Source organism: Maribacter sp. 1_MG-2023 (assembly GCF_030547005.1).
Taxonomy (GTDB): Bacteria; Bacteroidota; Bacteroidia; order Flavobacteriales; family Flavobacteriaceae; genus Maribacter.
In genome coordinates this window covers 1-115,343 of the sequence record NZ_JAUOPN010000014.1, presented here as the reverse complement: position 1 = coordinate 115,343, position 115,343 = coordinate 1, and the positions used below count along the sequence as shown (strand labels likewise).

Here is a 115,343-nt window from a genome sequence, read left to right as displayed (position 1 = left end):
ACCGCTAAATCTACAGATGCGTCAAATTTTGTATTGGTTATCTCTTTAATTAAAGCTGAAGCTTCAGTAACAGAGTATAATTTATCTTTCTCTATTTTCGAATGCGCTTCTTTTTGCTTCTTAGTTAACTTTGCCATTTAATTACTTTTAAGATTTTAAAAAGGTTTCTTTCCTGCTACCTTCATACCCATAGAACGTGCAGTACCAGCTATCATACTCATAGCAGATTCTACTGTAAATGCGTTAAGGTCAACCATTTTATCTTCGGCAATTGCCTTGATTTGGTCCCAGGTAACACTACCTAATTTTACTCTGTTAGGTTCGCCAGATCCTTTTTTAATCTTAGCCGCTTCCAATAGCTGAATTGCCGCCGGTGGAGTTTTTACAACGAAGTCGAAAGACTTATCCTTGTAAACGGTGATAACAACTGGTAATATTTTACCTGGTTTATCCTGTGTACGAGCATTAAACTGCTTACAGAATTCCATAATGTTAACACCAGCAGCTCCTAAGGCAGGTCCAACCGGTGGCGATGGATTCGCTGCACCTCCCTTAACTTGTAGTTTAACTACTTTACCTATTTCTTTTGCCATTGTTTAAAATTAAATTGAAAGTGTGTTTACGGAAGCAACACTACTTTAATTATATGTATGTAACACTTAATCTAATACTTATACTTTCTCTACTTGCATGTAACTAAGCTCTAATGGTGTTTTTCTTCCGAAAATTTTCACCATAACTTCAAGCTTACGTTTTTCTTCATTTATCTTCTCAACAGTACCATTGAAGCCATTAAAAGGACCATCAATTACTTTTACCGTTTCACCAAAAACAAACGGGATAGCAACACTATCCGTATTAACAGCCAGCTCATCTACCTTACCAAGCATTCTATTTACTTCATTCTTTCTTAACGGAACAGGATCCCCCCCTTTGGTTTCACCTAAAAAACCTATAACATTAGTAATAGATCTAATAATATGCACCATCTCTCCACCTAAATTAGCTTTGATCATGATATAACCAGGAAAATAAACTCTTTCTTTATTTATCTTCTTGCCATTTCTAATCTGAATAACCTTTTCAGTAGGAACAAGAACATCTTCTAAATAGTCAGAGAAACCATGACGCTCCACTTCACTCTCAATGTATCCTTTGATCTTATTCTCTTGACCACTGACAGCTCTAACAACGTACCATTTTTTATCCAATACTTCTGACATAGTCCTATCTAGTTTAAAACGAAGTTGAAATAAGATTTAATCACTTTACTAAAGACCGTATCTACTCCCCAAGTTGCCAAAGCAAAAAGGATAGAAAACACAGCTACAATAACCATCAAGTTAGATGATTCTGCACGTGAAGGAAGAGTAACATTATTCCTTAACTCTTCAACGGATTCTTTTATATATGTGAACATTTAAATTCTTTTTACAATTTCAACAAATAGGATACCTATATTCCAAATTCTATTGTGGCACGGGAGGAGAGACTCGAACTCCCGACACCTGGTTTTGGAGACCAGTGCTCTACCAACTGAGCTACACCCGTATGAATAGTGATTATTAAATCACCTATTCTATTATTTGCATGTAAAGGTGTCCCGCTTGAGCAAGACACCCTTAAACACAATACTCTTTTAGATTAAAATTAATCTATAATCTTAGTTACCTGACCAGCACCTACTGTTCTACCACCTTCACGTATAGCGAAACGTAGACCGATACTCAAAGCAATAGGCTGAATAAGCTCTACTGTAATAGTAAGGTTATCACCTGGCATTACCATTTCAACTCCTGAAGGAAGTGCAATATTACCAGTTACATCTGTAGTTCTTACATAGAACTGTGGACGATAGTTATTATGAAATGGTGTATGACGACCACCTTCTTCTTTTTTCAATACATAAACCTCAGCTTCAAACTTAGCATGCGGCTTAACAGAACCTGGCTTACAGATTACCATACCTCTACTAATCTGAGATTTTTCAATACCTCTTAACAAGATACCTACGTTATCACCAGCTTCACCTCTATCCAAAATCTTACGGAACATTTCAACACCAGTAACAGTAGAAGTCAATTTCTCAGCTCCCATACCGATAATCTCAACTGGATCACCTGTATTTGCTACACCAGTTTCAATACGACCAGTTGCAACAGTACCACGACCAGTAATTGTAAACACATCTTCAACAGGCATTAAGAAATCTTTTTCAACATCTCTCTTAGGCAATTCGATCCAGCTATCAACAGCTTCCATCAATTCCATTACCGTATCAACCCATTTTTGCTCACCGTTCAATGCACCTAATGCAGAACCAGCGATTACAGGTCCATTATCACCATCATACTCATAGAAAGAAAGCAATTCTCTTACTTCCATCTCAACAAGCTCGATCAATTCCTCATCATCAACCATATCCACTTTATTCATGAATACAACCATTCTAGGAATACCTACCTGACGACCCAATAATATATGCTCACGAGTTTGTGGCATAGGACCATCTGTAGCAGCAACAACCAATATAGCACCATCCATTTGAGCAGCACCAGTAACCATGTTCTTCACATAATCCGCGTGACCAGGACAGTCAACGTGCGCATAGTGACGATTAGCTGTAGAATACTCTACGTGTGATGTATTAATTGTAATACCTCTTTCTTTTTCCTCAGGAGCGTTATCGATAGAATCGAAACTTCTCAATTCAGAAAGACCTGCATTTGCCAAAACAGTAGTAATAGCAGCAGTCAATGTAGTTTTACCGTGATCCACGTGTCCAATAGTACCTATATTTAAGTGCGGTTTGGAACGATCGAAAGTTTCCTTTGCCATGTTTAATGTATTTTATTCTTAGTTTATATTAGTGTACAAATTTATACCTTAATTGAGCCAATGACGAGAATTGAACTCGTGACCTCTTCCTTACCAAGGAAACGCTCTACCCCTGAGCTACACCGGCGTAAAGTGTTGAACCCACCCAAAAGATAGATTCCTGCCTTCGCAGGGATGACATTACTGTCAAATTTATAGAGCGGGAGACCGGGTTCGAACCGGCGACATTCAGCTTGGAAGGCTGACGCTCTACCAACTGAGCTACTCCCGCTTATAATATTTCAATATTTCAATAAAACTCTTTAGAAAATAGTTTAGTGGGGAGAGCAGGATTCGAACCTGCGAAGACGTAGTCAGCAGATTTACAGTCTGCCCTCGTTGGCCGCTTGAGTATCTCCCCTCAAACTAATATTTTAAAGAACTTAAGAGCCGATGGAGGGACTCGAACCCACGACCTGCTGATTACAAATCAGCTGCTCTAGCCAGCTGAGCTACATCGGCTTATTTCACAACTATTTCTGTCATAAAAAAGCCCGCTATTTCTAACGGACTGCAAATGTATAGTATTTTTTGTTTATTCAAAACAAATTTTGAAAAATTTTTATCAAGCTTGTAATCTTAATTTCTCTTTTTGTTTTATTAGCCTACGTTCCAGCGAACTACAAGCCGAGTCTACAGCCTCTTCAAATGATTTACATTGCTTTTTTACTACAAATTTATCTTTAGGAACCGTAATCTTAATCTCAACTATTTTATTCTCTTTAGCACTAGTATTCTCAACTTTCATGTAAACATCTGAGCTAATTACCTTAGAATAAAAGGTTTCCACCTTATCAAGTCTATTTTGAAGAAAATTAATCAACTTATCGTCTGCATTAAAATTTACCGATTGCGTATTTACTTTCATAGTCAGAAAATTTATGGCTTTAAGAATTTAGCCTGATTTTACAATAATTATTTGTTTCCCCTAGGATGAGCCTTTGCATGAACCTTTTTCAACTCTGCAATACTATTATGCGTATACACTTGTGTAGACGCCAAACTAGAATGCCCTAACAACTCTTTAACAGCATTTAAATCTGCTCCCTTATTCAAAAGATGCGTTGCAAAGGTGTGCCTAAGAATATGAGGACTCGTCTTTACCTTTGAGGACACCTCTCTAAAGTACTTTTTTATTAATCTATAAACAAGAGTTTCATACAATTTATTGCCTGATTTCGTTAAGAACATAAATTTATCGTCGACGACCTCGTTCAATCTTTTACGATCTAATAGATATTGTATAAATTTCTCTTTGGTCTCAGCTAGCATAGGTATAATTCTCTCTTTATTACGCTTACCTAAGACTTTTATAGTCATTGTTTCAAAATCTACATCTGACACTTTCAAAGCAATAACCTCTGCCCTACGCATTCCAGTAACATAAAGAACATGTATTAACAGCTCATCTCTTATACCCTCAAAATCTTCTTTATATTCTATTTGCGATAGCACATTTTCCATTTCTAATTCAGAAAAAGGAATCTCAACCTTCTTTGCTGTCTTCAACGCCCTATGCTTACTCAACGGATTAATTTCAGTTACCTCAATTTTTTGAAGAAACTTGAAATAAGCTTTTAATGATGATATTTTTCTATTAATAGATCTATTGTTGATTTTTCTTTCTGATAAATCAACAATCCAAAATCGAACAATGTTATATTCCACGATATCAATATCGCTTAAATCGTAATTAGACAAGCAGAAAGCACTAAATTCAAGAATATCATTCTCGTACGCCTTTGTAGTATGCGTAGAATAATTTTTCTCTAAGTCTAGATAAGAAATAAACTCTGTTAAAAACATAATCTAAAGGTATCAAAGTTTTAGGTCTGTTGAGATTTGAGCAAAAAAAATCCCGCAAATTGCGGGATTTTTATTTTATAAAACAAAATTTAGATTTCTTCTTGATCTCTAAGACCTTGAATGTACTCTGCTTTTTGTATCTGTGCTCTACGAACAACTGACGGCTTATTAAACTGTTGACGCTTACGTAACTGTCTCATTGTACCTGTCTTATCGAACTTACGTTTGAAACGCTTTAAAGCTCTATCGATGTTTTCTCCTTCTTTTACTGGTATTATTAACATGGGCTAAACCTCCTCTCTTTTGTGATTAAGGCTGCAAATATAACAACTATATTGAAACAGGCAACCTTTAAACTGATTTTTAAAATTTTAATTAAGCTAACTATACTGTAGCTGGCTTATATTCTTTCTTATCGATAATAATTTTAGAAATAATTTCTCTCAATATTTCTGATGTTCCACCACCAATAGGTCCTAATCTACTATCTCTAAAGTTACGTGCCATAGGGTAATCTTCAATATAACCGTAACCACCTAAAAACTGTAAACATTCGTAAGCAACCTCGTCTGCAACCTTTGTTGATTTTAATTTAGAGATTGTAGCTTCTTTAACTACATACTGCCCCTTATCTAAGCGATAAGCTACAGAGTAGTTATACTCTTTACACATATCTATATCTGCGTGAAGATCCACGACTCTATGTCTTAATGCCTGAAATTGATTGATAGACTTACCAAAAGCCTCTCTTTCTGACATATAATTTAAAGCATAGTCTAAAACATGCTCTGACCTTGCATGAGCATTAACACCCATTATCAATCGTTCTAATGAGAAATGCTCCATTATATATGAAAAACCCATGTTTTCATCACCCATAAGGTTCTCTGCAGGAATTTTTACATTATCAAATGCCAACTCGGCAGTATCTGATGCTCTCCAACCTAATTTATTCAATTTATTTGCAGTCACGCCTTCACTATTTCTATCTACTGCGAAAATACTGATACCCTTATTACCTAACTCTGGATTTGTTTTTGCCGCCACAATCATATAATCGGCATACACACCATTGGTAATAAATGTTTTTGAACCATTTAACACATAATGATCACCTTGCTTTACAGCAGTGGTTCTCATCGCAGCAACATCGCTACCGCCAAAAGGTTCAGATATACAAAGACAACCAATTTTATCGCCATCAACACTTGGTCGCAAGTACTTTTCCTTTAAAAATGAATCCGCTTCTTTATTTAAATGTGTCATTGCCAAGTATGCATGAGCCCACATTGCAGCTGCGAATCCGCCAGAATTTATCTTTTGTAATTCTTCTAAAAAAATAATAGTATAAAAAAGATCAAGACCAAGACCACCATCTTCTTCAGGAGTTAAAAGACCGAAATAGCCCATATCACCGAATTTCTTCCAAATGAACCTTTCTATTGTTCCTGTTTCTTCCCATTTATCTATATGGGGAACCACTTCTTTCTGTAAAAAATCTTTTAGGCTGTTCCTAAATAATTGATGTTCTTCTGTGAAGTACATACTCTGCATAGCGTTTTTTTTATAATGACAAATATAAAGCAATTCTATTAATACGCTCTGCCGGAAATTCTTCAACTTTTACTAAATCGTTCAAAGAATTGATACTTCCGTTGAGATTACGATAATTTACTATACTCTCAGCGACGTGTTTTTGCAGATATATCAATTTAGACAATTCTTCTGCCGTTGCGGTATTTACATTTATTTTTATAATATCCGGTTTCGTTATCACCTTAAACTGTTTTAAAGCTCTTTCAACAACATCTGCCTCAAGACCATAAACATCAAACAATTGGTCGTCGATTAAAAAGCCACCCAAACGGTCTCTAAATTTTATTATTCTAGCTGATAACTTCTCCCCTATTCCACTAATCTTTTTTAAATCTTCTGCCGTGGCTGTATTCAAATCTTTCCAAATAGCTTTCTTAGCCTTATAACTAGAGGTTGATGCGTTGGAAGTTTTACTCTTTCTGTTTTGAGTCCACTCTGGAAACTTAAAATATGGAGAGATTATATTAAGTAATGAATCGGAAACTTTTGTGATGTTTTGAAATTCTATTACAGAATTAACAAATTTATCTTTCCTTCTAAAATCATGTAATCTATCTATTTCCTCAACCGACATACCAAGCGTATAGCCCTTAAAATCGGTTATGAAATTTGGGTTAAATGGATACACATGAACTGTATCCTTTTTTAGAATTAAAGCTTTTAAGGTATCTATTTCAGCCTGCACAACCGTATCATGCTTCAATGTTGAAGATTGATTCTCTGTATTAGATTGAAACAGATAATAGCCCAACTGCACACTAATTATAAAAAATAATAAAAAGAAAATCCCACTTCGTTCTTGTTTATTGAACTTAAAGTGGGATTTAAATGAAGTCATATTAAAACTTAATTATCTATAGCATCATATTTTAGCTTGATAGCGTCTAAGTATCTAGTCAATTGCTTTTTCACCACTGGGAATAAAAAGAATAGACCTACCATATTAGGGAATACCATTGCAAATATCATAGCATCTGAGAAATCCCAAATAGATTTCATACTTGCTGCTGCTCCAATAACAATAAACGTTAAGAATAATAATTTATAAACCATATCAGCTGTTTTACCTCTACCAAATAAATATTTCCAAGATTGCAAGCCATAGTAAGACCAAGATATCATCGTAGATACTGCAAATAATACCACAGCAATTGTTAAAAATACATTTGAGTAAGGAATGTATTCAGCAAAAGCTACAGCAGTAATACCTGCACCTTCATAAGGAACACCATCAATTAAAACTGAACCACTACCATCACCACCATAAGTGAAAGCTCCTCCAAAATTAAATATAATAATTACTATTGCCGTCATTGAGCAAATAACAACCGTATCAATAAACGGCTCTAATAAAGCAACTAAACCTTCAGAAGCAGAATATTTTGTTCTAACAGCAGAATGCGCAATTGAAGCAGAACCTGCACCGGCTTCATTTGAGAAAGCAGCTCTTTTAAAACCTACCAACAATACACCTATAAGACTACCAACACCTATTGCAGTTGGCTTAAATGCTTCATCTACAATTAAAGCTATAGCGTCATCCACTAATGTATAGTTACTTAAAATAATATATAAACAAGCAACAACATACATTATAGCCATAAATGGAACTACTTTTTCAGTTACTTGAGCAATACGTTTTATACCTCCAATTATAATTACACCAACAAGAATAGCTAACACAAGACCTACTATTGCACCTGCTGCAGTACTTTGCCAGTTAAAAAGTTCTTTGATAACAATTGTCGCTTGATTAGATTGAGCTGCGTTACCACCTCCAAAAGATCCTCCAATACAAAAAATTGCAAAAATAACTGCCGCTACCTTACCCAAGTTTTTAAAACCTTTTTCTTTTAAACCTTTACTTATATAATACATAGGACCGCCATAAACAGTACCATCTTCACCTACATCTCTATACTGAACACCTAGCGTACATTCAACAAATTTTGTTGACATACCAAGAAGACCGCAAACTATCATCCAAAAAGTAGCTCCTGGACCACCAAGTGCAATTGCTAATGCAACACCTGCGATGTTACCATTACCTACAGTACCTGAAACTGCAGTTGCCAAGGCTTGAAAATGACTTACCTCACCATCAGTACTTTCATCTCTAATCGTATCAATGATATCACCGCTAACGGCAAGATCATTTTCCATACTTACAAGATGGTCTTCAATATCAACATTTGATAAATCTTGACCTTGAGCTATACCATCTTCCCCATAAAGATTCTGGGCTCCATGCTTTTCAATATCTTCATATTTACCACGAACAGTATTAATGGCCTTACCGAAAAATCTAATGTTAGGAAAACCAAAATATATAGTAAAAAACAAAGCACTACCTACCAATAATACTAATACAAATGGTATATCTGGATCGTGCCAAACATTGAAGAAAATAATTGCCGAGAAGAAATCTGAAATAGGCTTGAAGGCTTGATCTATTTGTTGATCTAATCCTACTTCTTGAGAAAAAATTAAAAAGGGAAATAAAAAGGTAAACAGGGTTAGAAGTTTATACTTCATAAGTTTAAAATTTATTTTGAATTAGTTAGTTAGTCTAGCAATATCCTAAAAATAATGGATGCAATCAAATATAAACGATAGAAAGATCATTATTCAATATTGAACATTTCGTTCAATTTCTTTATTTGCTCAGGTCTGCCCAATACTATAACCTTACTTTTTGGTTGTAATTTCATATCTGCTTCTGGGTTTATCGTATAGTCACCATCAGGGGAAATGTAACCTATAATAGTACACCCAGTTTTTCTTCGTAAATCTAGATCTCTCAACGAATTACAATCTATCTGATTTGCAAAATCTTCAATAGCCACTTCTTCTAAATTAGTCGTATGTTCGCCTTCCATAGAAAGCTTATCCATAAATGTGATAAGGTCTGGCATAACTACCAAAGATGCCATATGATCACCTCCAATTTTATCTGGCATAATAACTTTATTTGCACCTGCCAAAATTAATTTCTTTTGAGAATTGACTAATGATGCTCTACTAATGATAAAAAGATTTTTTTTCATTTGTCTGGCTGACAAAACAACAAATAAATTTGCAGCATCATCTGGCAAGGTGGCAATTAAATACTTAGACCTCTCAATACCGGCTTCCAATAACACATCATCATCATTTGCATCACCTTCGATAAATAAAACATCTTCTTCATATCGCTCTATTACCTCCTTATCTTTTTCTATAACTACAAATGGTCTTTTATATGCTTTTAGCCGCTCTGCTGCCTGCATACCATTTCGACCAAAGCCACAGACGATTACATGCTGATTTAAATTTGCGATGGCATTCTTCATTTTTTTCTTTTTTAGCAGTTCTACTGAATTTCTTGAGAGTAGGTATTCGGTAACGATTGATATAGCGAAACCAACTATAAATACACTTGTAACAATAAGAATTATTGTAAATATCTTACCTTCAGGTCCCATTGGCCTAACCTCTGAAAAACCTACGGTGGTTACTGTAATTATGGTCATATAAAAAGCATCGACCCAAGAATAGTCGGCAACAATTCTATACCCGAGCACACCAAAAGTCAAAACCATTAGCATTAACGCCAATGCCAAATAAATTTTAGATCGAAATAATTGCATCATATATTACAAATCAAAAACAGAATTTCGTTTCGTATAAATCAAATCTTTTATTCTAAGCCAGAAAGCCAAAAATAAATAAAGTGCAAACCCGAAGCCTACAGTTACAAAAGTGAGATAAATGAACGATGTTCTTACTACTCTTGCACGTATACCTAAACGTTCGGCTATTCTACCACAAACCTCATACCCTCGCTTTTGAAAATAGTGCAGTAATTTATAGAATATGTTCATGGGGTATAAAATTAGACTTTTATATTCATTAAAGAAGCTCCTACAGCACAATCTAAACATTTGTCTTTTGCGCAATAATTTGTATAAAGCTGTAGATATGTTTGAGAATCTTTTGCACTTTTAATAGATGTTCCCAATTTACCAAAGTTAGCTATAATACTGTTTTCTTCTTTTTTAATTTCTGACATCATCTTTAGAAACTTCTCGTTCTCTAAACCGCCTTTATACCGGCTGTAAGCAAACTTCAACGGAATTATAGTATTTATCATTAACAGATTTAAAAAGGAATTTGAAATTCCCTTTTTGCTCTTTTTTGAAATTTTAGCAAAATTAAAATGGGTTTCCCAATACTCACTTGTTCCCGATTTGAAGATATCAGAAAAACTGGGCTCATCATTTTCGATTAATGCATGAAATAAATTATTATTATTAGAGTAAATAGCACTTAATTGAGCTAATCTAATGGTAGGGAAATTTGGTGGTCTCAACCTAAAAAACTCTGGAGACTTGAATACGGGACTTAAATTAAACTTATGTTTTAAAAATTGATATTCCTTTATCAACTCATTATAATACGTATCGCCTTCAATAGTAGTACTAAGTAAATTTGCTTGCCCTAAAAACAAGCTTTCCATTTGAAGTGGTTTATCATTTAATTTTCTGATTATTGAAAAATCAATTGATTTACCTATTTCAATAAATACTTCTCTATTTATTTTGGACCCAAAAGTTTTTAAAAGCATTAAAAATAATACTTGCTCCCAGTCATTATTCGTAAAATCTAATAGCTCTTTAATAAAGATAGACTTCTGCTCTAACCGTTCTACAAACAAACGATCCAACCAATTGTTCTTTATAAATTCATCAACCTCTTTAAATTCATTTTCACAATTAATGAATTTATAATTCTTACTATCAAAAAGGTTTTGATAGTTATTTAGCATCACTAACGGTATATATTCTTTTAAAGATAAAGTAGGAATTTCACTTCCGTCTTTTCTGTACACTGCGATATCATCTTCCCAAACAACATGCAAAATTACATTGTCATAATTAGTATCATCTTGGTGATGATGCGCATACCAATCTGATGATTTTATATGAATCTCTACATTACCTGCCCACAATTGCCCATTTAACTCTATTTGAGCATTAAAAAAATCAGGTCCGCTTAAATGATTATGCATACCTGTTGAAACCACATGTACCTCCTCACCAGATGTAGATACGAGTTGGTTAATGGGATACTTTTTGTACTTCCATATAAAATGAAGTAAGTCTTCCTTCATTTTATAAAAATAAAAAACCCGCCGTTAAGCGGGTCATTTTTTTTGAAAGAAATAAAATTATGCGGTTTCTCCTTCCCAATTCATAAAACCTCCTCGAAGATTAAATGCCTTATCAAAACCTAAACTATTCATTATTGCACATGCTTGACCACTTCTGGCACCAGATCTACAATACACATAATAGTTTTTTGCTTTGTCTAATTTCTCTAGCTCTGCTACAAACTCTTGACCTTTGTAAATATCAATATTTATAGAATTTGGAATTATACCTTCTTCTATTTCTTCTTCTGTTCTTACATCGAGAATTACTGCATTAGAATCTTTCTCTAACTGCGCTTCCCAATCTTGTTGTGATAAATCTGCCATATTATAAATTATATACTGTAAAAATAATCGATTTTTATTTATTTGATTCTCTTATATGTTTTTAACAAATATTTAATCAACTCATAGGTTAAAATAACAAAAAATAGATATACATTTGTATATACAATTATTGTATCAACATGAATGTAGAAGAGATTATTAAAACAAATAAAAAAATGCCGTTGGCAAAACGGACATTAATACATGTAGCATTAGTTGCAAACAAGCTAGATGAGGAAGTATCTGCGGTTCTTAAACCTTTTGATATTTCTATACAACAGTTTAATGTTTTGAGAATTTTAAGGGGTCAAAATGGTAAACCTGCCAATCTTTCTACTATAAATGATAGAATGGTTACCAAAATGAGCAATACTACACGATTAGTCGATAAACTAATTTTAAAAAATTTCGTCAACAGAACAATCTGTTTAAAAAACAGAAGAAAGGTTGAAATTATCATCACTGAAGCTGGCTTAAATTTTCTAAATAAAATTGATGGAATACTTTTTGAAGCTGAGAAGAAAATACTTAAAAACTTTAGCGATACAGAATTACATGAACTAAATGAATTATTAAATAAATTTTAAGTTAAAAATAAATGAACCCAATAGTAGATAAATTGAATTGGCGTTATGCCACCAAAAAATTCGATAGCTCAAAAAAGATAAGCAAAGAGGATTTAGAAACTCTTTTAGAAGCTGCTAGATTAACTGCCTCTTCTTATGGTTTACAACCATATGAAATTTATGTTATTGAAGATACAGATGTACGAAAAAATTTAAGAAAAGCTTCTTATGACCAGCCTCAAATAACAGATGCATCTTATTTAATAGTCCTTGCCAATAAGCCAACATTTAACGAAACTATGATCGACGACTACATAGCTAATATTATGGCTATACGCGGAGTTTCAAAAGATGACCTTGAAGGTTTTTCTCAAACTATGAAATCTACATTATTAGATTTACCTGATGCTCACAAGAACACCTGGACATCTAACCAAGCCTATATCGTATTAGGTAATTTAATGACCATAGCCGCCGAAATGGAAATCGATACCTGCCCAATGGAAGGTTTTGACAAAGCGCAATACAATGAAATTTTAGGTCTTACCGACAAAGATTTAAATGCTGCCGTAGTTTTGGCAGTTGGCTATAGATCTGCTGACGACACAACACAGCACTACCCTAAGGTTAGATATTCTAAAGAACAAATTATTACCCATATATAAATTAAACACAATCATTTTAAAATTAAAGAACATGAAGAAGTCATTATTAAGTTTAGCATTCGTAGCCGTTTTTGGATTTAGCGCAACAGCATCTACCCCAATTGATGGAGAGAAAAAACAAATAAAAGTTAGCGAAAGCACTGTTACCTGGAAAGGTTACAAAGTTACTGGAGAACACAATGGTAGCATCAACCTAAAATCTGGTCATTTAGAAATGAACGGAAAAAAATTAACTGGCGGTGAATTTGTCGTTGATATGACTTCAATTAGCGTTAGTGACTTAGAAGCAGGACAAGGAAAAGAAAAATTAGAAGGTCATTTACAGTCTGCAGATTTTTTTGGTGTTGAAAGCAACCCAACCTCTAAATTGGTTTTTACATCAGTTAAAGCTATGAACGATAACTCATATACCGTAACAGGAGACTTAACTATTAAAGGTATTACAAAACCTATAACCCTAGTGGTTTCTATGTTTGAAAATAAAGCTACTGCAACACTTAAAGTAGACAGAACAAAATTTGATATTAAATATGGTTCTGGAAGCTTTTTTGATAATCTAGGAGATAAAGCAATCTACGATGATTTTGATTTAGTAGTAGACTTAGTACTATAATCGTTTTAATACAATCGAATTACAACAATTTAAAATCCCTTTGATAAATTTCAAAGGGATTTTTATTTTATCTATTCATTGGATATTCGTTAATCCAATGAAAACCTCTTTTTTCTAAAAAGAAATCGGCTCTCTCCTTCCTAATCATTTTTGTCAATACATTGGAATCACGAATCTTACCGTCAAGTATTAAATAGTTGCCTTCAATTTTAAATTTGAGCTCACTTATATCGTCTTTATCCATATAAGACTGAAAATGGACCGTTGAATTCACCGAATCTATTTCCATTTGAAGATGTATTTTTTCTCTATTCATTTTTTCAACTAAAGCAACATTTTTATCAATAATTAACCTATCCCACCTATCAAAATTCAGTCTTGATGGCGGAATAGTATCATTTTCAACTATAAAAAGATTTACATCATAAATACCGTAAAGTTCATTTGTAGCTGCTCTTTTACCGTACTTTTTTTGCCTTGAAAAATTTTCTGTAATAATTACTGATAGTACCATAAGTATCATAAAATATTTTATTCCATATCTTAATGACGTTTCATTAAATATTTTAAATGACTTATTGAAAATTAATGGATTTTTATCTTCATAATTATTAATCAAATTAAACAGCCTTTTATATTCCGGCAAAAAAATTAATAAAGAGATAATTATTAAATGAAACGAATAAATCTTCACTGGCACATCAAAGGAAATATTCATCATAAATACCTGAACCATTATTACAAAACAAATTAATGCACCAATTACTTTTGTTTTTCTAAATAAAAGAAGCAAACCTGCAAAAACTTCTGTTATTCCCGTCAAGATTGAGAATATTTCTGAATAACCCATAAACTTCCATAGCAAGCCCATAGGCGAAGAATCACCAAAACTTTGGGTTAATTGAAATAAGGTTAATTGATTAAATTGTAAATAAAAAACTTTCGAAAAGCCATATATAAACATTGTAAAAGCCATGTAGTATCGCAAATACACATTAAAGTGATTTTTAATGCTAGACTTCAACTCTAATCGTTTGTCTATTATACTAATCCAGATGATAGTTGTAGCCAATGCCACCAACATTATTGTGGGTATTAAAAAATAGAAAAACACTGAATCCCCACTGCCATTATCCCGATAAACAACAGACCCATCATATTTTAATAATTCCCTAGCAACAAATGGCACCAACTGTCCCCAGATACTCATTACAATTTCAGAAAAATAATCACCTATTTTAAAAGGTAAATAATTAAATGGAAACGGAATCGTGTACAAAACAAAATATACAATTGTTAACTTTTGTAGGAAAAATTTAATTTTCATTATTTAAAGATTTATTATAAAAATAGAACTAAACTTTTAGTTTTAAATAATTTTATAATTAATTTGATAGTTTAAATTTCCTCTTTATATTTGATGCTTAATGAAAAATTTAATCGCAAATACTTGGTGGTGGAACAACTTACGAAAAACATCGTGAGCAAAGCATCATTGTAGTAAAACTATATAAAGGCTTGTCATCACGACAAGCCTTCTTTATTTTATAAAAGTACCTATGACCTATCAATTTAAGACATATCACAAAAAAATTCTTGCCGACACCATGACGCCGGTAAGCGTTTATCTAAAAATAAGAGACCGTTTTCCTAATAGTATTTTATTAGAAAGTAGCGACTACCACGCTAACAACAACAGTTTCTCCTATATATGTTGTAACCCTATCGCTTCAATTAAAGTGGAGAATGAGGTTATTGTAAAACAATTTCCTGACGGGACTACAGAAGAAATACAAATTACTCCTGAAACCAACGTTGTTGAGATCATTGACACCTTTAGCAAAACCTTTAAAGCAGATAACAACGACTATAAATTCATTAATAACGGCTTGTTTGGTTATATGGCTTACGACGCCGTTCGGTATTTTGAAGATGTAGATATATCGGTTAAAGATGACTCTGTTCATATTCCAGATATTTACTATGCCGTGTATCAAAATATCATTGCTATAAACCATTATAAGAACGAAGCTTATCTTTTTGCGCATTGTTATAACACAGAGAATAACATTCCAGAATTGGAACAGCTTTTAAGTATTAGAAATTTTGCCACGTATAATTTTAAAATAGAAGGCAAAAGAGAATCCAATCTAGAAGATGCAGAATATAGAGAGCATGTAGATTTAGCAAAAAAGCATTGTCAACGTGGCGATGTATTTCAGCTAGTTTTAAGCCGTCGTTTTTCTCAAGGTTTTAAAGGTGATGAGTTTAATGTGTATAGAGCTTTACGTTCTGTAAATCCGTCGCCATATTTGTTCTATTTTGATTATGGTGATTTTAAAATATTTGGCAGTTCACCAGAAGCACAACTGATCGTTAGCGAGGGTAAAGCTGAAATTCACCCCATTGCAGGTACTTTTAAAAGAACCGGAAACGATGAACAAGATGCGCAACTTGCCAAAGAACTAAAGACCGACGATAAAGAAAACAGTGAGCATGTCATGTTAGTAGATCTTGCCCGTAACGACCTTAGTAGAAACGGTAGTGTTGTGAAGGTAGAAAACTATAGAGAAGTACAGTTTTTCTCTCATGTGATACACTTAGTTTCTAAGGTTACAGGAATGAAGAAAAGTGACATTCCTACCATGAAAGTGGTAGCTGACACGTTTCCTGCCGGCACATTAAGTGGCGCTCCAAAACACATGGCCATGCAACTTATAGAAAAATATGAAAAAACCAGTCGTGGGTATTATGGTGGCGCTATAGGTTTTATGGATTTTTATGGCAATTTCAACCATGCGATTATGATAAGAACTTTTTTAAGTAAAAATCATAAACTACATTATCAGGCTGGTGCCGGATTGGTCGCTGCATCAAACCCAGAAAGCGAACTACAAGAAACATATAACAAACTAGGCGCTTTGACCAAGGCATTAGAAATAGCTGAAGACATTTAAGATGAAGAAAATATTAGTTATAGATAATTACGATAGTTTCACTTATAACCTAGTGCATTATTTAGAAGAATTAGGTTGCGAGGTTATTGTAAAACGTAATGACCAACTTACCCTAGAAGAGGTTGATGCTTTTGATAAAATTGTACTTTCTCCAGGCCCAGGTATTCCTGATGAAGCAGGTTTACTAAAACAAATCATTAAGAAATACGCTCCTACTAAAAGCATTTTTGGAGTTTGTTTGGGGCAACAGGCAATCGCCGAAGTATTTGGAGGTTCCCTAATAAATTTGGATGAAGTGTATCACGGTATTGCAACTAAAATAAAAATCACAAAAGATGATATTATTTTTGAAGGACTTCCAAATGAAATTGAAGTTGGCAGATACCATTCTTGGGTGGTAAATCCTGATTTACCAGAAGTTTTAGAAACAACTTCGGTTGATGAAAACGGACAAATTATGTCGCTTCGTCATAAAACTTATGATGTACGTGCCGTACAATTTCATCCAGAATCCGTGCTTACTCCAGAAGGAAAAAAGATGTTAGAAAATTGGTTGAAGGCTTATGCTTAATTACCATATAATAAGCATTAGATTTTACTTAATACAACTAAGAGAATGAAAGAGACACTTAATAAACTTATAAATCACGAAATACTTTCTAAAGAAGATGCGAAACGCATTTTGGTAAATATTGCGAAAGGTGATTACAACACAAGTCAGATTGCTGCTTTTTTAACAGTATATATGATGCGTAGTATTACTATTGAAGAACTTGAAGGATTTAGAGATGCATTGTTAGATTTATGTTTGGCAGTAGATTTATCTGCCTATAACCCTATTGATCTTTGCGGTACTGGTGGTGATGGAAAAGATACTTTTAATATTTCTACTCTTGCCTCTTTTGTTACAGCAGGCGCAGGAGTAAAAGTTACTAAGCATGGTAATTACGGAGTATCTTCTAAATGTGGTAGTAGTAATGTGATGGAATTTCTAGGGATAAAATTCAGTAACGACGCTGGCTTCCTAGAAAAATGTATAGATGAAGCTGGTATTTGTGTTTTACACGCTCCCCTATTTCACCCTGCCATGAAAAATGTGGCTCCTATTCGTAAAGATTTAGGCGTAAAAACGTTCTTCAATATGCTCGGCCCAATGGTGAATCCTGCTTTTCCTAAAAATCAAATGGTAGGTGTTTTCAACCTAGAACTTGCCCGTATGTACGGATATTTATATCAGAAAACCGATAAGAATTTCACCGTTCTGCATGCTTTAGATGGGTATGATGAAATTTCTTTAACGGGAAGTACTAAAACCATTTCTAACCATACAGAAAGCATGCTAAAACCATCTGATTTCGGTGTAAAAAAAATTAAGCAAAGTGATATTGTAGGCGGAGATTCTATTGATACTTCTGCTCAGATTTTCTTGAATGTTTTACAAGGCAGAGGTACAGAGCCGCAAAATAATGTTGTGTGTGCTAATGCCGGTATTGCAATAGCTACAGTAAATAACCTAACACCTTTAGAAGGTTTTGAAAAAGCTAAAGAATCGCTTTTAGGTGGACACGGACTAGCAGCTTTGAAGAAAATACAAGAACTAAGCAGAAATTAAGCAGATTACTTCATACATTGAAATGACGAGGTAATAAAGAACATATATTGCATGAACATTCTAGATAAAATAGTAGCCGATAAACGCAAAGAGGTTGAATTGAAAAAATTGATCATTCCGGTGTCTCAACATGAAGCATCTGTACTTTTTAATCGAAAAACTAACTCTTTAGCTCAAGCACTTAAAAATAGTGATACAGGTATTATTGCTGAATTTAAACGTAGGTCTCCGTCCAAAGAAAGTATTAATCAAAATGCTAATGTTGGTCAAGTTGCCAAAAGTTATGAGAATGCCGGAGTTTGCGGAATGAGCGTACTTACAGATATTAAATATTTTGGTGGTGCTATCGAAGATTTAATTTTAGCACGCGCATCGGTTAATCTTCCATTACTACGTAAAGAATTTATCATTAGCGAATATCAAATAATCGAAGCCAAAGCATATGGTGCAGATGTTATTTTACTTATCGCAGCAATTCTAACAAAGCAAGAAATTAAGACCTATTCTGAACTGGCTAAAAGCTTAGGTTTAGATGTTTTATTAGAGGTACATAATGAAGAAGAACTTCATAAATCTATTATGCCCAGTCTAGATATGCTAGGTGTAAACAATAGAAATCTAAAGACTTTCGAGGTAAGTTTAGATACTAGTAAATCTTTATCAAAATTGATACCAGATGATTTTGTAAAAGTCTCTGAAAGCGGAATTAGTTCTATTGATGCCATCAAAGAATTAAAACCTTATGGTTATGAAGGTTTTTTAATTGGAGAAAATTTTATGAAGACAGATAACCCTGGTAAAAGTGCCATTCAATTCATCAAAAACTTGAAAAACTAATGAAACTGAAAATTTGTGGAATGAAACTGAATACGACTGAAGTTGCGCAATTGCGACCAGACTATTTGGGCTTTATTTTCTGGGAACCCTCTTCTAGATTTTTTGAAGGTGAGATCCCCGAACTTCCGCATACGATTAATAAAGTGGGCGTTTTTGTTGATGCAGAGATAGATTATATCATTAATACAGTTCAGAAATATCAATTACAAGGACTGCAATTGCACGGGCATGAAACTCCAGATTATTGTACTAAAATTGCAGCTGAATTAAAGAAATTGAATCATAAAGTCGACATTATAAAAGTATTCTCCATTAAAGAGGAATTCGACTTTGATGTTTTGACGCCGTATGAAAATGTGTGTGACTACTACCTTTTTGATACTAAAGGAAAATTACCTGGTGGTAATGGATATACCTTTAATTGGTCTGTTCTTAAAAATTACCCTTCTACCAAACCTTTCTTTTTAAGCGGAGGTATTGGTCTAAATAATCTGGATAAGATTAATGAATTTATGAAAACACCTGAATCTAAATATTGCTATGCCATTGATGTCAATAGCTCTTTCGAAATAGAACCAGGATTGAAAAATATTGAAGAATTACAAAAGTTTAAAGAAGCGCTATGAATTATAATGCTGACGAAAAAGGATACTACGGTGAATTTGGCGGTGCCTTTATACCTGAAATGCTGTACCCGAACGTTGAGGAACTACGACAAAATTATTTAAAATTGATGTATGAAGATTCTTTTCAGAAAGAATTTAATCAGCTTTTAAAAGACTATGTTGGTAGACCTTCTCCCCTATATTTTGCTAAACGTCTTTCTGAAAAGCACGGTTGTAAAATTTATTTAAAAAGAGAAGACTTAAACCATACTGGTGCCCACAAGATTAATAATACTATCGGTCAAATTCTTATGGCCCAAAAATTGGGTAAAACTAGAATTATCGCCGAAACTGGTGCTGGTCAACATGGTGTTGCTACCGCTACCGTTTGTGCTTTAATGGGTATGGAATGTATCGTTTACATGGGTGAAATTGATATTGCCCGTCAAGCTCCTAATGTTGCTCGTATGAAAATGCTTGGCGCAAAAGTAAGACCGGCAAAATCTGGCAGTAGAACATTAAAAGATGCCACAAACGAGGCTATTAGAGATTGGATTAACAACCCTGTAGACACCCATTACATTATTGGTTCTGCCATTGGTCCACATCCTTACCCAGATATGGTTACACGTTTTCAATCTATAATATCTGAAGAGATAAAATGGCAACTGAAAGAACATGAAGGGCGAGAAAATCCTGATTACGTAGTAGCATGTATTGGTGGTGGCAGTAATGCTGCTGGCACTTATTACCACTTCTTAGATCAACCTGAAGTTGGAATTATTGCCGTTGAAGCTGCTGGTAAAGGAGTAAATTCTGGCGAAAGTGCTGCAACATCTGCTCTTGGTAAAGTAGGTGTTATTCATGGTTGCAAAACCATGTTGATGCAAACAACAGATGGTCAAATTACAGAACCCTATTCTATTTCTGCGGGATTAGATTATCCTGGCGTAGGTCCTATGCATTCGCATTTGTTCAAATCTGGTCGTGCTGAATTTTACTCGGCAACAGATGACGAGGCTATGGCTGCAGGGTTAGAATTATCGCAATTAGAAGGTATTATTCCTGCTATTGAAACAGGACATGCGTTTGCTATTTTTGAACATAAAAAATTCAAGAAAGATGATGTTGTCGTCATCAGCCTTTCTGGTCGAGGCGATAAAGATTTGAATACATATATTGATTATTTTAAGCTAGCATAACCTATTATGAGCAATAGAATTACAACAAAATTACAAGAAGACAAAAAGCTTCTTTCTATATATTTTACGGCTGGCTATCCTGCATTGAATGATACCGTTCAAATCATTCAAGATTTGGAAAAGAACGGTGTAGATATGATCGAAATAGGATTACCATTTAGTGATCCTCTTGCAGACGGACCTACTATTCAAGAGAGCTCAACGGCCGCCTTGAAAAACGGAATGACTACCGAAATAATTTTCAACCAATTAAAAGATATTCGCAAAACGGTCTCTATCCCTTTAATTATAATGGGATACTTTAACCCAATGTTACAATACGGTGTTGAAGCATTCTGTAAAAAATGTCAAGAAATTGGTATTGACGGATTGATTATGCCAGATTTACCTTTAGATGTGTACAAAGAGGATTATGAGGCAACTTTTAAAAAATACGGACTTATAAATATTTTTCTAATTACGCCACAAACAAGTGATGTGCGTATACAACAAATTGACGATGCTTCTAACGGGTTTATCTATATGGTCAGCTCTGCTAGTGTTACAGGTTCAAAATCGGGCTTTGGTCAAGAGCAAGAAAGTTATTTTGAGCGTATAGCTTCCATGAATTTAAAGAATCCACAAATAGTTGGTTTTGGTATTAAGGACGAAGAAACTTTTAAGCAGGCAACTAAAACAGCCAAAGGTGCTATTATAGGTTCTGCTTTTATTAAACATTTGACTGCTAATGGAACTGATAAAACTGCTGAGTTCACCAAACTAATACGATAATTTGAAAGAGTTCATAAACAATTGGAAACTAATTATTCTAATATGCCTTACCTTAGGTTTAGCACCCTTTTTTCCTGAGCCACATATTGTAGGCAAATTAAAATGGATTTTTGGTGGCGCTAAAGGCATGGTTTTTATGGATTGGTTTGATGTTGTATTACATGGATTTCCGTTTATACTTTTAATCCGTGTTATTATTATAAAAACAATCAACTCACGAGCCCGTAAATAAATTACTTATTGCAATTCTATTGACTTCTAGCAACTTATAGAATTATGGGCTAATTCTCAGTATTTAAAATAATAAAAAGGTTGCCCAAAACGGGTAACCTTTTTATTTTCTACCCTACTATTAAAACAGATTTAAAAAGCTGGCTTTCCCGTGCTAACATAAATGACATGCAACTGCTAAGTGAAACTTTTAAGTTGATTCATTTTTTATATAGAAAACCTTAACAAATGCTACCATCTAATTAGAGTACAGTTCCCTCCATTTTGCTTACATTTAAAGAATATATCCACGAGAACGAACATGAAAAAATTACTTACCCTTCTATTAATTATATCTCTTTATTCTGGCTACTCACAAGACTCTATTCTAATAAAATCTAAAGTTGCCAATGCAATTGTAGAATTAAGAGAATTTGTTGCCATACCTAATGATGCCTTAAACGCAGATGATATAGATACTAACCTCTATTGGCTAAGAAAAAAATTTACCGAACGCGGCTTCAATAGTACCATTCTAGAAACAGAAGGATTACCACTTTTCTTTGCTGCCCTACCAATGGATGATACTAAACCTACCATCTTATTTTACATGCATTTAGATGGGCAATCTGTTGATGCTAAAAAATGGGATCAGCCTGATCCTTACGCAGTAGTGCTAAAATCTAAAACTGATGATGGCTGGAAAAAGGAATCATTTTCAGATTTAGAAGATGACATTAATTATGACTGGCGACTTTTTGGCAGATCTACTTCTGACGATAAAGGACCTATTGTTATGTTTTTAAACGCCATTGATGCACTAAAAAAAGACGGTATTGAAATACCTTATAACGTAAAGGTCATTTTAGATAGTGAAGAAGAGAAAAGTAGTGCACCATTACCGCAAGCTGTGCGCATATATAAAGATTTACTTAAAGCTGACTTCTTAGTCATTAATGATGGTCCCGTTCATGTTTCTGGTAAACCTACCGTTATTTATGGTTGCAGAGGTATCACTACATTATCTATCACCACTCACGGACCAATAAAACCTCAGCATAGCGGCCATTACGGAAATTACGCCCCTAACCCTGGTTTTCAATTAGCGCAACTTTTAGCTACCATGAAAGATGCTGATGGCAGAGTTTTAATAAAAGGATATTATGATGGAATAACTTTGGATGAAGCTACGTTAGAAATATTAAAAAGTGTCCCAGACAATATCGAAGAAATCAATAATAATTTAGCAATTTCTACTCCTGAAAAAGTAGGAAGCTTTTACCAAGAAGCATTGCAATACCCCTCTTTAAACATCAGAGGATTGGGTTCTGGATGGATTGGTGATCAGGCTAGAACAATTTTACCAGCTACAGCAACTGCAGAATTAGACTTAAGATTAGTTCCAGAATCTGATGGCAACAGACTTAAAAAATTAGTAAAGGAGCATATTAAAAACCAAGGCTTTCATGTTATGAGTACAGAACCAACTATGGAAGACCGTCTTAAATATGATAAAATTGTTGCCATTAAAGAAGGTACGGTTACAGATGCCTTTCGTACAGATTTGAATAATCCGTTTGGTAATAGCATCGTTAAAACCATAGAAACTAAATTCGGAGAAAAACCCGTTCAAATAAGAATAATGGGTGGTACTGTCCCTATTTCTCCTTTCATCAATGAATTAAAGATTCCGGCATTTATTGTACCAATGGTCAACGCAGATAACAATCAACACAGCCCGAACGAGAATTTAAAAATTGAGCAAATAGCATATGGTATCGAAACATTTTATGCGCTATTAAGTTCTAAAATGTAATATTCTGCCACATTAGAAATTATTTACAGTCTTTTATATAAATGCCGATTCTTCTGCCTTCAACCAGCAAAATTATCGGCATAATATTTGAATTAAGACTATTATGATATTTAAAAAGCACCTTTGGCTATTCCTATTTTCATATTAAACACAAGTTTTTCCAAAGAAGATTTTAAACGGACAGAAAATTATAAATACACAACAAAGCGATTGCTGAAATGTTACAACATGGCGAACACTATACTATTCAAATTACTTCTATTGGTTGTTTTCATGGCAAACGCCAAACCATTACTGTTTTAAACAATGAAGGTATTTTAACGGCTAGCTTAAATAATAAAAGAAAAATTCTATCTCAATCAGATATTAATGATCTTATTCATTTTGAACTTCAACTGAGAGAGATTCCATTAGGTGGTTGTACGACCATAGACACCTATAGTATCAGTAATGACTACGAAACTTTTACAACTAGAGATGGCACTTGCAGCTGGCAAGGGTATAAATCACTAGTTGCCATTTTTTAGATAGATAAAAAAGTGTAAGCAACCATCTTTCTAATAATCAACATATTACCGTGACGCTTGTCAAAATAGGTAATACTCCATAAATATCACGAAACTATCACAAGAGTTATCACAATAAGTTGATATTCTTGTGATTACATTGTTATATGATTTTTATTCATTTGTCTGTAACCAAAAAAAACAGAACATATGAAAAATTTCAACTTTTTATCAATTTTAATGCTCTTGCTAGTTATAGCAAGTTGCTCAGATGACGATAATGCCGTGTCTAATGTAATCATACCTGCATCGGGTGACATTGCCGGCGGACCCTTTACTTTTTGTGTAGACGGTGTACCTGATATGGTAAGTGGCATAACCCTTAACAGTGAAAGCGCTACAGGCACTAGCAGCACATGGGTAATTACTGATGACCAAAATAATATTCTTGGTATTCCTCCAACTTTAGAGGCAGTACAAGGTGTTGATTTTGATGCTGCGGGTGCAGGTACTTGCTTTATTTGGTACCTAAGATATGAAGAAGGACTAACCGGACTCGAAATGGGTTTGAATACCAATGGTTTTGAAGGCTCTTTTGATTTATCGAACTCCATCGAGGTGCAAAGAAACGAAACCATGGCAGGTGTTCTTTCAGGTGGACCTTATGAATTTACCGTTGATGGCAATGCCGATTTCGTTACGGATATTTCTTTAGATGGTGAAAATGCAATTGGTAGTAATAGTACTTTTGTCATTACCGATGATGAACTCAATATTCTTGGATTACCACCAACATTAGAAGCTGTAAAAGAAGTTGATTTTGACATGGCAGGTGCAGGTGTTTGTCTTATCTGGTATTTACGATATGAAGATGATTTGATCGGTGCCGAAGCAGGTATGAATGCGGGAGAACTTGAAGGCTGTTTTAGTTTGTCTAATTCTATTCAAGTTACTCGATTAGATGCTGCAAATGCTGGAATAATTTCAGGAGGTCCATTTAACTTTTGTGTTGATGGTGAAGTAGATAACGTTTATGGAATTACTTTAGACAGTTCAGAATCTACAGGTAGCAATAGCAGCTGGGTTATTACTGATGAACAAGGAAAAATTTTAGGTCTTCCACCTACATTAGAAGCAATAGAAGGGGTGAATTTTGATGGAGCAGGTGCTGGTACTTGCTTAATATGGTATTTACGCTATGAAGGTGAATTGAACGGACTAGCTGTTGATATGAATGCAAATGACCTACAGGGGAATTTTAATTTATCTAATTCAATTGAAGTGGTTAGAAGTAAAACCGAAGCCGGAGTTTTAACTGGTGGACCATATAAATTCTATGTAGATGGTGAAGCTGACCATGTAACCGATATTATGCTAGATGCCTCTGAAGCTTCAGGAACAAATAGCACATGGGTTATTACAGATGAAGAATTGAATATTCTTGGTCTTCCACCAACTATTGATGCTGTTAAAGGTGTAAACTTTGACGCCGCAGGTGTTGGTACTTGTTTAATTTGGTATTTAAGATATGAAGATGGTTTAGAAGGTGCCGCCATGGGCAATAACGCTGCAGACTTAAACGGATGCTTTGATCTATCTAACCCTATTGAAGTTCAAAGAGTACAAGGTGTAAATGCAGGTACTTTAGAAGGAGGTCCATTTAGCTTTTGTGTTGACGGTGAAGTTGATAATGTATATGGTATTACGCTAGATAATTCCAACGCAACGGGAACTCAAAACACTTGGGTTATTACTGATGATCAAGGAAAAATATTGGGTCTACCTCCAACACTTGAAGCTGTAGAAGGTGTCAATTTTGACAGTGCCGGTGCAGGAACTTGCCTAATATGGTACGCACGTTACGAAGGTGAAATTACAGGACTTGCGGTAGATATGAATGCAAATAACGTTACAGGAAATTTTGCACTATCGAACCCATTGACAGTGGTAAGAACAAAACCTGAAGCCGGTACAATTACGGGAGGTCCGTTTGAATTTATTGTCGATGAAACTGCTGATTTCGTTACTGGTATTACTTTAACCAACGAAAATGCGTCAGGAGCAAATAGCTCTTGGATAATTACAGATGAATCTGGTAGAATACTTGGATTGCCACCAACTTTAGCAGATGTACAAGCTGTAGATTTTAACGCTGCCGGTGAAGGAACATGCTTTATCTATTACATTAGATACGAAGATGGATTAACAGGTATGGAACCTGGCTGGACATTTGATGAGTTCAATGGCTGTTTTGATATTTCAAACAATATAAAAGTGGTTCGCAAGGTTCATTAATCCATAACGAATTCAATAAAAAAAGGCTCTGTAATTAAATTTACAGAGCCTTTTTTAATTTTACTAAAAAATATTATGCCGAATTTCTACTAGCATTAATATTACCATATAAAGATCGTGTTACAATTTTCTCATATAACTCTTTATACTCCGTTCCCTCACCTATTCTTTGAAGTGCATATTGTTGTATAACCAATAACGGTAAAACAATATTCTCTCTAATCTTAATAGACTCTCTAGAAATTGCTTCTTTTTGCATTAAAATTTCCATACCTGACAATTTCAATAGCATGGTTTTAGAAAGCTGGTATTCTGCCAATAAAATCTCCCAGAATGCCCCGTATTCCTCATTCTCTTTCATATAACTGGTCAATTCAAAATAACATTTAGAAAGACTCATCATACTATTCATCATTAAAGCTTGAAAGAATGGTACCTCTTGATAAAGTTTCTGAGCTTCAGCAAATCTTCCACTGTCTTCTAAGTTTTTTAAAGCTGTACCTATACCATAATAACCTGGTACATTTTGCTTTAATTGGCTCCAAGAACCTACAAAAGAAATTGCACGTAAATCTGATAACTCTAACTTAGCCTTATTCCCTCTTTTACCTGGTCTACTACCAATATTAGCTTTTGTATAATACTTAAGCGTACTCATATTTTCTAAATATGGCATAAACTTATCATGATGCTTTAAGTCGTCATATTTTTCAAAGCTCATTTCAGATAATTCTTCTATCAGCTCTCTATCTGAATCTGATATAACAATTTCCTTCTCTAAAATTGTATTAGACAAACCAGCGGTCAATAACTGTTCACTATTATAAATGAACTGTTCTTTTGTACCATATGTACTAGTAATGGTCTGCCCTTGAATGGTCAGTTGAATTTCGTTATTTGCAACTTTATTTGTCTGTGCTGCATAAAAACGATGTGTTTTACCACCACCTCTTGCTGGTGGTCCACCCCTACCATCGAAGAAAATAGCTGCTATACCATGTTCGTCGCAAACTTCTGAAAGTTCTTCTTTAGTTTTTAAAATAGACCAGTTCGCTTTTAGGTAACCACCATCTTTTGTACCATCAGAAAAACCAAGCATAATAGTCTGCTTATCATTTCTATTTTTAACGTGCGCTTTATACTCTGGTAAATTGAATAAAAACTGCATGGTAGCCTGCGCATTATCCATTCCGTTCATGGTTTCAAACAATGGTACGATATCAAAAGTAATATCTTTACCTGCCCAACCACACCATCTAAATAGTGCATAAACGAAAAGAATAGAGAATACATCTTCAGAATTACTAATGATGTATCTATTACAACCTTCTTCGCCATTCTTATCTTGAATGGTCTGTAGTTGAAGTATGTTCTTAACAGTATCTTTTACAATATCTTCTTCATAATCATCTGCTACCAAATTCAAATTCTCATGTAAAAGAATATCAATCAATTTTTCTTCAGATAATTCACTTAGGTCTTCTTTGATCAATCCGTTCTTTTTCAAGACCTCAACCATCACCTTAGTATGCATACTATGGTCTTGACGAATATCTATCGTTGCAAAGTGAACTTTAAAGATTTTCACCTTATCAATTAACAGCTCTAAATCTTTTAAATAAAGGCTCTGATATTTTTCAATAAGTATTAATCTGATTTCTTCTAACGGTATAATTAAATCTTCATAACCAATATCTTTAGAGCTATCGAACATAGCGGTATAAAGATTAGATCTTAGCTTTTGTAATGGTTCTTGTACATCTTTGAAGGTAAGTTTATGAACCAGCCCTTTTAAATCGTTGTAATAGCACTTCATTAAAGTTAAACGAAGCTCGTTCATTACATCTCTAGTAATATCTGCTGTTACGAACGGATTACCGTCACGGTCACCACCAGGCCAAAAACCTAATTTTACTATATCATGATTTTCAAAGGCTTTTGATCCTACACTACCTTTGATATATGCATACATTTCACCAATAGCATCATAGTATACATGTCTTAATGTATAAATAATATTTTTTGCTTCATCTAAAGGTGTAGGCTTCTTAGCGTTTATTAAAGATGTGAGTCCTAATTGTTGTAGACCTACATCGATCTCATCTATTTTATCTTCTAAGATTAATGTTCTAAGATTGGTGATTATATCTAAAACTGCTGGTGTATAGAACTGTGTTGGGTGTGCTGTAAGCACTATTCTTGCGCTGAAATTACTCAGTTTATCCCAAATAGTATCCCATGAATTATTTTTCTCAACTAACTGAAAATAATCTTTCAATGATAAAGAACTAGAATGTTTTTGCAACTTCGGGAACGCAGCATCTTCTACACTATCATAAAGAACCACTTGGCGCTCTACGTACTGGATAATACGGAACATAAAATCTATCTGCTCTTTTTCTGATTTTATTTCTACAAAGTTCTCAAAAAAGTTTTCTAGAATTTCTTTCGGATTAAGACCTTCGCTCAATCCCTTTTCAGATTGATTCAGCAATAACGGAATCAACATACCCACATTCTCAATATTCTTATAGGGTAGGTTTAAAAATAGACTGTTATAGACATTAAACTTATTTTGGACAGATTTCTTAAATTCTGCCAACCTTTCTTGTTGTTGCATATATTAAAAACTTTGGGCCATATCGTTATGGCAAACTTGCTAAAATTCGAACATAAATATCGCTATTCCAAGAGAATTTGGAGAATGATTTTTGTGAAATATCATTTTCATAGAAGTATACCACAAAATAGTGCGTATTGACAACAAATATTCCATAAAACAGCTAATGCTTTCTACCTTTACAAGGTAAATAAGTAATAAAATTTTTCATTTTCATATAGTGTTCTCGTAAAAGAGTCTTGTTTTAAAAGCAAGACTCTTTTTAGTTTCAAGAAGTTTTGAAAATATCTTTTCGGGTCAGAAATAATCTTTATACTGTAGCACTCTAAAATCTATCGTATTAAAAGTAGGATCTTGCAGCTTCATCTTCTTATAACCAACAAGACTACCCACTGCCCTATTTGCCGCCCCAGAAGGTGTAATTAAAGAAACTGTTTTAATGGTTTTACCAGTGATGGGATGTGTGAATTCATGAATTCTAGGTACTTCATCAGAAATTCTTACTAGCGACACCGAGTACTCTTTTAAATGCTTTCTAAAAAAGTATTCAGGGCCATTTTTGCTGTTCCCTCCTGTAAATAAAAGCGTATGTATTTTGGTATATTTTTCTAAATAACTCAACACATCTCTTAATTCAATATTTTGCATACCAATATCTGAGGCATCTATTTTTGTACGTTCTGCTGAAGCTACAATATCACATACTCCGATCTTTCTATCTCTCAGAAATGCTTTGCGTTGTTCTATTGCCTGATCAGTAGTTTCAAACGCTAGATTTAAATCGAAAATTTTATTTAGAATAGGCCATAACTGTCCGTCTCTACTACCATAACAAAAATCAACATCCCCATTATTCAATTGCCCCGTCGTAAAACGTGGTGGTGGTAAAGTACCAACTATTAGTTTTTCAGTAGTAGCGTCAATAAAAGGTTTGTAAGGGTGTGTATGCTTAAATACGTTTTGCATTATAGTTTTATTCTCTTGAGCATATAATATGCTCTAATGATTTCTAAATTACTAACTTTAAAAGAAACCTAATAAAACGAGTTATGGGAAAAGGAGATAAAAAGTCGAAAAAAGGAAAAATATCTAATAATTCTTACGGAGCAAGACGACCACGTAAAATTAAAAAAAGACCTACTATTGAAGAAAAGATAAAAATTAGTAAAAAGAAATAACCTTAATCATCTATTCTAAATGTTAGCCCTACTTGGTTTTCTTCATCTAAAGTAATCTCGTAGGTATAAAAACCTAATGGTAATGAGTCTGAAGATACTTCTGCAGGAATATAATTTAAGCTAGTTGAATCTGTAAGAATTGATATTGTAGTATTGGCATAGCCAGTTTCAAATTCCATATACTCAGAAAACTTACCAGCTTCTACATTCTCATAAACAGTATCTTTCTCTGCTACACGAACTTCTGTAAACAAAAGTTCTGTACTGTTTAGAATACGAATATTAACCAAGTTAACTTCGTCATCTCTATCTGTGCAAGAGAATAGTAATACAACACAAATTACAGAAAGCAATAGAACCCTTTTCATAGACGTATTTTATATAGCTAAGAACGAAAAAGAGCAGATTATATTTTATCTAATAAAGACTGGCTGGTTTTCTTTTAAGGTATGCTCTTGACTAAATTCATAATCGTCTAGATTAAAACCTTTTATATCAGTAAGCGTTTTTGCGTCTGAGTCTAAAATATACCTCACCATAGCGCCTCTAGCTTTCTTGGCAAAGAAGCTAATAATTTTCAATTTATCATTTTTCCAATCTTTAAAAATCGGAGTAATAATTTCTGCTTTAATATTCTTAGGTTGTAGCGCACTATAATATTCATTACTTGCCAAATTAACAAGCAATTCACCATCGGTCATTTCTTCATTTAAATGATCAGTAAGCCTACTACCCCAATATTCATATAAGTTCTTATTTCTGCCAATTTTTAATGAAGTACCCATTTCTAAACGGTAAGGCTGCATTAAATCTAGGGGTTTTAGCATACCATATTGTCCTGATAAAATTCTAAGGCTTTGTTGTAGCTTATCCATTTTTTCTTCAGATAAGGTATAAGCATCTAATCCTGTATATACATCACCACTAAAGGCATATATTGCCGGTCTAGAATTCTCTGGTGTAAACGGTGTTGTAAAATCTTGATTACGCTGCCAGTTCAGTTGCGTCAAATTATCTGAAATAGACATCAATTCTGAAAGTGCTGCCGGCTTCTTTTTCTTCAGAATTTTATTTAGCTTTTCAGCATCTTCTATAAATTCTGGAGAAGTAAATTTTGCCATTGGAAGCTCACTTACGTAATTCAATGACTTAGCCGGAGAAATAACAATTTTCATAGTGCAATTTTAGATGCCCAAAAATAAACAGGATAAGTAGGAAGACCTACAAAAGATACAAAAGAGTTTAAATAGCGGTATCGAAGAAACTTATTCTGTGCTGTTTTTAGTGTAACCACGCCATTTTTCAATAGCATTGGTCATATCTTCTGGCACTTCTGAATCGAAACTCATATGTTCACCGGTTACTGGGTGTACAAAACCCAATGTCTTCGCATGTAACGCCTGCCTAGGTAATAATTTAAAAGTATTCTCTACAAATTGTTTGTATTTTGTAAAGGTTGTTCCTTTTAAAATTTTCTCACCACCATAACGTTCATCATTAAATAACGTATGGCCTATGTACTTCATATGCACACGAATTTGGTGTGTTCTACCTGTCTCTAATTTACATGACACAAGTGTAACATAACCTAACCTTTCTAATACCTTAAAGTGGGTAACGGCTGCTTTACCTTCTTCCCCTTCAGGAAAAACATGCATCTGTAGACGGTTTTTAGGGTTTCTACCTACATGACCCACTACAGTACCTTCATCTTCTTCTACATTACCCCAAACTAAAGCTACATACTCTCGTTCAGAAGTTTTATCAAAAAATTGTTTTGCCAAATGGGTCATGGCAGCTTCGGTCTTTGCTACTACTAATAAACCAGAGGTATCTTTATCTATACGATGCACCAAACCTGGTCTCTCGTTACTATTTGCCGGTAAATTATCTGTATGAAAAATTAAGGCATTTATTAACGTGCCCGAATAATTACCATGACCTGGGTGAACCACCATACCTGCAGGTTTGTTAACTACCATTAGTACATCATCTTCATAGACGATATCTAATGGAATATCTTCTGGTACCAACAAAAACTCATGTGGCGGATGCTCAAATAATACCTTAACCTCATCGCCTGCCTTGACTTTATAATTAGATTTTACAATCTCATCATTAACCCAAACATGACCGCCTTTTGCCGATTGTTGTATTTTATTTCTTGTAGCATTTTCAATGAAATTCATTAAAAATTTATCTACACGTAAAGGCTCTTGCCCTTTTGACGCTACTACCCTATGGTGCTCAAAAAGCTCTCCATCTTCATTCTCTGGCTGCACAATATTCTCCTCCATCTAATCTTCAGATTCCGATTTAATTACCGCTCTTTCTGTAATACTACCATTACCACAAATCAACTCTATCTTAGAAGTTTTAGGTAGTTTATCGCCAGGCTTAATATACTTGCCCTTAAATTTTATTTGGTATACCATATCCTTACCCAACTCATCTACATAGGTTACCCTTTGAACATCTAAGCCCACTGCCTTCAACATAGAAGATGCGTTACGCTTGGTTACTTGAATAATTTTGGGGACGGTTACTTTTTTATATCCTGACGGATTAACGGTAAAATATATTTTTCTATTCTCTTTTACTTTTGAACCTGCCGTAGGATTTTGCTCAATGATAGAAAACCTTGGGTAATCTGGATTGTAATTTGCCGAGTCCAACACTTCATATCTTAAACCTGCTTCTTCAATAGATTTTCTCATGTCCATAACAGATTTTTTTGAAAAATCTGGCACTTTTACAAACTCACCATGATTGGTGGTACTGTTCAGGTATCTTAATGTGACAAAAATCACAATTACTAATACCAACAACGCAAGACCAAGCTGAATTAAAAAAGTCTTACTTTTTAAAAAATTGAAAAAATTCCTCATACATATTATTTGACCCGACAAATATAGTAAATGCCCACATACCTTTTAACAGCTTCGGTTTATAGTTACATCTTACTTAAAAAATTTAATTCATTTTTTATGAATGCTGTTCGTTTTCTTTTTTATTTTATTTCAATACTTCATCTTTGCTTTCACATTCTTAATAGACCATAAAATGAAAAAAAATATAGCAATTATAATGGGCGGGTATTCTAGTGAATATAAAATATCGCTTAAAAGTGGAAATGTGGTCTATGATTACCTGAACAAAGAAAAATTCAATCTTTACAGAATACATGTTTTCAAGAACAAATGGGTCTATGTAGATGATGCAGGTAACGAAACGCCAATTGATCGTAATGATTTCTCAATCCCTTTGAACGGCAATTCTATAACATTTGATTGTGTTTTTAACGCCATTCATGGTTCGCCAGGTGAAGACGGACTCATGCAGGCGTATTTTGAATTATTAGGAATAAAACACACTTCTTGCGATTTTTATCAAGCAGCTCTTACTTTCAATAAAAGAGATTTGCTAAGTGTATTGAAACCTTACGGAATTAAGGCTGCACCTTCTTATTACCTAAACTTAGGTGATGAAATAAATGAAACCTATATTATAGATAAGGTAAAGCTACCCTGTTTTGTAAAAGCTAATAAGTCTGGTAGTAGTTTTGGTATTACTAAAGTTTATAAAGCTGAAGAGTTAAAAGGTGCTATAGAAACCGCCTATAAAGAAGATGATGAAATTATTATTGAAGGTTTTCTTGACGGTACAGAAGTATCTGTGGGTGTTCTTAAATTAAATGGCAAAACAACAGTTTTCCCGATTACAGAAATTGTTTCTGAAAATGACTTCTTCGATTACCAAGCAAAATATGAAGGTAAATCGCAAGAAATTACTCCTGCAAGAATAAATCCTGAACAATTAGAAAAAGTAACTATCGCATCAAAAAGAATATATGATGTTCTTAAAATGACAGGCTTTTCTAGAAGTGAATTTATATTTATCGGCAACGAACCTTTCTTATTAGAGGTGAACACTACACCTGGTCTTACTACAGAAAGTATACTACCACAACAAGCTAAAGAAGCTGGCATTGAGCTAGGTATGTTATTTGAGTATGCAATTAACGAGGCATTGGCTTAATTTAACTATATTTAAAACGTAAAACCCACCTATGAGACGCGCAATTTTTCCTGGTTCTTTTGATCCCTTAACATTAGGGCATCATGATATTATTATGCGTGGCATAACACTGTTCGACGAAATAATAATCGCCATTGGAAAAAATGCAGATAAAAAATACATGTTCAGTTTAGAACAGCGTATTTCATTTATAGAAGAGGCATTTAAAGACGTGCCTTCTATTTCAGTAAAGTCATATACAGGTCTAACAGTTGATTTTTGTAAGAAAGTAGATGCAAATTTTATTTTAAGGGGATTACGTAATCCTGGTGATTTTGAATTTGAGAAGGCAATTGCACATACTAATCGTAAGTTATCTGAGATAGAAACCGTGTTTTTGTTGACCTCATCGGGGAAATCATATATAAGCTCATCTATTGTAAGAGACGTAATACGCAACGGTGGTGACTATACGGGCTTAGTACCAGATTCTGTAAGAAAATAGATGTAGTTCATCGGCCTCACAACATCGTAGACCACTTCAACAACACTTTTAAGCAAAAACACAACAAAAGCTAAACGTAAGTTAGAATATTCCTATAAATTAGTAGGAAAATTCAACCAAATAATGTTTAAATCACAAAATAGCTCCTCTTTTTCTTTAAATTGGATAAATCAGATTCCGTCATCTATAGTTATCATTGATACCGATTTTAAACTGATTAGTGCCTCTCCAAGATGGCAAGCAAATTTTGAATTGGATTTGAATGATATTGAAGGAAAATACTTTCTTGATCTTTTTTCTGAATTATCTCAAGATTTAAAGTCTAGACTAAAATATAGCCTAGAGGGATTAAGAGATATTAAGTTTAAATATAATTCTAAAGATTGCCAATACTCTTCTAAAGATTCTATTTGGCACTTAAATCCTTGGAAAGATGGTTATGGCAATATTATAGGTGTTATAATTAAAGTAGATCCCATTTCAAAAACTCAAGAACTTGAAATGGAACTTAGCAAGACTAAACTTATTCTAAACCAAAAGAGTTCTGTTGCGAAAATAGGTAGTTGGGATTATGATGTTCAAAAAGAAGAATTACATTGGACCCCAATAGTAAATAAAATCTACGGTTTACCTTCAGAGTATCAACCTACGCTAGAAAATTCTATCAATTTCTATGTCAAAGAATCTCAAGAAATAATTAAAAAATTAGTTTCTGAAGCAATTGATTCAGGTAAACCATGGAATGAAAAATTACAGTTAAAAAAGTCTGATGGAGAAGTTATATGGGTTAATACTATTGGCAGACCCAAATTCAAGGAAAGTAAATGCACCAGAATAATAGGTACAATTCAAAATATTGATGAAAGCACATTACAGAAAATAAATGTTTTAAATCAATCGCCTACCGAGTATCCATTATTTGAAAAAGTCCCATTCGGACTAGCAATTATAGATTTTACTACTGGTAAATTTTTAGATGTAAATGAACAATTTACAAAACTTACCTCTTTTGAAAAAGAGCATTTTTTAGGTCATAATTTTAAAAATTTTGTAAACTCATATATCAAAAGCAAAAGCGCTGAACTTAAAAACCAGCTAAAAGAACATGGTTCTTTTAAACCTGTTAAGTTCACCTATACCAACCAAAAGAATCATAATATCAATATTAAGATGACAGGTACTTTAGTAGAAGGTAACTCAGGCGTCACAAGTGTGCTATGCACCTTTGAAAACATTACTTCACAGACAAAACTAAAGAGAAACCTAAAAAACACCATTGCATCATCAAGAGAGAAAAATGAGCAACTACTTAATTTTGCGCACATGGTTTCTCATAACTTAAAAACTCATGCCACGAACTTCTCATTGTTACTTAATTTCTTAAATGATGAAACCGGAAAGATTCAGCGTAACAAATACATGAATATGTTGTTCAGCGCTTCAGATAACTTATCTGAAGCCATAAAAGGGCTTCGAGAGATTATTGCTGTAAAGTCTAGCATTAATGAAGAGAAAAAACTGCTTTCTTTAAATGAAAGCCTATTTGTTGTTGAACAGAACGTCGTTGGCTTATTAAAAGAAACACATGGTAAAATTATTAATGAAATACCAGAGACCACTCAAGTAAAGGCATTACCCGCATATCTTAATAGTATTTTAACCAATTGTATTACCAACTCTATTAAATATAGAAGTCATGAGAAAAAACCCATCATCATTTTAAGTATTGAAGATAACAAAAACTACATTATTCTAAGTATTGAAGATAATGGCTTGGGTATCGATTTAGAAAAATACGGTGATCAGTTATTCGGACTTTACAAAACCTTTCATAGAAATAAAGATTCTAGAGGTATTGGTCTATACATTACTAAAAACCAAATGAATGCGATGAATGGCAAAATAACTGTTGAGAGCAAGCCAAATGAAGGGACTACTTTTAGGTTTCATTTCAACAAAAAATAAAAACTAATTGAATAAATAGTTTATTGATTATTTTACAACGTAAATGACAACATTCACAACAATTATATACTAAGAAACTACAATCCTACTACATTCGTAAGAAATTACATCGACATGATAAAAGTTCCCCTAATATCAAATACATCGTACCTAATTAGACAATTGCCAACACCAACGGCTTTCGTAGATACTAATTATAACATTGTTCAGACATCTGACAAGTGGACGAGTATTTTTAATAAAAATGAGGAGTGTAATAACTCTAGAAGCTTATTTGCGGTTTTTCCGAATTTAAGCGAAAAATGGAAAATGGTATTAGAAAACTGCTTTAAAGGTAATCCTCAGCCTATGGGTATTCATAAAACCATGGACGCTAAAAACAATGAACTTTGGTTCGAATGGATCAATGCGCCTTGGTATGATACCAATGAGAATATTGTAGGAGCAATTATACAATTAAATAATATTACCGACGCCGTTAACAATGAACTAGAGCTCAACAAAAAAGATCTATTATTACAACAACAAGCAGAAATCACCAAAATTGGAAGGTGGGAATATAATATCGAAGACAACCAACTATTTTGGTGTTCTACCACAAAATCTATTCACGAGGTATCACTAGATTTTAATCCAAATATAGAAACTGCTCTTTTTTATTATAAAGAAGGACATAGCAGAAACGCTATATCTATGGCTCTTTTTGAAGCTCAGAATAAAGGAAAGCCATGGAGCAATCTAAAACTAAAAATTATCACGGCAACAGGTAAGGAAAAGTGGGTAATGGCCGGGGGAAAACCTATTTTTAACAAAGGTGAAATGGTCGGTTTAATTGGTACTTTTCAAGACATACATGAACAGGTAGAAGCTGACATAAAAATTATTAATAACGAAAAACTATTAAGAACATTAATAGACAATTTACCGGTCAATGTTTATATAAAAGATACTGAATCTAGAAAAATTTTAATAAATAAAGCAGAATGTGAGTATTTAGAGGTTAACGACCCAAAAGAAATTTTAGGTAAAAGTGATTTTGAACTCTACCCTTATGAAGCTGCAGAAAAGTCTAGAGAAGAAGATTTAGAGGTAATGAATACTCTTAAACCTGTAATTGGAAAGGAAACAGTTAAAACCACTATAAATGGTAAACAAACTTCTTTTTTGAGTTCTAAAATACCATTGTTAAATAATAAGGGTATTGCATATGGTCTTGTGGGTATTAGCCTAGATATTTCTAAGCTAAAAGAAAAAGAAAAAGAGCTTCGTAATATTATAAACATTGCATCGGTACAGAATAAAAAGCTTTTAAACTTTGCACATATTGTTTCGCATAACCTTCGTTCTCATTCAGCTAATTTTTCAATGCTTTTAAACTTTTTAGAAACCGAAAAAGATGAAGAAGAAAAGAAAAGTATTGTTTCTATGCTTACTAAAGCTTCGAACAATTTGTTAGAGACCTTAGATAATTTAAATGAAGTAGTTTCAATAAATACTAATACGAATATAGAAATCAAAGAAATAAATTTAAATAATAAGATAGTAAACGCATGTGATAATCTATCTCCTTTTATTTCAGTTAACAGTGGTAGAATTGAAAATAATATTCCGTCTAATTTCAACATAAAATCGGTGCCAGCATACTTAGATAGTATATTAACAAACTTTATCACTAACGCGATAAAATACAAACACCCGGATAGAGAAGCTCTTGTAATTTTAAGTGCAGAGAAAAAGGGAGACTATTCTATTTTAACCATTTCTGATAACGGTTTGGGCATTGATTTAGATAAATATGGAAAAAAACTATTTGGTATGTACAACACATTTCACGAACACAAAGATGCTAGAGGTATCGGTTTATACCTTACTAAAAATCAAATTGATGCCATGAACGGTAAAGTCGAAGTAACTAGCGAAACTGGAAAAGGAACAGAATTTAAAATTTTCTTCAATGACAAAAATTAGTGATATTACAATTATTGACGATGATACTATAACTGTTTTCGGTTTACGTAAATTAATAACTTCAAGTGTTGAATGCAACACGATTGAATCTTATTCCAATGGTAAAATTGCATTAGACGCAATGACAGCTTTTTTTAATAATAACCAGCAAATACCACAAATTATCTTTTTAGACATCAATATGCCTATTATGGATGGATGGGAATTTCTAAAAGCCTTTCTCGAGCTACCAATTACCGAAAAAATTAGAATTAACATTGTAACATCATCAATCGACCCACGCGATTATAAACAATGGGAGTTTTTTAAAAATAAAAGCCACCATTTAATAACTTTCAATCAAAAACCAATCAACAGAAATAAAATAACAGAAATTACTCAACTGGCTTAAGCAACAAAGTAATTGCTATTTTTACAATCAATTATTGGCACTAATCACCTCTTTAATTGTTTGTACATGAAAAATTTATCACTCTTCTTGTTGGCTCTTCTATTTTTCTCATGCGAAAGTAAAGTTGAAGACACCAAAACCGATTTCCCCACTCCTTTCGAAACTTCGAACAAGACTGAAACTGCGACTTATGACCAGGTAATAGATTTTTACCTGAAATTATCTCAAGAATTCTCTACAATAAACATACAGACCATTGGCACAACTGATAGCGGTAAACCATTACATGTGGTTACCTATAGTGCAAAAGGTGATTTTGATTTTAAAAAATTGGGCGAGAACAATACCATGATGTTGATTAACAACGGTATTCACCCAGGTGAAAGTGACGGTATTGATGCTACCATGTTACTTTTTCGCGATTTGGCAAGCAATGAAATCGAAACTCCGAAAGAGACGATTATAGCTACCATACCTGTTTACAACGTTGGTGGTGCATTAAACAGAAATAGTACTTCTAGAGCTAACCAAAACGGACCACTGGAATACGGATTTAGAGGTAATGCCAAAAATTATGATCTCAATAGAGATTTCATTAAGACCGACACCAAAAACGCTGCTACTTTTGCCGAAATATTTCATCTTATCAATCCTGATGTATTTATAGACAACCATGTTAGCAATGGTGCCGATTACCAATATACATTAACCCATCTATTTACCCAACATAATAAATTAGGTGGAAAATTAGATGAATACATTCATGATTCATTGATGCCTCAATTACAAGATTCTTTAGTGAAATCGAATTGGGATATTACTCCGTATGTCAATGTATTTAATACTCCCCCAGAAAAGGGATTTCAACAATTTATAGACCACCCGAGATATTCTACCGGGTATACCACACTATTCAATACTGTAGGCATGATGGTCGAGACACATATGTTAAAACCATACGACAAGCGTGTAGCAGGTACTTATGAATTGATGCGAAAAATGATTTCCATAACTGAAAAAGATGGTGGTAAGATCAGAAATCTACGCGATGCTGCTTTATCATCTTATGACAAAAAGGAATATTACCCCACAGCTTGGACAATCGACACCACCAAAGTTTCTCATTATATTTTTAAAGGCTTTAAGGCAGATACTATAATCAGTGCCGTTACCGGTTTAAAAAGACTAAAGTACAACCGAGATATGCCGATCGAAACCGAAGTCGCTTATCAAGATTATTATAAACCATCAGATTCCGTTAAAATACCTGATGCATATATTTTAGGCAGACAATGGCAAAATGTGATTGAAAAATTAGATTTAAATAAAATTACATACTCCACACTTCAAAAAGATTCTACAATTGCCGTAGAATCTTATAAAATAAATGATTATAACACTTATACATCGCCCTATGAGGGTCATTACCCGCATTATAACACTACCGTAAACACAACAAATAGCAGTATAATGTTTCATGCAGGAGACATAATAATACCAACTAATCAACCAGGTTTCAGATATCTATTAGAAACATTAGAACCCGCTGCAGTTGACTCCTTTTTTAACTGGAATTTCTTTGACACCATACTACAGCAAAAAGAAGGATTCTCACCTTATGTGTTTGAAGATACTGCATTAAAAATGTTAGAAAATGATGCTGTTTTAAATGCCAAGTTTGAGGATAAAAAAATGCTTGATTCAGATTTCAATGAAAACTGGTACAAGCAATTAGACTGGCTTTTTAAACAAAGTGATCTTTATGAAAAGGCACATTTACAATATCCGGTGTATAGAATCAAAAAATAAAACCTATTCTTCGCCGAATAAGATTTTAATATTTATGTAAGAATTCTCAAGAGCCTTTTGAATTTTAGCTGGTCCTTTCCATTTCACTTTAAATATTCCTTCCTTTTTTTCAGGTTTTAATGTACCTTCAAAATCGGTACTCATAGCGTACCAATATACTTGTTTCAATTTATTAACTCCGTTACGTTTAAAAATGTGATAGGTGGTACGTATATAACTCTCAATAACAAGATTTCTTACGCCAGTTTCTTCTTCAACTTCGCGAATAGCACATTCTTCTATAGATTCACCCTTATCTAACTTACCTTTTGGTAAATCCCATTTATCGTTTCTATAGATAAAAAGTACTTTTCCTTTCTTATTTTTAACCACGCCACCACCAGCAATGACCAAAGGAATTTCTTTAGTAAACTTCTTTAAAATTTCATCGTGGTTAGGGTGATAAATGAACGCTTCTTTCAACTTCCCTTTCCTCAATGAACTTATTGCATCTTCAATAGATTCTTGATTTAACAAAAAATACTCCCCATTTGTAGTATCAGAGAGTTTATTTGTCAAAATCAAAGGCAATTCATTAACAAAAACTTTATACATTTGCGTCATGGTTTTAGACAAAAATACTGCAAAAAAAACAGCAGAGCTTCTCCTGCAAATTAATGCAATAAAATTGAAACCCGAAAATCCTTTTACATGGGCTTCGGGCTGGAAATCTCCAATATATTGCGACAATAGAATTTTACTCTCTTATCCTATCATCAGAAACTACGTTCGGGATGAAATGGCAAAGCAAGTGGAACAACTTTATGGCAAGCCAGATTGTATCGTTGGGGTTGCTACAGGAGCAATAGGAATAGGAGCTCTAGTTGCCGATAAACTTAATTTACCTTTCGTATACGTAAGACCTGAGCCTAAATCTCATGGTCGTCAAAATCAGATAGAAGGTCATTTAGAAGCACACCAAACAGTTGTGGTCATTGAAGATTTGATTAGTACTGGCAAAAGTAGTTTAAACGCTGTAGATGCCTTAAGAGCTATTGATGCGAACGTAAAAGGTATGTTGGCCGTTTTTACTTATGGTTTTGAAACAGCTGCAAATAACTTTAAAGAAAAAAATACCGAACTGCACACTTTAAGTAGCTACGAATATCTTATTGAACAAGCATCTGATACTGGTTATGTAAAAGAAGAGCAGTTAATTACATTAATGGAATGGAGGAAAGACCCTTCAAAATGGACAAATAAATAGTTATGTTAATAGAAACACCAAAGACACAAGTATCTAAAAGTACAGAAGATACTTTCAACTTTTTGAATGACCTGCCTAATTTTAGACAGTTAATGCCAGAGAATATTGACAAATTTGAAGTTTTGAACGAGAATAGATTTCTTTTTGCTTTAAAAGGAATGCCAGAAATTGTTTTGGAGAAAAAAGAACAGACACCTTTCAGTCAAATTGTTTTAGGTGCTGCCAGCGAAAAACTACCATTTACGTTAACTGCAGATATTATAGAAATAGAAAGCGACAAAAGTGAGGTCGTTTTAAGTTTTAAAGGTGAATTCAATGCTATGATGGCGATGATGATAAAAAAACCTATCACAAATTTCATAAATACATTATCAACAAATTTGGGTGCAGTTTAATACAACAGCTGTATTTCTTTTAACCCATATTCTTGAAAATCACCATTTTCATGTTTCACAATAAGTTTACCGCCAATAGAAACTTTTTCTATTGTGCCGGTAAATAGTGAACCGTCTTGATTTTTAAAACTACTCCTATCTCCTATTTTAAATAAGTAAGAATGATATTGGGTATACAATTCTTGCTCTAAAGAATCTATTGGTTTGTTTAAATACAAATGCAACTGTTCAATAATTGAATAAAAAACCGAATCCAGATCAAATACGGTACCCACAATATTTTTTAATGAAGACGCATTTGGAGCTTTTTCGAACACTTCTTGATTCACATTCAACCCAAAACCAACTATACTTCGTTTTATTTTAGATCCAGACAAAATATTTTCGATAAGAATACCTCCTATTTTATTATTACCTGACAGAATGTCGTTAGGCCATTTTATACTCAAATCAGGTATTCCTAAACGTTTTAAACCATCAATTATCGAGAGAGACACACAAACACTTACCAAAAAAACTTCATTAATAGGCACATCTATATTTTGTTTCAATATACTGAACGCTAGGTTTTTACCTGGCTCAGACTCCCATTTTGCATTCATTTGACCTCTGCCAGAAGTTTGATCTCTAGTTCTAATTATAGTAAAATCTTCCAAATCTTTTTCAAATGACAACTCCTTTAAATAGGTGTTTGTAGATTGCGTGGCATCAAGTTTGATTATTTGCATTTACTGTTCTTATTGTGAATCTATAATCTATTGTTAAAAACTAGTCATAAAAGAACAAAAAAATAATAACTTTGTAAAAACTAAAATTTTTGAATGCAGGAAAGTAAAACTAGCCAAGATGAGTTAATTGCATTAATAATTCAGGGAATTGACGAAGTAAAAGGTCATAACATTAACCTTATAGATTTAAGAGAAATTGAGAATACCGTTTGCGATTACTTCATAGTTTGTAACGGTACTTCAAATACGCATGTAAATGCAATTGTAGGTTCAATCCAAAAAACAGTAAGTAAAGCGATTCAAGATAAACCTTGGCACGTAGAAGGCGAAGAAAATGCCGAATGGGTATTAATGGACTATGTTAATGTAGTAGTTCATGTATTCCAAAAGCAAGTACGAGAATTCTATGATATAGAAGGTTTATGGGGAGATGCAAAATTCACAACCATAGAAAGTAGCGTAAACTAATAAAAAAATAAAATGGCAAAAGAAAACAAAACAAATCCGAAAAAACCAAAGTTTAGCTCTTGGTGGATTTATGGATTAGTAGCAGTATTACTAATTGGATTTCAATTATTCAATAGTGATGATTTAGCTAGTACCAATAAAACGACTACTTCAGAATTACAACAGTACTTAAGAAATGGTGATGTAAAGAAGATTCTAATTATTACAAACACCAATCAAGCAAAGGTCTTTTTAAAAGATGAAGCTATTGCTAAAGATGTACATAAAGATTTAAATGAAAAATCATTTCTTCCATCTTCAGGCAATTTGCCACAGTACACTTTAGACTATGGTGATCTTCAAATATTTCAAAATGAAATAACTGAAATCAAAAAAGATAATAATTTAGATACGATTATTGAATTTGGTAAAGAATCTACAGCCATTTTAGATTTCTTGCTATCCTTATTACCATTTGTATTAATCATTGGTATATGGATATATTTAATGCGTAGAATGTCTGGCGGCGGCGGCGGCGGCGCTGGAGGTCAAATATTTAATATTGGTAAATCTAAAGCTAAGTTATTTGACGAAAAAACAGACACTAGAACATCTTTTAAAGATGTTGCCGGTCTAGAAGGTGCAAAAGAAGAAGTTGAAGAGATTGTAGATTTCTTAAGAAACCCAGACAAATACACTTCATTAGGTGGTAAAATTCCTAAAGGTGCATTATTAGTAGGCCCTCCAGGAACAGGTAAAACTCTTTTAGCAAAAGCCGTTGCAGGTGAAGCTAAAGTGCCTTTCTTTTCTCTTTCAGGTTCAGATTTCGTTGAAATGTTCGTAGGTGTTGGTGCTTCTAGAGTACGTGATCTTTTTAAACAAGCAAAAGACAAATCGCCCGCTATCATCTTCATTGATGAGATTGATGCTATTGGTAGAGCTAGAGGTAAAAATAACTTTACCGGTTCTAACGATGAGCGTGAAAATACATTGAACCAATTATTAACTGAGATGGATGGTTTCGGTACAAACACAAATGTTATTGTACTTGCAGCAACTAACCGTGCTGATGTATTGGATAAGGCTTTAATGCGTGCTGGTAGATTTGATAGACAGATATATGTTGATTTACCAGACATACGTGAGCGTAAAGAAATTTTCGAAGTACACCTAAGACCTATTAAAACATCAGAAACTTTAGATACTGAATTTTTAGCAAGACAAACTCCTGGTTTCTCTGGTGCAGATATTGCTAATGTTTGTAATGAAGCGGCCTTAATCGCAGCTAGAAAAGAGAAAAAAGCTGTTTCTAAACAAGATTTCTTAGATGCTGTTGACAGAATAGTTGGTGGTCTAGAAAAGAAAAATAAAATAATTACTCCTGGCGAGAAGGAAACTATCGCTTATCACGAAGCTGGTCATGCAACCACAAGTTGGATGTTAGAGCATGCTGCGCCTTTAGTTAAAGTTACTATCGTACCAAGAGGTCAATCTTTAGGTGCTGCATGGTATTTACCAGAAGAGCGTTTAATTGTAAGACCAGAACAAATGTTGGACGAAATGTGTGCAACAATGGGCGGTAGAGCTGCTGAGAAAGTTATTTTCAATAAAATATCTACTGGTGCTTTAAGTGATTTAGAGAAAGTTACTAAACAAGCTCGTGCAATGGTAACTATCTATGGCCTTAATGATGAAATAGGAAACATAACTTATTATGATTCTGCCGGGCAAGATTCTTATGGCTTCTCAAAACCATATAGTGAAGATACCGCTCGAAAAATAGATGCTGAAATATCTAAAATAATAGAAGAGCAGTACCAAAGAGCGATTAAAGTTCTTACAGATAATAAGGACAAATTAACGACTTTGGCCGAACGATTATTAGAGAAAGAAGTTATATTTAAAGAAGATTTGGAAAAAATATTTGGTGTAAGAAATTTTGAAAAAGATATTCTAGCCTTAGAAAATAAAAAAAATCTTGAAAAGTTAAAAGATTCAGACTCTGACTCAGATTCAGATTCAAAAACGGAAGAGGAAGAAATTACAGAGATTAAATAAAATTGCAGTACTTTAGTTTAGCAATTATTTCAACAACGTAAATGGGGTTTTTAGATATTTTATTTGGTGGTGGTAAGAAGAAAGTTTCGAAAGAAACTGCTGAAACGCGTGGCGACCACATGCCAGATTTAAATATCCCTGTTGATGAAAAATTTACTATCCATTTTAAACAGAATGGCGGTAAATTTATTTATTGTGATTCTGATTTAGAAGTTTCCAGGGCAATAGAAAATATTGTTACCGAAAATAATTGGGAGAGTGAGCCTTTCTTTGTTCTCAATGAAAGGCTAGCCCAAAAATTCTCAAAAGAAGCTATTACTTTTACAGATAAATCTCGTGATAGCGAGGTCTTCTTTACCACTTGCGAGCATCTTATCGCTCAAAATGGAAGTATTCTTGTATGTTCTAATCAACTACAAGAGAAAAAAGTAAATGAACTACCAAGTAACGTTGTAGTTTTCGCAACAACCAGCCAATTGGTTGAATCTATAGGTGAAGGTCTAAAGACCATCAAGAAAAAATATGGTCAAAGAATACCGGCCAATATCACTACATTAAAACACTTTAAAGCTACCGCAGAGAATTCAGATGATTTTCTAACATATGGTAGTAGTACTAAAAATCTTTATCTTTTACTTCTGGAAGATTTATAGTATGAAAGAAATTTTAAGAAGGTCATTAACCGGGGCTGTCTATATTATATTATTATTATCAGCAGTCTTTTTAAGTTCTGATGCTTTCGATTTTTTATTCATGACTTTTGGTTTAGCATGTTTATACGAGTATAAAAAATTAGTCCATTTAAAAGGCTATCACATTTTTGCTGCGTATTTGGCGTTATGGTGGGCTTTTATTTATTTAGTAAAAGATCAACAAATAATCAATATTTTAATGGTTATTACTATAGTTGTTGATATATACCTTTTGATTAACCTTTTCACTAAAAAACCGATAAAATTCAATACCCCGATGAAGTTTATAGTCGGACTATTTTATATTGGCGGCGGATGTATCTTTCTAACAATGATACCTTACAAGAATGACGCCTTTGCCAAATTATTAATCATGGGTATCTTTATTCTAATATGGGTAAATGATTCATTTGCCTACTTAGTAGGTAAAAGCATAGGTAGAACCAAATTATTTCCTTCAGTTTCTCCTAAAAAAACCATTGAAGGTACCTTAGGAGGCTTTATATTTGCACTAATAGCCGCATATTTAATGGCTACCTTTGAAGCTTTAATTAGCCCAATTCAATGGATGATACTTGCAACTGTAATTGTTGTTGCCGGTAGCTTGGGCGATTTAATAGAATCGAAATTAAAAAGAGCAGCTGGTGTTAAAGACAGTGGCGCTATATTACCAGGGCATGGTGGCATGTTAGATCGCTTAGATAGTTTGGTCTTTGCAGCTCCATTTGCTTATTTAACCTTAAATATATTTAGTTATGTTTCATAAAGAGGGACAAAAAATTATATTGTTTTCTTTTTGTTTAGTAGGAATCAGTGTACTCTTAGCTCATTTCTTCATTGATATATCTTGGTTAAAACTGACCATTCAATTACTGGGTTTAATACTATTGATAATCATTCTTCAGTTTTTTAGAAACCCTAAAAGAGTGGCTGCAAAAGATTTCAATGAAATTCTGTCTCCTGTAGACGGCAAGGTTGTTGTTATTGAAGAAGTTTTTGAAAAAGAATTCTTTAAAGAAAAAAGAAGACAAGTTTCAATTTTTATGTCTCCTGTTAATGTTCACGTAACAAGATACCCGGCTAGTGGTAGCATTATTTTTTCTAAATATCACCCTGGTAAATTTCTAGTTGCATGGCACCCGAAATCTAGTGAAGAAAACGAAAGAACTACTGTAGTTATAAAGACACCAAAATTTGGCGAAATTTTATATCGACAAATAGCAGGTGCATTAGCTAGACGTATTGTTAATTACGCAGAAAAAGGGGAAAGTGTACAACAAGGTGATGACGCAGGATTTATAAAATTTGGATCTAGAGTTGATTTATTTCTACCTTTAGATTGTCAAATTAATGTAAAGCTAAACCAAAAGGTTAAAGGTGCAGAGACTTGTATAGCAACTTTTGTTGACCCAAACGAGAATGAAGAAATTACGTATTGAATTTGAGGAAACCGTTGCTTTGGTCAATAACTTTACCGAACCGATCCCAGCAGATATACTTTTAAAGTTGTATGCTTATTACAAAATAGCCAATGCAAATTTTAATAATCCTGGCAGCAAAACTCCCTTAATTAATGCGTTTAAAGCAAATGCATTGATTCAAGCCAAGAACATGAGCAAGAAAAAAGCGATGCAATCATATATTGATTTAGTCACCAAAGAACTAAAATGATAATTATCGATTATCTATACATTAGTTTACGTCGTGTATATATGGTTTAAAATAATTAGTAAACAATTGACCAACATTCGATGAAAAGATTAGAAAAGATAAAGACCAATATTCTTCGTATTTCTATCGGTGTTGTGTATCTAATTTTTGGGTTTATAAAATTTATTCCACACCTGAGTCCAGCAGAAGATTTAGCCACTGATACAATTAGTATTTTAACCTTAGGGATTTTACCCTCACAAATAGGCTTGATTACATTAGCTATAGGAGAAACTTTAATTGGTATCTTTCTTATAGCAAATTGGAAACCTAGATTATTTATTGGTATCGCTATAATTCATATACTATTTACATTTAGCCCACTATTCTTATTACCTGAAGAAATTTTTGGCAAAGGCGAATTAGTATTCACCCTAGCAGGGCAGTACATTTTTAAAAACATCATTATTTTAAGTGCTTTAATATCACTAAAAATTGATTTAGATATTAATCTAAGAAGAAAAGCCACTCTAGCATCGTCTTCAAATAAATTAGTTGCTATTAAAAATTAATGATATAAATCTTTTAAGTCGGCGTCGCAAAGAGAACAAAATAAATCATTTAATTTTTGGCAAACGTCATTAAAAAAACGTTCTCCTTTTTCTGCAGTAGCAAACTCCGGATTACCTATACCTGTATCGCTACTTACCTTAGACCACTGTCTTTCTGCCCAAGCCCAACCTTCATTAAACGCTTCTATTTTGAATGACTTAGCACTACCACTACCCCATTTCTCTTTTGGTTGAACTAAATCAGGTCTCAAATAAAGCATCAGGCTCGTTTCCATTTCATCGGCATGATCACCCGCTTCTTGAAAATATTTAGATTTATCTAACATCGGCGGAAAAAAGCAAAAGCTTATAAACATGTCTGGAAACATCAAGCCCAACTCTCTTACAAGAGGCTTGAAATTATTACCACCATGACCATTAAAAAGCAGCAATTTTTTAATGCCTTGTCTATTTAACACCGTCACCAAATCTTTTAGAATAGCCAATTGCGTTGACGGATTTAGATTCATATCTAAATAAATGTCACTTTGACCTGTATTTACACCATAAGGAATCATTGGCAATACTACCACCTTCTTACCTTTGTCCCAGGCGATTTTAGCAGCCGATTCAACCATACTTTGCGCCTGATAATTATCTGTACCGTATGGCAAATGATAATTATGTGCCTCTGTAGCACCCCAAGGCAAAACTGCCAATTCTATTTGTTCATCTTTTAAATGTTCCCAGTTCGTTTCGGCAAGTACATAAGGTCTGATCATAGTATTAAAGATACTATTTAAGCATAAAAAAACCCTTGAAATTAATCAAGGGTTCCTATATTTTTTTTTGATAAATATGGTTTCTTTAATCTGACTTACAAGACTTTCTTACCAGATATGATATTATAAAGAATAACAATAACCGCAATCACCAATAGAATATGTACTAAACTACCTGTTGCAAGACCAGGAACAATACCTAACATTCCCAATAACCATATAATTATACAAATAACTGCTACTAACCATAATAGACTTCTCATAATGTGTTTTTTTTTTAGATTGTTTATATGACAAATTTAGAGGGATCACCTCTGTTTACTTAACTCAAATCAATTGATTACTAGCTCAAAATCAGCGTGATAATCAGTACAACCAAAATTAAAAACACTTATAATTAGCAATTTACACTAACTTTTCTTTAAAAAATTCAATAGTACGTGACCACGCCAGTTCTGCCGCAGACTCATCATATCTTGGGGTAGATGTATTATGAAACCCATGATTTACATTGTCATAGAAATAAGCAACATTCTCTTTACCTAATTCATTAAGTGCCTTTTCGTAAGCCGACCATCCGGCGTTTACACGTTCGTCTAAACCTGCATACTGCAACATCAAGGGTGCATTTATATTTTCTATGCCTTCTGTTGGCTGACCGCCATAAAAAGGTACTGCAGCTGCCAAATCTGGTACTTTCACTGCTATCATATTAGAAATCCATCCACCGAAACAAAAACCTACAACTCCTATCTTACCATTACAATCTTCATGATTTTTCAAATATTCAAATGCCGCTATGAAATCTTCTAACATTTCATCTCTATCTCGGGTTTTCTGCATTGCACGACCTTCATCATCATTACCCGGGTAACCACCAAGCGGACTCAAAGCATCTGGTGCAATAGTTATAAAACCAGCCAAAGCTGCTCTTCTCGCTGTATCTTCTACATACGGATTCAAACCTCTATTTTCATGAACCACTACGATACCTGGCAATTTGCCTTCTGCCGATTTTGGCTTGGATAGTAATGCATTGATTTCACCGCCGCCTTTAGAAGAATCATAAGTAATAAAACCCGAATCTAAATCTGGATTATTTTTATCTACCAAAAAGGTATTCTCATAATCGGGCATCAAAAAACTCATTAATGAAGGCACTGTGAGACCGCCTACAGCGTACATTGACAATTTTTGTACAAAGTCTCGGCGTTCTAATTTATTATGAGCATAGGCATCATAGAGATCAAATACCTCTTGCTTGATATCTTCTTTTTTCAGTTGTTTCATTTTCTTAGCTTTTTTGTTCTATTTAAAAGTACGAAAACATCATGATTACCTAAATACTTTTAACAATTGAAAAAGCCTCATTCCCAAATAAATAGGAATGAGGCTTATTTATCTAAGCTATTAAAGTATTATCCTAAACTCGCTAAACTTTTTTCTAAAGTTTCTATTTTAGCTTCTGCATCTGCCAATTTTTGGCGTTCTATAGCAATTACCTTTTCGGGTGCATTGTTTACGAAGCGCTCATTAGAAAGTTTTTTCTGAACCGATACTAGGAATCCTTTAGTATATTTTAGCTCTTCATTAATCTTAACAATCTCTGCTTCAATATCAATGGCACCTTCCATTGGTACAAAGTATTCGTTACTTTTTACACGAAAAGTCAATGCGCCTTCTACTTGTTCATTTATATAACTGATTTCTGAGACATTGGTCAACTTAGAAATCACAACATCCCAACGGTTGCTTGCTTCTTCAGAATTTAGAACTGACAACTCCAATGCTTCTTTCATTGGAATGTTTTTGTTCTTACGAATGGTTCTCACACCTGCAATCACCTCTGTAGCAAAATCAAACTGCGTAATTAATTCTTCATCAATTATACCAACTGTTGGCCATTTTGATATCACCAATGCCTCCGTCTTGTCTCTTTTTGCAATATGCTGCCAAACTTCTTCTGTCAAAAATGGCATAAATGGATGCAACAACTTCAAGTTCTGTTCAAACAATTGAATTACCTTGTCATAAGTTGCTCTATCTATTGGCTGTTGATAGGCAGGTTTAATTATCTCTAATAACGAAGAGCTATAATCATCCCAAACCAATTTATAAATAGACATTAAAGCATCTGAAATACGGAACTTACTAAAATGATCTTCTATCTCTAATAATGTCTTATTCAATTTAGACTCATACCACTCTAAACCAAGCTTTGAAGCTTCTGGTTGCGAAATATCTGCTATTTCCCAACCTTGTACTAGCCTAAATCCGTTCCAGATCTTATTGGCAAAGTTTTTTCCTTGCTGACATAAATCTTCATCGAACATTAAATCGTTACCTGCAGCTGCAGACATCAACATACCTACACGTACTCCGTCGGCACCGTAATCTTCGATTAACTTTAAAGCATCAGGCGAATTACCTAACGACTTAGACATTTTTCTACGTTGCTTGTCTCTCACCAATCCGGTGAAGTAAACATTTTTAAAAGGCTTTTCTCCTCTAAACTCATAACCGGCAACTATCATTCTAGCTACCCAGAAAAATAAAATATCTGGCCCAGTTACTAAATCGTTCGTTGGGTAGTAATAGTTTATCTCTTCATTATCCGGCTCCATAATACCGCCAAATACACTCATTGGCCACAACCAAGATGAAAACCATGTATCTAAAACATCGGCATCTTGTCTCAAGTCACTTTCTTGTAAATCTGACTTCCCTGATTTTTCTTTTGCAAGCTTTAAAGCATCTGCTACGTTTGCCGCTACTACAAAATCTTCTTGACCGTCACCGAAATAGAAAGCTGGTATTTGCTGTCCCCACCATAGTTGTCTTGAAATATTCCAATCACGAACATTCTCCATCCAATGACGGTATGTGTTTTCAAATTTCTTTGGATGCAATTTAATGTCGCCAGTCTCCATCACCGCTTCTAAAGCCGGTTTTGCTAAATCTTCCATTTTCAGGAACCACTGATCGGACAATTTCGGTTCAATAACAGCCTTGGTTCTTTCTGAAGTACCTACTTTATTAATATGAGTCTCTGTCTTAACCAGAACACCTAATTCTTCTAATTCTTTAGAGATTTCTTTTCTAACAACAAAACGATCTTTACCCTCATAATGCAATCCAAAACTATTTAAGCTCGCATCGTCATTGAAAATATCGATAGTTTCTAAATTATGCTTTTCGCCAAGAGCTTTATCATTGATATCGTGTGCAGGCGTCACTTTTAAACAACCTGTACCGAATTCAATATCTACATATTCATCTTCTATTATTGGTATTACTCTATTACAAATAGGAACAATTACTTTTTTACCTTTTAGATGCGTAAATCGTTCGTCATTCGGATTAATACATATAGCAGTATCACCCAAAATCGTTTCTGGTCTTGTGGTCGCAATGGTTACTTTTTCATTTGAACCCTCAATAGCATAAGATAGATAATATAACAAGCCTTGCTTTTCTTCATAAATCACCTCTTCATCTGACAGGGTTGTTTGAGCTTCTGGATCCCAATTCACCATTCTATACCCTCGGTAGATCAAGCCTTTGTTAAATAGATCCACAAAAACCTTGATAACGCTATCATAGCGTTCTTGATCCATAGTGAACGCGGTACGGTCCCAATCGCAAGAACAGCCCAATTTTTTCAACTGCTCAAGAATGATTCCGCCGTATTCATTTGTCCAATCCCAAGCATGCTTTAAAAATTCATCTCTCGTAAGATCGTTTTTATTGATGCCTTGCTCTTTTAATTTAGCAACAACTTTTGCTTCTGTAGCAATAGAGGCATGATCTGTACCTGGCACCCAACATGCATTTTTGCCTAAAAGACGGGCTCGTCTGATCAATACATCTTGTATGGTATTGTTCAGCATGTGCCCCATATGTAATATGCCCGTTACGTTTGGTGGTGGTATTACAATACTATAAGGTTCTCTGTCATCTGGTACAGAATGAAAGTAACCGTTTTTCATCCAGTAATCATACCAATGCGATTCTGTGGACTGCGGATTATATTTTGAAGGAATTTCCATTTTTTGGAACAGTTTTTGAATAATAATAAAATGGGTTGTTAAAAATAAAGCCGAATTGACATTCTAACGGTCATTTCAGCTGAATTTTGCCCAAAGATAAATACGAAACAAAAATAAGTAACGTTAGAGTATAACAAAAGGATTTTGAGGTTGATCTGAAAAGATTTAATTTTGACTTCCACCCAAAATTAAAAATGATGAAAAAAATAGTACTTGTATTATTTATTGGCTTGCTAGGATTTAGCTTAACTGCTCAAGATACCGCTGCCAAAATAGAGTTTAAATCTGAGACTGTAGATTACGGCGAAATCGCTAAAGGATCTGACGGAGTAAGAGTTTTTGAATTTACAAACACTGGTACTGCACCACTTATTATTAGTAAAGTAAGTTCTAGTTGTGGTTGTACAATTCCGAAGAAACCAGAAGACCCAATTTTACCAGGTAAAACAGGTGAGATTCAGGTAAAATATGATACCAATAGAGTTGGTCCGATTCGTAAAGCGATTACGGTAATATCTAATGCTGACACTCCGACTAAGGTTTTAAAAATCAAAGGAGAAGTTCAAGCTACTACCGGTACCAAATAAAAATAAATTAAAAAACGAAAAGCCCAACTGAGAAGTTGGGCTTTTTTTATGCTTTATTGTTCATCAAACAAAGGTTTTAGAACAAAACTAAAAAGCAGATCGTTATCATAGCGCTCTACCAATACCTTCACCCGTTTGTCTTTTTTAAAATTAAGCATATGCATTATCTCTTGTAGTTTATACCTGTGGATGCGTTTGCCATTAACTGCCAAAATTACATCTCCTTCTCGCAAGCCTGCCGAATGTGCCGGACTCCCCTGTCGTATACCCGATACAATAATTTCTGGCACTAAACTTACCTTAGTCGCACCTTGCAGTATTATCTGCACATCGCCATACGCTTTGGCATCACTATTAACCACGCCATTAGAATCGGTAATTCTTTCTGACACGTATCGCATACCTGCATGTTGCAAATCGATTCCGCTTATATTATACTGAAATAGCTTACCAAAATTAGAATTTTTGGTCATTATCAATTTCTCATTCTTATAATCGAATACAATATTAAAACGCTTAATAACCTCACCACCCAAGCTTCCGTTTCTACCACCGAAATCTGTAATCGTTGTAAAAGTCTCCATATCAGGGAAAGCCGCCTTGGCATCACTCAGTATAAAATCTGCAATTTTTAAATGGCTGATTTTTGTTCTCTTACCATAAATATCTCCAGCGAGTCCTTTTCCTAAAAAATCTTGATAATGTTTTTCTGGCAATTGAATTCTTTCATCTTCAAAAAGCCAAACAGCATCACTACTACCAGTATCCAATAGCATTTTAACAGGTATTTCTTCTTTTTTATTTATCATTACAAAAGCATCTACATAAGCTTTTTTTCTAATAACCGACATATCTACTACTCTAGTGTTCTTTGACTCTTTATACTTGTAAAGCTCTGGGTCGTAAAACTTAATAGTTTGTTTTACGTAATTAATATCGACTACAAAATCTCTGAACAGATCATAACCTATGATACCATGTACAGGTACGCCTAGGCTCGGTGAGAAATTAATACCAGCATCCATAACTACATAAATATTTTGAGAAGTATTTTTAATAGTACCAAGCTGCACAAAATTTCTAGTTGATTTTAAGGCATTAATAGGGTCACCATCACCCAATCCATTTATAGTTATTTCCGTTACATTGTTTAATTGAATAGAATCTTGATCGGCTAAATTGAACAATATGGGTGTACCAACGCCAGAATCAAGTACAAATGATAGCTCGGTACCGTTGACCTCTACAGGTATGACCATCAAATTATTAATGAGCTCGAATTTGACTTTTTGAAATTTCTTTCCGGCAGGTAATTGAAAGGTTTGAGCTTTTCCTGAAAAAGAAAAACTCCAAATAAAAAGGATTAAAATTAAATAATATTTTCGTAACATAATCTATATGAATTAGTTATCCCTTCTTAAGGTACATAATTATTTGATATAAACTCGAATTTTAACACAGAGCAAAAAATCAAATAAAAACCTAATTACTTTGTATGAACCATTATCATTTATCACTTTTGTGTAAAATAAAATTCATATGCCATCTGTTTCAAATAAGGGGCTTACCATGCCCCAATCTCCGATACGAAAGCTAGTACCGTTTGCTGAAAATGCAAAAAAAAGAGGGGTTACCGTTATTCATTTAAATATTGGACAACCAGATATAAAAACCCCGCAACAGGCTTTAGATGCTGTAAAGAATAACAACCTTAGTGTTTTAGAATACAGCCGTACCGAAGGTTCTGAAGAATTTAGAACTAAAATCGCCAAGTATTATGAAAAATATGATATACATGTAAGTGCTACAGACCTTATTGTAACTACAGGTGGATCTGAAGCATTGTCTTTTGCAATGAACACTATTGCTGATACTAACGATGAAATTATAATACCCGAGCCTTTTTATGCCAATTATAACGGATTTGCAACTGCCTGTGGTGTAACTGTTGTACCTGTAGTTTCAAAATTGGAAGATAATTTTGCACTACCACCTATCGAAGATTTTGAAAAGCTAATTACCACTAGAACTAAGGCTATATTAATATGTAACCCTGGTAACCCTACTGGTTATTTATATAGTAAAGAAGAAATTCAAAAACTAGCAACTCTAGTTAAAAAACATAATATCTTTTTAGTTGCCGACGAAGTATATAGAGAATTTACCTATGATGACAAAACCCATGCTTCAATACTAAAAGAAGAAGGATTAGAGGAACATGCCATTGTTATTGATTCAGTTTCTAAAAGGTACAGCATGTGCGGTGCTCGTATAGGGTACCTAGTTTCTAAGAATAAAGAATTTATTGCAACGTCAATGAAATTTGCACAAGCAAGACTTTCGCCACCAACATATGCTCAAATTGCAAGCGAGGCGGCCTTAGACACTCCTGATAGTTATTTTGCAGAGGTAAAAACCGAATATGTAGCCCGAAGAAATATATTAATTGCAGAATTAGAACAAATTGAAGGTGTAAAGATTGCAAGACCTCAAGGTGCGTTTTATTGTATTGCCGAATTACCTATTAAAGATGCTGACCATTTTGCACAATGGCTGTTAGAAGACTTTAATTTAAATAACGAAACTGTTATGGTTGCACCTGCCGCAGGTTTTTATGCTACCGAAGGTTTAGGTAAAAATCAAATTAGAATTGCATACGTTCTTGATCAAGAGAGCTTAAAAAGAGCAGTTCGCATACTAAAAGAAGCACTTAAGAGTTACAAAGGTTAATGATTGTACTAGAACATTTTTCTTTAAAGAATTACAATACATTCAGTATTGATGCTACCGCAAGATATTTTGCAGAAGTAACCTCTATTGAAGAATTAAAGTATATTCTTAGCAAAAAAAACTATCCTCGAAAAATAATAATTGGCGGCGGCAGTAATATGCTGCTTTCTGATCGAATCGATGCGTTGTTTGTTCATGTTGATTTAAAAGGAAAGAGAATTTTATCTGAATCTGACGAAACGGTTCAAGTACAGGTAATGGCAGGTGAGAATTGGCACGAGCTAGTCATGTGGACTTTAGATAATAATTTCGGGGGATTGGAAAACATGTCATTAATACCTGGCAACACCGGTACCGCACCTATTCAAAACATTGGTGCATATGGTGTTGAACTAAAAGATTGTTTTGTAAGTTGTGATGCCGTTAGAATTGTTGACCAAGAATTAGTTACCTTAACAAAAGAAGAATGCAAGTTCGGATACCGAGATTCATTCTTTAAAAACGAAGGAAAAGACAAATTCGTAATTACCTCGGTGACCTTTTCTTTTACCAAAAAAAATCATCAGATTAATTCTGGTTACGGTGCCATTGAAGAACAATTACAAAAAGAGTCGATTTCAATACCTACCATTAAAGATATTTCAAATGCGGTAATTGCTATACGACAAAGCAAATTGCCTGATCCAAAAGTTCTAGGCAACAGTGGTAGTTTTTTCAAAAACCCGATAGTTTCAAAAGAAATTTTTGAAGCTTTTATTTCAAAAAATGCCGAAGCTCCTTTTTATAAGATAACCGATGAATTATATAAAATTCCCGCAGGTTGGTTGATTGAGCAATGTGGTTTTAAAGGAAAACGTTTTGGTGATGCCGGGGTTCATAAAAATCAAGCATTGGTACTTGTTAATTATGATAAGGCAACTGGTAAAGAAATTCTAGACCTTGCGGCGAAAATTATTGAAGTCGTAAAAACAAAATTTGGCATTGAAATAAGTCCGGAGGTTAACTTAATAAAATAACCCCTGTAATAAAAATTACAAGGGTTATTACCAAACCAAACCAACCAAAAACAAAGTGGGCAGTTACCAGCTGACCACTTATTCAATATATATTTTTAGAAAACGCATCTATAACAATCAATTTTATAATTTAGCGTTTAACCATATACGGTTCAATATTATCATTTGGATGTCCATTCTAAAAAAAAATGTACATCATATAAATTATGAGCACTCTATTAGAAAATCATATTGTTGAATTATTACAAGAAAGAAACGAAAAAGCGATTTCTCTCTTGTACGATAATTATGCTGACACCCTACTAGGTGTGGCGAACAAGGTTGTGCGTGATCCCGATTTGGCTCAAGATGTAGTTCAAGAATCTTTTGTGAAGATTTGGAAAAAAGCGGATACATACGATCCTAAAAAAGCGAAACTTTTTACTTGGCTTTTTAGAATTACACGAAATACCGCTATTGACAAATTAAGAAGTGTCAACACAAAATCTGATAAAGAAATCCAAATAGACGTTTCTGACGTATATACTTTAGGCGTAGAAAGTACAAGACCTGAGTTAATGGATGTAAGAGAACATCTAGACAAAATTGAAGATAAATATCAAATTGTTTTAGAAGCTCTTTTCTTTCAAGGTATGACCCAACAAGAAGCAAGTGATGAGTTGGATATTCCTTTAGGAACTATTAAATCTAGACTTAAAATTGGATTACGCGAATTAGGCAAAATCTATGGTCCTGCCGTAGTTGCCATGTTATTAAATTTCGTATTATGAAAGACAAAATAAGAATTTTCCTTGATTCTGATTTATTAGAAAAGTATCTATTGGGAACAACTACCGAGTTGGAAAGCCTTCAGGTAGAGCGCTATATTGCTATGTACCCAGAGGTAAGGGAAACATATAGCGAATTACAGGATAATCTTGAAATTTTCGCTAAGCTTCACGCAATTGAAGCTCCACAAGGTTTAAAAGACAAAATTAACTCTAGAATAAGAGCGGAACGTAAGGGTAGAAAAAGATTTTACAGTTACGCTATTGCAGCAAGTATTACAGCTATTATGTTTATCGGTATCTCTACCTTTTTCTGGAATCAAAACCAGAGTTTACAAGAAGAGAACAGTGTTGTTAGCAATAAGATAAAATTGCTTGAAGAAAACATGAAAGAGCAGTTAGAAGATGTACGTAACCAGTTTATCGTTCTAAATAATCCTCAAACTAAAAAGTACAACGTAAAGGGTAACCAAAAAGCAAAAGACTTAAAAGCTGTTGCTTATATAAACCCTGTTAAGAAGTTATCATATATCAACGTTAGCAAATTACCTCATATTCCAGAAAGTCAATGTTTTCAAATGTGGGCCGAAGTTAACGGCAAAATGATAAATCTTGGTATTATCGAAGAAGCCGGTGACCAACAAAAATTATTGGCATTGCCATATGCAGAAAATGCCGTTGGTTATATTACCATTGAGCAAAAAGGTGGTAACCATGCACCTAGTGTAGAAAACATAGTGGCGAATATAGCTTACTAAAGCTAACACACATAAAGTATTCTTAAAGCCCCATTATTGGGGCTTTATTTTTTATCTTTGTTTAAAATTTAGCACATGAAACTAGTATTATTAACCATTGGGTTGTTAGCATTGGCTTTTGCGGGTATCGCAATTAAAATATGGTCTAAAAAAGACGGAGAGTTTGCAGGAACTTGCGCAAGTCAAAGTCCTTTTTTAAATCAAGATGGTCAAGCCTGTGGTATGTGTGGCAAAATGCCAAGTGAACAAGATTGTAAGAAGGATATGATTACCGAGTAATCAAAATTTCTTATATTAACATTACGCATATCAAAATCATTTTTTGAATAAAACAGACACTTTAGAAGAAACAATACAAAAAGCGAAAGAAGGCAAGCAAATTGCTTTTAGTCGCCTATTAGATATGTTTTGGAATGATGTTTATGGCTTTCAATTAAAGCGTACCGAAAATGAGAATGATTCTGAAGACATTACCATTCAAACTTTTTCTAAAGCTTTCGATAAAATAAAGATTTATAACGATTCGTACGTATTTAAAACTTGGTTGATTGCTATTTCTAAAAACATACATATCGATTTAGTTAGAAAGCGAAAAAAGAGCTTATTAGATTCTAGAAGTAATTCTGAAGTAATAACGAGCGCCTTAGATGCTTCACCTTCTATGGAAGACCAATTGATTCAAGAACAAAATTTAGCCGATTTACTTAGAGATATTAAAAAACTGAAACCTCACTACCAAGCCGTTATAAATCTTAGGTATTTTAATGAGTTAAGTTATGCTGATATTGCCACTCATTTAAACGAACCCATAAACAGTGTTAAAGTAAAACTTCTAAGGGCTAAAAAATTACTTTCTGAAATTATCAAAGACAGAAAGTAAATTATAATTCAATTAGAAATTTCTCATAATTTAGAACTCATTTGTGTAGCACGTAATTCTGCGTTATCCTCACTTTTTTAGTTCGTATATTTGTATAAAATTTAGAGCATGTCTACAGTTTTAAAAGAAAATGTTGCCCCACCAAAAGGCAAACCGAAATGGCTTAGAGTTAAATTACCTACGGGTAAGAAATACACTCAACTTAGAGGTTTGGTAGATAAGTATGACCTACATACTATTTGCACTAGTGGTAGCTGCCCTAATATGGGCGAATGCTGGGGTGAAGGTACCGCAACTTTTATGATACTAGGTAATGTTTGTACTAGATCATGCGGATTCTGCGGTGTTAAAACCGGTAGACCTGAAAATGTAGATTGGGCTGAACCTGAAAAGGTTGCTAGATCAATAAAAATTATGGGTATTAAGCACGCTGTAATTACATCTGTTGACAGAGATGACCTTAAAGACATGGGTTCTATCATTTGGGCAGAAACAGTTAAGGCGATACGTAGAATGAATCCTACTACAACTTTAGAAACTTTAATACCTGATTTTCAAGGTATAGAAAAGCATTTAGATAGAATTGTAGCGGTTTCTCCAGAAGTTGTTTCACATAATATGGAAACTGTTAAAAGACTTACTAGAGAAGTACGTATACAAGCAAAATACGAACGTAGTCTTGAAGCGCTTAATTACTTGAAAAAGCAAGGCATCAATAGAACTAAATCTGGTATTATGCTAGGTCTTGGTGAACACGAAGATGAAGTTATTACCACATTGGCAGATTTGCGTAACGCAGATGTTGATGTTGTTACTATAGGTCAGTACTTACAACCGTCGAAAAAACATCTTCCTGTTAAAGAGTTTATTACTCCAGAACAGTTTAAGAAATATGAAGATATAGGTCTTGAAATGGGATTTAGACATGTTGAAAGTGGTGCCTTAGTTAGATCTTCTTACAAAGCACACAAGCATATTCTATAAATCTCTAAGAGCGTACTACTTAATTTACTTAGAAACTGATCTAAGCCAAATTGCTAGTTCTAATCAAATAGAACTATTAGTATTAACTAAACACATTTATCGGTAACCAATGCATAAACTGAACATCGGCATTAATGGTTTTGGAAGAATAGGTAGAACCTTATTTCACCTTCTACAAGCGCATGAAAATCTAAATGTGGTCGCCATCAATGATTTGGCAGATACCCGTACGCTTTCGCATTTATTAAAATACGATAGTATTCACGGCACCTCACCCCTTGACATTTCACATGATGAAGAGCACATAATTGTAAACGGAAATGCTATTTCTTTATACAACGAATCTCACCCTTCTAAAATTAACTGGTCAACTAAAGCGGTAGATGTTGTTGTAGAATGTACCGGTAAATTTAAGGACAGAGATACTTTATCTTTTCATATTAAAAATGGGGCTAAAAAGGTAATTTTATCAGTACCGCCAACTGAAGATGACATAAAAATGATTGTCTTTGGTATTAATGAAAATACGTTGACAAAATCTGATGATATTATATCTAATGCGTCTTGCACCACGAACAATGCTGCGCCAATGATAAAAATTATCAACGATTTATGTGGTATTGAACAAGCCTATATAACAACCATACATTCTTACACTACCGACCAAAGCCTACACGATCAACCTCATAGAGATTTAAGAAGGGCTCGTGCAGCATCGCAATCTATAGTGCCTACTACTACAGGTGCAGCAAAAGCATTGACCAAAATATTTCCCGAATTAGCAGATACTATAGGGGGTTGCGGTATAAGAGTACCCGTACCTAATGGTTCGTTGACCGATATTACCCTTAACGTAAAACGAGCTACAAGTATTGAAGAAATAAACTCTACATTTGAAAAAGCATCACAAAACCATTTTAAAAATATAGTACACTACACTAGTGATCCAATAGTTTCTATTGATATAAACAATAGTTGCTACTCTTGTACGTTTGATTCTTTGATGACTTCTGTAATAGGTAAAATGGTTAAAATTATCGGCTGGTATGATAATGAAACCGGATACAGCAGCAGAATCATAGATTTAATTAATTTTATTAGTACTAAAAATTATATTTGAAGATTTTATTTTTAAATAAAGCACTTAAAATTTTACTAGTCCCCATTGTAATTTTGGCGACTACCACTGCCCTATTCTCACAAGATCAAATTCAAAAAACAGATATACAACCTTATTTCGATCAAGCAAGAAAATTTAAGAATCAAGATAAAATCGATCTTGCGCTTGAAACATTAAATACTGCTGCAAACGAAGCTGAAAAAGGTGAAGATATTAAAGGACTTATAGATAGTTTACACGAATTAGCATTACTCTACTTAAAGATTGATAAAGAAGGTGATACCGAATTCTATTGGGATCGCGCCAGCGTTCTTTTAAAAGATATCGAATACCCTTATGGTGATGGTATGCACAAATATATTGAAGCTATCCTTTTACACAGAAGTAACAGAAACTTTCAAGCCTTGTTCATGCTCAACGAAGCTAAACAACTAAATAACGATCGTAATTTTTACAATAATCTTTTACTGACCGAAGCTAAGGTATATCTCAGTTTAGAGAAATATGATAGTGCCACTAAAAATTTAAACTCACTTATTGTAAACACAGATCTTTACGAAAAAGAATACCTTACTACGCAGGCTTATTTAACACTTGCTGAGTTAAATTTAAAAATCGACAATTTATCTGAGGCTGCAAAAAACGGAGAGAATGCACTAACGCTTGCTACTGCCAACGGGTTTTTAGAAGACATTAAAAATTCAAACACATTATTATCTTCTGCATACGAAAGACTAGGCTTATACCAAAAGTCTCTTGTGAATACACAAAATTTAGTTCAATTAAAAGATTCGATTTTCAATATTGATAAAAATATAATTGAAGCTAAAACCGCAGATAAGATTAGGGATGATTACAAGACTGAAGAGATTGCACGCCAAGAGAAAAAAATAGAAGAACTTACCGAATCTCAAAACAGATCTGAACTTACGGCAATTTTAACTTCTGCATTTTTAATTATTATTTCATTATTGGCAGTTACTCTGTATAGGAATAATCAGATAAAATTAAAAACCAACGACCTTTTACAGACTAAAAACAAAGAACTACAAATTGCTCGTGATGGCGCCGTACAAGCTATGGAAGCGAAAACGAATTTCCTTTCTACAGTGAGTCACGAACTTAGAACTCCGCTGTACGCTGTTACTGGCCTAACCCATCTACTATTAGAAGAAAACCCAGAAGAGCATCAGAAAGAACACTTAAAGGCTTTAAAATTCTCGGGAGATTACTTACTTAACTTTATTAACGACATTCTACACATCAACAAAATTGATGCAAACAAATTAGAACCCTTAAACATGGAGTTTAACCTAAATAAGGTGATTAATGAAGTAATTAATTCTTTAGGACAAAGTGCAAAGGCAAATAAGACAAACTTAGTTTTAGAATACGATTCTGAAATACCAGGTAATTTATTGAGCGACCCGCTAAAACTCTCTCAAATTTTCATGAATTTGATTGGTAATTCTATCAAATTTACTAAAGGCGGTGAGGTAAAGGTTATTGCCAAATTATTAAACAAAATCGAAGATGATATTACCATCTACTTTGAAGTTAAAGATAATGGTATAGGTATCTCAAAAGAAAAGCAAAAAAGTATTTTTGAAGGATTTGAACAAGGCTCTATTCAAATCAACCGGGAGTATGGCGGTACTGGTTTAGGTCTTACTATTGTAAAAAGTCTACTTAGTTTATTTGAAAGTAAAATTGAGCTTGAGAGTGCATTAGATGAGGGAAGTTCTTTCTTCTTCGAAATTAAGATGAAGAGCATTGACAGTACAACTGAAGATATTCCGTTTGAAATTACACCTAAAGATTATGATTTTAAAGGGCTGCATTTACTAATTGTTGAGGATAACAAAATAAACCAAGTTATCACCAAAAAGATGCTTTCTAAAAGAGATATGACCAGTGATATTGCCAATAACGGTCATGAAGCAGTTACAGCCGCTCAAGAGAATGTATATGATGCCATACTTATGGATATTCATATGCCCGGTATTAGTGGTGAAGAAGCGACCATTCAAATTAGGAAATTCAATCAAGACACTCCAATAATTGCACTTACAGCAATTTCATTAGATGATAGTTTAGAGAGTTTCTACGCCGCAGGTTGTGACGATGTAGTTACTAAACCCTTTAAGCCTGAAGTTTTTTACCAAAAGATAGGGGAGAATATTTTTGACAAAAGACCTAAGAAGTCTTTGTCATAAACTGATTTAACGCTGCTTCTAAAATCGCTTTACCATCTTCTAAAAACTCATGCTTAACTTCAATATAGTGCAACTTAGGTAGTTTAGATTGTAAACGTACATAGTCTTTCTCTGTAGTTAGTATACACTCCTTTTCTCTCAATAGCGCAATCTCTTGATCAGAAAAAAAATGGTGGTCATTATATTTTAGGTGTTCAAAAGTGAGACCTTCTGAAAGTAAATATTTCTCTAATGGCGCAGGATTGGCAATACCAGTTACCAATGTAACTTTTTCACCCCTTAACGAATCTAAAGTTACCTCAGCACCTTTTAAATCAGTATTATACCTCAAATAACTAAACAATAGCTTTTGATCAGATGCTATATTTATTTTTGCCGCTATTGAAGCTCTGTCTTGCTGAGATAAATTTGCCGGACATTTAGTTACTACTATCACATTTGCGCGACTTGCCTCTTTTTTAGAATCTCGCAAGTTACCCGTTGGTAAATACCAATCATTCACATACAAATTATCATATGCGGTTAATAGAATAGAAAAATCTGGCTTTACTTTTCTATGCTGAAAAGCATCGTCTAATAGAATTACATCTGGCTTAATTATATTTTCAAGTTGACTAATACCATTTCTTCTATCGGCATCGACAGCTACCGTAATTTCTGGAAATTTGGATTTTAGTTGAGAAGGTTCATCACCCAAATCTTCAACAATTGTTTTATCATCTGAAAGTAAAAACCCTTCTGATTTTCTTTTGTATCCTCTACTTAGTATAGCTACACCATAATCTTCTTTTAGTGCACGCACTAATAACTCTATCATAGGTGTTTTTCCTGTGCCGCCTACACTTAGGTTACCTACGCAAATTGTTTTTACAGCAAATGATTGAGAAGAAAAAACACCCATATCATACAAGCGATTTCTAAGAAAGACAATCAGTCCGTAAATTAATGAAATAGGAAAAAGAAGTTTTCGTAACACCTGCATCAGAACGAAATTATAATAATTTATCTTTGAATATCTTATTTTTCAATAAAATGACCGTAAAAGACATCACTCAAATTTTAGAGGACTTCGCACCTTTGACCTATGCCGAAGATTTTGACAACGTAGGACTGTTAGTTGGTAACGCCTCAACAGAAGTCAGCGGAGTCTTAGTTACCCTAGATACTTTAGAAAATGTTGTAGATGAAGCTATCGCTAAAAAGTGTAATTTAATTGTAAGCTTCCACCCTATTATTTTCGGAGGATTAAAAAAAATAACCGGTAAAAATTATGTGGAACGTGTGGTTATTAAAGCGATTAAAAACGACATTGCCATATACTCTAACCATACAGCTCTTGACAACGCTAGACAAGGCGTAAATGCTAAAATCTGTGAGATTCTAGGCTTATCGAATACTCAAATACTTATCCCTCAAAAAAATACGATTAAAAAATTGACCACTTATATTCCTAGCGACAATCTAGAAGACGTGAAAAATGCACTTTTTAAAGCTGGTGCAGGTGAAATTGGAAACTATTCTGATTGTAGTTTTACGGTTGAAGGTAATGGCACCTATAAAGCCAATAAATATGCAAACCCAACAAAAGGAAGCATCGGTACAACACATACAGAGAGTGAAATAATGTTTACTTGTGTTTTTGGTAAGAATGAAGAATCTGTTATAATTAAAACCTTGTTGTCATCTCACCCTTACGAAGAGGTGGCTTATGACATACAAACTATAGAAAATACCAACCAATATATTGGTATGGGTATGGTAGGTGAATTAGACAAAGAAATCACTGAAACCGAATTTCTTGACCATTTAAAGCTTAAAATGAACGCTAAATTGGTACGTCATTCCAATTTTTTAAATAAACCGATTAAAAAAGTAGCTGTGCTTGGCGGTAGTGGTTCATTTGCTATTAGTGCTGCCAAAGCTGCCGGAGCAGACGTATTTGTTACTGCAGACCTTAAATATCACCAATTTTACGAGGCTGAAAACCAAATAGTTTTGGCAGATATAGGACACTTTGAAACTGAGCAGTTTACAAAAAACCTTTTAGTTGATTATCTTACGAAAAAAATTCCTAATTTTGCAATCCATTTATCGGAAAGTATAACAAATCCCATCAATTATTTTTAATATGGCAAAAAAAGAAGATTCATCTGTAGAAGCAAAGTTAAGAGCATTATATGATTTGCAATTAATTGATTCTAGAGTTGATGAAATAAGGAATGTTCGTGGTGAACTTCCTTTAGAAGTAGAAGATTTGGAAGATGAAGTCCTTGGCCTAAAAACGAGAATGGATAAACTTAAATCTGATTTAGAAAATATCAATTTTGAAATCGGTGCTAAGAAGAACCTTATTGAGGAAGCAAAGACTTTAATTAAAAAATACGGCGAGCAACAAAAAAATGTTCGTAACAGTAGAGAATTTAATTCTATCAGTAAAGAATTGGAGTTTCAAGAATTGGAAATTCAATTAGCTGAAAAGAACATTAAAGAATTTAAAGCTCAAATTGATCAGAAGAAAGCGGTTATTTCTGAAACAAAAGAACGTTTATCTGAACGTGAAGCTCACCTTAAGCATAAGAAAAGCGAATTGAACGCTATTCTTGCTGAAACTGAGAAAGAAGAAAAAGCGTTATTAGAAGAGTCTATCAAATTTCAAGATAAAATTGAAGAGCGTTTGGTAAAGGCATATGCACGTATTCGTAACAATGTTAAGAATGGTTTAGCTGTTGTGCCAATTGAAAGAGGTGCTTCTGGTGGTTCTTTCTTTACTATTCCACCTCAGGTTCAAGTTGAAATTGCTTCAAGAAAGAAGATAATTACAGATGAGCATAGTGGACGTATTTTAGTTGACCCAACGTTAGCTGAAGAAGAAAGCGAAAAAATGCAAAAAATGTTCGCTAAACTATAATAGCAAACATCTTACATATATTAAAAAAGCCATCTTTAAAAGATGGCTTTTTTTGTTTACATTCATGACTATGAAATCTTTAAAAATCCTTTTAATTTTTATTATGATGTATAGTCTTAATATAGAAGCTCAAGATTTATCGGACTACAAATGGAAAAATAGAATAGTTATTCTTTATGAAAATGATACTAACACTACCGATGTAAAGTCTGCCTTAGAAATTATTGACACAAATGTTTCTAAATTTACTGAAAGAGATATTCTTGTTTTCGTTTACAAAGACGATGTATTTTATAACACCAATAGAGAAACTACTGGTATAAAAAAAACAGAGATATTGTCAGAAACATACGATGGTTATATTTTAACTGGAAAAGATGGCGGAATTAAATCTAAAGCTACATACCCATTTAACCTAGAAAAATTGCTTGACTTAATAGATAGTATGCCAATGAGTAAAAGTGAAATGAGGTATAATAAGTAATTAGCCTATTAGCTTTAGCATTAGTTTTTCAACTTCTTCACTATCCCATTTCTCTGCTATATTTGGCAGTTTCATTACTTCTCTCATAATATCTTCTTGTGCATCGCCTTCTACCAATGCTTCTGCATAGGGTCTATTTGAGAATGTTACTCTACTGTAAGCAGGAATCCATTTTTCTGGATGCTTTGCCGAAAAGTGCTTTTCTATTTTTTTCTGTAGTAAGAAATTAGTGTCGGCAGTTTTACTGCTCATCTCCACAAAATTACGATAGCTTAATTCTGCAATTGCATCTGCATTCGGTTTGCGTTTTTCTTGATAGGTAGAAAAAATGCGTCCCCAATCATCTCCGAATTCCTTTATAATTTCATCTAACACAAAAATATCTTCGAAGCCAGCATTCATTCCTTGTCCGTAAAATGGCACTACGGCATGCGCTGAGTCGCCTACAAGGGCCACTTTGTCCCAATATGTCCAAGGATAGCATTTCATCGTTACCATGGCGCTCGTGGGGTTCTTAAAGAAATCTTCTGTAAGATTCTCTATATCATCCATAACATTCGGGAAATAGGTATTGAAAAAATGTACCGCTTCTTTTTTGGTCTTTATATTTTCAAATGAAACATCACCTTCAAAGGGCATAAATAATGTACAGGTAAAACTGCCATCTAAATTTGGCATAGCGATAAACATAAATTTACCACGTGGCCATATATGAAAAGAATTCTTATCTAATTTATGAGAACCATCTGCATTTGCTGGTATGGTCAATTCTTTATACCCAACATCGATAAAACGCTGAGAATAATCAAATCTACTACGTCGTTGCATTTTATGACGAACGCGCGAAAATGCTCCGTCACAACCAAATACTAAATCGAACGGATATTCTATCCACTCCCCTTTTTCACTTTCCCCTGTAAATACTTTGGCGCCTGGTAAATCTATATCCCAAACTTTTTCTTCGAAACGAAACTCTACTCCGTTCTCTTCTGCCAAATCAATCATTCGCCTGTTAAGTACGCCACGAGAAATAGACCAAATAGCCTCGCCGTCTTTACCGTACTTTTGAAAATATTGCTCCTTCCCTATTACGTGCATCGCCCTTTTATCTAAGGGTATGGCAATTTCTTTAATCTCGTCTTCTATGCCAACTGCCCTCAAAGCGTTCCACCCTCTATTGCTCATAGCAAGATTTATGGATCGACCAGAAAATTCTATATTTCTAATATCTGGTCTTCTATCGAAAACCGTAATTTGATGTCCGTATCTTTTCAGGTAAATGGCAAGCAAAGACCCTACTAGGCCTGAACCAATAATGGCAATGTTCTTTTTTTCTTGGGTCATGTTTTAGGCTTTAAGCCAACATTAATTGAATGTTAAAAATAGGAAATTATGCCTTCATTTCTTGTATAAAGAGATAAACTAAACTAATCATTTTCTTTATTGAGCTCATATCTGTTTAATTTTTAATTATTTTTGTTAAACAAAACATACAATTTGAAACATTTTAGTAAAGAAGATCTAGTTAAAATGCCTAGTAGATACAGAGCTCATTTAATTAATAGTTGTACGGGTTATAAATCTGCCAACTTATTAGGTTCTAAATCTGATACCGGCATTAGTAATTTGGCTATTTTCAATTCGGTGGTTCATATTGGTAGTACACCACCTATGCTAGGGTTTATTCTTAGACCATTAACCGTTAAAAGAAACACCTATACCAACTTTAAAGAAAGCGGATTCTTCACAGTAAACCAGGTAAACGAATCTATCATAAAAGATGCTCATCATACTGCCGCTAGTTATGATGAAGATATTTCAGAGTTTTCAAAAACCAACTTAACCGAATCTTATTTAGATAATTTTCAGGCTCCGTATGTAAAAGAGAGTGCTATTAAATTGGGTTGCAGCTATGTGAACGAATATGAAATTAAAGAGAATGGATGCTTATTAATTATTGGCGCTATTGAGCATGTCTATTTACCGGACGATATTTTACAAAATGACGGTTGGTTGCAATTAGACAAGGCACATACTGTCGCCATAAATGGATTAGATGCTTATGCCCTACCTCAGCTTTTAGCACGATTCGCTTATGCAAAACCAGACGAACCCAGTAAACTTATACTATAGTGGCTCATAAAAAAGTAAACCTGGAAACAAAAATTTGCGCTACATGTAATAAACCATTTTCGTGGCGCAAAAAATGGGCACGCAATTGGGACGATGTAAAGTACTGCGGGGAGAAATGTAGACGTAATAAACTGAAAACCGAAATTCATGAATAATTTAATCTGGTTTAGAAACGACCTACGGGTTCGTGATAATTCTTCGCTTGTTGAAGCAGTGAAAGGAAAAAAGGTTATAGGCTTTTACTGTTTTGAATCTTCATACTTTGAACCTGATAAATTCGGATTCAAAAGAACAGAAAAGTATAGGGCAAAATTTCTGTTGGAAACTGTACAGCAATTAAAAGAAGAGCTTGAAAAACTAAATATTCCGCTTTTTGTTTATCGCGGTAACACTGTAGATCACTTACCAAGCCTTATTGCCAACCTAAACATAAACACTATTTTCTTACAAAAAGAATGGACTAGAGATGAACAGGTTATACTAAACAATGTAAAAAATAACTTAGATCCTAGCATTAACTTTCATGAAATATATGATCAATTTTTATATCACCCAGATGACATACCTTTTGATGACTTTAAATCTATACCCGATGTTTTTACTAACTTCAGAAAAAAGTGTGAGGCAGTTAGCAAAGTAAGACCAATAGCGAAACTACCACCAAAAATGTCACATGAAAACTTAGTGGTAAATGAAACTGAAATTCCCACTTTAAATGAATTAGGTTTTACCAATTTCTCTACACATGTTAATAATGCTTTCCCTTTCAAAGGCGGAGAACTAGAGGCGCTCAAGAGAGTTCAACATTACTTTTGGGAAACTAAAAAATTAGGTTTTTATAAAAAAACGAGAAACGGATTAATTGGTGTCGACTACAGTTCAAAATTATCTGCTTGGTTGGCAAACGGCAGTATCTCGCCGAGAACAATTTATTGGGAGGTAAAGAAATTTGAAAGAGAAATCATTAAAAATCAAGATACGTATTGGTTGATTTTTGAAATGATTTGGAGGGATTATTTTAAATATGTTTCGCTAAAACACCAAGATGCAATTTTTAAGATAGGGGGAATTCTTAATAGTATTTATGATCCGAAAATCAATGAAAAGAATAAACATACTTGGATCAATGGTTTAACTAAAGAACCTTTTGTAAATGCTAACATGATAGAACTATTAGAAACTGGATGGATGAGCAATAGAGGTAGACAAAATGTGGCTAGCTTTTGGTCTAAAGAACTAGAGCAAGATTGGCGTATTGGTGCCGCTTATTTTGAAAGTATGCTAATAGATTATGATGTACATAGTAATTGGGGAAATTGGATGTACGCTAGCGGTATAGGTAATGATCCCAGAAACCGAAAGTTTAATATTAAAGGTCAAGCTGAACGATATGATGCTACAGGTAAATATCAAAGGTTATGGTTACAAAAGACATTGTTCTAACCTTAACCACAAATAATAAAAAAATGAAAACAGTACGCTTAATTTTAGGTGATCAATTAAATCAAAACCACTCGTGGTTCTCCTCGGTAAATGATAATATTACATATGTAATGGCTGAAATGAGGCAAGAAACAGATTATGTAAATCATCATATTCAGAAAGTAACGGCATTCTTTTTAGCAATGCGCAGTTTTAAAAATGACCTTTCTGCAAATGGGCATAATTTCTTGTATTATCAACTAAATGATAAAAATAATCCTCAAAATTTAGAGCAAATTATTTCAAATACAATAGCCGAAACTAATGCCGAAAAATTCGAGTATCAACTGCCAGACGAATATAGGCTTGACCAAGAGATGCAACAAATTTGTAATTCTTTAGATATCGATCATGATTATTACGATAGCGAACATTTTTATACGACCAGATATGAGCTAAAAGATTTCTATACCGGTAAAAAGCAAATGGTCATGGAAAGCTTTTATAGAATGATGCGTAAAAAGCACGACATAATGGTTCAAAATGATCAACCGGAAGGAGGAAAATGGAATTACGATCAAAGCAATAGGAATAAATGGAAAGGTCAGCCACCTATACCCAAAGAAAAAGAGTTCATTAAAAATGTAGAAGAAATTATTGAACTCCTCAAAAATGCGAATGTGCAAACAATTGGTAAAATAGATTCAGAATCTTTTGCTTGGCCGGTAACGAGAGAAGAATGTTTGAGCACGTTAGATTACTTCTGTAAACAACTTTTACCACATTTTGGAGATTATCAAGATGCAATGCATGATGAAGAGAAATTTCTTTTTCATTCTAGATTATCTTTCGCAATGAATGTCAAAATACTATCGCCTAAAGAAGTTATAGAAGCTGTTTTAAACCATTTTTACGATAAAACTACCAATATAAATATATCTCAGGTAGAAGGTTTTATACGGCAAATTTTAGGTTGGAGAGAGTATATGAGAGGTATTTATTGGAAAGAAATGCCCGAATACAAAGAACTGAACACATTAAACAATACCAATAAATTACCAGATTTCTTCTGGTCAGGTAATACAAAAATGAATTGCCTAAAAAAAGCAATCGGTCAAAGCTTAGATGCATCTTATGCACATCATATTCAAAGACTTATGGTTATCGGTAATTTTTCTTTGTTGACTCAAATAGACCCAGATGAAGTAGATAAGTGGTATTTAGGCGTTTATATAGATGCAATAGAATGGGTTGAAATTACCAATACTAGAGGTATGAGCCAGTTTGCCGATGGCGGTATTGTAGCAACAAAACCTTATGTTAGTAGCGCTAATTACATTAACAAAATGAGCAATTATTGCGGTAATTGTCACTATAGCCATACTAAGAAAATTGGTGAAAAAGCTTGCCCGTTTAACTCCCTATATTGGAACTTTCTTTCTGAAAAAAGAGAACATTTTAAAGATAATCAACGTATGAATATGATGATGGCACTTTTAAATAAAATGGACGGAAACAAACTAGCTGAAATTCAAGAAAGAGCTGCCGAAATAATTAAAAATCCAGATGTATTTTAATAGTTATTTAAACTAAAAATAACATCATAAAACGTTCTAATTCATACTTTTGAAGTGTAAATAAATAGAACATTCCGCGAGAGCGCCTATATAAAGAAAACACCTTTTTATTTAAATGAAAAGGTGTTTTTGTTTTGTCTTAAATCATGAAAAAAATACACTTTTTAATCTTCATTCTCAACTTTATAATTATCGCTAATCAGCTGAAGACATTGATTTTATCGATAAAATACATCTCACTACTTTAAGTAATTCAAACCACTTCTTTAACAACAATTTTAACAGTCTACAACAATTATACATTAAGTGTAGAAAATACCTTTTGTTTAAACTTTAAGCTATTATATAATATAAATTAAATTTAATATCTTCATTATCAGTGCGTTATAATTAATAAATGATTAAACAAAAAAAAATTAATAAAAATTGAAAGAAACAGATTACAAACTAATTACCACAGAATCGCAGGGCTTCACAACAAGAATTAAATATTCATAAGGTATCAACGTTATTTTGCCAACGTATGTTCATCGACGAATGACACCGTGTGGACTATAAAATTTAGTTTTTAAACAGTTAGGTGCTAATTTTGTATCAGAATTAGATCCCAAATCTGTTCTAAAAACTTTTCTTAACCTGCTAGCCAATAATGTTTTTGCATACAACTTGCAATCATTTTTGATACGGTTAAGGATTAATATTAAGAATTAAACTTAACCATTATTATGAAGTCAATTGACACTTCTAACAACATCATCACCCTTTACAGAAATTTAACTTCTGCATATCCTGAATTTGGATGGCAGGCATCTTCGTTTATTTATTCCGGAGTATACAATTTTGACCATATGGTGAAGAACTATAAAAGTGCTCATCAGGTTGACCTTTCTCATTCCTCTAAAATGGTTACAACTCAATCTACTTTTTCAAATAGTACATTTTCAACTCAAACAAAGAATCAATAATGAAGAATTCTACTTTCATAAAATCGACAATGTTGCTATTTATCATGTGGTTCTTTTTTGGTTCTACAGATGTAATCGCACAGACCTTTTCAGTTTCTGACGCAATCGCGAACGAAGGGTCTAATATGACTTTTACCGTTACCTCTAGCACTCCGCTTACTGGTAACTATACTTTTGATATTGCATACGCAAATAATGGTACTACAACCGCTGCAGATTATAACGGCCCTACTTCGGTTACCTTAAATTTCCTCTTAAATACTACAGATACATTTACTGTTGCTGCATTGAACGATGACTGGGTAGAGGTTACACAACAAGAATTCACATTAACGTTAAGCGATCCTTCCAGCACATATACTTTTTCTGATGCCGATGGTATTGGTACCATTACGGATACCGATGTAGCTTATGTAACAGGCGGTAATTACGATATTACAGAAGGTGGAGAAATACAATACAGTTTATCATTATCTAACGGAATAAACTCTGGCGGACAACAATACGTTGGTATTGAAGATGCGTATAGTGTTGATTTTTCAGTAGAAACTAACCCTAGCTCATCGAGCCCGGCAACTGATGGTTCCGATTTTAATTCTTTTACCACTACAGTTACTTTTCCTGCTGGTTCATTAGCTGGTTCAGAAATAATTATTCCTATACCTACTATTGACAATACTATTGTTGAACCTTCTGAAGAATTCAACGGGGTTAAGTCTAGAAATGCGGCAGAAGCTACAAAATACGGTACTTCCCCATCTAGGGTCAGTATTAATACTGAGCGTTCTGCATTACGTATTCATGATAATGACGTCGCTACAGTTAATTTAAGCAACACCACGGTATTGGAATCTTCTCCTAACGCTAGTATAAATTTCACCTTAAATGGTGAGGTTCAAGATAATTTTACAATAAATTATGTAACTGTTAATAATACAGCAATACAGCCTTCAGATTACGATTCAAATTCAGGTTTTGTAATCTTTAATGGAACAGATGGTCAAAGTTTACTTAGAAACTTTAGAATAAATGATGATTCAATCATTGAACCTACAGAATTTTTTACGGCGGTACCATCATACAGTCCTGCCTCAATCTCAGGTGCCATGACCAACTATGTGCCACAAAACATTGTTTTTGCTGCAAATGAAGGTATTATCACCATTACAGATGATGATTTAGATACAGATGGTGATGGGGTTAACGACCTTGCTGATGAAGATGATGACAATGATGGTATTACAGATATTAATGAAGGAAACGGAGATGCCGATGGTGATACTATTATTGATAGTTTAGATAATGATTCTGACAACGATGGTTGTCCTGATGCTATTGAAGCTGGGCACACTGATCCAGATGGCGATGGTTATTTAGGCACTTCTCCAGTTTCAGTTCACCCTTCTACCGGATTAGTAACCGGTCAAGGTGGCTATACAGGTACTGATAGCAAAGTAACAATAGCTTTTCAAACTGTAAGCATAACATTGCAACCTATAGATAGAATTGCTAACCTAGGTGACACGGTTACCTATACAACTGCAGTTAATGGAACGTCACTTACCTATCAATGGGAAGTTAGTTCTGATGATGGAACTAACTGGAATCCAATTTCAAATGGCGGTGTTTATTCGGGAGCTACTACTACAGCTTTGACATTAACTACGATTACTAGTACAGAAAGTGGTAATCAGTATCGTTTTAGTGCTTTTGATAGTCAAAACTTATGTACGCCATATACCTATTCTAACGCCGCTGATTTATTTATTAGACCTACGATAGCAATTGCCGATGATAGTACTGCCGAAGGCACTGACCTTGATTTTGCAGTTACCCTTTCTCACGCAGTAAATGAGGTGGTAACATTTGATTTATCTTATACAAATATTACTACGCTAGCTACAGATTATACGGCATTAACTAATTTTTCAATTCCTAGTAATACTTTAAATACTAGTATTTTAATACCAGCTATTAACGACGGGCTTATTGAAGGTGATGAAACTTTTACTTTAGGTATGACTAATGGATCCACTAACACTGGTGACATTACAGATACCGCAACGGGTACAATTACCAATATAAATACACCATCTGCTGGCGACGGAGTTTCTATAGCTGATTTTACAGTGAATGAAAATGTGGGTACGGTAGATTTTGTTTTGACCTATACCGGCCCAACAGTTCAAAATTCTTTCACAGTCGATTATGTAATAACCGACGTAAGTACAACTTCTAGCTCAGATTATAATGTAAACCTAACAGGTCAAGTAACTTTCCCTGCCGGTACTGCCGATGGAGATACACAACCTTTATTATTAGCAATTACAGATGATACAGTCATTGAGGGCGATGAGAGCTTAACAATACAAATATCAAATATCTCTAACAATCTCTTAGCTATTATAGATGCAGATGCTACCGGTACAATTACAGATAACGACACTACCCCAACTACAGGTTTATCTATCGCAGATATCAATTTTAACGAATCTACTGCATCAGCTAATTTTGTAGTAACCTATAATGGTGGTAACGTTAAAACCGGATTTACTGCAGATTACTCTATAACAAATGGTTCGGCTATATCTGGTTCAGATTACAGTGCTTCTTTAACCGGACAAGTTTCATTTCCAAATGGTACTACAGATGGTGCAACACAACTTGTAAGTGTAACTATTATTGATGACCTTATTATTGAAGGTGATGAAGACTTGAATATTGAATTAACTAATCTATCCTCTACCCTTATCAATTTGGTTGACCCAAATGCAGTGGGTACTATCTTAGATAACGATACAAAAACAGCCTCTACAGGTTTAACAGTTGCTGATATAGTAGTTAATGAAGCTGCCGGTACAACTAATTTCATAGTAACCTATAACGGTAGTGATTTACAAAATGCTTTTACAGTAGATTATACTATAACTGATGGTACAGCTGCTGCCGGTACAGATTTCAGTGGTAATCCTGCACTATCGGGTCAGTTGACTTTCCCCGCTGGAACTTCAGATGGCGATGTGCAAAATGTAAGTATCAATATCAATGACGATACTATTATTGAATCTGATGAAACCATCAATTTTCAATTAACGAATTTATCAACAACATTAATCAATTTGGTCGATGCCAATGCAATTGGTACCATTACCGATAATGATGTTAAAACAGCAACTACAGGTTTAAGTGCTGCTGATTTTTCTGTTAGTGAATCTGCAGGAAGCACGAATTTTGTAATTACCTATAATGGTAACGATATTCAAACTGGTTTTACGGTTGATTATAATATTACAGACGGTACAGCTACTGCTGGAAAAGATTATAGTACTACGCTAGCAGCAGGACAGTTAAGTTTCCCTACCGGCGCTACAAATAATGACCAACAGACAATTACAATAACAATTTCAGAAGATTCTTTTATTGAAGCTACCGAAGATTTAAATATTCAGCTTTCAAACTTGTCTACAACATTAATTAATATTGTGGACCCTACAGGTACTGGTACTATTACCGATAACGACAACACTGCTGCTAACGGAATAGATTTTCAAAACGCAACAGTTACGGTTGCCGAAGGAGACCCAACCGATAATGTTAATGCAACTTTTGTAGTGGAATTTAATGGTGATGTAGATACTGGTGAAACCGTTGAAGTAGATTATTTTGTAAATAATGGTTCTGCTAACAATGCAACAGATTTCAACCCTAATGCTACCATACAAACGCTAACTTTTACCAATACTATAAAAACTCAAAATATTGTTGTACCAATCATAAGTGACAATGTAATTGAAAATGAAGAAGACTTCTTTGTAAACTTAGTTGCTATTCGTTCTAATGTAGGAGTTAATTTATTGAACAACCAAGCTAGAGGAGTAATTACCGATGATGATGGCGGTTCCCTTTCAGTAACCGGTTTTAGTATTGTAGAACAAACAAACAGTATAAATTTCGATGTTACGTATACCGGAGATAGATTAAATGGTGGTTTTACCTTGGCATACGATATTGCTGATATTACTACAACAACTGGTGTTGATTATACATTGACTACAGCTCCCGCTACGTCTGGTACATTGACCTTTACAGGTGTAAATAACGAAGTACGCTCAGTTCAAATTAATATAGTAGGTGATGATTTTATAGAGAACAATGAAGATTTAAGTATCACAATCTCAAATCCGTCTTCAACTAAAATCAGCATTACAAATGCAGATGCAATCGGTAGTATTACAAATGATGATACGGGTACTATTGCCGTTACCGGTTTTACAGAAGATGAATTTAATGCTACTGCAAATTTCGATGTCACCTATACCGGTAACCCTGTTAATGGTGGCTTTACAGCAACGTACGAAATAACCGATAATACTACCACAGCTGGTAGTGACTATTCTGTTGCTTCACAAACTGGTACGCTTAACTTTTCAGGCGCTACTTCAGAAGTTATTCAGGTTCCTGTAAATATTATTCAAGATGCATTGATTGAAGGTGACGAATCTTTAAGAATTACGATTACTTCAATTTCACCAAACTTAATTACAGCATCTGCCCCAACGGCTATAGGTACTATAATAGACATAGATCATTTACCTACTGCCGTAAATGATTCTTTTGTAGTATTCCAAAATCAAACCTCAGCACTTATTACCGTGCTTGATAATGATGATTATGGTTTTGATGGGCCCGCTTCAACTAATCCCTTACAAATAGTAAACAACCCAATAAACGGTACAGTTACTCTTATGGACAATGGCACACCTGGTGATGCTACAGATGATTATTTTGAATATCTACCTAGTCCGTCTTTTAACGGGAATGATACCTTTAGATATAAGATAGTAGATTCTAACGGCTCTGAAGATGAAGCGGTAGTCAACATATTTGTAAACGACACCAACCTTAAAAAGGATTTTGAAATTCGTTATTCTGGTAGTATTAATGGTGATTTCACCATGATTGCCAATAATGTTCTTTCAAGAAACGCAACTGGTAATTATAACGGTGAAGCTGGTAACCACGATTTCAATGATAACGTATTTGTTGATATCGATTCTGATCCATCAACATTTAACTCTACCAATGCCAATTTAGCTAACCCTGAGCCTTCATTAAGCTGTTTGAATATTAAGAAAGCATACCTATACTGGGCTGCTGCTGACAAGGAATATGATGGTACTACCGGTGGTAGCGCAACAGAACCATCTTGGAATTACAATCAGGTAAAATTAATGTTACCTGGTCAATCTTCTTACACAACAGTTTCTGCCGATGAGGTTATTTATAGAGGAAGAAATGATCATTTTCAAAATGACCCATATGTTTGTATTAAAGATATTACAGATGATATAAATGCACTTTCTACTCCCTTTGGTTCGTACCAAGTAGGTAACGTAAAAGCTACTGAAATGGACTTACGTTCGCATGGAATTGCAAATGTTACCGGTACTTCCGGTGGATGGCAAATTGTCTTTGTATATGAAAATGTCTCTCTTGACCCTAAAAACATAACACTCTATGATGGTTATGTTCACACTTTTGCTTCTGATGGTGCAGGTGAAACAGAATTTAACTTTAGTGGTTTTGAAACCATTCCGAACGGAATAATAAATGCAGATGTAATGTTAGGTGCCTTAGAAGGTGACCGTGACCTTACCGGTGATCAATTATTAATTTATGACACTTCAAATAACTGGTCTAAATTATCTACTACATTAAGAGATGAAGACAATTTCTTTAATAGCCGAATTACTATTGACGGTCTAAATTATGTAGATAGAAATGCTGCTAGTACAAACACTTTAGGTTTTGATGCTACCGTTTTTCCTTTAGCAAATACAGCTAATAGATATATAGAAAATGATCAGACTTTTGCCCGTTTTAAAATTACAACGGATCAAGAATCGTATGGTCTATATTTAATGGGCTTAAGTGTAGATGTTTATCTACCAAGTTTAGGTGCCTTAACTTTAAATACAAACGCAACCGGACCTTTCAATGCAGGTGACACAGTACCTTTGACATTAAACGTTACCAACACTGGTAATGATGATATTCAAGATTTGGTGATTACTACCGTATTACCAATTGAAGCCGATTTTGCGAGTGTAGGTACATTACCCGCAGGTGTAACACATTCTTACGACCCAACATCAAGAACCTTAACTTTTACAGCTCAAAATGGTTTCACCGATATGGGTGATAATTATGATCTTGATTTCAATATTGAAATTATTGAGGCATGCCACTTTTTAGAGACTGCTTGTACAGCTAGTTTTGAATTACAGGCAAATGCTACCTATAGCGGTGTTACCAACAGAGACCCAATTACTACAAATAGTTCTTCTTCTACAGATTCTTGTGGTATTGGTACGCATACACCAACAACTATTGATGTTCAACAGCCTGCACAAGTAAATTGGTCTACAGCACCAAATGCATTGGACAGAACTGTTACTTGTGATAATATTGCTGCTCTTAATAATGCGAATTCTTTAGTACCTGCAACGGTATCTTGTAATTTCACATTAGATAAAACTGCTGGTAATTTTGTGCAATCTGGTGCATGCCCAACTCAAGGCACATATACCAATACTTGGACGTTTACAGATGCTTGTGGTAGAGTAAGTGATACTTTCACTCAAGTTATTACTATAGAAGATAAAGAAGCACCAACTTTTAATGAGTCTTTACCACAAGACTCTTACGCTGCTCATGATAATATTCCTGTAGCGCCAGTACTTTCTGCTAATGACAACTGTGATTCTAATTCTACAGTTACCTTCGACGAAACGTATATTGGTGACAATACTTCTACTTCATATACGATTATTAGAACATGGACAACCAATGATTGTGCAGGTAACAACACTAGCCATACGCAATACATTTACGTTAGTGAAAGTGGCAATCCTATCGGTATTAGCATTAATGATGTTACCGTAAATGAAGATGCAGGTACTGCAGTTCTTGAAATTACACATACAGGTACCGTTTCTGGTGGTTTTACCTTAAACTATGCTACTGCAGATGATACTGCACTACAACCTGGCGATTATGTTTCAGCGTCAAATACTACTGTATCTTTTGCAGGTACGAACAATGAGGTACGTCAGGTCACCATAACAATTAATGATGACTCAATTATAGAAACTACCGAGCAATTCTTTGTACAACTTACTAGTGGAACAAATACACCTACCATTAATGACAATGAAGGTATTGCGAGTATAACAGACAATGATAATGTTCCTGGCAGTACAGGTATATCCTTTGCAGATGACAATATTATTGTTACCGAAGGTACTGATACCTATGCTAGATTTGTTGCTACTTTCACTGGTACTATTGCTCCAGGTGAAACGGTTACTGTTGATTATGTAACTGCTAACAGCACTGCTATTGAACCAGACGATTACACTTCTTTTACAGGTACGGTGACATTCAATAGCACTACAAATTCTGTAAATATAGATGTTCCGATAATTGATGACAGTTTTATAGAACCATCAGAAGATTTTACGATTACATTATCTAACATACAATCGAATATTAATGTTGGCTTCCTTGATGAACAACCAACAAATACAGCGACCGGTACTATTAATGATGACGACAATATACCTGGTACAACTGGTATATCTTTCCAGAACGACAACATCACAGTAGATGAAGCTGCGGGTACTGCTACAATAAATGTTCTTTTAACTGGTAACGTTCAAGGCGGATTCACTTTAGATTTCACAACAAATGATGATACTGCTACACAACCAGGTGATTATAATACAAATAGCGGACAATTAACTTTCGCCGGTAATGATGGTGAATTACAACCAATTACCGTAGCTATTAATGACGATGGTATTATAGAAGTTACCGAAGGTTTGTTTATAGACCTTTCTAATCTTTCTACGACATTAATTGCAATCAATGATGATCAAGGTGTTATCAATATTACAGATAATGATAGCCTTGCTGGTACTGGAATTTCATTCCAAAATGACGATATCACCATTAATGAAGCCGATGGAACTGCAACCATAAATGTTCTCTTAACAGGAAATGTACAAGGCGGATTCACTTTGGATTACGCTACCGCAGACGATTCTGCCATTCAACCGGGAGATTACACTAGTATTGCCGGTCAATTGACTTTTACAGGTACTGACGGTGAAATTCAACCTGTTACAGTTCCTATCATTGATGATAATATTATTGAAGCTACCGAAAGATTATTTGTTGACCTTTCTAACCTTTCTACCTCATTAATTACCATTAACGATAACCAAGGTAATATCAACATTATCGATAATGACAATATACCAGGAACAACGGGTATCTCGTTTGAAAATGATGATATTACTATCAACGAAGATGCTGGTACAGCAACGATTAATGTTTTACTTACAGGTAATGTTCAAGGTGGATTTACTTTAGATTATATTACTAATAATGATACGGCTGTTCAACCTGAAGATTATACGGCAACTTCTGGTCAGTTAACTTTTGGGGGTACCGATGGTGAAATACACCCTGTGATCATATCTATTATAGACGATAATATAATTGAAGCGACCGAAAGGTTATTTGTAGATCTCTCTAACTTATCTACAACTTTAATTGCTATTAACGATAGTCAAGGTAATATCAACATTACTGACAATGATAATGTTGCTGGTACAGGTATATCTTTTCAAAATGATGACATAACCGTTGATGAAAGTGCCGGTACAGTTACTGTCAATGTTTTATTAACTGGACATGTAGGTGGCGGATTTACTGTAGATTATACTACTGGCGATGATACTGCTTTAGAACCAGATGATTATACGACCAGTTCAGGTCAATTGACTTTTGCAGGTACCGATGGTGAATTACAACCTATTACCATAACAATCATAGATGATAGTGTTATTGAGACATTAGAGCGTTTATTCGTTAACCTTTCTAACTTATCAACTACATTAATAACTATTACCGACAACCAAGCTAACGTCAATATCACAGATAACGATTATATACCTGGTACTACTGGTATTGCATTTGAAAATGATGATATCACTATAGATGAGGCTGCAGGTACAGCAACAATAAATGTGCAATTAACTGGTAATGTTCCTGGCGGATTCACTTTAGATTATACAACTAATAATGACACTGCTATTCAACCGGGAGATTATACCCCTACCAACGGGCAATTAACATTCAATGGTAATGACGGCGAAATTCAACCTATAGTTGTTCCTATTATTGATGATAATATCATTGAAGCCACTGAAAGGTTATTTGTAGATCTTTCCAACTTATCGACTTCTTTAATTATTATAAATGACAACCAAGGGAATATCAACATTACGGATAATGACAATATACCGGGTACCACAGGTATCTCTTTCCAAAATGATGATATCACAGTAGATGAAGCTGCAGGTACTGCAACTATTAATGTATTGTTGACCGGTAACGTTCAAGACGGATTCACTTTAGATTACACCTCTAATAATGATACGGCTGTAGAACCAGGTGATTACACTGCTGATGCAGGACAGTTAACCTTTGCTGGTACAGATGGTGAAATTCAGCCGGTAACTATAACCATTATTGACGATAACATCATTGAAGCGACCGAAAGATTGTTTGTAGACCTTTCTAATCTTTCTACGACCTTAATTGCAATTAATGACACCCAAGGTAATATCAATATTACCGATAATGATAATGTAATCGGCACAGGTATCTCATTTGAAAATGATAATATCATTGTAGATGAAGCTGCCGGTACAGCAATTATTAATGTATTGTTGACAGGTAACGTTCAAGGCGGATTCACTTTAGATTATACGACTAATGACGATACTGCTGTGCAACCTAATGATTATACTACTAGTGCAGGACAGTTAACATTTGCAGGTACAGATGGTGAAATACACCCTATTACAGTTAATATAATTGATGATAGCTTAATTGAAACAACAGAGAGATTATTTGTAGACCTTTCTAATTTGTCTACTACTGTTATAGCTATTAATGAAACCCAAGGAAATATCAGTATTACTGATAATGATAATATACCAGGTACAACAGGTATTGCATTTGAAAATGATAATATCACGGTAGATGAAGCTGCTGGTACGGCTACAATCAATGTACAATTAACAGGTAATGTACCTGGCGGATTCACTATTGATTATGCAACGGCAGATGGTACTGCAATTCAACCTGGCGATTATACTAGTAATTCTGGTCAATTGACCTTTGCTGGTACCGATGGTGAATTACAACCTATTACTGTTTCTATTATCGATGATACTATTATTGAAGTAACAGAAGCCTTATTGGTGAATTTATCTAATCTTTCTACTTCTCTAATCGGTATTAACGATAACCAAGGAAATATCAATATCACAGATAATGATAACATACCTGGTGTTACCGGTATATCATTTGAGAATGATGACATCACTATTGATGAAGCTGCGGGTACGGCTACTATTAATGTAGTATTGACTGGTAATGTTGAGGGCGGATTCACCCTTGATTATACTACAAATAATGATACAGCTGTAGAACCTGGAGATTATACTACTGATGTAGGACAGTTAACCTTCTCAGGTACTGATGGAGAAATTCAACCTGTAATCGTAACAATTATTGATGATAATATCATTGAAGCAACTGAAAGATTGTTTGTAGACCTTTCAAACCTATCTACAACTTTAATCGCCGTCAATGATAACCAAGGTAATATCAATATTACCGATAATGATAACATACCAGGAGTTACTGGTATATCATTTGACAATGATAATATCACTATAGACGAAGCTGCAGGTACAGCTACAATTAATGTATTGCTTACCGGAAACGTGCAAGGCGGATTCACATTAGATTATACAACTACTAATGACTCTGCTATTGAACCTGGTGATTACACTACTAGTTCTGGTCAATTGACATTTGCTGGTACTGACGGAGAAACTCATGCTATTACAATTAGTATTATAGATGATACATTAATAGAGTTAACTGAAAGTCTATTTGTAGACCTTTCAAACTTATCTACTCCGTTAATTACAATCAATGATGATCAAGGTGTTATTAATATCACCGACAATGATAGTGACCCATCTATTTATGGAGTTGCTTTTGATATTACTTCAATTGATGTAAATGAAGGTGACGGTACAGTTTCTCTTGATGTTATACTTAATGCCGATGTTCAAGATGAGTTTACGGTAGAATACTATACTGTAGATGGTACTACCCTAGATGGTAGTGATTATACTGGTGTTCCTCAAAATACTCAGACATTAACATTTGGCGGTACAAATTCAAATACACAGACCATCGTAATTCCTATTATTGATGATACATTGATTGAATCTACTGAAGATTTTCAAGTAATATTAGAGAATATATCTACTCCGATAGTTGGTATACTTGCCAATGATACGGCTACAGTTAACATAATTGACAACGATGCTGATCCATCGCTTTATGGTGTTGCCTTTGATATTACTTCAATTGATGTAAACGAAAATGCCGGTACGGTTTCTCTTGATGTTGTACTTAATGCCGATGTTCAAGATGAGTTTACGGTAGAATACTACACTGTAGATGGTACTACCTTAGATGATAGTGATTATACTGGTGTTCCTCAAGATACACAAACCTTAACGTTTGGTGGTACAAATTCAAATACACAGACCATCGTAATTCCTATTATTGATGATACGTTGATTGAATTCACAGAAGACTTCCAAGTAATTCTTGAAGATATCTCCTCTCCTATTGTTGGCATTCTTGCCAATGATACGGCAACAGTGAACATAATTGACAACGATGCTGACCCATCTCTATATGGAGTTGCCTTTGATATCACCTCAATTGATGTAAATGAAGATGCAGGTACAGTTTCTCTTGATGTTGTACTTAATGCCGATGTTCAAGATGAGTTTACGGTTGAATATTACACTGTAGATGGTACTACCTTAGATGGTAGCGATTATACAGGTGTTCCTCAAGATACGCAGACCTTGACGTTTGGTGGTACAAATTCAAATACACAGACCATCGTAATTCCTATTATTGATGATACGTTGATTGAATTTACAGAAGACTTCCAGGTTATTCTTGAAGATATATCTTCTCCTATTGTTGGTATTCTTGCTAATGATACGGCTACAGTGAATATCATTGATAATGATGCCGACCCATCACTTTACGGTGTTGAGTTCGATGCTACTTCGATAGAAGTAAATGAAGACGCTGGTACGGTAACTATTAACGTAGTACTGAATGCAGATGTTCAAGATGAATTTACGGTTGAATTCTATACCGTTGATGGTTCTACTGTTGATGGAATGGATTATACGGGAGTTCCTCGTAATACGCAGACATTGACATTTGGCGGTACAAACCCGAATACACAGACTATAACAATTCCTATTATTGATGATATCATCATTGAAGATCCTGAAACTTTCAGTGTAATTCTTGAAAATATCTCGAATCCGATTATAGGTATATTATCAGATAATATTGCCACGGTTACTATTATTGATAATGATGGTGATGAAGGTTGGCCAACCGATGAAACTATTGAAGCATGTGATGCAATACCTGATGCTTTTGTAATAACCTCTGATAGCGCTTGTGCCATTACAGTTGATTACACTGAATTAGTTGAAGGGCAAGATGACGAATGTGCTACGGAATATACGATTACTAGAACATGGACGATTACTGATTGTGTTGGTAATGTTCGTACACATACACAAGTAATCACTATTGAAGATACGGTTACACCGACCTTCAATGAAACCCTACCTCAAGATATGACTGTTGAGTGTAATATGGTGCCAGATGCATCTACATTAACTGCTACGGATTCTTGTGAGCCCAACATTGAAGTAACGTTTACAGAAACGATTACCAATGACGAAAACTGTGCCCTAGGGTATACGGTTACCAGAACTTGGACAGCCACTGATTGCGCTGGTAACATGGTAGAACATTCTCAAGTAATAACCGTAGAACCTACGGGACCTATTATGAGTCAGCCATATGAAGAAGAAGTTACCATTATATGTGGTGATGATATTCCTGATGCTCCAGACATGGTATTTACGGGTGGCTGTGGTAATTTTGATGTTGTTTACAATGAAGAAACGCAACAAGCCGATGATTCTGATGATTACATGATTATTAGAAACTGGAACGTAACTGATTCTTGTGGTAACACTGCTTCTTTTGAACAAATCGTTTTTGTTCTGCAACCACAATTGCAAGAAATTACTATAAACGTTTGTATTGAAGAAGAACCAATTGACTTATTGAATTACCTACCGGCAGATTTCGACCGTAATGGTACATTCATGATTCTAGAGGGCGATGTAGTATTGGAGCAAAATTATTTTGATCCTATGGTACATGAACCTGGTGAATACAAAATTGCCTATAGTTCTACTGAAGGTACATGTAAGTACTATGTTGACTTTACAGTTATCGTTGACACAGAATGTGTGCCATGTGGTAAAGGTGATATAGAAATCTCTAAGGCAGTTACCGCTAACGGAGATGGTGTTAATGATTTCTTCGAAATCAAAGGTGTAGAGTATTGTGCCTTTAGTTTTGATGTTATGATATTTAACCGTTGGGGTACTAAAGTTGCCGAGGTTAAAGATTATCAAAATGATTGGGGGGGAGAATCTCCTGATGGTTCTTTCGGACAATCTGGAATGTTACCAACCGGTACGTACTACTACATTGTTAATGCTACCGATACAAATACCGGTACAATTCTAGAACCATTTAATGGATATATCTATCTAGGTACCAATTAAAATTAGAAACATAACTTACAATGCCTCATCTTAATGGATGAGGCATCATTTATAGTGATTTCAGTTTTAATTTATCGAAAATCTAGGTTTAATGAATAAAATTATTTAAAACTTTTCACAAAAAAAATGGGTTGTAGGTATTTACGTTTCGATATTTAAAACGTTCAAAAACAAAGCATTAAACACAAAGTAAAATATCAGGGCAGAGAAAAACGTAATACCACTTATGCCCTTTCTTTAATGAACAGGTAAGAATTACCAGTTATAATCTCGTAATTGTTATATAGTAATTATAACAATATACTTACAGTTGAGCTAGCGTTTATAGTTTCTAAAAATAACTCTTGAAATTGAAGAGGTATTTTAAATTCTGTTGAAAATTTTGACTCCAAAGGACTTTAAACAATCCTATAAAAAATGGATATGAATATCTGTATTATAGAAATAATTAAAGGAAGAGAGCATTTATAAAATAATGTTCCAGTTCACTTTTCAGTTTAGTACATGGGTCAAATGATTTATAGAAAAAAATTTGGGGACACATTAGAGGATTTAAAATTCCATGTATTTTGAGGGAATTTTACAAATTCTAATTCTTTGCTATTTTTTATATAATTAACCTTCAATAGTTTACGGCTAAAATTATTATAAAGTGTACGTAACTTTATGTGTTCATCGATAGAATTCTTCAAGCAAATTATACTCTATTCTTCGTAAACCATTCTATAAAAGTATCGATAAAGGTTACATTAAATAAGATATCCTAATCACCACTGTCATTTCACATCAACACCAGCCGCTTTCGCAACAAAAAATGGGCATCGACAAATATCAAAGCTAACTTTGTGTTTGATGAAAATCATTCATTGTTTTTCATGAATGATATAGCTAGAAAAGAATATGCTTAAATTACTCCTTAAAATTACTTTTCTAATTTGCTGTACAAGTCTATCTGCACAATTAGATATATCACTAACGCAATCGGAGTCTATTTGTTCTTCTGATGGCAGTATAACTGCAACTGCCAATGGTGGAACTCAACCTTATCAATACAGAATTATAAGCGGTCCTGTGCTCAAGGGTTTTCAGAACTCCGGGACCTTTCTTGCTTTACAACCCGGAAATTATTCGGTTGAAGTACGTGATGCAACTTTCACATCAATTTCTGGAAACATTACAGTTACTGGTAGTTATGTGCTTCCAAGTTTAAACCTTGGCATTACCCGTCCCTCATGCTCTAGTAGTTCTGATGGTCAAGTCATACTTACAGGAAGTAATGGCAATCTTATCGCTACTTCGGCTTTTCCAACCTATAAATATCGTATTGTAGATTTAAGTACCACCCCACAAACCGTCCTTCAAGAGCAAAATTCAGATACTTTTACAGGACTCTCCGAAGGGACCTATACTTTTCAAATCGAAGATGGCTGCCAAAACACGGTTAGTGAAACCATTACTCTAACAGCTCCTTCAATTGTTTCCTTATCTGGTGCTATTGGTTTTATAGAAAAAGTAGCTTGCGATACCTACGAAGCAGATTATTCTTCTTTTGGACGTGGGATATTCCCACATAGCATTACTGTAACTGAAGATATTACAGGCACTATAGTTTATTCTGGAACAAGCAGTTCAAGTCAAGGAGTTTCCATAGGTACTAATTATAATTTTGACATGGCCTATACCGTAAATGTAGTCGATGCCTGTGGACAAACAGATACTTTAAATTTTTCTTATACACCTTCTATAGATATGTGGAGTCAGAAATCATCAGATTGCTCTGGCGAAACATCATTTTTTGTATACGCAAATTTGAACGATACAAATGCACGACAAAAGAGCCTATTGGTTCCAGTAACAGTAACTTTTACCAACCAATCCGATGCCAGTGATGTACTGGTTTATACCCTTAACGACCCAGAGTATCTTGAGGTGCAAATTAACCAAGGTGATATTTCAGTTGGTGACACCTATGATGTTGTTATGGAGGATAGTTGTAATTTTATTGTAACTTCAACTGAAACTTTTACTCCTGTTGATCCTACCGAATTTATTGCAGATGTGCGAGAGGAACGCGGATGTATGGATGGTACCACCGGAATGTCTTTTCATATTCGTAACGGAGGAACAAATTATGGACGTGTTACCATTACATCTGGTCCGGCAAGTTTTACCTCAGAAGGTGGCGTAGTTACAAATTATACCTACCCAAAGGTATTTGAAGACACGGAAAACAGCTCACTTTATCCTGTAGGCTTTCCTCCAGGAAATTACGAAGCAGAATTAACTGATGGTTGCGAAACCGGTAATGTAAGCTTTCAAATTTTAGCTTCTCAGGTTGTAGAACATGATTTTACGCTAGATTTTGAACAGCGTTGTGGAAATTCAAACGCTCTAATTATTAATCCGAATGTAATTCAGGCCGACGGGGGATCTTTTTATACTAATATTAGAGTAAATAATTTAGATACAGGTGATACCGTATTTAGAGAAGGTAGATGGTTTTTTACCGAAGGTGTTCCTGTTACGATACCCAATATGCCTGCAGGTGACTATCAGCTTAACCTAGAATTTCAGAGTGGTGGTAATTGTAGCTCAAGTAACACATTCACATGTGCTTGCGAACCGCAAACAGTTAACATAACTATACCTGAATATGTATCTACTTCATTTGACAGTATAGTAGGTTATGCATGTACTGAAGGGTCAGGCGTTATTTTTGCTGAAGGATCGAGTGGTATTGCACCCTATCAATATGAAATAATAAATTCATCGGTTCCCTCCAATATAGGGCGCACTTCAACAGATGGTATTTTTACGGCAACAGATGAAGGTACTTATACCGTTAGAATAAGTGATAGTTGTGGTAACTCAGCTGATGGCGCTTTCGAAGTAGTACCTTATTCACCAAATCTAACCGCAAGCTGTGATACTTCAGGAACTCAGGTTACGCTAACAGCAAACCCAGTTACAAATGCTATTTTTACTTGGATCGATGATACAGGTACTACGGTTCAACAAGGTACTAGTAATGAACTGGTTTTAAATCCTTTCGATGCTTCTCAAGGTGGAGATTATACATTGCAAGTTGCAGCACCCGGGTTAAGTTGTACCATTTTTGATGGTTCTATTACAGTACCTAATATACCTTGTAGTTCTAGTATCGATGTACGTAAAACAGTTGAAACAGGCCCTATATATAATAATGCTACTGATGAATATACCGTAACCTATAGAATTACAGCAGAGAATATCGGCGGCCTAGCAGGTTCTTATGACGTCATCGATACCTTTATATTAGGTAATGGATTCTCTTTAATCAATGCAACTTTAGCTTATGGAGGCGAAAGTGACGGAGTTGACGGTACAATTTTGAGTCCGTTTACAAGTGGTGACCAAATTATAACAGGTGAATCAATTGCCGGACTTCGAACAGAAAGTTGGCTGGTAACCGCAACTTTTACTATCGATAAAGATTTATTTGATCCCACCCAAGATTGTACAAATGGTGGTGGATTTGGAAATCAAATAACTGTTACTGGTGATACCGATACTTCTAATAACACGGCCTGTGTACCTAGTGATTTTGGAAATCTTGAAATTACTAAAGATGGTGTGTATATAGATTCAAATACCAATGGTCTTACTAATGTAGGCGATGCAGTAAACTATACCTTTACTGTTATCAACACTGGTAATGTTCCTATTTCAAATGTAGTAGTATCAGACCCATTATTAGGAGGTACTATAGCTGGTCCTGCTTCTGGCGATACAGACTCTGATGGTCAATTAGATACTACAGAAACTTGGATTTACAGCGCTACTTATAGCATTATACAAACTGATATAGATAATGGTCAGGTAAATAATTTAGCCACGGTAACTGGTGAAGACACTGATGGTAATACTATCACAGATAGTTCAACAGACCCAACACCTTGTGCCACGTGTATCCCTGCCCCTACTTGTGCAGATTGTACCTTAACAGAATTACCGAATAACCCTAGTTATTCGATCAATGATTCTTCTACAGTAGAGGGAACAAATAATGTTTTTACTATTACCGCATCTAATAGCATCAATCAAGATATCGTTTTTAATTTAGCGTATACAAATATTAACACCATCAATGCTGATTATAGCGGTCCAATTACCGTTACACTTTTAGCGAATAGCACTGCGGTCTCTTTTAATGTTGCAGCGGTAGATGATAGTCTAATTGAACCAAATGAAACATATGAAGTTCAAATTTCTTATGCATCTGTTGGTGTCTTAAACATTACTGATGATACAGGTGAGGGAGAAATATTGGACAACGACGGCGGTGCGGGAACAGGGATCAGTTTTCAAAATGATAGCATTACTGTAGATGAAGCTGCTGGTACGGCTACCATAAATGTACTATTGACAGGAGATGTTCCTGGTGGATTTACTTTAGATTATACTACAAACGATTCTTCAGCAATCGCTCCTGATGATTATACAACTACCTCGGGTCAGTTGACCTTCGCTGGAACGGATGGGGAAACGCAACCAATTACCATTTCTATTATTGATGATAACCTTATTGAAGCTTTAGAGAACTTGGTGGTCGACCTTACTAATATTTCGACTGGATTGATTCTAATAAACGATAATCAGGCAACTGTAAATATTACCGATAACGACGGCGGTTTAGGTACCGGAGTATCATTCGATAACGACAATATTACCGTAGACGAATCTACAGGTACAGCAACTGTAAATGTTTTATTGACAGGAAATGTTCCTGGTGGATTTACTTTGGATTTTACTACAAATGACGCTTCAGCAATTGCACCTGGTGATTATACAGCTACCTCGGGTCAGTTGACATTCGCTGGTACAGACGGCGAAACGCAACCAATTACCATTTCTATTATTGATGATAACCTTATTGAAGCTTTAGAGAACTTGGTGGTCGACCTTTCTAATATTTCGACTGTACTGATTTTAATAAACGATACTCAAGCAACTGTAAATATTACCGATAATGATGCAGGTGGTGCAGGTGATGGAATATCAGTTGCAGATTTTACCGCAAATGAAAATGTAGGCACGGTTGATTTTGTGATTACTTATACAGGTCCCACAGTAGCCGATGCGTTTACAGTAGACTTTACAATAACAGATGCAATGGCAATCTCACCAGATGATTATACAGTTGCAACAGCTACAGGCAATGTAAACTTCCCTGCAAATACGACCACTGGAACTACGCAAGTAGTAACCGTAACGATAATTGACGATGCTATTTTAGAAACAGCGGAAGATTTGAACATTACCTTGTTGAATATCTCTAATTCGCTTGTTGCTATGATAGATGCGGATGGAAGAGGAATTATCACAGATAATGAACCGCAACCGGACAATGATAACGATACTATTCCGGATTATGTTGATATGGATGATGATAACGACGGCATACCAGATATTGAAGAATGTCTAGGAGAAAACCCTTCCATGTTGACGTATACTTCGCGAAGCGGAATGAACATTTCGAATGTTGATTACGGCATTAGCGTGACCTCAACCGGTCAGCCCATAGTTGGCGCAAACGGAAATGGAATAGCATTAGAAGAGGATGCTCCAGAATATGAATTTACTTTTACTGAGCCAGTAGGAAGGCTCTCATTATCTTTTGGAAATGTGCACTCTAACAATGAAATAGGTGATTTTCAATTGACTTTAGCTGATGGAACCATAGTAGCTAATGCAGATTTTATACTAACCCATGACCCTTCGGAAGACCCTTATGATTATAATGGTCGAGAAACTGGCGGCGACCCCAATTGGGCTATTCGTTTGGTAAGAAGAGTTGGTGCACCCTATCCTGATGGAGTACATTATCTAGATAGAGGTACAGGAACAGGACAATCTTGGGGAATAGTGGTTTTTGAGGGTTATGAATTAAATCCAATTGTACGCGTATCTTATTCGCAACACACAGGCCCTAATTTAGGGTATTCTATGGGAATTGGCGCTTTGACACCTGTTGATTGCGATACCGATGGCGATGGAGTTCTAAATCGATTTGATTTGGATAGCGACAACGACGGAATTTTAGATGCTCTAGAAATTGGACATGCCGTTGCACATACGAACGGAGAAGTAAATGGAGCAGTTGGGATTGATGGTATTCCTGATGCCGTACAGGCCATTGCAGATGATAGAGAATACAACTATACATTTTCTGAAAGTGTTGATGACACCGATACCATTTATGATTTCTTAGATTTAGATAGCGATGGTGATGGAATCCCAGATAATGTAGAGGCTCAAACTACAATTGGTTATGTTTCACCTGCAGACGCAATAGACGCAAATGGAGTTGACATGAACTATACAACAGGATTGATCCCAACCAATACAGATGGTGCTGACAATCCAGATTATTTAGATACAGATTCTGATAATGAAGGTGGTAGTGATACTTCAGAAGCAAATATTACATTAGACGGAACAGATAGCGATAATGATGGACTTGATGATGCAACTGATGCTACTTCAGATTATACAGATGTTGGAGGTACTATTGACAACCCCCTCAGTACACCATTAGTTTTACCAGATTCTGATAATGATGTAAGTACCGGTGGTGATGTAGACTTTAGAGACGGTAATTATGGTATCAGCTTCCAAAACGACAATATCACTGTAGATGAAGCTGCAGGTACAGCAACTGTAAATGTTCTATTAACAGGGAACGTACCGGGCGGGTTTACTTTAAATTATACTACAAACGATTCTTCAGCAATCGCACCTGGTGATTATACGACTACTTCTGGGCAGTTGACCTTCGCTGGAACGGATGGGGAAACACAACCGATCACAATTCCTATCATTGACGATAACCTTATCGAAGCTTTAGAAAATTTAGTGGTTGACCTTTCTAATATTTCGACTGTACTGATTTTAATAAACGATACTCAAGCAACCGTAAATATTACCGATAATGACAGCAACCCATCACTTTACGGTGTTGAGTTCGATACTACCTCGATAGAAGTAAATGAAGATGCAGGTACGGTAACTATAAACGTAGTACTTAATGCCGATGTGCAAGATGAGTTTACTGTTGAATTCTATACAGTTGATGGGTCTAGTGTTGATGGAATGGATTATACCGGTGTTCCTCAGAACACTCAGTCCTTGACATTTGGTGGTACAAACCCGAATACACAGACAATTGTAATTCCAATTATTGATGATATCATTATTGAAGATTCTGAAACATTCAATGTTATTCTCGAGAATATCTCGAGTTCGATTGTAGCAATATTATCAGATAATATCTCTACAGTAACTATTATCGATAATGACGGAAATGAGGGTTGGCCAACTGATGAAACTATTGAAGCTTGTGATGTAATACCTGATGCTTTTGTAATAACCTCTGATAGCCCTTGTGCAATTACCGTTGTTTATGAAGAACTAATCGCTGGTCAAGATGACGAATGTGCTACGGAGTATACCATTACTAGAACATGGACAATTACCGATTGTGTCGGTAATGTTCGTATACATACCCAAGTAATCACTATTGAAGATACGGTCGCACCGACCTTCAATGAAACACTACCTCAAGATATGACGGTCGAATGTAACATGGTGCCAGATGCATCTATATTAACTGCTACAGATTCTTGCGAGCCCAACATTGAAGTAACGTTTACAGAAACGATTACCAATGACGAAAACTGTGCCCTAGGGTATACGGTTACCAGAACTTGGACGGCTACCGACTGCGCAGGCAACACGGTAGAACATACCCAGGTAATTACAGTAGAACCTACTGTACAAATCATGAGTCAGCCTTACGAAGAAGAGATGACCTTTATTTGTGGTGATGACATTCCTGAAGCACCAGAAATGGTCTTCACAGGTGGTTGTGGTAATTTTGATGTGGTTTACAATGAAGAAACGCAACAAACTGATGGTTCCGATGATTACATGATCATTAGAACTTGGAACGTTACCGATTCTTGTGGCAACACTGCCTCTTTTGAACAGATCGTTTTTGTTCTGCAACCACAATTGCAAGAGATTACAATCAACATTTGTATCGAAGAAGAACCTATTGATTTATTGAACTACCTACCGGCAGATTTTGATCGTAACGGTACATTTATAATTCTAGAAGGTGATGTAGTATTGGAACAAAACAATTTTGGCCCAATGGCACACGAGCCTGGCGAATATAAAATTGCCTATAGTTCTACCGAAGGTACATGTAAATACTATGTTGACTTTACCGTTATCGTTGATACAGAATGTGTACCATGTGGAAGAGGTGATATAGAGATATCTAAAGCTGTTACAGTAAATGGTGACGGTGTAAATGACTTTTTCGAAATTAAAGGCGCCGAGAGTTGTGCCTTAAGTTTTGATGTTATGATATTTAACCGCTGGGGAAATAAAATTGCCGAGGTTAAGGATTATCAAAATGACTGGGGCGGTGAATCTCCTGACGGTTCTTTCGGTCAATCTGATATGTTACCGACCGGTACTTACTTTTATATTATTAACGCGATCGATAAAAATACGGGTAAAAAAATAGAACCATTTAGCGGGTATATCTATCTGGGTACGGAATAAAATTTTCATATATCATTGATAATGCCTTTTCAAAAATTGATGAGGCATTTTTTTATTTTATATCAATAATTTTTCTATTTAAAACACACTATATAAGTCTATTATGAACTCAAATTAGTTCGTCCGAAAAAAATAACAATTGAACGAAGATGCTGTTTCATAACGAATAATATGGGATGTCAGCCGTTATAATCTAAATCTTTCAGAAGAGCCATTAAATTTGTAAATAATAAGATAACCTACTTATACATTAACACATAGCTTAAAAAGCTAAACCCAAACAAAACCATGAAAAAAGCTAATCTACTTTTAGCCATGCTACTTCTAACAGGTGCCTTTGTAAGCGCACAGCAGCTACCTCAGTTTACGCAATATATGTATAACACTATTTCTGTTAACCCAGCGTATGCGGGTAGTAGAGAAACGTTGAACGCAACAATTTTGCATAGAAACCAATGGGCAGGTTTAGAAGGTAACCCTAGAACCAGTACACTATCTATTCACTCTCCTTTAAAAAATGAGAAGATTGGTATTGGTGTTTCTTATATTAATGATAAATTAGGTTTTGAAAGTACCAACTACTTCTACGGAGATTTCTCATATACCGTTCCAGTAAGTCAAAAAGTAAATATGCGTTTTGGACTTAAAGGTGGTTTCACCAGTTACAACTTAGAAAATCCTGACCCTAACGATCAGTTTTTCAATGCTAACTTCAATAATATCAACCCTAACTTTGGTGCCGGTTTTTATATTGGCTCTAACAGATGGTACGCTGGTATATCCTCACCAAGAATATTGAATACAGATTTAAACGAAGGTGAGTTTGAAGCTATAGAGCGTAATAGTTACTATGCTATCGGTGGTATGGTATTCGACCTTTCTGAAACTACAAAATTTAAACCCACCGTTATTACAAAATTCACCAATGGTGCACCGGCTACATACGATTTTACCATAAACTTTTTATTCAACGAAAAGTTTTGGATTGGTACTTCTTACCGAGTAAACGACGCATCGAACTTTGGTGCCATGATGGATTACCAAGTATCAAGAGATTTTAGAGTTGGTTATGCTTATGATTTACCTACCTCAGCAGTAAGACCTTACACTGGTGGTACACACGAAGTTATTTTAATCTATGAACTTTTCAAAAAGGTGTTAGGCCCTGTAAAGTCTCCTAGATATTTCTAATAATTTAAAATCGATAAGATGAAAAATTATAAAAATTTTGTGGTATTAATGCTGCTTTTACTAGTAGCTCAGCTATCAATTGCACAGGTAGCATCACAAAAAAAGGCTGATTACTATTTTAGTAAATTCTCATACTCTTTAGCGATACCTGAGTATGAACGAATGGTAGAAACAGATTTCAATGCAGAATATGCACATCAGCAATTAGCAGAATGTTATTTATTAATACGCGACTATAAAAAATCTATTCCTCATTTTAGCGCTGTTATAAACAATGCCACCCTACCAACAGATTACTATTTTAAATATGCCATGGCTTTATATGCCAATGGCGATATGGAGGAGTCTGAAGTTTGGTTGAAAAAATATAAAAAATACAATAAGAACGATTCTCGCGTTAAGCGATTTTTACAAGATGGCAACTTAGCTTCTGTCGTATTCAATAGTAGACAACGTTACGAAGTAGAACCTGTCGCCTTCAATTCTACTGACAGTGATTTTGGTGTTTATCGATTTATGGGAAACTTGTACTTTAGTTCTTCAAGAAGAGATGTGGTCACAGGTGAAAGTTATGGTTGGAATGACGAACCGTGGTTAGATCTGTTTGCCGTTCAAGAAGATAACCCTATGTCTGAACCTAAACGCGTGAAAGGGAATATCAATACAAAATTTCATGAAAGTTCTGTAGCCTTTTCTACGGATTACAAGAATGATACTATCATGTATTTTACCCGTAACAACTTTTATGACAAGAAAGCTGGATACGGAGTTTCTAATGAAATAAATTTAAAAATTTACACAGCTAAATTAGTTGATAATAAATGGGAAGAAAATAGCAACCTTAGGGTTAATAGTGACTATTATTCCACCGGTCATCCGTCTGTAAATCTTGCGAGAACACGCATTTACTTTGCATCGGATAGGCCTGGTGGTTATGGTGGTACCGATATTTATTACGCTGAAATTCATGAGCGTGGTGGTGTACAAGAACCAATTAACGCTGGACCTATAGTAAACACGGAAGGCAACGAAATGTTCCCTTTTATAAACGAAGAAGGTAAGCTTTTCTTTAGTTCTGATGGTCATGTCGGGTTTGGTCAATTAGACGTTTTCTCAACTATTTCTAATGAAGACGGCGAGGTTATTGACATTATCAATTTAGGTACGCCCATCAATAGTTCTAGTGATGATTTTGCATATTACGGTTTACCTAACGGATTAGATGGTTACGTAAGTTCTAACAGAGAAGGTGGTGTAGGTAGCGATGATATCTATAAATTTAAATTTACACCTGCACTTGATGTTGAAGGTTATGTAGTAGATGGTGTTAACAACCAAATGCTAGACAGTGTTCAAATTAAATTATTTGATCAAGTTACCAATACCATGATAGCACAAACAATGACAGATGAAAACGGGTACTACAGATTTCCCGTTAATAGAAAAACAAACTATATGATAGAAGCGGTTAGAAAAACCCACCCTCATAAAAATGTTTACTTTAACACGTCAAAAACTCCAAAGGCTCAAAAAATAATGAGACAAGATATTGTTCTTGAACCTGTTATGGATTTAAAATTATTAGCGGGACTTAACAAAATATATTTCGATTTTAATAAAAGTGATATAAGACCAGATGCTGCAAGAGAATTAAATAAAGTAGTTCGTGTTATGAATAACACCTACCCAGATATGATTATTAAGCTAGAAGCACATACCGACCCCGTAGGTAGTCACGAATACAATGATGACCTTTCTGAAAGAAGGGCGAAATCTACTTATGAATATCTTATTAAAAACGGTGTATCTGTAGATAGAATCGTTTCTTACAAAGGTTTTGGCAAGCGTGTACCTATCAATAAATGTACAAGCAAAGAAGATTGTACTCCAGAAGAATTGGAGCTGAACAGAAGAACAGAATTCCCGATTATGCAAATCAAAAAAGGTGTATTGGCATCTAAATAATTTTTTAAGAATACCTCATAAATTCAACAACAACCTTATCTCTTTAAGATAAGACCGGATAACATTTTGTTTTCAGAAAGTTAACTACCAACCATAAAAAAAGTCCTTTACCAGATTGGTAAAGGACTTTTTAATTTTTATAGCTGCTGTAATCTATTCCATAATACCGTCAACGATACCATATTTAATAGACTCTTCTGCATTCATCCAATAATCTCTATCGAAATCCTTCAAAACCTTATCAAAATCTTGACCACAGTTATCTGCTAATATTTGTGCACTTAACTCTTTGGTCTTAATAATTTCTCTAGCTTGTATTTCAATATTAGAAGCTTGACCTCTTGCGCCACCACTTGGTTGGTGAATCATTACCTGTGCATGTGGCTGAATAAATCTTCTACCTTTTTTACCAACTGATAATAAAATAGAACCCATTGATGCCGCCAAACCTGTACAGATAGTTGAAACCGGACTCTTTAAAGCTTTTATAGTATCATACATTGCAAAACCAGAAGTAACATAACCACCCGGACTATTAATATATAGTTGTATTTCTTTATTGTTCTGCATATCTAGATATAACAACCTGTCAATTACATGTTTTGCAGAATCGTCATCAACCATACCCCATAGAAAGACTTTTCTTTCCTCCAGCATTTTTTCATCTATGGCTTCCTGAATTTTTCCTTTTTTAGCACTCATATTTTAAGTTTATTTATCTCTAACAAAATTAATGAATTAATTCATAAACATACGTAGCAATAACATTTTGAATTATTACCATATCTGTTCTTTCTAAATGAAAAACGTTAATTTTCGATTAGGATTGTTCTTCTACCGTAACTGTTTTCTCTACTACCTTTTTAATAGGGATAACAACCTTACCTGATTTCGTTTTCAGTATCATTGAAATATTATCAATACCGATTACCGTACCCTGTAAATCTCCTATTTTAACCTTATCCCCTACCTCATATATCTTTCTTGAGTAGAATGTTCTTAGTAGGTCACCTACAATCTCTCTAGACCCTAAGCCTAATGCCAATGCAATTGCCAATAAAAATGCACCTAGTACAATAGTAAAGTTATTAGTGATAATCTGTGTATCTATACCTGCTTGGTTCAATGCAGTAATACTTACAAAAATGATAATTAGATAGAATAAAACATTACCTAACAATTTACCGCCACCAAGACCAATTGAATCAAATACTTTAATAATTGTTTCTTTGATTGTTTTAGCTAAAAACAACCCTAACATAAGAATTACCATCGCCGACAGCAATATTGGCAAGTATCTTAATAGGTTTGCAATTTCAGTCGATATAATGGTTAAGCCCATAATATCTGATGCAACGATTATAAATACCAACCATAACAATACCTTTATAAAGGTGACAATGATTTTTGGTAAATCTATTTTTATATCGGCATCGCCAAATAACTGTGCTTCATTAATTTTTTCAGAAGCTTTATCTAATTTGATTGCTTTAAATATTCGTTTTAAAACAAAAGTGACCACCTTAATGATGATCCAACCAAAAATAATAACGATGAATGCTCCGAAAATTCCCGGTAATGCAGAGGCAATATCTTTGAAAATATTACTTAAAGATTCGAAGGTGAGGTCTTTCCACTTATCAACTGTGTCCATATAACTTGTTCTACTTTATTTCTATTTATTTTTAGATTTTGTCTGTAACATACCCTCTATTATTGCGGCAAAACTACCCGTAAACAGTCCAGATAACTCCATTATCAATTTAGCCGTAGCTACGTCGTCCATAACTTTTTTACGTAGTTCTGGCGGGACATCTTTTAGGTCCCCGTCTAAATTCTTAAATGGATTTTGGTTCTGTTCTAACATCAGTTTAGAGTTTTATACATTTCCGTAACCTTAGCCTTAGCTCTCTTCAGCCTCATTTTAATAGCACTTGATTTAAGCTCTAAAATATCTTCTAATTCTTTTATTGATGCTCCATCTTGATATTTTAATAACAATATCGATTTATCTTCAGGTGCTATAAGCTCCAAGGCTTTCTTAAGTTTATCTACTTGCATTTCAAGTAACAAATTATCTGTTACCTCTACCGGTACATCTTCATGTGTTTCAAACTTAACTGAGTTATCGTTTATTTTTCTCTCCTTATTTCTATTTACATAATTAACACAGAAATTATAGGTAAAGGAATATAACCAAGTAGAAAATTTTGAATTTCCTTTAAACGACCCAAGTTTAACATACAACATTAGAAATATATCTTGAGTCAAGTCTTCTGCCTCTTTGTTCGATTTTGCGAACCCCAAGCACTTATTGTAAACTAATTTTGAGTACCTATCATAGAGTACACCAAAGAGCATAGAGTCATTTTTAGATACAATGCGTTCTACTAACTCTAAATCGGTATATTCTTCGTTTTTACCACTAGAAACCGTTTTTTCATTGAATTGGTTTCCAATAATAATAAAACATAGCTTTTTAAGAAATGTCACTTTGATAGATGGTTTACAAAAAATAAAAGTAGGTTAAAGATACTGTAATTGATATATTTACTTGAAAATCTGCCGAAAATGAAAAAATTAATTATTCTCTCCGTTTTTATATCAAGCGTTTTCACAGCATGTAAAACCGACCAAAAAAAGCCTAAAATTGCTGTCGCCGAAGATACGCAATTGACAGTTCTTGAAAAAATCGCAAATGCGAACGGTTTTGAAAACTGGAAAAATGTAGAAAGTATTAAATTCACCTTTAATGTAGATCGTGAAGATGAGCACTTTGAACGTACCTGGTTATGGGAAACGGCACCTAACAACGTAACCATGATGACCAGACAAGATACCATTACATATAACAGAAAAGCAGTTGATAGTACTATGGTGGCAACCGATGGCGGATTTGTAAATGATAAATTCTGGCTACTAGCTCCTTATCAATTGGTTTGGGATCAAAAAAGTTTTACGTATAAACATACTGAAGGTGTAGAAGCACCAATCAGCAAAGCTACCATGCATAAATTGACTACGGTCTATAATAATCAAGGCGGTTATACACCTGGTGATGCTTATGATTATTATTTTGGTGATGATTATATTATTAAAGAATGGGTATACCGAAAAGAAAATCAATCTGAACCTAATATGACTACCAGCTGGGAAGACTATAAAATGGTAAACGGATTGAACATTAGCATGATGCATAAAAGACCAGATGCTGATTTCTCTCTTTTCTTTACAGGTGTTGAGGTGAAATAATTAGGTACGGAGTTTGATATTGTTCACAAACACCTAACCAATTATGAAATTTCCACTTTTTACACTACTTCTTTTTTCTTTTTTTAGCTATGCCCAACACAGCACCAGTGCCATTGTTGTAGATAGTGCAGATAATTTGCCGCTGGAATTTGTTGGTATTTACAATAGTAAAGACCATACCATGACCAATGCCGACGGAAGGTTTCAGTTCTCTTCTAGCTCAGATTCTATTATCATTTACAGAGTTGGTTATGATAAACTTATAACCACTTCTCAAAAAGTAAAGGACACCATCTACCTCAACAAAAGTGTATTAGAATTAAATGAAGTAACCGTTACCAATGAAAAAACACTTTGGCAAAAAGTAGGGGATTCTGTGAGATCCAATTACCCTACTTACCCTTATAAAGAGAAATTTTTATTGAGAGGTGTATTACGTTATAATGGTAAAATTACCCGCATACAAGATATTCAAGGAAAGTTAGAAAGAAGAACACTTCTATACACAAAAGAGATTGATCCAGACAAAAAGGATTTCAAAGTAGAGTTGACCAATATGCGTAAAGTTGGTTTAGTTAAAGATGAAAAGAAAGTATATTTTATTTTTGAAACTTTTTACCAACTATTCATGAATTTCACCCCTATAAATGCTACGGGTGATGCTTTTGATTTAACAGAATCTACTTTCGAAAATGGAAATAAAATAAATTTAAGTTTTCACACGAAACCTGAGTTTGACAATGAAAAAGTTGTTGGTTGCTATATAATTAACAATGAAGACCACGCCATAGAGCGAATTTTAATAGAAATTGATTTTAAGAACAATCCATACAAGGAAGATGGTAAAACTAGATACAGAACTGTCTCAGTAAAAAAAGAAATGTCACTTAATAAATCATTGAACACTAACAAATACCACATATCGTCAGCAAAATATGATGTTAAGGTTGAATTGACAGACAAGCAAAATTCATATACTTCATACTACGATGTTTCATTTATTCTAACAACATCTGACAATGAAGGCGATTTCGATGTAAAGAAAAATGTGAGTACTTCAAAAGATCTATTCAAAATAAATCACCCTTACGACCCAAATTACTGGAATGAACAAAACCAATTGCTTTTAACTGATGAGATGCTAGATTTTATTAAGAAAGTACAAGACCCCAACAGCGAATTTAAAATCCGGAGTAATATTAATCACTAAGAATTCAAAAGTGCTACGCCTTTTTTCTTTTTAGTAAAAGTGTAAATAATAGAATTAAGAATCCACATGCTAGTAGCACTACAAAACTTCTAGTAAGACTATAATTTTCTGCTAAGAACCCTAGAATTGGTGGTGCACACAAAAAGCCGGTATACCCTGCCCCAGCAATAAATGCTATTCCTTTTGAGGAATCTATTCCTTTTACATTTCCTCCTATTCTAAATACTTCTGGTACCATTACTGAAAAACCTAATCCGTTCATGGCAAAGCCTATAATACTTAAATAGGTATTTCCTGATAGTACCAAAAAATAACCCAGTATCGCAAGAATAGCCCCTAGTGCGACTATTTTAACCGAACCTATTTTATCACTAATTCCATCTCCCAAAAAGCGACCCAAGGTCATGGTGATTTGAAATCCTAAAAACCCTAATCCCCATAAGGCTTCTGGTGCTAGTGCAATTTCTTTTAAGTACAATCCGCTCCAATCAACAATAGCACCTTCACTGCCCATTGCCATAAAAGAAATAAGTCCTAATAGCAATAATGGTTTTAGCAAACCAAAACTAAATGGCTCATTTTCTATTTCTTCGGCTACTTCAGTAAAATATTGATTCTTGAATTTTATATTGACTACCAAAACCAGTAGCACTGCAATGGACATATGCAACACAGGATTTGATAACGGACCAATTAAAAAACTACCTAAACCCGCCAGAACTCCACCAAGACTAAAAAAACCATGGGAAGCTGCCATGAATTTTACCTTGTCTTTTTTTTCGATCTCGGTTACCAAGGTGTTCATAGCTATATCGGTAATGCCGTTTGCTGCCCCAAAGAGAAATAAGGCTGCCATTAACACATAATAATTCGGAGCTAGCAAAGGTAACATTGCAGCCGCGCAGCTTAATAACACACCATAAAAAGTGGTTTTGCCTACACCCACCCTATTGATAATACCAGAAGCAAAAGGAAAAACAGTAAACACCCCCAAAGCCAAAAAGAAAATAGCTATCCCTAATTCAGATTTACTGATTTCTAAAGCATCTTTTACCGCAGGTATATAGATTGCCCATGTACCAAATAGAATATTAATACTTGCGAAAACCCACGAAGGACCAAAGTATCTAGCATTCCCTAAAATTAATCGTAATGACTTCACTTTTTATTCGTTGTTGGTTACTTCGGCTACGCTCAGCACAAGTGTTGGTTGTTGGTTGTTGGTTGTTGGTTGTTGGTTAAAATCTAAAAAACACCTTTCTATTCTCTATATTCTATATTCTATAAAATTTAATTTGCTAGAACCCCTGCTTTTAGAATTTGTCCGAAGCGGTACATATCTTCATAGGTGGAATAAAAAGGTGCAGGTGCCAAACGAATTACATTTGGTTCGCGCCAATCAGTGACTACGCCGTTTTCCATCAAATAATTAAACAGTGATTTCCCTTGTCCGTGTAAGAACACAGATAACTGACAACCTCTATCTTCGGGAGTTATAATTTCAAAAGAACTATCTACTTCTTTATCTATTTCGTGTAAAATATATTCCAGATACGAAACAATTAACTTTCTCTTTTCAATCAGTTTTTGCATACCCACTTCTTCGAACATCGTAAGCGATGCTAAATAAGGTGCTACAGATAAAATAGGCGCATTACTTATTTGCCAAGCATCGGCATTCTCCATTGGCTCAAATTCTGGCTTCATAAGAAAACGAGTTTCTTTCTTCGTTCCCCACCAACCTTCAAACCGTTGAATATCTTTCTTGTTCAGGTGTTTTTTGTTTACAAAAATTCCAGATGCGTTTCCTGGTCCGCTGTTCATGTACTTATAACTACACCACGACGCAAAATCTGCATCCCAATCATGTAGCTTCAATTCTACATTACCAACAGCATGCGCTAGATCCCAACCTACATTGGCACCTACAGTTTTTCCGGCTTTTGTAATGGTTTCCATATCCATCACCTGACCATTGTAATAATTTACTCCGCCTATTAAAACTAATGCTAGCTCATCACCTAATTCATTAATTTTCTCAAGTATATCTTCGGTTCTCCAATGATGTTCTCCATCGCGTTTCTTAATCTCAACAATAGTTTCTTTTGGGTCTAAACCATGAAAGCGAACCTGACTTTGAAACATATATTGATCACTAGGAAAGGCTTTTTCTTCGCACAGAATTTTAAATCTCTTTTTTGTCGGGTTGTAGAAAGAAACCATTAACAAATGAAGATTAACGGTCAAGGTATTCATTACCGATACTTCTTCTGGTAATGCACCAACCACTTTTGCCAATGGTGCTGCTAAACGCTCATGATAGTCCCACCATGGTTTCTCTGCATAAAAATGCCCTTCTACGGCTAATTCTGCCCAATCTTTCATCACCTCATCTACAAAAAACTTGGTTCGTTTTGGCTGTAGCCCTAAAGAGTTTCCTGTAAAATAGATAACTTCTTTCCCGTTGATTTTTGGAAAAAGAAACTCATCTCTATATGTTTTTAAGTTGTCTTTTGCATCTAAAGATTGTGCAAAGGCCAACGTATTTTTAAATTCCATAGCTAATTTTATATAAAAGTAATCATAAGCCTATAATTCTATAGACTCTATTCAATAATTGGTTACTACGATTTTGTTCTTAAACGCATTTCTATCATATGCCTTTTAAATCCTTTTTTCTCATAGGCTCTTATAGCAGGTTCGTTCTCACTATATACATGCAATCGTATTTCAGTCAAACCTTTGTTTGTAGACCAATCTTGCAAGGCACTTACAATTTTACCATTTATTCCTTTACCTCTAAATTCGGGATCGGTGTACATAAAACCTAAATATGCAAAAGTCTCATGATCCAAGTAGGTTCTTGCCGGTTTTTCTAATGCATAACCGGTCGCTACAATTTTATCGCCATCACATGCAACCATAACAATTGCTCTTGGGTTTTCCATCAAAGCATTTAAATCGTAATATTTTACTCCGCTATCTCTAATTGTTGGGTCCATCGGGCGTTCTGCTTTCACCACTTCTTGCTCATGTTGCAACAAAACAGGTATATCACTTTTTACCGCTTCTCTAATCGTAATTTCATTATTCATCGCTCTACTCTTTACAGTTCATTAAATTAAGGCTTAAAACCCTATTTTTGCAAAAAGAAACGCATGCATTTTCTATCACCTCTTTTAGAAAGCTATTTAGCTGATAATTCACAAGCTGAACCTAAATTATTACAGGAGCTTACGCGCGAAACGCACTTAAAGGTCATACAACCACGTATGCTTACAGGGCATTTTCAAGGTCGTGTTTTGAGCTTGCTTTCTAAATTGATGAATCCGACCAATATTCTTGAAATTGGAACTTACACTGGGTATTCTGCCTTATGCCTTGCCGAAGGATTACCAAAAAACGGACAATTACATACCATAGATGTCAATGCAGAACTAGAACAAATTCAGCGTTCCTTTTTTGATCGAAGTGATTATGGTTCTCAAATTATTCAGCATGTGGGTAATGCACTAGACATCATCCCCAAAATGGATATTACTTTCGACCTTATTTTTATTGATGCCGAAAAAAAACAGTATGATAAATACTTAGAAGCTGTTTTACCAAAAACCAAGTCTGGGTCTGTTATACTTTCTGATAATGTATTGTGGTCTGGTAAAGTGGTCGAGCCGTTAGACCCTAAAGATGTTACTACTAAAGTATTATTAGACTATAATAAGAAACTAAGTGAACATCCGCTTTTAGAAACAGTATTGCTACCTATACGCGATGGTTTAAATTTAAGTAGGGTAAAATAAGTAGCCCATACAATCTATAAAACAGCCATGCAGAAAGTATGCCTACCAAAGCACCCACCATCAAATCGATAGGAAAATGCACACCTACGTATACTCTACTCATAGCAAATAAAATAGGCCAGATATAAAATAGGTAAACCCATTTAAATTTTCTCCTTAAAAAAAGCACCGTTATGGTAATGACAGAAAAGGAAGATGAAGCGTGACCTGAGAAAAAACTGTAGCCTGAGGGACTCCTTAAAATCCGAATCAGCGTATATAATTCTTCATCATTATTGGGTCTTAGTCTGGCTACTACATTTTTAGTTAAAAATGTTACTGTACCTACAAAAACAACCATAACTAATAAAGTCAAAATTATTGCTACTGCATCTCGTTTTGGAAACGTAAGAAAGAAAAGTACAACTATAAGTGCAAACAACGGAATCCACGGCGGAAATTTGGTTACTGTAGACCAAAAAGCATCATACTGCTCAATACCAAGACTGTTAAGATAGATAAAGACATCTCGATCCCATTGTAAAATCTTATCTAACATAGAAGATTACTTTCTCTTGATACTGCCGGTTACATCATTGATGTTCTTGCTAACGTCACTAATTTGCTTCTTGACATCATTACCTAAGCCAGAACTGATATCTTTTTTCATATCATCGATATCTTTTTTGATATCGGTAACAAAGCTTGTATCAATACCCTGCTTGTCAGCACTCTTTTGAATTTCTTGTTTAATATCTTCGGTCGCATCTTTAAGTTGACGCATACCCTTACCCAACCCCTTAGCAATATCAGGAATTTTGTCGGCACCAAAAACCATCACTACGATAAACATAATGAAGAAAATTTCTGCGCCACTAATAAATAATGAATACATAGCAATCATACTACAAATATAAACAAGTTTAGTATCGAAATTAAAAAAGCCCCGTATAACTACGAGGCTTTTTTTAATAATTATTTTGTTAATTATTCTCCTTTAATTCCATCCTTCATTTTATCGAAATCGCTCTCTTGCTCTTTCTTCGGCCAGCTATTGTTTGTTGTATCAATATCTGCCGTTTCCATTTTAGGATCAATATTAACCCCAGTTAGCTCAGTAGCAGATGATATCACCATACTTACCTCTTTGCTATTCTTTCTCCAAATCTCTGGAGGATAGGTTACATTCTCTACAGAACCATCTGCATATGTGTATTCTACAATCAATGGCATTGGTAAACCACCCGGACTGTTATATGTTACTTCGTAAAAATACTTTGGCTCTTTAACCGCTGCTCTTTCTGCTGCAGTCATATTATCCATCATAAATTCTTTTAAAGTTTTTGACGTTTCTGATGGTAAATTATCCTTTAATTCAGGAGCAATCATACTAGCATCATCAAACTCCTCTAAATAAACCATTGGTCTTAAATTAGATTCTGGAATACCACGTTCAGCTAAATAAGCTTTCATTTTTTTATTAGGCTTGTCGCTAACATAATATTTCTTGATATCCTTTACGGCCATATCTACATAATCAGTAGTATAAAACCAACCTCTCCAGTACCAATCTAAATCTACAGCAGAAGCATCTTCCATTGTTCTAAAGAAATCTTCTGGTGTCGGGTGCTTAAACTTCCAACGGTTAGAATATGTTTTAAAAGCATAATCAAACAACTCACGCCCCATTACGGTTTCTCTCAAAATATTTAAAGCTGTTGCCGGCTTACCATATGCATTCGGACCTAATTGAAATACATTCTCTGGATTAGACATAATCGGAGAAATAGTACTTTGATCTCCGCTCATGTAAGGTACGATCTTCGCAGGGTCACCTCTTCTAGATGGATACTTATCATTTGGCGCTATCGCCGCTGGATATGCTTCTCCAAATTCTTGTTCTGCCATAAACTGCATAAAAGTATCCAAACCTTCATCCATCCATCCCCACTGACGTTCGTCTGAATTTACGATCATTGGGAAGAAGTTATGACCTACTTCGTGAATAATTACACTGATCATTCCGTATTTAGTTCTATCAGAGTAGCTACCATCTTTATTTGGTCTACCATAGTTCCAACAAATCATTGGGTACTCCATACCTTGACGCTTAGCATGTACAGATATTGCTTTAGGGTAAGGGTAGTCAAAAGTGTGTGATGAATATGATTTCAACGTATGTGCAACTGCCTTTGTAGAATACTCTTCCCATAATGGGTTACCTTCTTTAGGGTACATAGAAACAGCCATAACATCTCTATTTCCTAATTTAACGGCTTGCATGTCCCAAATGAACTTTCTTGATGTTGCAAAACCGAAATCACGAACATTTTCTGCCTTAAGCTTCCATGTTTTTGTTTTCTCTGAAAATCCTTTTTCAGCTGCTTCTGCTTCTGCTTGAGTTACAATGATAACAGGTTTGTCATACGACTTTTTCGCCTGCTCATAACGACTCATCATTGCTTTAGTATATACTTCTTTTCTGTTTTGAAGTACACCTGTACCATCTAAGATATGGTCTGCAGGTACCGTAATATTCACTTCATAGTTACCAAATGGTAATGCAAATTCGCCATTACCCCAAAACTGGTGGTTCTGCCATCCTTCTACATCATTATAAACTGCCATTCTTGGAAAAAACTGAGCAATTACATATGCTCTGTTTCCGTCTTCTTCAAAAAACTCATATCCAGATCTAGCTCTGTTTACTGTATGATCTGGTATGTTATAATTCCACTTTATATCAAAAGAAAATTTATCTCCACTTTTAAGAGGTGTAGGTAAATCTACACGCATCATGGTGAAGTTCACTGTAAATGGTAATGCTTTACCTGAATTATCTTTTACGTAATCGATATTAAAACCGCCATCAAAAGACTCAGTCATGTAATTACCAACAAATTTCTCAGGTGAATCGCCAAGAGAAACTCCGCTTCCATTCTTTAAAGCTGCTTTTGAATCTTTAGTTCTAACATTCTGATCTAACTGCACCCATAAGTACTCTAAATCATCTGGAGAATTATTAGTGTATGTAATAGTTTCTGTTCCAAATATTTTAGCATCCTTATCATCTAAACGAATATCCATTACATAATCTGCCTGCTGCTGATAATAATCAGGACCAGGAGCACCAGATGCAGACCTATAGGTGTTCGGCGTAGCGAACTCTTCATATAATTGTTTAAACTTACTCTGGTTGGTGTGCCCAGGTTCCTTTTCTTTGGTAACCGCCTCTTGTGCAAAAGTTACAGCGGTAAAAAGGAATAAAATAGACGCGAATGCGTACTTTACTCTTATCATTTCTTAGTTATTTAGTGGTGGAAAATTAAAGTTTTTATAGCGATATCTTAATCTTTGTTACAAATTTAACATTCCTTTAATACGTGATTTCACTAGCACATGGCTCTTTTTCTTCCCATTTACCTTCATATGAACCACATTCTGTTGATCATCATATATATCTGTCAGCACCTCATTGGTTATGCCTATTTGTTTTAAAGTTTTAAGGGGAATATTTGGCACTTCTAAGTAACAGATGACCATATCAGAGTCGTATTTATGACCTATGAAATCATACTTCACTGTTTCGCCATTTATCTCTACCAAGAATTTGGTACGCAAGTATTTTTCTAAATACTCCTTATCTACCGATGATTCTTTATCTGTACCCAATGACGAAGCAAATTCATACCTTTCTTTTAGAACCGCATTCATATCATCGATAAAAACACGTGTAATTATCTGTACAGCTTCATCTTTTTCCGAGTAATCTACATTGGTTACACTGATGTAAAATTTATGCGCTGCCGTAAATGCAAAAAGGGGAACTATTAACAACAAGAATGCTGTTCTAATAAGTTTCATATTGTATTGTTTAAAAGCATCTTTACAAACCATATGCCAAAGATAAGATGCTTAATCTAAAGCGTTATTTTCTCTGTATAGTAAACTTTTCTGTCGCAGATACTCCCAAATCTCTAATTCGCTATGTGTATCTACAATCTGTTGAAATCTTGGATCTACCTCGCAGTAATACAAAAAATCGTCTATTTTGTTTTCAGGGATCGATAGTTGTTTTACATAAACACTATCGGCATAAAAATCTCTTACACGCTCTGTTCGATCATAAAGTTTATTTCGCTCTACCCGTTTCTTCAACATTTTGGTACGCCCGCTCATAGCATTGATCAAAGGATCAAAACTCATAATAGGGTTACCGGTGGCTGCTTTAAGCTCTCTCTCTGCTTTGGTCGGAATTTTCACATATGCATTGGGAAGCCCCAAAGTAGATGCTGTAACTATTGGATCTAAATCTAATGTAGGTAGATCAGCCAACAAATTACCACTAAGATTATATGGTGTTACGGTTACTTCATCTAATTCGGTCAAAGCATCTTCTAACCCTACAGAAATCAACTTACTTTCAAAAATCGACGTACTGACCACTACAATTTTCTTTTTGTATTGAATGGCAGAAAACTCTAAGGTATCTAAAACACTTACAGGTATTGAAAAATATCCGTATTCATCTGTAATAGTAGCTCTTTGAGAAGTTAAGTTAAGTACATGTGTCGCGGCAACGTCACCGTCATCGCTATACACTCTACCTTCTAATCTTTTAGAATCACCTATTTGTGCAAATACGAATGCACTAGAAAAAAGAAAAAATACAAGGAGTCTACTCCTCATTTAAATCTTTAAGAAACGATTTACTATTGTTGACCAAAGCATCAATCAACTGAAATTCGTTTTCCTTTTTTAATAAAGATTTAGTCGGCATTCTAGCATCACAATAGTACAAAAACTCGTTTATTTTATCTTGAGGTATTTGCAAATCTACTACGAAGAAAGAATCGTCATATACTTGACGTAATACTTCGCTAACTTTTAATTTAGGCCCTTCTTCAGCCTTCTCATCTTGCGCTTTAAATATGGCTCTAAAAATATTTACAAAATTTAATCCGTCTTGCATTCCTTTCTCTGAATCAGACATGGCTATATTATCTACCTCTGTGCCACGATCAATTTCGTATTCGTACTCTTTAAACTCTTGGTTCTTTACTTCTAAAAAACGTTCTTGCTGTTCTGGGGTGATTACTACCTCATCTAACTCTGTCACTTTTTCGTTTACCTCTACCACCAAACGATTGTTGGCTAAAATCTCTTCAGTAATAGTTACTACCTTAATATTGTAATTAACGGCAGTAAAAACTATTTGGTCACCCACCTTTACATTAATTCGAAACAAACCTTGATCATTGGTTATTGTAGCCCGCTCAGAAGTTGCGTTGACTACATTTTCATTGGGTACGCCAATGTTCATATAGATTACCGAACCGCTTAAAGGTTGTCTAGTATCATCTTGCGAAAAGCCTGATACTGTTGTAAATAATACGAGTAAGAAAAGTAATTTTTTGGTCATTTAGTGTATATTAAAACTGATAATACCCTAAGCAAAGGGCATTCAAAAGATAAAGAAAAGATTTGTAATCTTCATAAAAAAGAACCCGTCAATAAATTTTTGTTAATTTCTTCATAGCAGATAGTAATTACCAGGGTTAACAAAACCTCAAATTCGATATAAAAACTACCCCATTCAACGACATTAGATGTTCTTTAACCCATTACCCTATTATTTCAACTTATAAATAAAGCGGATTAAGAAGATAACTCTATTTTTGTTTATCACTATTTTCTCGTCTTAAGACACTAAGTATGAAAGCAATAATTTTCTTTATTTTATTTACAGTACTAGCGGCACCTACCGCATTCGCACAAATTAAAATAGGAGACAACCCACAAAATATTGACGCTTCATCGGTTTTAGAACTTGAAAGTAATTCTAAAGTACTGGTAATAACCCGTGTAACCACTTTAGAGATGGAGGCTATTACTCCGAGACAAGGTGGTATGGTCTACAACACCGATACCGAGTGTATTAATTATTTCGATGGCACCCAATGGGTTAATTTATGCGACGCCGTAAACTTTTCTATCACCAACGACCCTATTATAAATGGTAGAAGTACTATTGAAATTACCGAAGCTGCAGGAAATATTAATTTAGAAGTTGCCAAAAACAGTATTTTGGGCGATAACATTATTGATGGCGGTATCGGCCCAGATGATATTCAAGATAATTCGATTACCCAAGATAAATTAGCTTCCGAATCTGTAGGTTCTAGTGAAATACGAGAAAATGCAGTAGGCACAAATGAATTAGCCGAAGGTGGGGTATTACCTGTTAATATTGCCAATGACACTCCAAATAGAGTTTTGACCACAGATGAAAATGGTGGTGTACAATGGGAAGACGCTGACGGGCTTTTCGATCTTACGTTCAATAAATTAGATACCACTTTAACAATCGCAAGATCTACCATTGCGGGAGTTTCTACTATTAGCTTAGGTGCTTTAATAGGTTCTGATGATCAGCAATTAGATCTTACAGACAATATTCTTAGTATAGAGAATGCCCCAAATACTATTGACCTATCTACGTATTTTCAAACCTTGAGTATTGACCCTGCCACAAACGAAATTGCATTAAGTAATGGTAATACAATAACATTACCTGCGGCGGCAGTAGAGGTTGATGGTATTGTTGGAAATGAAATTTTAAATGCTACGGATGGTACCTTGGTACGTTTTGGGGGTGGTACGGATACAAATCCTTATACCTTAGATGTAACCGCAGGTGGTATTGACACTGAAGAATTAGCAAATAATGCAGTTACTAACATTAAGTTGGCAAACAACTCGGTTAGAACGGCAAACATTGTAAATGGTACTATTTCTACCCTCGATATTGCCCCTGCTGCTGCAGCACCAGCAAATGCACAGATTTTATCGACAAGTACTGCTGGCGTGGTTGGTTGGATAGATTTACCTGCCGGAACAGTAGATACAGATGAACAACAATTATCTATCGTAGGGAATCGTATTTCGTTAACCGATGGTGGTTTTGTAGATATACCAGAAAGAAATCTAAGTTTAGACGATGGATTCATTTTCGTTGGTAATGCCGCAAGCGAGCCAACACCCGTTGCCGTAGGTGGTGATCTTACCATGAATAATATTGGCGAATTTGCAATTGAAGATGAAGCAGTAACGCCTATAAAAATTGAGCCTGCACCTGGCGTATTAACTGAAGATCAAGTGTTGATCACAACTATTGCCGGAGCCGTCGAGTGGGCAGATTTCCCTCCTGGTGGCGGTGGTGGAACTGACAATCAAGATGCTAGTGAAGTACCTTATGACAATTTAACCTCTGGTTTAGTTGCAATTACAACCCAAGCGGCTATCGACGAACTTGCCGATGGTGGTTTGGTTGATACTGACGAACAAACAGTTGATGAGTTTCTTTTAGGAACAGGTAACCTATTAAGTATTTCACTTGAAAATGACGGTGAAATCCCTTTGACCGTAGACCTTTCTGC

99 protein-coding genes, 5 tRNA genes and 1 pseudogene (1 of these 105 running past the window's edge) are annotated in these 115,343 nt (G+C 34.5%); 56 read left to right on the top strand and 49 right to left on the bottom strand.

Annotation, left to right across the window (positions count from 1 at the left end):
* The 20 genes from rplA to Q4500_RS15035 form a co-directional block, all read right to left on the bottom strand.
* Window positions 1–137, bottom strand: the 5' portion of a protein-coding gene (gene rplA / locus Q4500_RS15130; protein WP_303600442.1) for a 50S ribosomal protein L1. 553 nt of this gene lie to the left of the window's left edge; only the first 137 of its 690 coding nucleotides appear in the window; the start codon lies at window positions 135–137; its stop codon lies beyond the left edge, outside the window.
* Window positions 138–155: 18 nt separating this feature from the next.
* The gene (gene rplK, locus Q4500_RS15125) at window positions 156–593 is read right to left on the bottom strand and encodes a 50S ribosomal protein L11 (RefSeq protein WP_027067854.1); all 438 of its coding nucleotides are present in this window, start codon (window positions 591–593) and stop codon (window positions 156–158) included.
* A 78-nt stretch (window positions 594–671) separates the two neighbouring features.
* Window positions 672–1,223 carry a transcription termination/antitermination protein NusG gene (gene nusG / locus Q4500_RS15120; RefSeq protein WP_073247351.1) on the bottom strand — a complete coding sequence of 184 codons (552 nt, stop codon included), beginning with the start codon at window positions 1,221–1,223 and terminating at the stop codon, window positions 672–674.
* An 8-nt stretch (window positions 1,224–1,231) separates the two neighbouring features.
* The gene (secE, locus tag Q4500_RS15115; protein WP_036155945.1) at window positions 1,232–1,420 is read right to left on the bottom strand and encodes a preprotein translocase subunit SecE; all 189 of its coding nucleotides are present in this window, start codon (window positions 1,418–1,420) and stop codon (window positions 1,232–1,234) included.
* Between the two features lie 55 nt (window positions 1,421–1,475).
* Window positions 1,476–1,551 (bottom strand) — tRNA-Trp (locus Q4500_RS15110).
* A 99-nt stretch (window positions 1,552–1,650) separates the two neighbouring features.
* Window positions 1,651–2,838 (bottom strand): elongation factor Tu, encoded by a 1,188-nt coding sequence (tuf, locus tag Q4500_RS15105; RefSeq protein ID WP_303600441.1) that lies wholly within the window; start codon window positions 2,836–2,838, stop codon window positions 1,651–1,653.
* A gap of 55 nt (window positions 2,839–2,893) precedes the next feature.
* Window positions 2,894–2,965, bottom strand: a tRNA-Thr gene (locus tag Q4500_RS15100).
* 71 nt (window positions 2,966–3,036) lie between these two features.
* Window positions 3,037–3,109, bottom strand: a tRNA-Gly gene (locus Q4500_RS15095).
* Window positions 3,110–3,156: 47 nt separating this feature from the next.
* Window positions 3,157–3,238, bottom strand: a tRNA-Tyr gene (locus Q4500_RS15090).
* 27 nt (window positions 3,239–3,265) lie between these two features.
* Window positions 3,266–3,339: transfer RNA gene (locus Q4500_RS15085), tRNA-Thr, on the bottom strand.
* A 103-nt stretch (window positions 3,340–3,442) separates the two neighbouring features.
* Window positions 3,443–3,745 carry a ribosome-associated translation inhibitor RaiA gene (gene raiA / locus Q4500_RS15080; protein WP_299801150.1) on the bottom strand — a complete coding sequence of 101 codons (303 nt, stop codon included), beginning with the start codon at window positions 3,743–3,745 and terminating at the stop codon, window positions 3,443–3,445.
* Window positions 3,746–3,792: 47 nt separating this feature from the next.
* Window positions 3,793–4,683, bottom strand: a complete 891-nt coding sequence (locus Q4500_RS15075) for a tyrosine-type recombinase/integrase (protein ID WP_303600440.1) — start codon at window positions 4,681–4,683, stop codon at window positions 3,793–3,795.
* An 89-nt stretch (window positions 4,684–4,772) separates the two neighbouring features.
* A complete protein-coding gene (gene rpsU, locus Q4500_RS15070) occupies window positions 4,773–4,967 on the bottom strand; it encodes a 30S ribosomal protein S21 (protein WP_027067859.1) in 195 nt (64 codons plus the stop codon).
* A gap of 100 nt (window positions 4,968–5,067) precedes the next feature.
* Window positions 5,068–6,237, bottom strand: a complete 1,170-nt coding sequence (locus Q4500_RS15065) for an acyl-CoA dehydrogenase family protein (RefSeq protein WP_303600439.1) — start codon at window positions 6,235–6,237, stop codon at window positions 5,068–5,070.
* 10 nt (window positions 6,238–6,247) lie between these two features.
* Window positions 6,248–7,117: a helix-hairpin-helix domain-containing protein gene (locus tag Q4500_RS15060; protein ID WP_303600438.1), complete on the bottom strand. Its 870-nt coding sequence runs from the start codon at window positions 7,115–7,117 to the stop codon at window positions 6,248–6,250.
* A gap of 8 nt (window positions 7,118–7,125) precedes the next feature.
* A complete protein-coding gene (locus Q4500_RS15055; protein ID WP_303600437.1) occupies window positions 7,126–8,814 on the bottom strand; it encodes an alanine/glycine:cation symporter family protein in 1,689 nt (562 codons plus the stop codon).
* 89 nt (window positions 8,815–8,903) lie between these two features.
* Entirely contained in the window at window positions 8,904–9,911 is a 1,008-nt protein-coding gene (locus tag Q4500_RS15050; RefSeq protein WP_303600436.1) for a TrkA family potassium uptake protein, read from the bottom strand.
* A 3-nt stretch (window positions 9,912–9,914) separates the two neighbouring features.
* A complete protein-coding gene (locus Q4500_RS15045) occupies window positions 9,915–10,142 on the bottom strand; it encodes a PspC domain-containing protein (protein WP_299801145.1) in 228 nt (75 codons plus the stop codon).
* A gap of 11 nt (window positions 10,143–10,153) precedes the next feature.
* Entirely contained in the window at window positions 10,154–11,431 is a 1,278-nt protein-coding gene (locus Q4500_RS15040) for a DUF2851 family protein (RefSeq protein WP_303600435.1), read from the bottom strand.
* A 57-nt stretch (window positions 11,432–11,488) separates the two neighbouring features.
* Window positions 11,489–11,797, bottom strand: a complete 309-nt coding sequence (locus Q4500_RS15035; protein WP_303600434.1) for a rhodanese-like domain-containing protein — start codon at window positions 11,795–11,797, stop codon at window positions 11,489–11,491.
* A gap of 140 nt (window positions 11,798–11,937) precedes the next feature.
* On the opposite strand from Q4500_RS15035, the gene Q4500_RS15030 reads away from it, so the two are divergent.
* From Q4500_RS15030 to Q4500_RS15020, 3 genes are read left to right on the top strand one after another with little or no spacing between them, the layout of a single operon-like run.
* Window positions 11,938–12,384 carry a MarR family winged helix-turn-helix transcriptional regulator gene (locus Q4500_RS15030; RefSeq protein ID WP_303600433.1) on the top strand — a complete coding sequence of 149 codons (447 nt, stop codon included), beginning with the start codon at window positions 11,938–11,940 and terminating at the stop codon, window positions 12,382–12,384.
* Window positions 12,385–12,395: 11 nt separating this feature from the next.
* Window positions 12,396–13,028, top strand: a complete 633-nt coding sequence (locus tag Q4500_RS15025) for an NAD(P)H-dependent oxidoreductase (RefSeq protein ID WP_303600432.1) — start codon at window positions 12,396–12,398, stop codon at window positions 13,026–13,028.
* A 31-nt stretch (window positions 13,029–13,059) separates the two neighbouring features.
* Window positions 13,060–13,641, top strand: a complete 582-nt coding sequence (locus Q4500_RS15020) for a YceI family protein (protein ID WP_303600431.1) — start codon at window positions 13,060–13,062, stop codon at window positions 13,639–13,641.
* Window positions 13,642–13,708: 67 nt separating this feature from the next.
* Here Q4500_RS15020 and Q4500_RS15015 read toward each other — a convergent pair whose 3' ends face one another.
* Window positions 13,709–14,968 carry a hypothetical protein gene (locus tag Q4500_RS15015; protein WP_303600430.1) on the bottom strand — a complete coding sequence of 420 codons (1,260 nt, stop codon included), beginning with the start codon at window positions 14,966–14,968 and terminating at the stop codon, window positions 13,709–13,711.
* 232 nt (window positions 14,969–15,200) lie between these two features.
* Here Q4500_RS15015 and Q4500_RS15010 point away from each other — a divergent pair, with 232 nt between their 5' ends.
* The 11 genes from Q4500_RS15010 to Q4500_RS14960 all read left to right on the top strand — a co-directional run bounded on the left by Q4500_RS15010 (window position 15,201) and on the right by Q4500_RS14960 (window position 26,452).
* Entirely contained in the window at window positions 15,201–16,598 is a 1,398-nt protein-coding gene (locus Q4500_RS15010; protein ID WP_036155971.1) for an anthranilate synthase component I family protein, read from the top strand.
* A 1-nt stretch (window position 16,599) separates the two neighbouring features.
* A complete protein-coding gene (locus Q4500_RS15005; protein WP_303600429.1) occupies window positions 16,600–17,169 on the top strand; it encodes an aminodeoxychorismate/anthranilate synthase component II in 570 nt (189 codons plus the stop codon).
* Between the two features lie 45 nt (window positions 17,170–17,214).
* A complete protein-coding gene (trpD, locus tag Q4500_RS15000) occupies window positions 17,215–18,210 on the top strand; it encodes an anthranilate phosphoribosyltransferase (protein WP_303600428.1) in 996 nt (331 codons plus the stop codon).
* A gap of 51 nt (window positions 18,211–18,261) precedes the next feature.
* Entirely contained in the window at window positions 18,262–19,047 is a 786-nt protein-coding gene (gene trpC, locus Q4500_RS14995; protein WP_303600427.1) for an indole-3-glycerol phosphate synthase TrpC, read from the top strand.
* A complete protein-coding gene (locus Q4500_RS14990; protein WP_303600426.1) occupies window positions 19,047–19,673 on the top strand; it encodes a phosphoribosylanthranilate isomerase in 627 nt (208 codons plus the stop codon). Before trpC ends, Q4500_RS14990 begins: the two co-directional genes overlap by 1 nt.
* The gene (gene trpB, locus Q4500_RS14985; protein ID WP_303600425.1) at window positions 19,670–20,854 is read left to right on the top strand and encodes a tryptophan synthase subunit beta; all 1,185 of its coding nucleotides are present in this window, start codon (window positions 19,670–19,672) and stop codon (window positions 20,852–20,854) included. Before Q4500_RS14990 ends, trpB begins: the two co-directional genes overlap by 4 nt.
* 6 nt (window positions 20,855–20,860) lie before the next feature.
* Window positions 20,861–21,625 (top strand): tryptophan synthase subunit alpha, encoded by a 765-nt coding sequence (gene trpA / locus Q4500_RS14980; protein ID WP_303600424.1) that lies wholly within the window; start codon window positions 20,861–20,863, stop codon window positions 21,623–21,625.
* 1 nt (window position 21,626) lies between these two features.
* Window positions 21,627–21,857: a hypothetical protein gene (locus Q4500_RS14975; protein WP_303600423.1), complete on the top strand. Its 231-nt coding sequence runs from the start codon at window positions 21,627–21,629 to the stop codon at window positions 21,855–21,857.
* A 300-nt stretch (window positions 21,858–22,157) separates the two neighbouring features.
* Complete coding sequence (locus Q4500_RS14970; protein WP_303600422.1) at window positions 22,158–23,651, top strand: M20/M25/M40 family metallo-hydrolase; 1,494 nt, start codon at window positions 22,158–22,160, stop codon at window positions 23,649–23,651.
* A 218-nt stretch (window positions 23,652–23,869) separates the two neighbouring features.
* Window positions 23,870–24,178: a hypothetical protein gene (locus tag Q4500_RS14965; protein WP_303600421.1), complete on the top strand. Its 309-nt coding sequence runs from the start codon at window positions 23,870–23,872 to the stop codon at window positions 24,176–24,178.
* A 189-nt stretch (window positions 24,179–24,367) separates the two neighbouring features.
* The gene (locus tag Q4500_RS14960) at window positions 24,368–26,452 is read left to right on the top strand and encodes a hypothetical protein (RefSeq protein WP_303600420.1); all 2,085 of its coding nucleotides are present in this window, start codon (window positions 24,368–24,370) and stop codon (window positions 26,450–26,452) included.
* A gap of 73 nt (window positions 26,453–26,525) precedes the next feature.
* On the opposite strand, the gene Q4500_RS14955 is transcribed toward Q4500_RS14960, so the two are convergent.
* Window positions 26,526–29,072, bottom strand: coding sequence for a phosphoenolpyruvate carboxylase (locus Q4500_RS14955; RefSeq protein WP_303600419.1), 2,547 nt, complete (start codon window positions 29,070–29,072; stop codon window positions 26,526–26,528).
* A gap of 297 nt (window positions 29,073–29,369) precedes the next feature.
* The gene (locus Q4500_RS14950) at window positions 29,370–30,038 is read right to left on the bottom strand and encodes a uracil-DNA glycosylase family protein (protein WP_303600418.1); all 669 of its coding nucleotides are present in this window, start codon (window positions 30,036–30,038) and stop codon (window positions 29,370–29,372) included.
* A gap of 83 nt (window positions 30,039–30,121) precedes the next feature.
* Between Q4500_RS14950 and Q4500_RS14945 the strand changes: the two genes are divergently transcribed.
* The gene (locus Q4500_RS14945; protein ID WP_073247302.1) at window positions 30,122–30,250 is read left to right on the top strand and encodes a 30S ribosomal protein THX; all 129 of its coding nucleotides are present in this window, start codon (window positions 30,122–30,124) and stop codon (window positions 30,248–30,250) included.
* A gap of 2 nt (window positions 30,251–30,252) precedes the next feature.
* Here the strand turns inward: Q4500_RS14945 and Q4500_RS14940 are convergent, their stop codons facing one another.
* The 4 genes from Q4500_RS14940 to Q4500_RS14925 all read right to left on the bottom strand — a co-directional run bounded on the left by Q4500_RS14940 (window position 30,253) and on the right by Q4500_RS14925 (window position 33,138).
* On the bottom strand, window positions 30,253–30,618 hold the full coding sequence (locus Q4500_RS14940; RefSeq protein ID WP_303600417.1) for a hypothetical protein: 366 nt from the start codon (window positions 30,616–30,618) through the stop codon (window positions 30,253–30,255).
* A gap of 45 nt (window positions 30,619–30,663) precedes the next feature.
* Entirely contained in the window at window positions 30,664–31,425 is a 762-nt protein-coding gene (yaaA, locus tag Q4500_RS14935; RefSeq protein WP_303600416.1) for a peroxide stress protein YaaA, read from the bottom strand.
* 90 nt (window positions 31,426–31,515) lie between these two features.
* Window positions 31,516–32,547 carry an RluA family pseudouridine synthase gene (locus tag Q4500_RS14930; protein ID WP_303600415.1) on the bottom strand — a complete coding sequence of 344 codons (1,032 nt, stop codon included), beginning with the start codon at window positions 32,545–32,547 and terminating at the stop codon, window positions 31,516–31,518.
* Window positions 32,548–33,138: a PASTA domain-containing protein gene (locus tag Q4500_RS14925; RefSeq protein WP_303600414.1), complete on the bottom strand. Its 591-nt coding sequence runs from the start codon at window positions 33,136–33,138 to the stop codon at window positions 32,548–32,550.
* A gap of 175 nt (window positions 33,139–33,313) precedes the next feature.
* Here Q4500_RS14925 and Q4500_RS14920 point away from each other — a divergent pair, with 175 nt between their 5' ends.
* The 6 genes from Q4500_RS14920 to Q4500_RS14895 all read left to right on the top strand — a co-directional run bounded on the left by Q4500_RS14920 (window position 33,314) and on the right by Q4500_RS14895 (window position 40,905).
* Window positions 33,314–34,288: a D-alanine--D-alanine ligase gene (locus Q4500_RS14920; RefSeq protein ID WP_303600413.1), complete on the top strand. Its 975-nt coding sequence runs from the start codon at window positions 33,314–33,316 to the stop codon at window positions 34,286–34,288.
* 31 nt (window positions 34,289–34,319) lie between these two features.
* Entirely contained in the window at window positions 34,320–34,772 is a 453-nt protein-coding gene (gene coaD, locus Q4500_RS14915) for a pantetheine-phosphate adenylyltransferase (RefSeq protein ID WP_133674577.1), read from the top strand.
* Between the two features lie 123 nt (window positions 34,773–34,895).
* Window positions 34,896–36,737: a PAS domain-containing protein gene (locus Q4500_RS14910; RefSeq protein WP_303600412.1), complete on the top strand. Its 1,842-nt coding sequence runs from the start codon at window positions 34,896–34,898 to the stop codon at window positions 36,735–36,737.
* 114 nt (window positions 36,738–36,851) lie between these two features.
* On the top strand, window positions 36,852–38,705 hold the full coding sequence (locus Q4500_RS14905; protein ID WP_303600411.1) for a PAS domain S-box protein: 1,854 nt from the start codon (window positions 36,852–36,854) through the stop codon (window positions 38,703–38,705).
* Complete coding sequence (locus tag Q4500_RS14900) at window positions 38,692–39,096, top strand: two-component system response regulator (protein ID WP_303600410.1); 405 nt, start codon at window positions 38,692–38,694, stop codon at window positions 39,094–39,096. Before Q4500_RS14905 ends, Q4500_RS14900 begins: the two co-directional genes overlap by 14 nt.
* Before the next feature lie 66 nt (window positions 39,097–39,162).
* Window positions 39,163–40,905 (top strand): M14 family metallopeptidase, encoded by a 1,743-nt coding sequence (locus Q4500_RS14895; protein ID WP_303600409.1) that lies wholly within the window; start codon window positions 39,163–39,165, stop codon window positions 40,903–40,905.
* 3 nt (window positions 40,906–40,908) lie between these two features.
* Here the strand turns inward: Q4500_RS14895 and Q4500_RS14890 are convergent, their stop codons facing one another.
* A complete protein-coding gene (locus tag Q4500_RS14890) occupies window positions 40,909–41,499 on the bottom strand; it encodes an NUDIX hydrolase (protein ID WP_303600408.1) in 591 nt (196 codons plus the stop codon).
* 7 nt (window positions 41,500–41,506) lie between these two features.
* Between Q4500_RS14890 and pyrE the strand changes: the two genes are divergently transcribed.
* Complete coding sequence (gene pyrE, locus Q4500_RS14885; protein WP_303600407.1) at window positions 41,507–42,151, top strand: orotate phosphoribosyltransferase; 645 nt, start codon at window positions 41,507–41,509, stop codon at window positions 42,149–42,151.
* A gap of 2 nt (window positions 42,152–42,153) precedes the next feature.
* Window positions 42,154–42,546 (top strand): SRPBCC family protein, encoded by a 393-nt coding sequence (locus Q4500_RS14880; RefSeq protein ID WP_303600406.1) that lies wholly within the window; start codon window positions 42,154–42,156, stop codon window positions 42,544–42,546.
* On the opposite strand, the gene Q4500_RS14875 is transcribed toward Q4500_RS14880, so the two are convergent.
* Window positions 42,543–43,274 (bottom strand): biotin--[acetyl-CoA-carboxylase] ligase, encoded by a 732-nt coding sequence (locus tag Q4500_RS14875; protein WP_303600405.1) that lies wholly within the window; start codon window positions 43,272–43,274, stop codon window positions 42,543–42,545. The genes Q4500_RS14880 and Q4500_RS14875 overlap by 4 nt on opposite strands.
* Before the next feature lie 93 nt (window positions 43,275–43,367).
* On the opposite strand from Q4500_RS14875, the gene rsfS reads away from it, so the two are divergent.
* The 7 genes from rsfS (at window position 43,368) to Q4500_RS14840 (ending at window position 48,693) form a co-directional block, all read left to right on the top strand.
* A complete protein-coding gene (rsfS, locus tag Q4500_RS14870) occupies window positions 43,368–43,742 on the top strand; it encodes a ribosome silencing factor (protein WP_303600404.1) in 375 nt (124 codons plus the stop codon).
* A 12-nt stretch (window positions 43,743–43,754) separates the two neighbouring features.
* Window positions 43,755–45,779, top strand: a complete 2,025-nt coding sequence (gene ftsH / locus Q4500_RS14865) for an ATP-dependent zinc metalloprotease FtsH (RefSeq protein WP_303600403.1) — start codon at window positions 43,755–43,757, stop codon at window positions 45,777–45,779.
* A gap of 41 nt (window positions 45,780–45,820) precedes the next feature.
* A complete protein-coding gene (locus Q4500_RS14860; RefSeq protein ID WP_303600402.1) occupies window positions 45,821–46,432 on the top strand; it encodes an LUD domain-containing protein in 612 nt (203 codons plus the stop codon).
* A 1-nt stretch (window position 46,433) separates the two neighbouring features.
* Window positions 46,434–47,237, top strand: coding sequence for a phosphatidate cytidylyltransferase (locus Q4500_RS14855; protein ID WP_073247271.1), 804 nt, complete (start codon window positions 46,434–46,436; stop codon window positions 47,235–47,237).
* Window positions 47,227–47,910 (top strand): phosphatidylserine decarboxylase family protein, encoded by a 684-nt coding sequence (locus tag Q4500_RS14850; RefSeq protein ID WP_299325769.1) that lies wholly within the window; start codon window positions 47,227–47,229, stop codon window positions 47,908–47,910. The genes Q4500_RS14855 and Q4500_RS14850 overlap by 11 nt, the downstream gene beginning before the upstream one ends.
* Complete coding sequence (locus Q4500_RS14845) at window positions 47,891–48,142, top strand: acyl-CoA-binding protein (RefSeq protein ID WP_299801115.1); 252 nt, start codon at window positions 47,891–47,893, stop codon at window positions 48,140–48,142. Before Q4500_RS14850 ends, Q4500_RS14845 begins: the two co-directional genes overlap by 20 nt.
* Window positions 48,143–48,222: 80 nt before the next feature.
* The gene (locus Q4500_RS14840; protein ID WP_303600401.1) at window positions 48,223–48,693 is read left to right on the top strand and encodes a doxx family protein; all 471 of its coding nucleotides are present in this window, start codon (window positions 48,223–48,225) and stop codon (window positions 48,691–48,693) included.
* Here Q4500_RS14840 and Q4500_RS14835 read toward each other — a convergent pair.
* From Q4500_RS14835 to Q4500_RS14820, 4 genes are all read right to left on the bottom strand, one after another.
* Window positions 48,690–49,454: a creatininase family protein gene (locus Q4500_RS14835; protein WP_303600400.1), complete on the bottom strand. Its 765-nt coding sequence runs from the start codon at window positions 49,452–49,454 to the stop codon at window positions 48,690–48,692. The two genes, Q4500_RS14840 and Q4500_RS14835, sit on opposite strands and share 4 nt — an antisense overlap.
* 95 nt (window positions 49,455–49,549) lie before the next feature.
* Window positions 49,550–49,717, bottom strand: a complete 168-nt coding sequence (locus Q4500_RS14830) for a lmo0937 family membrane protein (protein ID WP_027067903.1) — start codon at window positions 49,715–49,717, stop codon at window positions 49,550–49,552.
* A 142-nt stretch (window positions 49,718–49,859) separates the two neighbouring features.
* Complete coding sequence (locus Q4500_RS14825; RefSeq protein WP_303600399.1) at window positions 49,860–50,744, bottom strand: dienelactone hydrolase family protein; 885 nt, start codon at window positions 50,742–50,744, stop codon at window positions 49,860–49,862.
* 128 nt (window positions 50,745–50,872) lie between these two features.
* On the bottom strand, window positions 50,873–53,503 hold the full coding sequence (locus Q4500_RS14820) for a valine--tRNA ligase (RefSeq protein WP_303600398.1): 2,631 nt from the start codon (window positions 53,501–53,503) through the stop codon (window positions 50,873–50,875).
* A 197-nt stretch (window positions 53,504–53,700) separates the two neighbouring features.
* Here Q4500_RS14820 and Q4500_RS14815 point away from each other — a divergent pair, with 197 nt between their 5' ends.
* On the top strand, window positions 53,701–54,090 hold the full coding sequence (locus tag Q4500_RS14815) for a DUF1573 domain-containing protein (protein WP_303600397.1): 390 nt from the start codon (window positions 53,701–53,703) through the stop codon (window positions 54,088–54,090).
* Window positions 54,091–54,143: 53 nt separating this feature from the next.
* Here Q4500_RS14815 and Q4500_RS14810 read toward each other — a convergent pair whose 3' ends face one another.
* Window positions 54,144–55,481, bottom strand: a complete 1,338-nt coding sequence (locus Q4500_RS14810; RefSeq protein WP_303600396.1) for an aspartyl protease family protein — start codon at window positions 55,479–55,481, stop codon at window positions 54,144–54,146.
* A gap of 148 nt (window positions 55,482–55,629) precedes the next feature.
* Here Q4500_RS14810 and Q4500_RS14805 point away from each other — a divergent pair, with 148 nt between their 5' ends.
* The 9 genes from Q4500_RS14805 (at window position 55,630) to Q4500_RS14765 (ending at window position 64,561) form a co-directional block, all read left to right on the top strand.
* Window positions 55,630–56,820 carry a pyridoxal phosphate-dependent aminotransferase gene (locus tag Q4500_RS14805; protein WP_303600395.1) on the top strand — a complete coding sequence of 397 codons (1,191 nt, stop codon included), beginning with the start codon at window positions 55,630–55,632 and terminating at the stop codon, window positions 56,818–56,820.
* Window positions 56,820–57,836 carry a UDP-N-acetylmuramate dehydrogenase gene (gene murB, locus Q4500_RS14800; protein ID WP_303600394.1) on the top strand — a complete coding sequence of 339 codons (1,017 nt, stop codon included), beginning with the start codon at window positions 56,820–56,822 and terminating at the stop codon, window positions 57,834–57,836. Before Q4500_RS14805 ends, murB begins: the two co-directional genes overlap by 1 nt.
* Window positions 57,837–58,042: 206 nt before the next feature.
* Window positions 58,043–58,606, top strand: a complete 564-nt coding sequence (locus Q4500_RS14795; protein ID WP_299325791.1) for an RNA polymerase sigma factor — start codon at window positions 58,043–58,045, stop codon at window positions 58,604–58,606.
* Window positions 58,603–59,361: an anti-sigma factor gene (locus Q4500_RS14790; protein WP_299801106.1), complete on the top strand. Its 759-nt coding sequence runs from the start codon at window positions 58,603–58,605 to the stop codon at window positions 59,359–59,361. Before Q4500_RS14795 ends, Q4500_RS14790 begins: the two co-directional genes overlap by 4 nt.
* Before the next feature lie 75 nt (window positions 59,362–59,436).
* Window positions 59,437–59,640 carry a membrane or secreted protein gene (locus Q4500_RS14785; RefSeq protein WP_073247251.1) on the top strand — a complete coding sequence of 68 codons (204 nt, stop codon included), beginning with the start codon at window positions 59,437–59,439 and terminating at the stop codon, window positions 59,638–59,640.
* A gap of 43 nt (window positions 59,641–59,683) precedes the next feature.
* The gene (locus tag Q4500_RS14780) at window positions 59,684–60,241 is read left to right on the top strand and encodes an RNA polymerase sigma factor (protein ID WP_303600393.1); all 558 of its coding nucleotides are present in this window, start codon (window positions 59,684–59,686) and stop codon (window positions 60,239–60,241) included.
* Window positions 60,242–60,349: 108 nt separating this feature from the next.
* Window positions 60,350–61,225: a lipoyl synthase gene (gene lipA, locus Q4500_RS14775; RefSeq protein ID WP_036156039.1), complete on the top strand. Its 876-nt coding sequence runs from the start codon at window positions 60,350–60,352 to the stop codon at window positions 61,223–61,225.
* 109 nt (window positions 61,226–61,334) lie between these two features.
* Window positions 61,335–62,345, top strand: a complete 1,011-nt coding sequence (gene gap, locus Q4500_RS14770; RefSeq protein WP_303600392.1) for a type I glyceraldehyde-3-phosphate dehydrogenase — start codon at window positions 61,335–61,337, stop codon at window positions 62,343–62,345.
* A complete protein-coding gene (locus Q4500_RS14765; protein WP_368389773.1) occupies window positions 62,342–64,561 on the top strand; it encodes an ATP-binding protein in 2,220 nt (739 codons plus the stop codon). The genes gap and Q4500_RS14765 overlap by 4 nt, the downstream gene beginning before the upstream one ends.
* Here the strand turns inward: Q4500_RS14765 and lpxK are convergent.
* Window positions 64,542–65,543, bottom strand: a complete 1,002-nt coding sequence (lpxK, locus tag Q4500_RS14760; RefSeq protein WP_303600391.1) for a tetraacyldisaccharide 4'-kinase — start codon at window positions 65,541–65,543, stop codon at window positions 64,542–64,544. The two genes, Q4500_RS14765 and lpxK, sit on opposite strands and share 20 nt — an antisense overlap.
* A 50-nt stretch (window positions 65,544–65,593) precedes the next feature.
* On the opposite strand from lpxK, the gene Q4500_RS14755 reads away from it, so the two are divergent.
* The 3 genes from Q4500_RS14755 to Q4500_RS14745 all read left to right on the top strand — a co-directional run bounded on the left by Q4500_RS14755 (window position 65,594) and on the right by Q4500_RS14745 (window position 67,953).
* Window positions 65,594–66,688: a Nif3-like dinuclear metal center hexameric protein gene (locus Q4500_RS14755; protein ID WP_303600448.1), complete on the top strand. Its 1,095-nt coding sequence runs from the start codon at window positions 65,594–65,596 to the stop codon at window positions 66,686–66,688.
* A gap of 1 nt (window position 66,689) precedes the next feature.
* Window positions 66,690–67,469, top strand: a complete 780-nt coding sequence (locus Q4500_RS14750) for a zinc ribbon domain-containing protein (protein WP_073247240.1) — start codon at window positions 66,690–66,692, stop codon at window positions 67,467–67,469.
* A 70-nt stretch (window positions 67,470–67,539) separates the two neighbouring features.
* A complete protein-coding gene (locus tag Q4500_RS14745) occupies window positions 67,540–67,953 on the top strand; it encodes a DUF4174 domain-containing protein (RefSeq protein WP_303600390.1) in 414 nt (137 codons plus the stop codon).
* On the opposite strand, the gene Q4500_RS14740 is transcribed toward Q4500_RS14745, so the two are convergent.
* A complete protein-coding gene (locus tag Q4500_RS14740; protein ID WP_303600389.1) occupies window positions 67,954–69,297 on the bottom strand; it encodes an NAD(P)/FAD-dependent oxidoreductase in 1,344 nt (447 codons plus the stop codon).
* 153 nt (window positions 69,298–69,450) lie between these two features.
* Between Q4500_RS14740 and Q4500_RS14735 the strand changes: the two genes are divergently transcribed.
* The 9 genes from Q4500_RS14735 to Q4500_RS14695 all read left to right on the top strand — a co-directional run bounded on the left by Q4500_RS14735 (window position 69,451) and on the right by Q4500_RS14695 (window position 99,663).
* Entirely contained in the window at window positions 69,451–70,086 is a 636-nt protein-coding gene (locus Q4500_RS14735) for a flavin reductase family protein (RefSeq protein WP_303600388.1), read from the top strand.
* Window positions 70,086–70,241, top strand: a complete 156-nt coding sequence (locus Q4500_RS14730; protein ID WP_299325835.1) for a DUF2256 domain-containing protein — start codon at window positions 70,086–70,088, stop codon at window positions 70,239–70,241. Before Q4500_RS14735 ends, Q4500_RS14730 begins: the two co-directional genes overlap by 1 nt.
* Window positions 70,234–71,529 (top strand): DASH family cryptochrome, encoded by a 1,296-nt coding sequence (locus Q4500_RS14725; protein ID WP_303600387.1) that lies wholly within the window; start codon window positions 70,234–70,236, stop codon window positions 71,527–71,529. Before Q4500_RS14730 ends, Q4500_RS14725 begins: the two co-directional genes overlap by 8 nt.
* A gap of 23 nt (window positions 71,530–71,552) precedes the next feature.
* Window positions 71,553–73,085, top strand: a complete 1,533-nt coding sequence (locus Q4500_RS14720; RefSeq protein WP_303600386.1) for a cryptochrome/photolyase family protein — start codon at window positions 71,553–71,555, stop codon at window positions 73,083–73,085.
* 725 nt (window positions 73,086–73,810) lie between these two features.
* Entirely contained in the window at window positions 73,811–74,050 is a 240-nt protein-coding gene (locus Q4500_RS14715) for a hypothetical protein (RefSeq protein ID WP_303600385.1), read from the top strand.
* Window positions 74,050–87,894 (top strand): Calx-beta domain-containing protein, encoded by a 13,845-nt coding sequence (locus tag Q4500_RS14710; protein WP_303600384.1) that lies wholly within the window; start codon window positions 74,050–74,052, stop codon window positions 87,892–87,894. The genes Q4500_RS14715 and Q4500_RS14710 overlap by 1 nt, the downstream gene beginning before the upstream one ends.
* A gap of 900 nt (window positions 87,895–88,794) precedes the next feature.
* Window positions 88,795–96,507 (top strand): Calx-beta domain-containing protein, encoded by a 7,713-nt coding sequence (locus Q4500_RS14705; protein WP_303600383.1) that lies wholly within the window; start codon window positions 88,795–88,797, stop codon window positions 96,505–96,507.
* 288 nt (window positions 96,508–96,795) lie between these two features.
* Window positions 96,796–97,698 carry a type IX secretion system membrane protein PorP/SprF gene (locus tag Q4500_RS14700; RefSeq protein WP_303600382.1) on the top strand — a complete coding sequence of 301 codons (903 nt, stop codon included), beginning with the start codon at window positions 96,796–96,798 and terminating at the stop codon, window positions 97,696–97,698.
* 18 nt (window positions 97,699–97,716) lie between these two features.
* Window positions 97,717–99,663, top strand: a complete 1,947-nt coding sequence (locus Q4500_RS14695; RefSeq protein WP_303600381.1) for an OmpA family protein — start codon at window positions 97,717–97,719, stop codon at window positions 99,661–99,663.
* 153 nt (window positions 99,664–99,816) lie between these two features.
* Here Q4500_RS14695 and Q4500_RS14690 read toward each other — a convergent pair whose 3' ends face one another.
* From Q4500_RS14690 to Q4500_RS14675, 4 genes are all read right to left on the bottom strand, one after another.
* Window positions 99,817–100,365 (bottom strand): ClpP family protease, encoded by a 549-nt coding sequence (locus Q4500_RS14690; RefSeq protein WP_036156068.1) that lies wholly within the window; start codon window positions 100,363–100,365, stop codon window positions 99,817–99,819.
* A 118-nt stretch (window positions 100,366–100,483) separates the two neighbouring features.
* Window positions 100,484–101,317 (bottom strand): mechanosensitive ion channel domain-containing protein, encoded by an 834-nt coding sequence (locus tag Q4500_RS14685; RefSeq protein WP_303600380.1) that lies wholly within the window; start codon window positions 101,315–101,317, stop codon window positions 100,484–100,486.
* Between the two features lie 21 nt (window positions 101,318–101,338).
* Window positions 101,339–101,530: a hypothetical protein gene (locus Q4500_RS14680; RefSeq protein ID WP_303600379.1), complete on the bottom strand. Its 192-nt coding sequence runs from the start codon at window positions 101,528–101,530 to the stop codon at window positions 101,339–101,341.
* Window positions 101,530–102,156 (bottom strand): RNA polymerase sigma factor, encoded by a 627-nt coding sequence (locus Q4500_RS14675; protein ID WP_303600378.1) that lies wholly within the window; start codon window positions 102,154–102,156, stop codon window positions 101,530–101,532. The genes Q4500_RS14680 and Q4500_RS14675 overlap by 1 nt, the downstream gene beginning before the upstream one ends.
* 78 nt (window positions 102,157–102,234) lie before the next feature.
* Between Q4500_RS14675 and Q4500_RS14670 the strand changes: the two genes are divergently transcribed.
* A complete protein-coding gene (locus Q4500_RS14670) occupies window positions 102,235–102,915 on the top strand; it encodes a hypothetical protein (RefSeq protein ID WP_303600377.1) in 681 nt (226 codons plus the stop codon).
* Between the two features lie 43 nt (window positions 102,916–102,958).
* Window positions 102,959–104,125, top strand: a complete 1,167-nt coding sequence (locus tag Q4500_RS14665) for a hypothetical protein (RefSeq protein ID WP_303600376.1) — start codon at window positions 102,959–102,961, stop codon at window positions 104,123–104,125.
* A 13-nt stretch (window positions 104,126–104,138) separates the two neighbouring features.
* Here the strand turns inward: Q4500_RS14665 and Q4500_RS14660 are convergent, their stop codons facing one another.
* From Q4500_RS14660 to Q4500_RS14650, 3 genes are all read right to left on the bottom strand, one after another.
* Window positions 104,139–105,287: an MFS transporter gene (locus Q4500_RS14660; RefSeq protein ID WP_303600375.1), complete on the bottom strand. Its 1,149-nt coding sequence runs from the start codon at window positions 105,285–105,287 to the stop codon at window positions 104,139–104,141.
* A gap of 128 nt (window positions 105,288–105,415) precedes the next feature.
* Entirely contained in the window at window positions 105,416–106,684 is a 1,269-nt protein-coding gene (kynU, locus tag Q4500_RS14655; protein WP_303600374.1) for a kynureninase, read from the bottom strand.
* A 65-nt stretch (window positions 106,685–106,749) separates the two neighbouring features.
* Entirely contained in the window at window positions 106,750–107,220 is a 471-nt protein-coding gene (locus tag Q4500_RS14650) for a GNAT family N-acetyltransferase (protein ID WP_303600373.1), read from the bottom strand.
* Window positions 107,221–107,283: 63 nt separating this feature from the next.
* Here Q4500_RS14650 and Q4500_RS14645 point away from each other — a divergent pair, with 63 nt between their 5' ends.
* A complete protein-coding gene (locus Q4500_RS14645) occupies window positions 107,284–107,925 on the top strand; it encodes an O-methyltransferase (protein WP_303600372.1) in 642 nt (213 codons plus the stop codon).
* Here Q4500_RS14645 and Q4500_RS14640 read toward each other — a convergent pair.
* The 6 genes from Q4500_RS14640 to Q4500_RS14615 all read right to left on the bottom strand — a co-directional run bounded on the left by Q4500_RS14640 (window position 107,888) and on the right by Q4500_RS14615 (window position 113,326).
* Window positions 107,888–108,463 carry a phosphatase PAP2 family protein gene (locus Q4500_RS14640; RefSeq protein ID WP_303600371.1) on the bottom strand — a complete coding sequence of 192 codons (576 nt, stop codon included), beginning with the start codon at window positions 108,461–108,463 and terminating at the stop codon, window positions 107,888–107,890. The genes Q4500_RS14645 and Q4500_RS14640 overlap by 38 nt on opposite strands.
* A 6-nt stretch (window positions 108,464–108,469) precedes the next feature.
* On the bottom strand, window positions 108,470–108,799 hold the full coding sequence (locus Q4500_RS14635; protein ID WP_231500576.1) for a twin-arginine translocase TatA/TatE family subunit: 330 nt from the start codon (window positions 108,797–108,799) through the stop codon (window positions 108,470–108,472).
* 92 nt (window positions 108,800–108,891) lie between these two features.
* Window positions 108,892–111,204 (bottom strand): M1 family metallopeptidase, encoded by a 2,313-nt coding sequence (locus Q4500_RS14630; protein ID WP_303600370.1) that lies wholly within the window; start codon window positions 111,202–111,204, stop codon window positions 108,892–108,894.
* Between the two features lie 57 nt (window positions 111,205–111,261).
* Window positions 111,262–111,768, bottom strand: a complete 507-nt coding sequence (locus tag Q4500_RS14625; protein ID WP_303600369.1) for a DUF6702 family protein — start codon at window positions 111,766–111,768, stop codon at window positions 111,262–111,264.
* Between the two features lie 51 nt (window positions 111,769–111,819).
* Window positions 111,820–112,593: a hypothetical protein gene (locus Q4500_RS14620; protein WP_303600368.1), complete on the bottom strand. Its 774-nt coding sequence runs from the start codon at window positions 112,591–112,593 to the stop codon at window positions 111,820–111,822.
* A complete protein-coding gene (locus Q4500_RS14615; protein ID WP_303600367.1) occupies window positions 112,583–113,326 on the bottom strand; it encodes a hypothetical protein in 744 nt (247 codons plus the stop codon). Before Q4500_RS14615 ends, Q4500_RS14620 begins: the two co-directional genes overlap by 11 nt.
* 293 nt (window positions 113,327–113,619) lie before the next feature.
* On the opposite strand from Q4500_RS14615, the pseudogene Q4500_RS14610 reads away from it, so the two are divergent.
* Window positions 113,620–115,343: pseudogene (locus tag Q4500_RS14610) on the top strand (hypothetical protein); the annotation flags it as partial.

What these genes read in the sequence shown, in the direction of transcription:
- rplK (WP_027067854.1), bottom strand. Translation starts at nt 593, where the DNA reads ATGGCAAAAGAAATAGGTAAAGTAGTTAAACTACAAGTTAAGGGAGGT.
- nusG (WP_073247351.1), bottom strand. Translation starts at nt 1,223, where the DNA reads ATGTCAGAAGTATTGGATAAAAAATGGTACGTTGTTAGAGCTGTCAGT.
- secE (WP_036155945.1), bottom strand. Translation starts at nt 1,420, where the DNA reads ATGTTCACATATATAAAAGAATCCGTTGAAGAGTTAAGGAATAATGTT.
- tuf (WP_303600441.1), bottom strand. Translation starts at nt 2,838, where the DNA reads ATGGCAAAGGAAACTTTCGATCGTTCCAAACCGCACTTAAATATAGGT.
- raiA (WP_299801150.1), bottom strand. Translation starts at nt 3,745, where the DNA reads ATGAAAGTAAATACGCAATCGGTAAATTTTAATGCAGACGATAAGTTG.
- Q4500_RS15075 (WP_303600440.1), bottom strand. Translation starts at nt 4,683, where the DNA reads ATGTTTTTAACAGAGTTTATTTCTTATCTAGACTTAGAGAAAAATTAT.
- rpsU (WP_027067859.1), bottom strand. Translation starts at nt 4,967, where the DNA reads ATGTTAATAATACCAGTAAAAGAAGGAGAAAACATCGATAGAGCTTTA.
- Q4500_RS15065 (WP_303600439.1), bottom strand. Translation starts at nt 6,237, where the DNA reads ATGCAGAGTATGTACTTCACAGAAGAACATCAATTATTTAGGAACAGC.
- Q4500_RS15060 (WP_303600438.1), bottom strand. Translation starts at nt 7,117, where the DNA reads ATGACTTCATTTAAATCCCACTTTAAGTTCAATAAACAAGAACGAAGT.
- Q4500_RS15055 (WP_303600437.1), bottom strand. Translation starts at nt 8,814, where the DNA reads ATGAAGTATAAACTTCTAACCCTGTTTACCTTTTTATTTCCCTTTTTA.
- Q4500_RS15050 (WP_303600436.1), bottom strand. Translation starts at nt 9,911, where the DNA reads ATGATGCAATTATTTCGATCTAAAATTTATTTGGCATTGGCGTTAATG.
- Q4500_RS15045 (WP_299801145.1), bottom strand. Translation starts at nt 10,142, where the DNA reads ATGAACATATTCTATAAATTACTGCACTATTTTCAAAAGCGAGGGTAT.
- Q4500_RS15040 (WP_303600435.1), bottom strand. Translation starts at nt 11,431, where the DNA reads ATGAAGGAAGACTTACTTCATTTTATATGGAAGTACAAAAAGTATCCC.
- Q4500_RS15035 (WP_303600434.1), bottom strand. Translation starts at nt 11,797, where the DNA reads ATGGCAGATTTATCACAACAAGATTGGGAAGCGCAGTTAGAGAAAGAT.
- Q4500_RS15030 (WP_303600433.1), top strand. Translation starts at nt 11,938, where the DNA reads ATGAATGTAGAAGAGATTATTAAAACAAATAAAAAAATGCCGTTGGCA.
- Q4500_RS15025 (WP_303600432.1), top strand. Translation starts at nt 12,396, where the DNA reads ATGAACCCAATAGTAGATAAATTGAATTGGCGTTATGCCACCAAAAAA.
- Q4500_RS15020 (WP_303600431.1), top strand. Translation starts at nt 13,060, where the DNA reads ATGAAGAAGTCATTATTAAGTTTAGCATTCGTAGCCGTTTTTGGATTT.
- Q4500_RS15015 (WP_303600430.1), bottom strand. Translation starts at nt 14,968, where the DNA reads ATGAAAATTAAATTTTTCCTACAAAAGTTAACAATTGTATATTTTGTT.
- Q4500_RS15010 (WP_036155971.1), top strand. Translation starts at nt 15,201, where the DNA reads ATGACCTATCAATTTAAGACATATCACAAAAAAATTCTTGCCGACACC.
- Q4500_RS15005 (WP_303600429.1), top strand. Translation starts at nt 16,600, where the DNA reads ATGAAGAAAATATTAGTTATAGATAATTACGATAGTTTCACTTATAAC.
- trpD (WP_303600428.1), top strand. Translation starts at nt 17,215, where the DNA reads ATGAAAGAGACACTTAATAAACTTATAAATCACGAAATACTTTCTAAA.
- trpC (WP_303600427.1), top strand. Translation starts at nt 18,262, where the DNA reads ATGAACATTCTAGATAAAATAGTAGCCGATAAACGCAAAGAGGTTGAA.
- Q4500_RS14990 (WP_303600426.1), top strand. Translation starts at nt 19,047, where the DNA reads ATGAAACTGAAAATTTGTGGAATGAAACTGAATACGACTGAAGTTGCG.
- trpB (WP_303600425.1), top strand. Translation starts at nt 19,670, where the DNA reads ATGAATTATAATGCTGACGAAAAAGGATACTACGGTGAATTTGGCGGT.
- trpA (WP_303600424.1), top strand. Translation starts at nt 20,861, where the DNA reads ATGAGCAATAGAATTACAACAAAATTACAAGAAGACAAAAAGCTTCTT.
- Q4500_RS14970 (WP_303600422.1), top strand. Translation starts at nt 22,158, where the DNA reads ATGAAAAAATTACTTACCCTTCTATTAATTATATCTCTTTATTCTGGC.
- Q4500_RS14965 (WP_303600421.1), top strand. Translation starts at nt 23,870, where the DNA reads ATGTTACAACATGGCGAACACTATACTATTCAAATTACTTCTATTGGT.
- Q4500_RS14960 (WP_303600420.1), top strand. Translation starts at nt 24,368, where the DNA reads ATGAAAAATTTCAACTTTTTATCAATTTTAATGCTCTTGCTAGTTATA.
- Q4500_RS14955 (WP_303600419.1), bottom strand. Translation starts at nt 29,072, where the DNA reads ATGCAACAACAAGAAAGGTTGGCAGAATTTAAGAAATCTGTCCAAAAT.
- Q4500_RS14950 (WP_303600418.1), bottom strand. Translation starts at nt 30,038, where the DNA reads ATGCAAAACGTATTTAAGCATACACACCCTTACAAACCTTTTATTGAC.
- Q4500_RS14945 (WP_073247302.1), top strand. Translation starts at nt 30,122, where the DNA reads ATGGGAAAAGGAGATAAAAAGTCGAAAAAAGGAAAAATATCTAATAAT.
- Q4500_RS14940 (WP_303600417.1), bottom strand. Translation starts at nt 30,618, where the DNA reads ATGAAAAGGGTTCTATTGCTTTCTGTAATTTGTGTTGTATTACTATTC.
- yaaA (WP_303600416.1), bottom strand. Translation starts at nt 31,425, where the DNA reads ATGAAAATTGTTATTTCTCCGGCTAAGTCATTGAATTACGTAAGTGAG.
- Q4500_RS14930 (WP_303600415.1), bottom strand. Translation starts at nt 32,547, where the DNA reads ATGGAGGAGAATATTGTGCAGCCAGAGAATGAAGATGGAGAGCTTTTT.
- Q4500_RS14925 (WP_303600414.1), bottom strand. Translation starts at nt 33,138, where the DNA reads ATGAGGAATTTTTTCAATTTTTTAAAAAGTAAGACTTTTTTAATTCAG.
- Q4500_RS14920 (WP_303600413.1), top strand. Translation starts at nt 33,314, where the DNA reads ATGAAAAAAAATATAGCAATTATAATGGGCGGGTATTCTAGTGAATAT.
- coaD (WP_133674577.1), top strand. Translation starts at nt 34,320, where the DNA reads ATGAGACGCGCAATTTTTCCTGGTTCTTTTGATCCCTTAACATTAGGG.
- Q4500_RS14910 (WP_303600412.1), top strand. Translation starts at nt 34,896, where the DNA reads ATGTTTAAATCACAAAATAGCTCCTCTTTTTCTTTAAATTGGATAAAT.
- Q4500_RS14905 (WP_303600411.1), top strand. Translation starts at nt 36,852, where the DNA reads ATGATAAAAGTTCCCCTAATATCAAATACATCGTACCTAATTAGACAA.
- Q4500_RS14900 (WP_303600410.1), top strand. Translation starts at nt 38,692, where the DNA reads ATGACAAAAATTAGTGATATTACAATTATTGACGATGATACTATAACT.
- Q4500_RS14895 (WP_303600409.1), top strand. Translation starts at nt 39,163, where the DNA reads ATGAAAAATTTATCACTCTTCTTGTTGGCTCTTCTATTTTTCTCATGC.
- Q4500_RS14890 (WP_303600408.1), bottom strand. Translation starts at nt 41,499, where the DNA reads ATGTATAAAGTTTTTGTTAATGAATTGCCTTTGATTTTGACAAATAAA.
- pyrE (WP_303600407.1), top strand. Translation starts at nt 41,507, where the DNA reads ATGGTTTTAGACAAAAATACTGCAAAAAAAACAGCAGAGCTTCTCCTG.
- Q4500_RS14880 (WP_303600406.1), top strand. Translation starts at nt 42,154, where the DNA reads ATGTTAATAGAAACACCAAAGACACAAGTATCTAAAAGTACAGAAGAT.
- Q4500_RS14875 (WP_303600405.1), bottom strand. Translation starts at nt 43,274, where the DNA reads ATGCAAATAATCAAACTTGATGCCACGCAATCTACAAACACCTATTTA.
- rsfS (WP_303600404.1), top strand. Translation starts at nt 43,368, where the DNA reads ATGCAGGAAAGTAAAACTAGCCAAGATGAGTTAATTGCATTAATAATT.
- ftsH (WP_303600403.1), top strand. Translation starts at nt 43,755, where the DNA reads ATGGCAAAAGAAAACAAAACAAATCCGAAAAAACCAAAGTTTAGCTCT.
- Q4500_RS14860 (WP_303600402.1), top strand. Translation starts at nt 45,821, where the DNA reads ATGGGGTTTTTAGATATTTTATTTGGTGGTGGTAAGAAGAAAGTTTCG.
- Q4500_RS14855 (WP_073247271.1), top strand. Translation starts at nt 46,434, where the DNA reads ATGAAAGAAATTTTAAGAAGGTCATTAACCGGGGCTGTCTATATTATA.
- Q4500_RS14850 (WP_299325769.1), top strand. Translation starts at nt 47,227, where the DNA reads ATGTTTCATAAAGAGGGACAAAAAATTATATTGTTTTCTTTTTGTTTA.
- Q4500_RS14845 (WP_299801115.1), top strand. Translation starts at nt 47,891, where the DNA reads ATGAAGAAATTACGTATTGAATTTGAGGAAACCGTTGCTTTGGTCAAT.
- Q4500_RS14840 (WP_303600401.1), top strand. Translation starts at nt 48,223, where the DNA reads ATGAAAAGATTAGAAAAGATAAAGACCAATATTCTTCGTATTTCTATC.
- Q4500_RS14835 (WP_303600400.1), bottom strand. Translation starts at nt 49,454, where the DNA reads ATGATCAGACCTTATGTACTTGCCGAAACGAACTGGGAACATTTAAAA.
- Q4500_RS14830 (WP_027067903.1), bottom strand. Translation starts at nt 49,717, where the DNA reads ATGAGAAGTCTATTATGGTTAGTAGCAGTTATTTGTATAATTATATGG.
- Q4500_RS14825 (WP_303600399.1), bottom strand. Translation starts at nt 50,744, where the DNA reads ATGAAACAACTGAAAAAAGAAGATATCAAGCAAGAGGTATTTGATCTC.
- Q4500_RS14820 (WP_303600398.1), bottom strand. Translation starts at nt 53,503, where the DNA reads ATGGAAATTCCTTCAAAATATAATCCGCAGTCCACAGAATCGCATTGG.
- Q4500_RS14815 (WP_303600397.1), top strand. Translation starts at nt 53,701, where the DNA reads ATGAAAAAAATAGTACTTGTATTATTTATTGGCTTGCTAGGATTTAGC.
- Q4500_RS14810 (WP_303600396.1), bottom strand. Translation starts at nt 55,481, where the DNA reads ATGTTACGAAAATATTATTTAATTTTAATCCTTTTTATTTGGAGTTTT.
- Q4500_RS14805 (WP_303600395.1), top strand. Translation starts at nt 55,630, where the DNA reads ATGCCATCTGTTTCAAATAAGGGGCTTACCATGCCCCAATCTCCGATA.
- murB (WP_303600394.1), top strand. Translation starts at nt 56,820, where the DNA reads ATGATTGTACTAGAACATTTTTCTTTAAAGAATTACAATACATTCAGT.
- Q4500_RS14795 (WP_299325791.1), top strand. Translation starts at nt 58,043, where the DNA reads ATGAGCACTCTATTAGAAAATCATATTGTTGAATTATTACAAGAAAGA.
- Q4500_RS14790 (WP_299801106.1), top strand. Translation starts at nt 58,603, where the DNA reads ATGAAAGACAAAATAAGAATTTTCCTTGATTCTGATTTATTAGAAAAG.
- Q4500_RS14785 (WP_073247251.1), top strand. Translation starts at nt 59,437, where the DNA reads ATGAAACTAGTATTATTAACCATTGGGTTGTTAGCATTGGCTTTTGCG.
- lipA (WP_036156039.1), top strand. Translation starts at nt 60,350, where the DNA reads ATGTCTACAGTTTTAAAAGAAAATGTTGCCCCACCAAAAGGCAAACCG.
- gap (WP_303600392.1), top strand. Translation starts at nt 61,335, where the DNA reads ATGCATAAACTGAACATCGGCATTAATGGTTTTGGAAGAATAGGTAGA.
- lpxK (WP_303600391.1), bottom strand. Translation starts at nt 65,543, where the DNA reads ATGCAGGTGTTACGAAAACTTCTTTTTCCTATTTCATTAATTTACGGA.
- Q4500_RS14755 (WP_303600448.1), top strand. Translation starts at nt 65,594, where the DNA reads ATGACCGTAAAAGACATCACTCAAATTTTAGAGGACTTCGCACCTTTG.
- Q4500_RS14750 (WP_073247240.1), top strand. Translation starts at nt 66,690, where the DNA reads ATGGCAAAAAAAGAAGATTCATCTGTAGAAGCAAAGTTAAGAGCATTA.
- Q4500_RS14745 (WP_303600390.1), top strand. Translation starts at nt 67,540, where the DNA reads ATGAAATCTTTAAAAATCCTTTTAATTTTTATTATGATGTATAGTCTT.
- Q4500_RS14740 (WP_303600389.1), bottom strand. Translation starts at nt 69,297, where the DNA reads ATGACCCAAGAAAAAAAGAACATTGCCATTATTGGTTCAGGCCTAGTA.
- Q4500_RS14725 (WP_303600387.1), top strand. Translation starts at nt 70,234, where the DNA reads ATGAATAATTTAATCTGGTTTAGAAACGACCTACGGGTTCGTGATAAT.
- Q4500_RS14720 (WP_303600386.1), top strand. Translation starts at nt 71,553, where the DNA reads ATGAAAACAGTACGCTTAATTTTAGGTGATCAATTAAATCAAAACCAC.
- Q4500_RS14715 (WP_303600385.1), top strand. Translation starts at nt 73,811, where the DNA reads ATGAAGTCAATTGACACTTCTAACAACATCATCACCCTTTACAGAAAT.
- Q4500_RS14710 (WP_303600384.1), top strand. Translation starts at nt 74,050, where the DNA reads ATGAAGAATTCTACTTTCATAAAATCGACAATGTTGCTATTTATCATG.
- Q4500_RS14705 (WP_303600383.1), top strand. Translation starts at nt 88,795, where the DNA reads ATGCTTAAATTACTCCTTAAAATTACTTTTCTAATTTGCTGTACAAGT.
- Q4500_RS14700 (WP_303600382.1), top strand. Translation starts at nt 96,796, where the DNA reads ATGAAAAAAGCTAATCTACTTTTAGCCATGCTACTTCTAACAGGTGCC.
- Q4500_RS14695 (WP_303600381.1), top strand. Translation starts at nt 97,717, where the DNA reads ATGAAAAATTATAAAAATTTTGTGGTATTAATGCTGCTTTTACTAGTA.
- Q4500_RS14690 (WP_036156068.1), bottom strand. Translation starts at nt 100,365, where the DNA reads ATGAGTGCTAAAAAAGGAAAAATTCAGGAAGCCATAGATGAAAAAATG.
- Q4500_RS14685 (WP_303600380.1), bottom strand. Translation starts at nt 101,317, where the DNA reads ATGGACACAGTTGATAAGTGGAAAGACCTCACCTTCGAATCTTTAAGT.
- Q4500_RS14680 (WP_303600379.1), bottom strand. Translation starts at nt 101,530, where the DNA reads ATGTTAGAACAGAACCAAAATCCATTTAAGAATTTAGACGGGGACCTA.
- Q4500_RS14670 (WP_303600377.1), top strand. Translation starts at nt 102,235, where the DNA reads ATGAAAAAATTAATTATTCTCTCCGTTTTTATATCAAGCGTTTTCACA.
- Q4500_RS14665 (WP_303600376.1), top strand. Translation starts at nt 102,959, where the DNA reads ATGAAATTTCCACTTTTTACACTACTTCTTTTTTCTTTTTTTAGCTAT.
- kynU (WP_303600374.1), bottom strand. Translation starts at nt 106,684, where the DNA reads ATGGAATTTAAAAATACGTTGGCCTTTGCACAATCTTTAGATGCAAAA.
- Q4500_RS14650 (WP_303600373.1), bottom strand. Translation starts at nt 107,220, where the DNA reads ATGAATAATGAAATTACGATTAGAGAAGCGGTAAAAAGTGATATACCT.
- Q4500_RS14645 (WP_303600372.1), top strand. Translation starts at nt 107,284, where the DNA reads ATGCATTTTCTATCACCTCTTTTAGAAAGCTATTTAGCTGATAATTCA.
- Q4500_RS14640 (WP_303600371.1), bottom strand. Translation starts at nt 108,463, where the DNA reads ATGTTAGATAAGATTTTACAATGGGATCGAGATGTCTTTATCTATCTT.
- Q4500_RS14635 (WP_231500576.1), bottom strand. Translation starts at nt 108,799, where the DNA reads ATGTATTCATTATTTATTAGTGGCGCAGAAATTTTCTTCATTATGTTT.
- Q4500_RS14630 (WP_303600370.1), bottom strand. Translation starts at nt 111,204, where the DNA reads ATGATAAGAGTAAAGTACGCATTCGCGTCTATTTTATTCCTTTTTACC.
- Q4500_RS14625 (WP_303600369.1), bottom strand. Translation starts at nt 111,768, where the DNA reads ATGAAACTTATTAGAACAGCATTCTTGTTGTTAATAGTTCCCCTTTTT.
- Q4500_RS14620 (WP_303600368.1), bottom strand. Translation starts at nt 112,593, where the DNA reads ATGAGGAGTAGACTCCTTGTATTTTTTCTTTTTTCTAGTGCATTCGTA.
- Q4500_RS14615 (WP_303600367.1), bottom strand. Translation starts at nt 113,326, where the DNA reads ATGACCAAAAAATTACTTTTCTTACTCGTATTATTTACAACAGTATCA.